This window comes from Pseudoalteromonas sp. NFXS53 (genome assembly GCF_056629255.1).
The window spans coordinates 57672-147863 of record NZ_JBWVBR010000013.1 but is presented as its reverse complement, the minus strand read 5'-3'; the positions used below and the strand labels follow the sequence as shown (position 1 = coordinate 147863).

The following is a 90192-nucleotide window of genomic DNA, read 5'->3' as shown; positions in this document are numbered from 1 at the left end:
TGCCCAGATAGCTCAGTCGGTAGAGCAGAGGATTGAAAATCCTCGTGTCGGTGGTTCGATTCCGCCTCTGGGCACCATCATTGAAAAGCCTCGCAATAGCGAGGTTTTTTCATTTCTAGCAAAATAAACCTCAGTCAACTCAAAACCATAGAAAGGTGTTTTCTTTTTAGGCACTTGCAATGTGGCGCTGATCTGAATCAAGTGACATTCTCATTAAAATAAAATTTCTATTTTTTTGCTTGTGAAATCCAATTTTGCCCTCAATACTGTAGTTGAGGTAAACAAAAAAAGGATACCCTATGAAAATAAATCTTTCTGGTCATCACGTAGATGTAACCGACGCCGTAAAACAGCATGTCCAAGAAAAGTTTGCCAAAGTTGCAACCCACTTTCCTTCATTGATCGCCTTAGATATTATTATTAGTAAAGAGCACAACCAGTTTTACACTGAGATTAGCACCAACTATGAAGGCGCACGCGTAGCAGTAAAAGGAGATGGTGATGTTATGTACAAAGCTATATCAGCAGCAGCTAAAAAATTAGATGCCGCCCTAAAGCATAGAAAGGGTCAGTTAAAAGCAGATAGGCACGAAAAACCAGTGAGCACTACACCACCTATCGCCCACGAAATTATTCAAGAGATGAACTTAAGCCAATAAGTTTATTGCAAATACAACGAAACAAGCCCGATTTATCGGGCTTGTTTCGTTTATGACTAATACCTTTTCTCAAAATAGACCACTTAGTTAAGCGGATTGGTATTATTTAAGAGAGTTGCTTGAGAGTTTAGATTTTTGTATTGAATTAATATTGTTAGTTACGAATATCGACTGGTGTTTTGGTGGTTTAACATCGGCTATATTGTGAAAAAAATAATGGTCTTTATTTAGTGCTTGATTATCAAACTTTATTAGAAAAAACATGCCAGCATGTTGAGCCATTCTCTCACCAGGGAGAAGTTGCGACCTATATTCCTGCGTTGGCCGAGCAGAAGAAAGGTCAGTTTGCTATTGCGCTGCAAACCTCTGATGGCAAAGTATACTCGGCTGGAGATGTCAGTAATAAATTTACAGTGCAATCAGTGTCAAAGGCACTCACCTTAACCATGGCATTACAGCGCTATGGGGATGAGTTGTGGCAGCGTGTTGGTAAAGAACCATCTGGAACTGCTTTTAACTCATTGACTCAGCTTGAGTTCGAGCAAGGTAAACCAAGAAACCCTTTTATTAATGCAGGTGCTATCGTTACAGCAGACGCACTTTACTCTCGTTTGAGCGCACCTATTCATGCTGTACTAGAGAAGTTTAGAGCTCAGTCGGGTAACAATAATGTTGTGATAAATCGCACTGTGGCGAACTCTGAATATCAGCATAGGTATCGCAATGCTGCTATGGCTTATTTAATGAAGTCTTTCGGGAACTTTGATAATGACGTCGAAAAAGTGCTTTGGAGTTACTTTAATTACTGTGCCATAGAGGTGAATGTGATTGAGCTTGCTAAGACGTTTTCTTATTTGAGTAATAAAGGGGTTTGTTTGCAAAGTGGTGAGCAAGTGTTATCGGCAAAGCAAACTAAACAACTCAATTCTTTATTATTTACCAGTGGTCTTTATGACGCAGCCGGCGACTTTGCTTATCGCGTTGGTATGCCGGGGAAGTCAGGCGTCTCAGGTACTATTATTGCCGTGTTACCGGGGCAGTTTACAGCTGCTGTGTGGTCTCCAGGTTTAGACAGTTATGGTAACTCGGTCGCGGGAATAGCCGCATTAGAATATCTAGCTGAGCATATTAACCATTAAAACTTACTTAATAATTAATACGTAAGCATAAATACAATAAAGCCGACTGATTTGTCGGCTTTATAAGTTTAATTTGTTTTAGTACAAATCTGCTTATTGTTCCCAATACGCTTGTTCTAATGAATCTTCACGTTCTGGTAAACCTCTCGATAAACGAGGAGAGTGCTGTACTAAAACTTCATAGCTTGCACGATTTGCATACTTACTGATCTGAGCTAATGATGAGTAAGTAACCGCTGTGTGTTCGTGCTTTGCTGAATTTGGCACATTCATTTTATGGTATTCGTTGGCTGATAAGTCATGTAATACCGCAGCTAACGCACAGTCGCCCGCACCATTGGTATTTTTAATTGAATCAGGACCACCCATATAAGGCGCTGTATGTGCGTAAACTTTAATCGGGTTAACACATGCATCTTTGCGCATAGATCGCGAAAATTCATATTGGTTGAATTCAGCGATTGCACCAGGCAGTAGCGGGTATTCTGTTTCACGTTTGAATTCATCATCAACGTAACCTGCCATAACGAGGCCTTTAGGACCAGCAGTACAAATAACAAGGTCAACCCAATCAAGCGCTTTGTCAGCAGCCAATAGCGGATCGCTGAAGCCTGTGATTGCCTCACCTTCTTCTTCGTTCATCGCTAAGATATCGACATGTTTTTCGACAAACTCAGCCCACCACTTAGGATCTTGCTCGATTAAAAACTTGGTACCGAGTGACAAAACAACCGGAACGTTGGCTTCATTCGCGTATTTAACTGCTTGAAGTGTTGCCTCTGTCATCGTCTCATCACCAGATGTGCGCATTAGGTAGGCGCTAATTACCAGTGCTGAAGCATTTGCAATAAGTTGCTCTGGAATTGACTCAGGCTTTAAGTGATTCATTAAGCCAGGGCTGATCGCAAATGTGCGCTCCCCTGTATCGTCAATTAATGTGAAGCAGCGACCAATAGGGCCGTCAACTGGTTGCAAATAATCCAGATCGACTCGGCTAGAGGTATTACATAAAAACTTGTATGCGTAGCTACCAATCTTTATGTTTTCACTCATTACACCAAGCAGTACTGAGCGATCGTCGGCTAACACCGAGTAATTGTGCATGGTATTACCTATAGTGCCACCTGCAAATTCATAATCGATCATATTTTCGCGTTTAAGACGGTCATATAACGCGTTTGTCACCTCACTTTCGATGACTTGTGACATACCTCGTTGCAGGCCAAATTCATCAAGAAATGCTTGATCAACTTTGGCTTCGATATCGACAACGATTTGGTCAATGCCGCAAATGTAACTGCGCTTAAGCCCATCTTCACTACTGATCTGGTCTAGTAGTGGGTCTTTATCTTCCACCGGAAAATAATGTTTATGCCTGCGGCGTCCCGGAAATTTCATGTGTTACCCGTGTGTGTTGTAGCTCAAGAAATAAAAAAAGCGGCGAATTATAGCCTAAATGCGGGAGCTTGAGCCATGCCAAATCGACAAATATTGCAATTAAATGTGGTATATTTGCGCTTAAACTTTCTAAATAGTAGCAGTAACAGACACTAATGACAGAAATCGAGCAAGATCAATACTGGATGCAAAAGGCCCTAGAATATGCTGATAAAGCTGAGCAACAGAATGAAATTCCTGTTGGGGCCGTGTTAGTGAAAGATGGTGAGCTCGTAGGCGCGGGTTGGAATCAGTCAATTTGTAACCATGATCCATCAGCCCATGCTGAGATGATGGCAGTGCGAGAAGCCGGTAAGAAAATCGAGAATTATCGCCTGATTGATTGCACTTTATATGTCACCCTTGAACCTTGTCCTATGTGCGCTGGTTTACTTGTTCATAGCCGTATTAAGCGCTTAGTATATGGCGCAGCTGATGCAAAAACGGGTTCTGCGGGTTCCATCATGAATATCGTTAGAGAGCCTAAGTTAAATCATCAGTTAGAGGTGACTTCGGGTGTGATGGCTGATCAGTGTGCAGAAAAATTATCGGCTTTTTTTCGTCGCCGCAGAAAAGAAATTAAAGAAGCGAAAAGGTTGGCAAAACAAGCAGCTCAAGAAGGCTGAGCTGCTGCTTCATTTTTTTCTGCCATTTCATCCATTTGCATGATGGCGAACGCTTTTCTTCGATTAAGCACCTTCTTGTGCGAATTTTTAGTCAAAACACGTCTACGATTTGGTGATGTATGAGAAGTGTTTCGTTTAAATTGGTGAGTACGACGTCTGTTAAGCATCGACACCTCCTAATTGTGAGAGATTAAACCATACCAATATCTTTGGTACATATATCAAACAATATAACTCGTTATTTAAGAAAATTGATTGATACTACGATTGGCAGAATTACAGGGAATGATTGCAAATTTGTGACAACGCGACCGAAAGCGTCACTTTTGTCCGTTTTCTGAATTGAGCGCACCGTTTTCATCTAACCAAACCAGTGCATCATAATATCGGCGGATGTTATCAACGTATTGAACTGCCACATCCCCACGTGCATATCCATATCGTGTTTTTCGATAGTAGCGCTTTTTAACCAACAGTGGTAGTCGTTTTTTCACATCTGCCCAGCGGCTTGGATCGCCACCTTGTTGCTTTGTAATTTTACGTGCGTCATTCACATGCCCCCAGCCCACATTGTAAGACGCCATCGCAAACCAAACATTGTCAGGGTGTTGTACGGACTTGGGAACACGTTTGATCAGTTTACTTAAGTAAAGAGCTCCCCCTCTAATATTTTGCTCGGGTTTAAGACGGTTTTTTACACCGACTTGTTTTGCCGTTGGTTGCGTGAGCATCATGATGCCACGCACTCCTGTGGGTGATTTTGCTCGCGGTTTCCACATGGATTCTTGGTAGCTCAATGCGGCAAGTAATCGCCAGTCTAGTTTGTTTTGTTCTGAGTATTTTTCAAACCATGCTTGGTACTTGGGGAGTACTTCTTTCGTGGCTTCTACAAAGGCGAGGGTATTTACATAGTTAAATGTTTCTACATGGCCAAAGTACTTCTCTTCAAGCTCTGCTAATTTTCCGTTTTGATTTACTTTGTCAAAAAAAGGCATCAGAAGTGCGTATAGCGAATCATCGGGATCTTTACGCATTATCCAACTGATCGAATCTTGTTTTGTGACCGAAAAGGCAATACTGACTTCTGGATGGTAGCGGCGAAAAAGGGCAAGAGAATGAGAATCAGCAATTGTGTAGCTAATTTTTTCGTCAATGATGTTTTGTAGTAGTTCTTCTTCATCCACATCTTCAACAACATGTATTTCAATATTGGGATAGGTTTTTTTCGCTTCTTGTAAGCTAATTAAGTGGTTTGAGCCTGCTAATACAGTAATAGGTGCATCGACTTGTTCAAAGTTTCTTGGTCGTCTTGGCCCCTGTTTATAAACTAGCTTTTGGCTAATGGCCCGGTAACTTGGACCAAAGCGATAATGCTCGCCACGTTGCGGGTGGTAACTGAGTCCGGCGGCAATAAAATCTAAATCACCATTGTCCAAACGTTGAAAAAGTTCAGGTAGGCTGTAAAACGGCACGATATTAAGTTTGACGTTAAGTGAGTTTGCAAATGCTTGTGTTAACTCATATTCAAAGCCTTGCTCGCCTTGCTGTGCCTGATAAAAATTGGCAGGTCCTGCTAGCGTGCCCACCTTTAATTCGCGCTTTTGTTGCACGCGCTCAAGCTGTGTCATAGGCGGTTTATCACATCCGACTAAAACCCACATAAAAATGATGAGTGTAAGCAATGGTTTTAACTGCATGAAGACAAAGCGCGAGGTTATTAATAAAACTAAACTATCAAAGTTCTGAGTAGATGCAAAATGAGAAATCTAACACTCTGAAGTAAAGGTGTTTTTTTACTATAATAAAGAACCTAATACGATTTTTGGCAGTTTTATAATTTTACAGTTAAAACTAGCCATGAATTCGACTATAATAGCGGCCCTAAATATCGTTCAATCCTTAACCCCCGGATGAAATAACCTATGTTGATTTTACGTGGTGCGCCAGCACTTTCTGATTTCAAAGTTCAAAAAATCCTTAAAACCTGCTCTGACGCGAATTTACCAGTAACTGGTATTTATGCTGAGTTTATGCATTTTGCAGACTTAACTGCAGAGCTGAGCGACTCGGAATTAGACAAGCTAAATAAACTACTTAAGTACGGCCCAACTATCGCCGAACACGAGCCTCAAGGTGCACTTATTTTAGTAACACCACGTATTGGTACCATTTCTCCGTGGGCATCAAAAGCAACTGACATCGCTAACAACTGTGGCCTAGATAAGGTTCACCGTGTTGAGCGTGGTATTGCTTACTATGTTGAGGGTGAGCTAAGCGCAGAGCAGCTAAATGACGTTGCTAAGCTAGTACACGATCGTATGACTGAGTCTGTTCACAACAGTCTTGAAGATGCAGGTCAGCTATTCCGCGTAGAAGAGCCGCGCCCAATGTCATCAGTAGACATTCTTGGTGGTGGCCGTGAGGCACTTGCAACAGCAAACGTTGAGCAAGGTTTCGCACTAGCAGATGATGAAATTGACTACCTAGTAGAAAACTTTACTAAACTAGGTCGTAACCCGAACGACATCGAGCTATTCATGTTCGCACAGGCGAACTCTGAGCACTGTCGTCACAAAATTTTCAACGCCGATTGGACAATCGACGGTGAAGAGCAGCCTAAGTCGCTGTTCAAAATGATCAAAAATACATTCGAAACGCACCCAGAAAATGTACTGTCTGCTTATAAAGATAATGCAGCGGTAATGAAGGGTTCTAAAGCGGGTCGTTTCTTCCCTAATAAAGAAGGTGAGTACAGCTACAATCAAGAGAACATTGAAATCTTGATGAAGGTTGAAACTCACAACCACCCAACGGCAATTGCACCATTCTCTGGCGCATCGACTGGTTCTGGTGGTGAAATTCGTGACGAAGGTGCAACAGGTCGTGGTTCTAAGCCAAAAGCAGGCCTAGTTGGTTTTACTGTATCTAACCTTCGTATCCCTGGTTTTGAACAGCCGTGGGAAACAAACTTCGGTAAACCTGGTCGTATTGTTGATGCATTAGACATCATGATCGATGGCCCGCTAGGTGGCGCGGCGTTCAACAACGAATTTGGTCGTCCTAACCTACTTGGTTACTTCCGTACTTACGAAGAAAAAGTTAACAGCCATAACGGTGAAGAGGTACGTGGTTACCACAAGCCAATTATGCTTGCAGGTGGTCTAGGTAACATTCGTACTGAGCACGTTCAAAAAGGTGAAATTCCAGTAGGTGCTAAGCTAGTAGCCCTAGGTGGTCCTGCAATGAACATTGGTCTTGGTGGTGGTGCGGCATCATCAATGGCATCTGGTCAGTCAAACGAAGACTTAGACTTTGCTTCTGTACAGCGTGAAAACCCAGAAATGGAACGTCGCTGTCAGGAAGTTATCGACAAATGTTGGCAGCTAGGCGACGAAAACCCAATCGCGTTTATTCACGATGTGGGTGCGGGTGGTCTTTCAAACGCATTCCCTGAGCTTGTAGACGACGGTGGCCGTGGTGGTAAATTCCAACTACGTAACATCCCGAACGATGAGCCGGGCATGGCACCACACGAGATCTGGTGTAACGAATCACAAGAACGTTATGTATTGGCAGTTGCGGCAGAAGACTTCGCACGTTTTGAAGAAATCTGTAAGCGTGAGCGCGCACAGTACGCTGTAATTGGCGAGGCAACAGAAGAACGCCACCTAACAGTTGCGGATAGCCACTTCGATAACAACCCTGTAGATCTTCCGCTTGAAGTACTACTTGGTAAAGCACCTAAGATGCACCGTGACGTTGAGTCAAAGCAGGTATCTGGTGAAGCACTTAAAACAGATAGCATCGATGTAGAAGAAGCGGCTAAGCGTTTACTTCGCCTACCGACTATCGCTGAGAAAACATTCCTTATCACCATTGGTGACCGTACTGTGACAGGTCTTGTGGCACGTGACCAAATGGTTGGCCCTTGGCAGGTACCTGTAGCAAACTGTGCTGTAACAGCAGCTGCGTTTGATACTTACCACGGTGAAGCCATGTCAATGGGTGAACGCACACCTGCAGCACTTCTAAACTACGGCGCATCAGCACGTTTAGCAGTAGCAGAAGCGCTAACTAACATTGCTGGTGCAAACATTGGTGGCCTTGAGAACATCAAGCTATCTGCAAACTGGATGGCAGCAGCAGGTCACCCTGGTGAAGACGCGGGTCTTTACGAAGCAGTTAAGGCTGTGGGTGAAGAGTTATGTCCAGCACTTGGTCTGACTATCCCAGTTGGTAAAGACTCAATGTCGATGAAGACAACATGGCAAGACGACGGTGAAGATAAGGCGGTTACAGCACCTCTTTCTCTAGTAATCACTGCATTTGGTCGTGTAGAAGACATTCGCAAAACAGTAACACCTCAGCTTCGCACTGATAAAGGAGACTCAAGCCTAATCCTAGTTGATTTAGGTGCAGGTCAAAACCGCATGGGTGCATCAAGCCTTGCACAGGTTTATAAGCAGCTTGGTGACAAGACGCCTGACGTTGATAGCCCAGAGCTATTAAAAGGCTTCTACAACGCGATGCAAGCACTTGTAGCTGACGAGAAGCTACTTGCTTACCATGACCGTTCAGATGGTGGTTTATTCACAACCGTTGCTGAAATGGCATTCGCAGGTCGCACTGGTGTGACTGTAAATCTTGATAGCCTGACAGGCTCTGACATCGAAGCGCTTTATAACGAAGAGCTAGGTGCAGTGATTCAGGTTCGCAATGACGACCTTGCAGCCGTTGAAGCTGTGTTAGCTGATAACGGTCTTGCAGCAATCAGCCATACTATTGGTGCACTAAACACGGAAGACAAAGTAATCTTCAACCGTGGCGGTGAAGCAGTCCTTGCAAATACACGTACTGAGCTACGTACTATTTGGGCTGAAACAACTTATAAGATGCAAGCACTTCGTGATAACCCTGAGTGTGCTAAGCAAGAATTTGATGCGAAATTTGACGAAAAAGATCCAGGTCTTAACGTAAAACTAAGCTTCGATCTAAACGAAGACGTAGCAGCACCTTACATTGCTACAGGTGCTAAGCCTAAGATGGCTATCCTTCGTGAGCAAGGTGTTAACTCACACGTTGAAATGGCAGCGGCGTTTAACCGTGCTGGCTTTGCAGCGGTAGACGTACACATGAGTGACATCCTTGAAGGTCGCCTAACGCTAGAAGAGTTCAAAGGCCTTGTAGCATGTGGTGGTTTCTCTTACGGTGACGTACTAGGTGCCGGTGAAGGTTGGGCTAAGTCAATTCTATTCAATGACATGGCACGCGATCAGTTCCAAACATTCTTTGAGCGTCAAGACACGTTCAGCTTAGGTGTATGTAACGGCTGTCAGATGTTATCAACTCTGAAAGAGCTTATCCCAGGTACTGAGCACTGGCCACGTTTTGTAACCAACAAGTCAGAGCGTTTTGAAGCACGTTTCAGCCTTGTTGAAGTACAAGAAAGCCCGTCAGTATTCTTCCAAGGTATGGCTGGCTCTCGTATGCCTATCGCAGTATCTCACGGTGAAGGTCATGCTGAGTTTGCAAACGACGCAGCAGTTAAAGCAGCACTTGAGTCTGGCACAGTAGCCGTTCAGTACGTTGATAACTTTGGTAAGCCTACAACGCAATACCCGAACAACCCGAATGGTTCACCAGAAGGTATTACAGGTATTACATCACTTGATGGTCGTGCAACAGTCATGATGCCACACCCAGAGCGTGTATTCCGTGCAGTAGCTAACTCTTGGCACCCTGATGAGTGGAAAGAAGACAGCCCGTGGATGCGCATGTTCCGCAACGCACGTAAAAACGTGGGTTAATTGAGTGAATATGTAGTTCATTAGAAAAGGTCGCGTAAGCGGCCTTTTTTGTATGTGAAAATTAAGACCGACAAAAATATCGGGAATATTTTTGAACAGCGAAGCTGGCCCGAAGGGCGAAAGGCAGGATGCCTGAAGTCATCGAAGTTTCGCAGGGTGTTTTACGTCAGTCTGCGATGACGATTACTGCGTAACGCACCGGGCCGCAGCTTCAGGACGAATTAGTCTGCACAGCCTCAACTTGATTAATTGAAAGGTCACTTCGGTGGCCTTTTTTGTGTTTAATTGAGTTCAACCCGACATAAAGTCGGTGCTACCGAAGGTTTGGAACGGTAGCAGCGGCTTTATGCCGCGTCATTTTTAATTATCGCTCTCTTTAGTGTCAGTGAGTACCAGCTCATTCAACGTTGAAAATCAAAAATAAGTAACACTTGGGGTAAGTTTATTTCAAGTTAGGATCAATACTTGGCTCTACAACTACGTCAGGTGATTTTACTTCTATCACATCGGGTTTAAGCAGGTTTTTTATCAGTGCTTCTTGTGCTTTTATCTGCTGCTCATTATTTTGGCTTATTTGTAAAAGTGCCGCTTCTAAAATCTCATTTTGCCTTTGTTGTTCAGTGATTAATTGCTGTAAGGCTTTTGCATTTATCGTTTGCGTTTTACTTTGTGCTTGTTGTTGTAGGCTTAACGCGTTGAGATTGGTTTTCTGAGCTTCGAGCAAAGCTTGGGTGCTGGTTTGTAATTGCTGTATAGCGGGGCTTTGTTGAATAGTTTTTTTTGTTTTATAAGTTTCAATTTGTTTTTTTAAACTTGTAATTTTCTTGTCTTTATCACTATCTATGTAAGTCTTTACAGATATAAATGCTGCTACCGCGCTTGCGAAAGCAGCACAGGCTGCAATCAAAAATGCTTTCTTTGCTGTAGCTAAATTAGCGTTCGCAATTTCAATCCCTTGATTGTGGTTATAATATTTGAGGCCTTCATCTGTAATTTCGATGTTATGGAGAAATAGCTTACCTTTTAGTTTGTTATTGTCATATGACCTTTGGTTTAATATTCTAATGAGCGACCGTTTTTCAAGTTGAATTACTAACCATGCTAGTGCTGCAACTTGTCTTACTTTTTCATCTTCATATGAAGTAACTTTAAACTGCTTATAACTATCAAATTTGGTTAAGAAGTTATGCAAATCAGTATCATAGTCGTGACTAGATTCTAAGTTTTCTTTTATGAATTCAGATATTTCATTCTCTTTGCCATCATGAAATATTTTTTCTGTTGGAACTATGGTTTTTGGGTGAGACAGAATATGCTCTAGCAAAAGAAACCGTTGCTTAAAAATAGCTTTCTCTGCGGTTGCTTGTCTTTCTTTATCCTGATCTGAAATAGCCATAACTCTCTCCTTAACTTGCTGATTTTACTTATTCTATTGAAGTTTTATAAGCGGGTCATGTGTTTTGAGGTAAAGTCGGGGGGAACTCACTTAGCCAAAGTGTAAATTGTAAATAGTGCTGCAGTTAATTTTAAAAAGCGTGAAAGACTTAAGGGGTCTTTCACAAGATGGAAGTTAAAACTGATAACCAATATTTACGCTAATGTTTCCTTTTGTATCGGTTTCTCCGTATGCGCCATATGCGCCTCCTAAATCTTCTCGGGTAATACCAATACCGCCACCAACACGCCAGCCAGTATTGTCGCGACCTTGGAAATAATGATTGTACTCAAGCATGACAAAGCCCTTTTCACTGATCATTACTTCAGAGCCAAGTGCCAAGCTTATTGCATTCTTTTCACTCAGTGCATATTCATAACCTATGGCGCCACCAATGAGTCCAACAGCAGCAAATAAACGGCTATTTTCGCCCGTATTCACAGCATATTTTACGCCGAGTGCCCCGCCATATTGAAAGCCAACCCCAGCCGATACTTTATTTTCATCAGCATTTACAAAGCTAGGCAACAATAGCGCTGAAGCTAAAAGCACTTTTTTGATCATGTTAGGTAATCCTTTTTATTATTAAGTTACGAAAATCGTAAATGAGTTTTACTATTATGTATATGACTTAGGCACATCAATTCAGTGAAATAATGTAAAATGAGCGTTTTTAATATCACCTACATATGATTACATTTTTGCTGATACAAACATCACAAAAATAGGTAAAATAACGGGGTTTAATTCTTATTAGTCAGGGTGCTATGTTTAAGAAGGGATTGCTTTGGGTCGGTGTGTTTTTATTCACAGCCCTAATTTGTCTTTATGGATTTAGAAATACATTGGTTGCCAAAGTGGCTTCGCCCTATTTGGTTGATGCCGATGTAGAGCTCAGTTGTATAGATTGGTCGCTTACCGGGTTGCGTTCTATCAGGGTTGAAAGGGTATGCATTGAACACTCTACTGCGTCTATTGAATTAATAAAAGCAGACATTAACCCGTCAAATATTGTTTTAGCAGAGTTGAATATTGCGCTAAAGCCAGCAAAAGAGACAAGCGCTGAAACACCTCAATTTAAACCTCTTAATCTTGTATTACCTGACGAGCGTCCACTGCTAAATGTCAAAAAAATTAGTCTGTCAGGCACTCCATTAATAAAGCCTGTATCAATGAGCCTTAATGAACCAAGCCTCAATCGCTTTGAAGTCAATGGTGATCTCATTGGTCAAGTAAGCATATTTAAAAATAAGCTAACGCTAAACCAAGTTTCATTAGCAAGTAACGCAATACAAGCTTTTAAGCCTGAGCAAGTCAAACTGTTAGAAGGTTCGATGAACGCAGCATTTGACGGTCAACAGCTGAAATTTAATGGTGAGATTGAAGTACTGGCAGAGCACTACTTACCAGAGTGCGCGGTGTCAGCAAATTCATTCGGTAATATTAGCGGTGAAGTCGATTTGTTAAATCGAGCGGCAGTTGCTGATTTGAGCCAGCTTACCAACACGGTAAAGGCCTTAGCATGCATTGAGGTATTGCAAACACACTTGCCACAGGGTGTTCAAGCTGCTGACTTAATGGCCGAGCAGGTTACTTTGCAATTACCTAGCGTGTTGTCTTTACGTAATAATGTCTTGTCGACAGATCAAGTCATACTTTCAAATGGTGCGCTAACCCAGATTCAATTAGATAATGTAGAGGCTGAATTGCTTACCCAGGATTTTAAGTCTCAGTTTAGTTTAAAGCATCAAACAGCATTAATTGGCACATTACAGCTAGATGGGCCTATTGGTATCAGTGGTGAAGCGTTTCAAAGCCAAATATCTGTTAGTTTAATTCAACCTAATATGCCTGCATTTTTTATCGATAACTCACCTATAGAACAAGCGAATATCAAGTTTGATTCAAAGCTTGATGTGAAAGGTAGGCTTGGCGGCGACATATCATTTAAAACAAGTAACCAGCTTGAGCTTCTAAAAGTAGAATTTATCGACGGGCAAGGGCAAGCACTTAAACTGCCCAAGTTAACACTTAATCTTGATGTAGAGGGTGAACTTTCAGAGCATATAAATGCGATAGCAGATGGAGAGCTATCGCTTGTGTCGTTCAATCATCCTTTGGTACAGGGGCGAGACCTCAAAGCAAAGTGGCAATCAAAGCTCATCGATGATGCGATTCAATTTGATGCTGATTGGCAATTAAAAGGCATCAAACAAGCAGAAAATCAAATTCAAGGTATACAACAAAGCTTGAACTTAAAAGGCAGTATGCAAGATTTTATGAATACCAGTGTGCTCGCGCTGACGACACACCTTGATGCGATTGCAACTCCAGAACTGCTCGTAGAAGATATGAATATCACTTCTCAAATTAATTTTAGTGAAGGTATGCGCTTTGAGCATGATATTGATGTGCTCGACATGAACCTATCATTTCGCCATGAATTAACGAATAAAGCGCAGCCTTTTCAACTGGTCATGATTGAACAAGATCTCACAGGTTTACAGCCAGTTTTGGAGGAAGTAGCGCCTAAATTAAAAATAGAAACGGGTAGCTCCAGTGTTGTAGCAAGTGGTGATTTAGTGTCACAGAATGTTAATTTTGATGTGCAATTTGGTGTATCAGCCTTGTTTGATACGCATTATATAAGTAATGCATCAGGCAAAATTACCGGGCAGGTTAATTCAGGTGTGATTAATATTCCAAAAACTACAGTGACAATTGACGAGTTTCGTTCAGGTGCTGTGCTAACAAACATTACCGCAGATCTTCAGGCTCAAGATAATCAGGCGTGGTTGAGTGCTATTACGGCAGAGGCGTTTGATGGTTTACTTACAGCGGATAAGGTCCAACTCACACAAGCGCCACAACGCATTGAAGCAAAAGCTGAAAACTTAGATTTGGCAATTTTAGCTAAAGCGGGTCGTGAAGCCGGCGTTGAGTTAACAGGGCGTGTATCGGGCGAGTTGCCAATTGAAGTGCGCGATGGCAAAGTGAGCATCATTGAAGGTAAGCTCTACAATTTAGGCGCAGGCATGTTGAGTGTGTCAGAAAATGCATCTGTGAATGCACTCAAAGCTCAACAGCCGCAACTGAAGACGGTGATTGGTTTACTGGATAATTTAGATATAGATACGCTGCGCAGTGATGTGGCATTAACAGAAGATGGCTGGTTAACATTGGGTGTGAATATTAAAGGTGAAAATAAAAGCCAAGCACAGCCAGTGAACTTTAATTACACGCATCATGAAAATATTTACACCTTATTTAAGGCGTTGCGATTGAATGATGAAATTAGTCAACAAGTAGAGAAAGCTTTAACTCAATAGGGGAACACCATGAAGTGGATAGCGGCTTTATTCAGTGCCTTAGTGCTTATGGGATGCACGCACAAGGTACAAGTAGAAACCAAAGAACCAATCACCATTAATTTGAATGTAAAAGTAGATCATGAGATCCGCGTGAAAGTAGATAAAGAGCTAGATGACTTATTTAGCGATGACAGTGAGTTATTCTAAGGAGAATGTTATGAAAAAGAGTGTATTTTTATTGCCAGTTTTAGCCTTAAGTTTTGCCTTTTCAGCTTTCGCATTAGATTTAACTGCGGCTAAATCTCAAGGGCTGGTAGGTGAAACTGCATCGGGTTATTTAGGTGTTGTGAAAAACAGTGCTGATGCAAAAAGTTTAGCTGATTCAATCAATGCCAAGCGTAAAGCAAAGTATGAGCAGTTAGCCAAAAAGCATGGCATTACCTTGGCGCAGGTCGAACAACAAGCGGGCAAAAAAGCATTGCAAAAAACGGCGAAAGGCCATTTTGTAAAAGTAAATGGCAAGTGGGTTAAGAAGTAATATTTTGAAAGCTAAAGCTAAAGCTAAAGCTAAAGCTAAAGCTAAAAGCTAAAAGCTAAAAGCTAAAAGCACAGTGAGCAAATAAAATACTCGCCCTGTGCTTTTTTATTGCTTAAATTTTATTTATTCAAACTTTTTTCAAAACCACTGCGACTAACCTTTCAAACACTGATTAACAATGACATCAATAAGAAAGGTGACTGCCATGAAAATTCAAGCCCTCATAACCTTATTAAGCAGCGCAGTTTTAACAGCATGTGTTGCTGCCAATGCTGCACCAGAAAAGCAAGCAGACTCAGATTACCGCATCCAAGTATTTAAAGACTGTGAAAAAGTAAAAGATATGCCTATGTCTAAATCACAGATTTCTGCCTATCAGGCACTGCAAAATATCGAAGACACAATGACACGGCTAGAAAAGCCCGTTCGTGATATGGATGAAGAGCTAGAAGTGTATCAAGAGCAGCTAGAAGAGCTGGCTGATGCGGTGACCTATGAAGATGACAATGTGCTAAAAATAGATAAGCAGAAGTTACGAGAGCAAAAGCAGCTAGCACGCAAAATAGAGCAAATAGTGAGACATCACGAATCCGATATTCGTGCAATTGAAAAAGAAGCGAGAAGAATTGAAGCGGCTTCAATGCGTTTTGAACGTGAAATAAAACCCAGTCTCGAAGGCTTAGAACACGATCAAGTACAAATTATTAATCGTAAGACAGCGAAGCCATATAGGTGCTATCAACATGGCTAAATAACAAGGTATTTGCACAATAAGAAAAGGCCTTACACATTAAATTAAGGCCTTTTACAGTTAGAGCAGGGAGTCTAGTTGCTAGTTTTAAAACTTATGTTTTCAAAGTTATGTTTTCAAGGTTATGTTTTCAAACCTTTTTTTGAACTTTAATTTCTCGGGTTGATTGTCAGCGGTGTTAAGGTGATTCTTGCGTTATTGCTGGCGCCCATATGATTACTGTAGGTTTGACCCTCAAATAGTGTGTAGAACACATCTAGGTAATCATCATCATTACTAAACCAGTGACTTGGCATGGCTTTAATTAACTGGTTAGTTAATTGCGGAATAATCGCATAGCCTTGTACATTCGGATCTGGTATTGCGCGCATCACCTGAGTCACAATATCTAAAAACGTCGTCGCCAAGTCTTGATAGTTAGTATTGTCATCTTGCTCCATCAACAAGACATCAGCAGCCTGCCAGCGGTAACGCTCCCAATGGATCAGAATTTGGTTTGGCGTATAGTCAGTGCCATCATGATCTAGGTAGGGCATATCGACGATGTCTAAGATTGGCTCATCACGAGATGGGCTCACACCTGTCACTACCGCATAGACTTCTGCTTTACCAGAGATCCAAGGCTCTTCATCATCATTTAGACGAATTCTATCAAGCTTTGATGTAGAGATAGATGACGCTTGCATTGTTTGCTGTGCCATAAATTCCGCTGCAGGCTGATTGCGTGCTTGCTCAAAAATAGACTGCATAACAGCAAGGCCTTCTTTTTTAACTTGCTGGCCGTCTAATTCTAAGATCAGAACAGGTTGAGAGGGCATAGTATGCGCATCTAGAAGATGCACATTACCTTGAGCGTCAAATGCTTCAATGTATATCCAATCTTTGTCATCGCCTTTAGGTGCAAACGCAATAAGGGGTTGTTGACCGTCTTGCCATTGCTCAAGCATCTTTTCAGAGGCAAGTCTAAGTTGGTAAAGGTTAGTGCTTTCTTGTTCTAAGCCTTTTAGAGAACGCGTACGAGCGTTGGCGCTTTGCATCAACTGCTGATTGTTTTGGGTTAAATGCAGTTTGCTTAACTTAGCAGTGTGGTTTTCATTAAGCATGTTTAACCAATGCTTATTTTGTGATTTTAAGTCTCTAGCGACATTGCTTGCCAGTACGCGTTTTATATCAGTAACTTGCATTGCACTACTGTTGAACTGGTCAATCATGTCGAGTTCAGGATGCGGAGAGAGCGCATTTGTGGTTTTAACGAGGTCTGCTGAAAAGCTGGAAAAGCTTGCCAATAACGAGCCCATTAAGGCTGATTTAATTAAGTGATTCATAAGATTTCCTTGAAATAATCCGTGTCTATGTTGTTCACAACACCCATCGAGGTGTAACGATAAAATAGAGTAACAACTTTACATCGTCAATTTATTTATAACATTTATTTTACATTGTGCTGTTTTAGGAATAAGGGGTTAGATGGAGTTCTTAATAAGAGTAGGGTTTTTATGGCGATTTCTGAGTTAGGAAAATAAATTTTAAATGTAACAAAATTGTTGTATTTTTATTTTGGGTTTTTTAAGGATAATCAATATGACAACACCAAAGACACTTCTGTTACACAGTATAAGCCTCATTGTGACTTATGCGTTAAGTTCGACCAACCTTATGGCGAATGACTTTGCCGCTTTAGATGAAGCATTGCCCGCTTCGTACGTTATCAATGGTACAGAACCTATCTTCGATTTTGATGGTGATGGTTGCTTGCCGAGCGCAGGTATAAGCCGTACCGGGCAGCAAAATGCCGGGTTGAAAACATCAGGCAGTTTAGGCGGAAACTGCCGAGATACTTGGTTTCTTAATACCTCTAATACCGTACACCGTTATGCGTGCAAAGATACCCCAAGTGGGCAGTATTGCGCGCATTTCTATGCACTTTATTTTAAAAAAGATCAGGTATTTTCATATTTTGGAGGAGGGCATCGTCATGATTGGGAATATGCAGCTGTATGGACCAAAGATGGATTAGTGACGCACGGTAGTTACAGTGCGCATGGAGATTTATTTACTAAGCCTGTATCTGAACTACCTATGGAAAATGGCCATTTAAAAATTGTTTATCACAAGGATGGCATTTTGACTCATGCGCTGCGCTTTGCCAAAAGCAATGAAATTGCTGAAACGGCCTATAACCGCTTTGTAACCCCTTCAATTATCAGTTGGTACGAAATGCAGGGTGATGGCATCGATAACCATGGCTTACGTGAAAAGCTTAACCAGTATGATTATGGCTCTGCCACTCTACCAGTCAAAGATAGCCGGTTTGTTTATAATATAAATCGCTTTAAACCACCAGGTTACCCAGAGTTTATTGAACAGGATGCTTTAAACGCTCAGTAAAGGATGCATTGCGAGAAGCTTGTGCTTCTCGTGAAAATCTACCTCTAATAATAAGATTCATATCACTTTTAGAAATACCATCTACACTTAAATACATCAGTTTTGTTTGTGTATGAACCTATGTATTTCAGAGTCTTACTTATACTTTTTTGCATATTTCTATTGGGCTGTACTGAGCAAGCCCAAACACCATTGAGGATAGGAACCAATACTTGGCCTGGCTATGAGCCTTTATATGTTACTCAAAAGAAATATCCAGAATTTCAAACACAGATAAAGTTTGTAGAGTACAGGAACGCTTCTCAGGTACTTAACGGGATAATAAATAACTCGATTGATGTCGCTGCCGTGACACTTGATGAAGCGGTAAAAATTAAAACCTTAGGTTACGATATCCAAGTAGTTTGGGTTATTGATGAGTCATTTGGTGCTGATGCGTTAATGTCACTGCACTATGACTCTATTTTAGAGCTTAAAGGAAAGAAAATCGGTGTAGAAACCTCAGCGCTAGGGGCCTACTTTTTAAAACGATTTTTAGAAATAAACCAATTAAAAAAATCAGACTTTGAAATTGTTAATTTAGAAGTAAACCGCCATTATTCTGCTGTGATTGAAGAGCAAGTAGATGCTGTTCTCACCTTTGATCCCGTAAAAAGTAAGTTGCTAGCTGCGGGCGCTGCAAACCTGTTTGATAGCACCCAGATCCCGGGTGAAATCATTGATGTTTTAATTGTTAATCGGCATGACTTTAATGCTAATCAGCAAGCTGTCTTGAGCGCTTTTTTAGCCGCTAACTCAAAAACAGTGGCAGCAATAAATCACAATATTACGCCTTACTTTCATTCTTTAAATAATAGACTTAACTTACCAGAAGCGCAGTTTTACTCGTCCTATCAACAGTTACATTTATTTGCACTAGATAAAGTTATTGATTGGTATGCTCAAGTTGAGGCTCAAAAGCAGCTGGTAAGGAGATTTTCTTCGGTATTGAAAGAAGAGCATATAACCACAGAAGATTGTGACTGTGATGATTTAATCAGTTCGGTAATTTTAGATATGGTAAGAAATGAAAAGTAAACTGCTGATATCTGTCGTACTCATTATTATAGCTGTAATGAGTTGTATATTTCTGGCCTATCAATTGGTTATTAAACAGCGCCTAGTTGATAGCATTGCTGAAGATAATTTGGCTCGTTTAAGTTTTAGTGCAGAGGTACTTGCTTACAACTTTAGTCATAATGACATTGAGCAAAGCAAGAACTGGCTTACTTTAAAAAGCGAACTAAGAGATGTCGAAAGAGTAATTCTAGTCACCGCGAATAAAGTTGTGGTGGCATCGAATCAAATTGCTGATGAGGGCAAGCCATTACTGGAAATAGATGCAAATATCTTTAATTTTGTCTCCTCAGATACGCGATTAGATGTGAACGAGAACTGGTTACAGCTGGTTCAACCTATTTATGAATTGGGTTCCAATAAAGCGAGTCATTATCTTTATCTTAAACGTGACATCAGCAACAAGCTTGAGCAGTTGCAACGACAAGTATTCTACTTGTCAGTGATATTAATCAGTCTATTTTTATTTTTCTTTTTTCTATATTTAAAAGTTAAAAGGCAAGAGCTCAAAAGGACCATCTTTGAGATCCAGCGAGTCATTACGCAATTTAATGATGGGGCGCATAGCGCTAGGGTTACCGAAAATAAGCAAAGTGACTTCTTCCCACTGCAATGTACTTTAAACGACTCTTTTGCATTAAATGAATACTTGCAAAGCTACTTAAATGCGCAGGCACAATTTTCCGAATTGGTGAATGGCCTGGTAACGGATGCCATTGTAGAAACAGATGCGCAAGGCATGATCACCCATGTTAATAAAACCGCAGTTACCATGTTTGGTTATAGTCATGAGGCTGAACTATTGGGTAGTAATGTCATTGTATTAATACCGACACAATATCAGCGCAAACACAGCCAAAGCATGATGAATCACTCCGGTAAGAAACACATGGAGCAAGTGCTTAACACGATCCGAAACGTGGCAGCAGTAAAAAAAAATGGCGAAGCTTTCCCAGTCGAAATTGTTATTTCTCAATATAGAGTCAATGAACAGCAGCGATATATTGCCTTTGTCAGAGACTTTAGTGATGTTGCAAGATATGAGCAATCGATAAAAAAGCTCGCGTATTTTGATTCATTAACTGAGCTCCAGAATTTAAATGGCGTTATTCATCAATTAAAAGCGCTTAAATTACCTATGCAACTATCAGTGATTGAGCTTGAAGGGCTGCAAGATTTAAATGATGTTTACGGTCCAAAAGTCGGCGACCAGTATATTTGTGCTTTTGCTAACGCGTTAACAGAGCTTCCTCTACAGGGCATGATAGCTGCGCGAGTGCGCTCTAGCCGGTTTATCGTGCTTCATCAAAGCTCACTTAAAGAAGAGAGTAAGCAGTTTCATAAGCTAAACAAAAAAGAAGTCGAATTAGATGACTTTTATGTGAAGCTAAAATTTGTTCGTTGTACTGCCAAGCTTTTAAGTAGTGAAAGTCTCAGTGATTTACTTGGTCAATGTGATTTGGCTTTACGGGATCTAGATAATAGAAGTTATGGCTCTGTCGTTAAGATTGATGTGGACTTTTTGGAAGAGCTGAAATATCAGGCTTGGCTCAAGCAAGCGCTTGAAAAAGCGATAGAAGAACAAGACCTATACTTCGATTACCAACCAAAATTCGATACAAAAACGTTAAAGCCTTGTGCAGCCGAGGCACTTATAAGATGGCAGTGTGAAGGAGAGGTGATTTCCCCTGGGGTGTTTATCACCTTGGCAGAGAAAAAAGGCATGATGCCTCAGTTAGACAGGTATGTGATCAGAACTGTATGTAAGCAGATCCGTCAATGGCTTGATATGGGGTTAGAAGCCTTGCCAATCTCAATCAATCTATCGGCAAGGCATTTGTTTGAGCAAGAAACCATCGCAGTTATCTTTGAGCATGTTGGGGAGTTTGATATTCCACCACATATGCTTGAAGTAGAAGTCACCGAGTATGGTTTGATAAAAGATTATAAAAAAACAGCCATTAATATGATGCGTTTAGAGAAGGCGGGTATTTCAGTGGCCATTGATGACTATGGTACTGGGCATGCAAATTTAGAAACCGTGTTATCGCTGCCCATTAAGCATTTAAAAATAGATCAAAGCTTTATTCGTTTAGGTATGAAGTCGGTAAAAGGGCAGGCAATTCTAGAAAATATTATTTCATTGGCGAAATCATTAAAGGTGGTTACAACAGCAGAAGGTGTTGAAACACAAGAGCAGCTAGATTATCTAAAAAATGCGAAGTGTGATGCAATTCAAGGCTATTTGTTATCAAAACCTATGAAGTTAAAAGATTTTGAAGTTTTGATGAAGAGGTCAAATAAATCAGTGTAAAGAAGCTATCGCTTCCTTACACTTCAATGAAATAATCGTTGGCTGGCTTGTTGTTCATTTAGCTTAAATATATGCTTCAGATTACTACTCTTATTTGAAGCCATGACTGTTAACTCTTTGCTTTTTTCTGTATCGCCAAATAAAGACGCATTCAATGTTGTGCTATTTGATAATGGTGATAAGAACTTACCAATTACGACTATTTGCTCTACATGCTTTTGTCCCTTTGTATGGCTTTTCTGCGGCGCTAATAGTGCGCCACTCAAATACGTTTTCTTATTTTTTTCTGTTAAATAAATCGATTTGGTGATGAGTGAAATGATCGCTTGTTGTCGCGTTTTTATTTCTTTCATTGTTAATTGATTATCGTTATTTTCATCAAACTTTAAGAATGCAGAGGAAGGTAAAGACAGTACTAAATAGCCCCCAGTCTCATCAAAATTAAGCGTACCTTTATGCGGTGCCATTAAATGTGCATGGCTAGCCGTACTGAAAATAAGACTTAAAAGCCAAGTAAAAAAGACCATGGTGCTTAAATGATTTGTTCTATTCATGGCTCGCGCTCCTTAACTAAAGTATGCCTTTAACACAGCGTTGGAAATACGGGTAAGAATCGGTGGCGTAGTAATGATAAATACCTTCAGGGAATTCAGGCGTTACACCAAAGCGGCCATTGCATTCGTCTAAATCTCCAGACCCTGCTACATATTGCCAGTCTTCGGCAAAAGTGCCCAGTGGATACACTTCAACAGATGGGCGACTGGCGCTGATATTTTCAATCAACTGATAGCTGCCTGCGATTACTTTTATTGGCGAATTAGCATTGCCAGCTTCGCTATAACCATATCGTGCGTAGATAGGAAAGCCGTCAGCCGCCCAGCCAATTAAAGTCATAGTTGTATTATTGCCACCTCTGAGCGTTATAAATCCTTCCGGCATACCATGATAATGATAGGTACCACCTGGTTGCACATGGGCGTTATTGTCGTCGGTGCCGAAGTTGAAACTGGTTTGTCCCAGCGCTTCGATATGCCAATTCCCCTCATTGCCAATTAGACTACAGTTATTACCCGAATCATCACAGGTGCCAGCAGTATTGGCGTCAATCTTTACGCCATTTAAAACATAGCCAGTCGCACCTCGAGGGCCACCTAAAGTACTTGCTGTTGTGCTTTCATTGGGAGTGAGCGTATAGGCTATAGAAACGTTTTGCTCGCTGATTTCATTGGGGTTATTGGCATTGGGGAATTGCCCCGTAGCGTGCTCTGGTAGACCATTGGCAATGAGTGTTCGATTACTGCCATCACATGACCACTGAGCGTTGCTGGTGGCTTGGACAGAAGCTGAATCATTGTATTCATTGTAATAGTAATCACATAGCACACCGTCAGTAGAACCATTTATAGATGCAGTACCATTATCTGCGTCTGTATCGTTATCTGAAGATGCATTGTTACCAGAGTTTGATGAACTATTTGAACTGCTCTCTGTCGAGTCGCTGCTAGCATTGCCATTATTTAAGGTAGTATTGGCAGATGAATTATCAGCTATGATCTCGTCATTATTGCTGTCAGAACTACCGCAACCAAATAGTGTAAAAGTGGTTGCGAATAGAAGGAGATACTTAGGTGTTATGAGATTGGTCAGTTTCATCACAATCACTCCTATAGGTAAAGTGTCGTTTCGATTATGAATTAACTGTAGGTTTTAATTGTGCAGTAAATGTGCACAAAGTGTCAGCCTTTTGCAAAGCCATAGACTGACACTCGGGTTAACATGCTCAACCAAGCTTATCTTTCAACTGTGCGTATTGATAGTACCCCCATTGGCCAACTCGTCTGAGGCTAGGAAATGGCAAATAAGGCAGTGGTGTTCGATATAAAGGTAAATTTGGTACTGTGACTCCCGCGATTTGTTGCGCTAGTCGGTAAGCAGCTTGTGCACTAAAAGAGACGCCCGCACCACAATACCCAAGCGTATAGCCAATATTGCCTTGCACAGTGACGTGAGGCATATCATCGAGCGCAGCCGCAATATAACCATGCCAATAATAGTCGTGACTGATATTACTGAGGGTTGGGAAGCAATCAGCCAGGCCTTTCTTTAGATTATTTAAATAGGTTGGCTTATTTTGGTCTTTGGCAAAAATTGCGCCACGGCCGCCAAACAACAAGCGATTATCGGGCAATAAACGGTAATAATATTTCAGCGTTCTAGTATCCATCGTCACTTGGTGGGTTTTTAGCCCTGAGCTTTCGAGCTGGGCTTGAGTGAGTGGCTTGGTTACCATTATGCTACTGAGGATAGGTAGATAACGATTATTAATAACTGGCGAAGTCACCTTACTGTTATAGGCATTCCCTGAGATCACCAATTTCTTAGCTTTGATATTAAAGCCATTGGCTTTAAGGGTAATATGGCTACCTGTGTCATTAATATCGCTTGCCAGTGTATGCTCATATATTTTAACGCCAGCCTCCATGGCCATTTTTTTATAACCCAGCACAAGCTTAAGTGGATGAATACCAAAGCCATCGGGTAAACGCATCGCACCATAGGCTTGTTGGTTGTGCATATAGTTGGCTTTTAATTCATCAGTAGACAAAAACTCAGCATCACTCGAAAGGTGTTTTTGTAAAAACTCAGCTTGCGCCTTAAGACCTGCAAAGGCCTGTTGATTATGCGCTATTTTTAGATAGCCCTTTGGTTGCGGGTCACACTTGAACTGTTGGCTTTGAATCAGATCTTCTACTCGTTGCACCGCTTCTGTAAATTCGCCATAAATCCCTTGGCAAACATCCATGCCCCATTTATTTGCCATTTGTGGGTAACTCAAACGGCCTGAGCCTTTAAGCACAAAACCTGCATTTCGTGCGCTGGCACCAAAACCGACTTGATTAGCTTCAAGCACGATACACTCTTGTTGATGCTCAGTTGCTAAATAATAGGCGGTGAGCAAACCACTAAAACCGCCGCCAATAATGACGACATCACAATTTGTATCAGATGTAATAGCAGGTAGTAGGTCAGGCAATGCTTGGGTACTTGCCCAATAACTTGGTGCAAAGGCTTGGTTTTGGCAGTGCTGTGCACTAATAGGGTCGTAATATTTGCTCATGATTTATTGTTATTTGAAGAATAAAAGCACTGAGCAGTGTATTACTTGAAAGAAGAGAAGTAAAAGGCCACGCATGTGGCCTTTATTAAATGATTAGTCTAGTGCTGCATCTAAATCTATAAAAACATAATTACTAAATTTATCTTTTGTGATGTGCTTACCTTGAGCCCTTTCTTCTAACAAAGCATCAACGCTTTTCTTATCAGTAGGATTGCCAGCATATCCTGATAAAAAGATATCAAGCTGCTCAAGAGTCGCGTTGCCTGCAGGTTCAGGGAATACAGAGCCAAATGATAAGTCTGGTACTTTACCACTGATATAACCCCTAATATTCATATCAAATCGTGTTTCGGCTGCATCATCAACTAAGAAGCTGAAATCAATTTCAACATTTGTTAGGCGATCATCAACTGAGCTAAAGTCGTAGCTCAAGTCGCTGGCATTTGCAAAAGCCACAATATCGGCGCTTAGATCTGGAGATATGACAGGTAACTCAGTAAGATCAAACGAGCCGTCATTTTTTATTCTACTTCGCGCTTGGCTTATCATGCGAACGTATACATCGCCCACATAACTTTCCTCGTCAAAGTATTGTCGGTAGAAGTTATGCTCGGTTAAGGTCGGGAAAATAAATACAGGTGTAAGTTGTTCGACTTGTCTAAATTGATAGAATTTAAATGTGTTTGTTGCTTCAAAATATCCAGCAGTCGTAATGTACTCAGTTCCTGCGCTGACTTGATGGTCTACCCAGACACCTTGGTCGTTAAAGTCAGCATCAGTGAGCTTGATTGTTTTTGTATCTGTTGGCAAGGCCATGACAGTAGCCTTGGCTTCATTTGAATCGTTTGCGACAACTGAGAAGTAAATGTCTTCATCAGTACATACTCTTAAAGTGTCAGTAACAGAGCTAAAATAACCCGCATAAAGTGAGTAGCCTGTTTCCATATACGAAAGTTCACTGGTGTCTAGCGTGTAAGTTTCACAGCCGCAATCAGATTTGAACTGATTAAAATAAAACTTACCCAAATTGGTTCTGTTATCTATATCTAAAACGGTGCGAATCTTTTTATACTCGCCGTCATCATACTCAACTTCATCACCTAATACTGAAACGTGTTTAGTGTCTTTTGGTACTTCACCTGAAAACACACCTTCAGCATTGGTTTTGGCTGTGCCTACAGGTTTACCTGCTTCGTTATGAAAAACGATGTCGGTTGCATATGGCGTTTCTGTTTGGCAAGAGTATGTGTAGGCCTCTAATGATATTTTTTGAAGTGGTTCAGTAACACCACCACTACCTGTGCCTTGAGATGGTTTATCATCACCAGATGAACCGCCGCCACACGCCGTTAAAGTAAGTGTTAATGCTGCCGCAAGAGGAGTGAGTAAATATTTTTTCATTATTTGTCTTTTATTTTGTTTTTATTGAATAAATTATCTCACTTTCGAATGTCGGGTGAAAGAATGTAGAGATTTTGGAATGTGATGAAATGTAAACAAAGAATGAAAAGGCAAGGTGTTGTGGAGGCTGGTGCGGATAAGAAAAAAATAAGGTGCAGAGTATAGACCTAGGCATACTGCACCTTATTGGATTAACACTCAAAAGTGTTACTTGGGTTAATAGGCGTTAACCAAGCTTTTGCAAAGTAATGCGTTAGCTTATTTGGTTGCGACTGTATCAAGCCAAGCATGAAAGTCAGCGTCCATGCTGGTACCCCAATTTTTTACGATTTTTTGATAGCGCGGGTAATCACCGCGACGCACATGAAATAGCATCTCTTCGACTTTATCGCGCTGTTTTTCCATCATGTAACGCACAGCTAAATAACCCCAGCGATAGATGCGGTCGGTATTCCAGTTTGCGCTGTTGTTATAAAACAATTCGCTCAGTTGATAGGTTTTTTCGCCTGCCAACGCTAGTGCTCGCGGGTTATTGTTCATGTGTGCAACATATTCACCTAGCCCTTCGCCCCACCAAATTAAATAAGGTGGTTCAGCAGCGGGCTCTGGGCAGTATTCCGGGCCATAATGGTTATCATGAGGCGGCGCACAGTAATCACCATACGTATTAAAACGACCATCTAAATAGTGCACAAACTCATGGTTTAAGTTCCATACAGTGCCTTTTTTCAAATAGGCCACATACTCGGCACTGTTGTCTTCTAAATGTGGTAAACCTTCGAGGTACATGCCGCCATTGTTAGACGGTACGTCAAAATGATCTGTGACATACTTTACGTAGTCTTCACGACTGGCGTAAATATTGGCGCGCAACACATCATTGTTGTCATGTAGCAGCGGTTTGCCACGCGTATTAAATAGAGTATGAAAACGCTTTTCTGTTTCTAGCAGTAACTTACAAGAATCTTCGATATTTTGCTGCGACATAGCTTGGAAGCGTAAGACCAAGTTATCAGCACAATAATGTTGATTTGCAAGCACTTGGTTGATTTTCGCTTCATTGCGTTTCCAAGCTGGAATATAGACTTCACCTTCTTTAACGACATTGCCATATGTCAGCTTTACTTTACTGTAATCTACGACAGCGGCTGGTTGCTCAGTGGTTTGACAGCCTGCAAGCACGGCAAGCGATAGAACCGCGGTTATTATTTTTGCTTTCATTGCTTCAAGTATCCAAATGCTTAATGTGAATTTTGTATACATTATACTTACTTTGATTTTGAATACAGCAAAGAAAGTCGATTATTTCGTTTTTTATACTAAATCACTAAATGAAGAGCGTTATTTCGAGGTCTATTTAAAGGCACAAAAAAGCCAACCTAAAAGGTTGGCTTGAGTTTCATAATGCAAGTATGACAACGTGTTATGAATTTTTGAAACTACCTAAATCTTAAATTTTTGCGGGAAAGCTCAGAAATAGACTTACACCCCATTAGGCGCATATCTCGAATGAGCTCTTCCTGCATAAGTCCGAGTGCGCGTTCAACACCTGGTTGACCAGCAGCGGCAAGGGGGTATAAATACATACGACCAATGCCCACGGCTTTTGCACCCAGTGAAAGCGCTTTTAAAACATGGGTACCGCGTTGAATGCCGCTGTCGAAAAGCACATCAATTTTATCGCCGACGGCATCGACGATTTCAGCCAATTGATCGAATGAGCTGCGAGCGCCATCGAGTTGACGACCGCCATGATTGGAGATCACAATACCCGTGCAGCCAATATCAACTGCACGTTTTGCATCTTCAACAGTCATAATGCCTTTTAGGCAGAACTGGCCATCCCAAAACTTAACCATTTCGGCTACGTCGTCCCAGTTCATGGTTGGGTCGAGCATATTTGTGAAGTAGTCACCAATAGAGCTGGTGCTGCTACCCATTTTTATGTGGGCATCAAGTTGCGGCAGGCTGAATTTTTCGTGGAATACATAGTTCAACCCCCACATTGGTTTAATGGCAAACTGGATCAAACCAGCGAGTGTTAAACGAAACGGAATTGAAAACCCTGTGCGCAAATCGCGTTCACGGTTGCCACCTGTGATTGAATCAACAGTTAGCATCATCACTTCGACACCTGCCGCTTTGGCACGCTCCATCATGGCGCGGTTTAGCCCTCGGTCTTTGTGAAAATAGAATTGATATACCTGCGGAGTCGAGGTTTGCTGGGCAATCTCTTCTAAACTGACGGTGCCAAGAGAAGAAACGCCAAACATGGTGCCGTATTTCTCAGCGGCACCCGCAGTTGCGCGTTCGCCCTGATGGTGAAACAGTCTTTGTAATGCGGTGGGTGAGCAATATACTGGCATGTCGAGCTTTTGGCCCATGACAGTAACAGATAAATCAATATCTTCGACTCCCGTCAGTACGCTTGGTAGTAAATCACACCCTTCAAACGCCTCAGTATTGCGACGATAAGTGGTCTCGTCGTCAGCGCCACCATCGATGTAATTAAAGATCGGGCCGGGCAAGCGTTGCTTTGCCAGTTTTCTAAAGTCTTGAAAGTTGTAGCATTGATTAAGGCGCATAACAGGTGTCCTAAGTGTTATCAGAAGTATGAGCACTGCTGTGTTTTGCGAAGTGTATGGCTGAAAACCACAAAGCGTTAATAGCAATAATAGAAAAGCATTTTTGCCAAATTGGCAACCTAACCATGTCAAATGGTTTAACACACAGCTGAATAGAATGCGCGACCTTTACTGAATCTTCGATAAAGACTCGGTTTAATGTTAATGATTTGCTAAACCAGCTCATCAGGAGATTTCTCTATTTTGTTCTTTTTGGAAAAAGTCTTTGGCTTTATGTCCATTTATCGAAAGGTTAGCTGCCCGTAAATTTTCTCCCGACAACAAACATATAACAATAAACCTAAACTGAGGAGTGCGTGGTGAAACAGCTATCAAATAAAGTCGTTTTAGGGTTCGGTGCATGTGCACTGAGCCTGGCATCACAAGTGCAAGCTGTAGAAATACTGAACGTTAAACAGGGTGAAAAGCAAACTAAGGTGGCAATTGGCGGTTACGGTAAGGTCGATATTCGCCATGTCTCTGGTGATGTGGCTTATCAAGATTATTGGTTAGCAAACTTTCCTGGAGGTGCTGCACAAGATACCTCGCATACGGCATTTAATGTTAAAGAGTCTCGAGTGAATTTAACTGTGCAGCATGGCGACATTAAAGGCTTTGTTGAGATGGACTTCTATGGCGGCGGCGGTAATGAAGTGGTTAGTAATTCATCAAATCCACGCCTAAGGCATTTATATATTCAGTATAAGAACTGGATGGCAGGTCAAAACTGGACCACCTTTATGCCACTACACGCACTGCCAGAATCACTTGATTTCGGTGGCCCACATGCTGGTGAGGTCTTTATTCGTCAAACTCAACTTAGATATACGCATGGAGCTTGGCAGTTTGCCATTGAAAACCCTGAGACCAATGGTGACGGTGATGTTGGCAGCAGTGTCAGTGGCGTGGGCGTGACGGGCGCTCAGGCAGATAAAGATGAATCGTTACCAGACTTTATTGCCCGTTATAACCATAAAGCGGATTGGGGCATGATATCTGTCGCTGGCCTGTTACGCCAAGTTGATCAAGGCGGTCTAGATAAAACGGCGACTGCATTTAACATCGCGGCAAAAATTAACACCCATGGTAAAGATGATCTACGTGTTCAGGTAACCAGCGGAGATTCTGGACGCTATGTTGCAGCTGGCATTACTCCTGACATAGTAACCGCAGAGGGTAAGCAGGCAGCCGAAGTTGAAAGTACGGTGGCCTATGCGATTGCATATAGACACTTTTGGACGCCAAAGTTACGTTCATCGGTGTTTTATGGCAGTGCCTCAACAGATGTGCTTGAGCGCAAGCGCAGTCATTCTGGCGTGAACTTGATCACCAGTTACAACGAATATTTAGATTTAGGTGTTGAGCTAGGTAACTTTAGTGTTGACGACGAACGCATGCAGAACATTGACTCAAACTACTTACAATTCAGTGCCAAGCTAAAGTTCTAACTAAAGGTTTTAAGCAAAAGCTCTGTAAGTTTGTTTTAGTAAAAAGAGTATCTTTATTTAATAAAGATACTCTTTTTTTGCTAAATACGCGTCACGCAAATGCTCGACGAGCAAGTTAAGCTTTTTGTCTGGCTGGCGCGATTTTGGATAAACTGCATACACGCCAAGCTCCTTTGCTGTGTAATCGGCCAGCAAAGAAACCAACCTGCCTGACATTAAATCATCATGAACCAGTGCACGGGGCAAATACGCAATACCAAAGCTGGTTGCGGCTGCATCGCGAATGGCCGCGAGGCTATTGGTATAAAAGCGACCTTGTACTTGCACGTTTGCCTCTACACCTTCTTGTTGGAAGAGCCAGTTGTCAGGGCCAACGCCTTCATATTTGTAAATCAAACATTCATGGTTCAGTAGGTCATTGGGTTTATGAGGAATACCATACTGATTTAAGTAGCTAGGGCTGGCACATACAATCCATTGAGAATCTATAAGTCTTCTTGCCACCAGCGAGGAGTCTTCAAGAAAAGCGGTTCTGATGGCTAAATCAAAGCCTTCATCAAGAATATTCACCAATCGATTACTGACATGCAATTCAACCTCAACATCAGGGTAGAGTTGGCAAAATTCAGCAATGGCTTTACTGAGTAATAGATTCGCTGAAACTGATGGCACGGTCACGCGAATTTTACCGCGCACAGCATCACCATAGCCTGTCACTGTGTCTTGTGCATCTTGCAGTGCTTGCTTGGCTAAGCGCGCTTTACCGTAAAGGGCTTGTCCTGCATCGGTTAAGCTGAGTTTGCGGGTAGTGCGATACAATAATTGTACATTTAAGGCTTTTTCCAAGCGGCTGATCCGCTTGCTCACCACAGAATTGGTCATTTCAAGTTTTTCAGCGAGTTTTGAAAACGAACCTTCATCAACGACTTGAACAAACAAGAAAATATCATCCGATTTAACCATAAATACACCTAACAGCCTCTTTCAACAATATTGATTATGTCAAAAAAGGAAAAAAACATTCTCTTTAATGAATATATATTAATAGTTAACAGAGTTGTACATTTCTATAAATTTTGTTTACTCGATGCTTATGTATCAATAATTAAATAAATCACCAATAAGCACGTTGTGGGTAAGTAAAACAATAAAAACTGGACAACAAGAGAAAGTAATATGAACGAATTAACACTAGGTGCATTGGCTTTATTGCCAATTGCATTAGCAGCTTTGTTGCTGGTGGGCCTGAGTTGGCCTGCGAAAAAAGCCATGCCTGTGGTGCTAGCAACGACTGCCGTACTGGCGCTCTTTGTATGGGATATGTCAACTAATCGCGTGTTAGCGTCAATTCTACAAGGCTTAGGGATCACCTTCTCTATCTTGTGGATAGTTTTTGGCGCAATTTTTTTATTGAATATGCTAAAGCATACGGGAGCAATTGGCGTCATCCGTGAAGGCTTTATGCACGTCTCGCCCGATAGACGTGTTCAAGCAATTGTGATTGCATGGTGCTTCGGCACGTTTATAGAAGGCGCCTCTGGCTTTGGTACGCCAGCGGCAATTGCCGCGCCATTATTGGTTGCAATCGGCTTTCCTGCTTTAGCGGCGGTGTTAATGGGTATGATGATCCAAAGTACGCCAGTCTCTTTTGGTGCTGTGGGCACACCTATTATCATCGGTGTAAATAAAGGGTTAGATACCACGGCAATTTCTGCTCAGCTTGCGACCCAAGGCTGGACGTGGGAGCAATATCTGCAGCTCATTACCACCAATGTTTCAATTATTCATGCCATTGTGGGCACTGTGATGCCGTTATTTATGGTGATGATGCTGACACGTTTTTTTGGGCAAAATAAAAGCTGGAAAGAAGGTTTTGAAGTGTTGCCATTTGCTATTTTTGCAGGTTTGGCCTTCACCGTTCCTTATGCATTAACTGGGGTTTTTCTCGGCCCTGAATTTCCATCACTCCTTGGCGGTTTAGTGAGTATTGCCACAGTTGTTACCGCCGCAAAAAAAGGGTTTTTAGTGCCTAAAACACAGTGGGATTTTGCGAATAAAGAGACTTGGCCTAAACAGTGGTTAGGCAATCTAGAGATTAAAGCTGAAAACATCAGCGGTAGTCGTTCAATGTCTATTGTCGTGGCTTGGGTACCTTACCTAATTGTTGCGGCTTTATTGGTATGTTCTCGTGTATTTACAGAGTTTAAAGGGCTTTTAACTGGCTTCAATATCAGCTTCAGTAATATTCTCGGTGAAACTGGGGTAAGCGCTTCTTTTGCCCCTTTATATTTGCCAGGTGGGTTAATGGTGATTGCTGCTTTGGTGGCGCTCATTTTACAAGGTCAGTCGGGTCAAAAAGGCCAAATCGTGCGAAATGCATTTGGTGAATCGACCAAAACCGTGATCAGTGCAGGCTTTGTTTTAATGTTTACCGTGCCTATGGTCCGCCTATTTATAAATTCAGGTGTGAACCTATCCGATTTACCTAGTATGCCAATGGCCAGTGCCCAGATGTTTGCCACTTGGTTTGGTGAGGCTTTTCCCCTTGTAAGCCCAACCATTGGTGCACTAGGTGCCTTTATTGCAGGGTCTAATACCGTATCAAATATGATGTTTAGTCAATTTCAGTTTGAAGCGGCAATGAGTTTAGGGCTATCACCAGCACTAATTATCGCAGCACAAGCTGTGGGTGCTGCGGCAGGTAACATGATTGCGATTCATAATGTGGTCGCGGCAAGTGCAACGGTAGGCTTATTAGGTCAAGAAGGGGCCACACTTAGACGCACAATTGTGCCAACCTTATATTATGTTTTGGCGTCAGGCGCCTTAGTGATGACAGCCTTATATGTTTTGAATATTGCAGGACCGTTAAGTCATTAAAATGGAGAAGAATATGAACAACCAGCAGCTACTGGCCGCTTTGAGCAAAGTGTTAGGCAGCGAGAATGTGCAAACTCAAGCCAATAAAACCGAGCACTATAGAACGGGCTGGCGCTCGGGTGGCGGCTGTGCACTGGCTGTTCTATTTCCGCAAAACTTACTGGCATTTTGGCATGCGTTAGAACTCTGTGTTGAAGCTGACTGCATTATGATCATGCAAGCGGCGAATACCGGTTTAACCGAAGGATCAACCCCTTCGAGTGATGGCTATGATAGAGACATAGTGATCTTCAATACCCTGGCGATGGACGATCTCGTGGTTCTAGAGCAGGGTAAACAAGTGTTGAGCTTTCCCGGCACCACGTTACATAAGTTAGAAAAAACCTTAAAGCCGTTATCAAGAGCACCGCATTCGGTTATAGGTTCTTCTTGTCTAGGGGCATCGATTGTTGGCGGAGTGGCGAACAACTCAGGTGGGGCATTGGTAAAGCGTGGGCCTGCTTACACTGAGTTGTCACTCTTTGCCCGCGTAGATGAAAAAGGCCAATTGCATTTAGTGAATCACTTAGGCATTGAATTGGGTGAAACGCCAGAAGAGATCTTAAAGAACCTGATGTCGGGTAACTTTGCTCACAACAACTTGGTTACCGACAAAAAAGCCAGTGCGACCGATTATGAAGGCTTATTACGCGATGTAGATGCGGATACGCCGAGTCGTTTTAATGCTGATACGTCAAAACTCTACGAGGCCAGTGGCTGTGCAGGTAAAATAGCTGTGTTTGCTGTGCGCCTAGATACCTTTGAAGTACCGAGCCAAGAGCAGACATTTTATGTGGGTACTAATGATCCTAAGACTTTAAGTGATTTACGACGTCACATATTATCTGAATTCAAAAATTTGCCTGAAGTGGGAGAGTATCTGCACCGCGAAATCTTCGATATCGCTGAAAAATATGGCAAAGATACTTTCTTAAGTATTCAGCACTTAGGCACGGATAGATTGCCTAAGTTGTTTGCCCTAAAAGGGCGGTTAGATGCGACTTTTAAAAAGTGGCGCTTTATGCCAAGCAATTTCACCGACAAGGTGATGCAGTTTGCAAGCTACTTATTCCCTCAGCATTTACCTAAGCGCATGATTGAATTTAGAGACAAATATGAGCATCACTTAATTTTAAAAATGAGTGATGCTGGTATTGCCGAAGCCAAACAGTTCCTAAAGTCGTATTTTGCGCAAAACCCAAAAGCGGGCGGGTATTTTGAGTGTACACCCGATGAAGCCAGTAAGGCGTATTTACAACGTTTTGCAGCAGCAGGTGCCGCTATTCGCTATCAAGCATTACATGAAGACAAAGTCGGAGATATTTTGGCGCTCGATATTGCCCTGCGTAGAAATGATTTTGATTGGGTTGAACAGTTGCCAGAAGACATTGCCAATCAGGTTGATAAGCGTCTTTATTATGGGCATTTCTTCTGCCATGTATTTCACCAAGACTATGTGCTGAAAAAAGGCGCTGATGCTAAGAAAGTGAAAGCACAAATGTTGGCACTACTTGATTCTCGTGGCGCTAAGTACCCGGCTGAACACAATGTCGGTCATCTTTATGAAGCCGAAGAAGATGTAAAAGCATTTTATCGCTCATTAGACCCGACCAACCGCTTTAACCCTGGGGTGGGTAAGATGGAAAAGCATAAACGAAATTGTTCATGTTGCTGAACCTTTGAAACACATTATAGGCATATAAATTTTACCCGTTGTTCTCACTAAAGGCAGTCTAGTGCACTAGGCTGCTTTTTTATTATTTAGCCTAAAACTTGGTTTTATCATTCAAGACGTTGATAGTTAGTGTAGCTATCTTTTGAGGTTTCGTTCAGTTCCATAAAGCCGGCGAAGGTGCCGCGCATCGTCATTTCTGCACTTGTCGGCAGAACTTGTTCTGACACTTCGGCGAAGGTCAAAATCATCTTAAATTGCTCTATGTTTGTCATGGCCATTGGGCTGAACACATCTAAATTCGTGATGGTGATTTGCTTAAGTAAGTGATTTTTTGGCGAGACGATTAATGTGCCTTTTAGCTTACCAATGGCGTCATCACCGAGTTTTGGAATGTTGACATCAAAACTTGCCGTAATCGCTTCGTTTACAGAATCGAGTAACAGTAATGAATCTATAGAAATGAGCTGCTCAAGTTTAATACTGAAGGTTTTCTTGTCTTTATTGCGTTGTTTTATAAAAGCGCGCTTTTGCTTGACGGTCGCAGGCTTTTTGTCTTTGGTGAGCAGTTGCCACTTTTGACCGTCGGGAAGCGCACCGTTAAATGCTGCCGTATAGTCTGTGATTTCTCCTTCTTCGTTCTCAAAGCTGTGTAGCTCAAACGCCCACTTTGTTTTGTCGACGTCTTTAATTCGCTGGAGCGCATTCTGAACGACAGATTTTAAGTGTGACGCTTCAGATTGTGCTGCATTGGTTTGATTGCTTAAAAATAACAACCAAATAAGTAGTAAAAGTTGAAAGATAGTTCGCATGGCTTTGCTCCTTAATTTTACTTGATGGTCGCAAGTCAGGTGTGAAAACAATGTGAAAGCAAAATAAGACTAAACTTAATGGCTGTGTAAGACGTAAAAATGAGTGATGAATGCAATAAGGTCGGCATATGAAGAATAATTTAGAGTCAAAGCATATTTTGCGTGTATATGAGCATATTCAACAACATGGTGAGCCATACGAACAAGGCAAGCATTTAGAGGGGATCACGGCATTCTCTGATATTGATGGTTACACCATATACTTGCAGGGTAATGGGGTGTTGCTCCGTTTTGGGTTTCATAACAAATATGACCTTGAATACGAGCACAGTAAATTAAAAGAAGAATTTTTGAAAAAGCTGGATGTAATTGCTAAGCAGTTTCAGTAAAACCACAAAAGGAACATTAAATTGATGAAACATTTTTTACTCATATTTGTATTAGTTCTATTAACTGGGTGTGCAGCCCAATACCCAAACCAAGATGTCACGGGAAAAGCTTTTCCTAGTGTCTCTGGTGGAAGTCTAGAAAAGGAGCGTATAAACCTACCTGATTTCGTTAAAGGTGAAGTTGCGATATTTTTGGTTGGCTACAAGCAGGACAGTCAGTTCGACATTGACCGTTGGTTGATTGGCCTTGATATGAAAGGCGCTGATATTAAAGCGTATGAGTTACCAACCATTGCTGGCATGTTCCCGAGAATGTTTAGCACACAAATCGATGAAGGCATGCGTCGTGGAATTCCTAAAGAGCTATGGGGTGGGGTGATCACCATTTATGAAGACGGTGAAAAAATCCAAGCGTTTACAGGTAATGAAAATCCGAATAACGCCAGAGTGATGCTACTCGATAAAAACGGCAAAATTATCTACTTCTACGACAGAGGGTTTTCGGTTTCGGCATTGAATGAGGTGTTAGCACTGGCCGAAGCTCAATAAAAAGCCCAATAAAAAAGTACAAAAAGAAGTGCAAGACAATAGCAGCCTGAACTTAAAGGTTTTCAGGCTGCTTGCTGTTGTATTAATGCAGTTTCATTTTAGGTCGCACAATTCGTAGTAACTTTTCTGATAACCACAAAGCCGTGGTTTTAATTGGGCCGTGAATGGCGTTTTGATGCATACGATAAAGCGATAAATACATCACCCGCGCTAGATTACCTTCGATAAACATGGTGTTGTTTGTCAGGTTACCCATCAAGCTTCCTACCGCGCTAAAGCGAGAAAGGTTCACCAGTGAACCGTGATCTTTATAAACAAAAGGTTTTGGCGCTTTGCCTGTGAATTTCACTAAAATATTGTGCGCGACATTACTTGCCATCTGGTGTGCAGCTTGCGCGCGAGGTGGCACGAAAGTGCCATCTTCTTGCTCACAGGCACAAGCATCACCCAATACATGGATATGTGAAGTGCCTTTCGCTTGTAAATATTCGTCTACTTTAATTTGATTGTTGCGAGTGAATTCAAAGCAATCGAGGTTTTTAATAAAGTCAGCCACTTTTACGCCCGCCGCCCAAAGCATTAAATCAGCTTGGATCAAGGTATTGTCATCGGTGATAAAGCCCTCAGAAGTTGCTTTGCTCACTTTAGTGCCTTCTAAGATATTGACACCTAAATGACGCAACTCGTCTCGCGCAGAGTTACTTATTCTGCTGGGTAGGGCGGGTAGTATAGTTGGCCCGGCTTCGATTAAATGAATGGTGAGCTTGGTGCTGGTAAACGCACTCATACCATAGTGCTTTAGAAGTTGAGCGACATGAACCAGTTCGGCGCTGAGCTCAACACCGGTTGCCCCACCACCGACAATGGCGATTGAAAGACGGTTTTGTTCTTCAGGTAATTGGCTTGCAGCTTGGTGTACACGTGTAAAGCAGTTAAGTAGCGCATGTTGAAAGCGCTCGGCTTGCTGGTGAGAGTCTAAGAAATAGCAATGCTTACTTACACCAGGCGTATTAAAGTCATTGCTGACACTCCCAATGGCGATGATTAACTCATCATAGTGAACGGTACGTTGCGGCAAAATTAATTCACCATCTGAGTCGTATTGCTCTTTAAGGTATATCGCTTGTTTTTCAGCATCCAAATTGATGAACTCACCAAGAATAAACTGAAATCCATGCCGAGCCGCATGGGCAGAATAAACGACACCGTCTAAGCTAGTGTCAAGCGAGCCTGTCGCCACTTCATGTAGGAGCGGTTTCCAAATGTGGGTACGGTTTTTATCGATTAAAGTAATATTTGCGCGACGAGACTTCCCAAGTTTGTTCCCTAATTTACTTGCCAATTCTAGGCCGCCTGCGCCGCCACCGATGATGACAATATTGGGATGCGTGTTAATCATAGTTGTGCCCTTTAAAAAGTTATAAAGAGCTGAGCACAATCCTTTGTAAATATCAGATTTACTTACATGATGTTCAGGTCGTTATAACCTTGCACAACTTGAGGTTATTGTACGCCTAACTGGCTGCTAGCAATATGGAAAAAGTATTTCTAAATGTTTCAAATTGGGTATGAAAAAGGCTGCAAAAGCAGCCTTTTAATTCTCTTTAATCATTAAGCCAAATTTGGCAAGTAACGTTCATCGGGTAGGTAGGTTTGCTCTAAAGCTGTAGATGAAGCACTGCGCTCGGTTAATGAGAAAAACTCGACCGTTTGGTTCATCATTTGTGCTTGTTCAGCCATCGCTTCACCGGCGGCGGCTGCTTCCTCAACCAGTGCTGCATTTTGCTGGGTCATCTGATCCATCTGAGTAATTGCAGTATTAATCTGCATAATGCTTTCAGACTGGTGTCTTGCTGATTGGGCAATTTCAGCCATCATGACGCGAACCTTGCTGGTGGCTTCAACGATTTCACTTAAGGTATCGCCAGAGCGGTTTACTAAGTCGGTGCCTTCTTCAACTTTAGATTGACTGTCTCTGATCAGATCTTTGATTTCTTTTGCTGCATTTGATGAGCGCTGGGCTAGGTTACGTACTTCACCGGCAACCACAGCAAATCCTCGACCTTGTTCACCCGCCCGGGCTGCCTCTACAGCTGCATTCAAGGCAAGTAAGTTAGTTTGGAATGCAATATCATCAATTACACTGATAATCTCAGTGATCTGTTTGCTCGACTGATTGATTTCGCGCATTGCGCTTACAGCCAATTTCACGACCTCACCGCCATGACTGGCTTTATCTTCAGCCGTCATTGAAAGGGCATTCGCATCTTCGGCTTTTTCAGAGCTTTGACGAACAATTTCGGTGACTTCATCCATACTCGCCGAGGTTTCCTCTAGGCTACTGGCTTGCTCTTCAGTACGCTGGCTTAAATCTGCATTACCTTGAGCGATTTCATTCGCCCCCTGAGAAATGCTGCCAGAGGCATGGGTGATGTTTTCAATGACTTCGGTTAGTTTATCAGCTGTACTGTTGGTATCTTGTTTCAGTTGACCAAAAGAGCCTTCGTAATCGTTGGTGATACGTTTGCTCAAATCGCCCTGAGCTAATGCACTCAGCACTTTTGTAACGTCATCAAGTGCCACTTCCACGGTAGACACTAGGTCATTTAAGCCTGTGCTGAGCTTTTCAAAGAAGCCTGTTTTATCTTGTAAAGATAGCTTCTGACTCAAGTCACCTTGCGCGGCAGATTGCACCAAGTTGTCTATTTCTTTTTCAATATTTACTTCTGCGGTTCTGTCGGTCCACTCGAGTACAGTACCAATACGTTCATTATTAACGAAGATAGGGTTAGAGGTTACCGAGAAGACACGCTCACCAATGTATTCAGTACTGTTGTGGGCATGAGACAAGTTATTAAACAAGACACGTTGTTGTTCTGGTTCTAAGTAGAATTGATCAACAGGGAAGCCAATTAGGTTGTTGGCATCGAACTGGCCTATATGGGCTTGAATATCATGCTCTGCACTTTCTATGGTGCTCTTTAGGGCTTGGTTGGCATAGATAATATTAAGATTTTTATCTGCAATCATGACGTTGCCCGAAACGCTATCAAGTGCATATCTCACTCTGGCATTTTCTGCTGCAATACGTGTCTTTTCACGCTCTTGTGCTAGCCAGTCTGTTCTGTCTTGCCATTCTAATACCGTACCTACACGCTCACCTTCTACACTGACTGGGCTCACGATTACTGTAAATGTTCTGCCAGAAATCACAAACTCAGTTTCAATACTTGCTGCTTGAGTTTTGAATTCTTCTACTTTATTGCTGAAATGCTCAAAAAACGCATCAACTCGATTACTAATAATGGCTTCTTGATTAAAGTGTGGAATGGCTTGTTTAATATCTTGGCTTGCAACTGCAAACATGTCATGAATGGCGTTATTCATGTAAATCACATTTAGGTCTTTGTCAGCAATCATCACCTGACCAGAAGAGCCATCTAGCGCATATTTTACGCGCGCGTTTTCAGAAGCTATACGCGCTTTTTCTTCTGCTGCGGCAAGCTCTTCGGTTCTATCTTGCCACTCGAATACCGTACCAACGCGTTGCGCTTCAACAATGACAGGGCTTGCAACTAATTTAAAAGTTCTGCCTGCAATAACAAATTGCTCTTCAAGGCTGGTGGTTAGGCTGTCAATCTGTGCTAGGTGTTGCTCAAAGTAAGGCATTAAACCATTGATTTTCGCGTTTAGAATATGATGAGCGCTAAAGTTAGGCAGCTCTGTCTGTAATTGCGTTTCAACTTCCTCAAACATGAGTTGGATTGAACTATTTAGATAAATGACTTGGTGCTCAGTATTGGTGATCATCACGTTAGAGTTTGCGTTATCTAATGCACTTTTAATACGGGCATTGACCCTTGCCACGCGACGTTCTTGCTCTTCTTTTTCACGAATGAGTTTTAAGCTCTCTCGCATTTCTAGCATAGATTTGAAGACGCCTTGCGGTGCTCGCTCATCATATTCTTGGTCTAAGTCACCTTCAGATATGGCGGTAGCAATATTGTCTAGTTCACTTGGATCTTTACCAAGTTGTTTCATCACCATTCTAAGTAAGAAAAATATAATAGCTGCACTAATTACAAGCGCTATCATGAACATAACAAAAATTTGTGATACGGCTTGTTCGTTAGCGGCTTTTAATTGTGGACCTAGAATGTCTTGATCAGATTTCACTGAGTTACTTAAATCTGTTACTAAAGCGGCAAATCGTGGACCTATCACATCTAATACATTGGTTACTTTGTCATTTCTATCAATAATAAGGTTTTGAACTTGATTAAAGGCGCTTGTGTAATCAAGGAACATGCTATTAATGTTGTTTAGCCTAGTTTGATTTTCTGTACTCAAACTAAAAGTGCTTAAATTTATGAGTTGGTCTTCGAAGCGAGAGAATTCTTGATTGACTCGCTCAGACGCTGATACTTGATTATTTTCAAGGTATTTCACAACATATAATCGGCCAAGTAATAAGTTACGCATAGCCTCACCTGCGACATAAGCCAGCTGCGTATTATTTGATTGTGCGGCACTTTGCATGACTAGCGTTAGCTCACGCTCCATTCTAGGGCCAATAACATCTAATTGGTTTAACACCAACTCATTGCGCTCAACCCGATACGCTTTAATAACTTCGAACGTCGCATTGTATTGCTCAATTTCTTTAATGAGTTTAGTCACCATCTGTGCCCGTTCGGGCTTATTAATTTCTTGTTTGGCGTCGAGAATGAGCTTATCAACTTGTTCAAAGTACTGGTTGTATTCACGAAGGTCTTTCTCACTACCTGTGAGAAGAAAGTCTTTTACATTCATGCGTACCATCAACATATTCGATTGTAAGGTGCTCGCAAGGTTAGAGTCTCTTGCTAGCTCTCGGTAGCTTTTGAATCCTTCATCTGCTGATGTCAATGCCAAATACGCGGTCAATCCGATTGCCGCAAGAATACACAATATTAAAGTAAAGGCTGAAATGAGTTTTGCTTTGAGTGTGCTGAAAATGCCAAAAGAGGGGGTTGCTGTGTCCATGCTTAGCTTCCTAAAATGTACCAATAAAAGATGCAATACTAAGTGATAGCCTAGTATTTATACAAAATCAAAGTGTAAAACTTTCTTTATATAACCAAAATACATAGATTGTTCCGGTTTTGGAAATGATCTATTTCAATAATGTGGCGATTATATTTAATATTTCTTAAATCTACCCTGTTTTGTTTTTTTAAATTCCTTCCTATTAACAGTATCTAAATCAAAAATATTTATTATTTTTTAAAATTGTAACTGTCCCCTTTATTGCAATATACATCTTGTTTCATAAGGTTTTTAAGCGTTTTATTTGGCGGGTTTTTTAATTGGTTATTTTTTAAAGTTTTTAAGTTGTTGATTTTAAATAGTTTGGTTGTTTTTTGCTTTGGTTTGTTTGCGTGCGTTTTCTGCAATAATAATATTTTAAATAAGTGTTTTCTTATTTTTTGTGGTCTTGACTGTGCATATTTATATGCATATTTTTATGCTTGTTAACAGGTTTGTATCGCTTCTGTTAATCCTTCTCTTCCTCAGGGGTGGGTGTATGCGTTTTATAAAAACTATAAGTTAAGATGGATGAAATAATGCAAAACAATAAAGTAGCTAAAGCAGTAAAATATGCGATTGCTTGTTCAGTGATCTCTACAGGACTGTCTACCGGTGTTGCTATCGCAAATGAAGATACTGAAGGCAAAAATGTTGAAAGAATCGAAGTAACAGGTTCACGTATTCAACGTGCTGAGTTTGAATCAGCAAGTCCAGTTGCAAGTTTTGATGCAAATGATATCGCTAAATCAGGTGTGACAAGTGTTGATGAATTCTTAAAGTTCATTCCTGCGACATCTGGTTTCCAACTTGGTGCGACAACTAACAATGGTAACGATGGTGCAAAGAAAATAGACCTTCGTGGTATGGGTTTTAACCGTACTCTGATCCTCATCAACGGTAAACGTTCTATTGGTGATGTTAACTCTGACGGCGCAGTAGATTTAAACCAAGTGCCTATGTCAATGGTTAAGCGTATTGACGTTTTAAAAGATGGTGCTTCAACTATCTATGGTACTGATGCAATTGCAGGTGTTGTAAATATTATTCTGCAAGATGATTTCGAGGGTGTACGCGTTTCGGGTAGTGCTGGTGCAGGTACATCTGAATGGGATGCAAAGCAAAAAACCTTCTCTGTCTTAATGGGTACAGCCAGTGACAAAGGCTCAATCACTGTTGCATTAGAATATAACTCTCAAGAAGAGTTAAAGCAGGGGGAGCGTGACTGGGCACATGATGCACTTTTCCCTTCAGCGATCCGTGATGAAAATACAGATGAAGTTTTAGGTTTCGAAGCTGTCGCCAGTGGTAGTTCAAACTCAAGAACCATTCGTTTAACCGGTGACCAAAGGGCTGCAATCGCAGCCGCAGGTGGTCCTGACAAAGCAAGCTGGGTTGTAGATGCAGACACTGGTGAAGTTAGACCATATGACAACACTAAAGATGTTTATAACTATGCGCCAGTCAATGCGTTAATCACGCCAAATGATCGTTTTCAAATTGCTTTAAATGGTAAATACGAAGTGGCTGATGGCACCAATGCGTATGTTGACGCATTTTATACGCAACGTGAATCTCTGCAACGTCTAGCGCCTGATGCTTCATTTGGTCGTGGACAATTACAGTATGTGTGGGATAACCCGAATAACCCATTTGGTGCTGCAGATCGTAACCCTTGGGGCGTAGATTTCTCAGCATCTGACTTAACTGAGGCGCAAACTGATGATATGAAGGGTATTCATATTAACCGTCGTTTCACAGAGTCTGGTGGTCGTATCTTTACTCAAAAGGCACATACTTACAGAATTTTAGCTGGCCTTGAAGGTGAGGTCGGTGATGGCATGTTTTACGATGTGTCTTTCACACATGGTTACAATGAACAATTAGATAATACCAAAAACTATCACCGTTTTGACCGTTGGCAAACTATTACAAATGCAGAAAATTGTGCGGCAAATGCCGACTGTAAAGCTGCGGGTGTATTAGACCCATTTGCTGACTTTGGCGCAATCACGCCTGAGCAAATGGCATACCTAAGTGCGAATTCACTGAAAGATTTCAGCTATGGTGAACTTCGTCACATCATCGCGACTATATCTGGCGAAATAGAAACAGATTTTGGTGGCGGTTTTATCGGTTGGGCTGCTGGTTTTGAAAACCGCAAAGAAAAAGGTGAGTCAATTCCAGATGAGTTCTCATCAGAAGGTTTAACAACCAGTGGGGCGAGCGATCCTCAACTTGGTAGTTTTACAGCTGACGAAATTTACCTTGAGACCTTTATCCCAGTTGCAGATTCATTATCGATTGAAGCGGCAATTCGTTATTCTGACTATGAGAATAATAAAGGCGTAACTTTCGATTCGACAAACTTTAAGGTATCAGTTGATTGGCGTCCACTAGATTCACTTAAAGTACGTGGTGGTATTTCAACAGGCTTTAGGGCGCCAAATATTTCAGAAATGAACCAAAACCAGTCAACAGGCTTCCCTACTGTTGATAATATTTGTGAGTTTGAAGACATTCGTAATGATATCACCGATCAGCAAAGAGCTAATTGTATTGCGGATGCTGATACGGCTGAGTTAGGTTTTGCATGGCAACCAGCTTATACAACAGAAGCACCAGAGAAAAGCCTGATCCCTGAAGAATCTGTTACCACAAACATCGGCTTTGTATACACAGTGCCAATGGACGATAACTTAGTATTCAGTGTTGATTATTGGAGGATCAGTATTGAAGACTTAATTGGTTCTACGCCATATCAGTTACTGTTCAATAGTTGTATGGATTCAAAAGATTACTCAGCCTCTTCATGTTCGGCTTTCCCGAAAGATGATAACGGTAGAGCGATGCCAATCGCATCTTTTGGTCTTCCTAATGATGCAACGTTTGCATTCGGTAACGTTGGTGAGCTAGACACGTCTGGTATCGACTTTGAATTAGACTACTCGACAGAAGCTGACTTAGGTTTCACTGACCGCATTGGTGTACGTGTAAGTGGTACGTATAACATCGAGCGTGTTGAAACATGGGTTGAGCTAGGCCTTGAGCGTGACATGGTAGGTAATGCTTACCCGTTCGAAATCTACCCAGAGCTTAAGTTCACAACCTCATTCATCTTTGGTGGTGATAACTGGGATGCGAACTATGACCTTCGCTATATCAGTGAAACGACTGATGCATTACGTCCAGCATCAATTACTGATGATCATATCGCTGATGCGGTACTTTATCACGACGTAAGCGCAAGCTATAGCATGGATAATGCTCGCTTTAGTGTGGGTATTAGTAACTTGTTAGATAAAGATGCACCGCGTTATCACAGTGGCTTTAACGCAAATACGGCACCAGGTACATACGACACAATCGGTCGTCGTCTATTTGCAAGCTTCAAGCTTGATTTCTAATCAGACCTAGTCTGACTAGAGCATCAAATGGGCTTCCCTGGCCCACTTTATTTTAGCGCCCAATTTGGGCGCTTTTTTGTGTTAACAAACTTACCTTTACTCACTCTTATTTTGTTATATATTACTGATGTAATTATTAAAATATAAACACCAAGATCACTAGCTTATGAAACCTAAACTCTTATTGTATCCAAATATTCAGGTTGAAAATGTATTTGCAAAAGAAACGGAAGTCTTAGGTCAATTGCAAAGAGGGGAGTTAAATGAAGCTTTGATTTTGTGGCAACCAGATAAGCCAACATTGGTTTTGCCGTCAGGTAATAAATGGCAAAGCTCAGAAGGACTAAATCAACAGCTTATGCAAATGGGCTGGCAGTTGTTTAGTCGCAAAACAGGTGGTGCGCCGGTACCGCAAGTACCTGGTGTGATTAATGTTTCTCATATGTATGTTTGGGATGAGCAAACACCTTATTCGATACCAAAAGCCTATCAAGATTTTTGTGACAAGCTATCTCGGTTTTTTGCGTTATATGATGTAAAAGTAGATGTTCATGCCACTGAGTTTTCTTACTGTGATGGTGACTACAATCTCAATATCTCAGGCAAAAAAGTCGTGGGAACAGCACAGCGAGTGGTGCTTAAAAATGGTGGTGGTAAGGTGGTACTTGCTCAGGCTTGTATATTAATCAATACGGATATTAGCACGATCATTAACCCAGTAAATACCTGTTATGAATACCATCAACAAGTTGAACGCGTGCGTTCAGAGGTACATACCTGTTTGGTTCAACATACTGCTCAACAAGACTCTGTTGAAGGTTACTTTCAAAGTTTATTAAAAGCCTTTTCATAATTTTATAATTTTAGGTAACTTACTCAAAGTGCTGACGAAATGGGATTTCATTGAAGTGCATATAAATACATATGCCTTTACCTTCAATACTTTGTAATTCAACATGGCCACCTAGCCGCTGGGTGACTAAGTTATACACTATGCTTAGGCCTAGGCCAGTTCCGCCTTCACCTCGTTTTGTCGTCACGAAGGGTTCAAACACCTTTTCAAGTAGCTCTTCTTTTATACCTGCACCGTCATCGCTAAACCTGAAGTGGATAGCTCCGCTGACAAATTTGCACGAAATTTCAATGTTGAGTTTATTATGTGCAACTTGACCATGGCGTAGGCTGTTTACGATAAAAATAGTGAATATTTGCCCAAAAGCCCCAAGATAGCTTTTTATAATCATTCCTTTTGGAATATCGAGAGAGATACATGCATCATGTTTATCAATTTCGTGTCTTAGGCTGATGACAAGATTGTCTAAAAATTCGTGTATATCAAACTCGACGAGCTCATCATATTCTTGGTGAGACGCAACCTGCTTAAAGCTGCTTATGAGTTCAGCAGAGCGAGTTAAGTTACTTTCTATTAAATTAAGCGAGTCATCAAATTCTTGTAGCAAAACTTGTAGATTTGCTTTAGATATCTTGCCATGTTTGAAGTCATCTTTAAGCTTGCCCACCTTCTCCCTAAGGAAAGATTCACTGGTTATTGCCACGCCTAATGGTGTGTTTAATTCGTGTGCAAAACCTTTTACAAGACCGCCTAAGCTGGCCATTTTTGCGTCTTCGATAAGCCTATTTTGGGCTAGTGAGAGTCTCTCGATAAGTGTTTCAATATGGCTTAATAATATGCCTAGATCATCGCTAAATTGAGATAGCTCGTCATTACCTCCAAGTTCTAATCGCTCACTAAAATCATCACTGTTAGACAGTTTTCTGATAAATGTGGTGACAGCAATCAGTGAAAAAGTCACTCTGCGGTTAATCACAAATGAAATGGAAAGACTGATTATGGTGGTTGCTAAAATAAGTAAAAAAATCTTTCTAAGGTAATTTTGCGACGTTGCAGCTTGTTGCTCATTGAGGTGCTGGTATAGCGTATCAAAACGTTCTTCCAGCTCTACTGATAGAGCGTTATTTTTACCTTTTAATCCTTGCGAAGCGTGCTGCCCCTGGGTTTCTAAATGATAAATATATTGATTAAAACCTTGAATATATTCATTGAGTCTTAAATTTAAATCAGCATTCTTTAAGGGATAACGGGTATTAATTAACTGCTGTGTCTGTGCAATCAGTTGAGTGTGTAGTTTGAGATATTTAGGGTCCCAACGAAGTAGATAGTCTTTTTCTCTGCGTCTCAGTTCTAAAATTAGAATTTCAAACTCGGCATCTTCTAACTTTCCAGTAATGGCCTGTAGCTCATGGGCGGCATGACGAAAAAAACCTCTTAATCCTCTGTCTTCATTGAACCCTAAACGCCTTTGAAGTTTTATTTGTTCGAGTAAATTTTTTTCAAACTCACCAACCCCCACCTGAATTTGGTTAAGTAGTAGTAGGGCAATGCTGTCATCTTCAATGTGCTGTTTGAGAGACATTATGGCTAATGCATAATCGTTTTTATGTTTTTTTAAGTCGCTTTCAATGTCTTTCGAGCGATACAGGCTAAATGCGGGTTGTAGGTAAAGAAAGTGGGAGAATGCATTTTTATATTGGAGAAGGTGTTGATCTATTTGTTTATTAAGCTGTGATTGTTGATATAAAAAAAGCCCACCAACAAGGGTCACAATTAGGCTAATAATAATACTGGCTTGGGAAATGATAAACCCAGTCTTTAATTTCATAGCACCCTTAAGGAGATTTCCACAGCATGTAATGACAGTAAGATATGCTTTAAGTGTAGAACATGGCAGTAAATGTGTGAAAAACTCAACAGTGTACGACGCACTTTTATTATTCGACTAAGATTTCGAAGCGAGTTTATGAAAAGCCTATATTAGTTTCATAACATCGTAGAAGCTATAAAAAATCTAAAGTGATTGTATTTAAAGGTTAAATAGCGGGAGAAAAATTTTTTAGAAAAATAATAAGATTAAAAATTGTGTACTCACTATTGTTTGCTCAACAACAAAACAGGTGTAAACGGAGCACACAATGGTAAAAAAGATCCTTTCAATAGTCATTGCTTTGAGTTGTACTCAAGCATTCGCAAAATCCCAGTCAGTGACATATTTCGAACCGCCTACAGCCAGTATTCCTGCGGGTAGCTTTATGGCAAAAGACCATGCAGGGGAAGGACGATATAAAGTTTCTATGCAGCCATTTCAAATGGCAAAGTATGAGCTCACGGTGGCAGAGTTTAGAAAATTCATTGAAGATACAGGTTATGAAGCACCAAAAAATTGTATGCACGAAATTGGCCCAGGATGGTTTGGTGCGGGTGAACGAGATGGTTCGTGGGATAACAATTTTTTTAATCTTTCTGAATATCATCCAGTGGTATGTATTGGGACAAAGGGCGCGGAAGAGTATGCCAAATGGCTTTCTGATAAAACGGGTAAGCAGTATCGACTTATGTCAGAAGCTCAGTGGTTATATGTGATGCGAACCGGGGGGTATGACGAGTATATTTCTGAAAATGGTAAAAAGCGTCATCAAGTATGTGAAATAGCCAACTTAGCTGATCAACACGCAAATGCGATGACAGGCAAAGTGTATCAAGCCCCATATTCATCTGCTTATACCATTGAGGATTGTAACGACAAAGAAATACTTTCTTCTACCGTAGGCTTATATAAAGCCGATAAATATGGGGTGCATGACCTGCTTGGTAACATTCAAGAGGTAGTTGCTGATTGTTATGTTGATGGTAAACAACGATTCCCTCAAGGGGGAGGACCTGTTACCCAAGCTAACTGTACTTCACGTATTGCTAAAGGCAGTAGTTGGCATTGGGAGGTACCTGATCTAGACCGAAGAGGTGAAATGGCTGATGATTTTATCGCGGCTATAGAAGGTTTTCGTTTGGTACTTGATACAAAAGGTAAAGCCTTACCTGCTCAGACCGGTAGTGATCAATTTGTGACGGGGTTAGCGAAAGCACAAAAGCAAGCCAAAATAGTGCATGCGCAAATAGCGGATTATCCAAGTAAAGTATCTAAGCTTTCTTTGAAAGACAAAGGCCGAGAAGTGGCTTTATCCTGGCAACATCAACAAGATATTACTGGTATAACTTATAAAGTGACTCGCTTAGATTTAGTCTCAAATGAAGAACAAGTGATTGCAGAAGGCGTGTCAGGACTAAAATATGTCGATACTAAGGCAAGCAAGAATAAAGCTCGTTATAAAGTGACGCCTCAGATTGGAGAACGAGAGGGACTCGCTTCAAATACAGCGGATTCAAATGCCGTTTATACCCATACCTTACCAGCTCGTATTCAAGCTGAGGCATTTAGTCAAGGTACTGAAGTGAGTGTTCGAAACTCATCTCAAGAGCCAAAACACGATTTGGTGTTTGCGAATATGCGTAATACTAGCGCTGATTACCAAGTAAAGGTAAACAAAGCAGGTAAGTACACACTTGAACCAAGGGTGTTTCATAGCGGCGACAAACAAACATTTTCAGTGCTATTAAATGGCAAGTTGTTGAAAGACATCACCACAACGGGTGAAAACGGTTGGCAAACGGCCAGTGCAGTGCCAGTGACTTTACCTAAAGGCACACACACACTCACAATTCAACCTGTCGGCGAGCGAACACGCCTTTCAATTAATTGGTTAGATGTGAAAAAACTTTAGTCTTTCTCAGTTTTATAAGCGATTGAAAACACCTTAGATTGAATTCGGCCCTGATTGTCGTACACTGAGCAGGGCCGTGTTTTCGACACTGACAAAATAATAATACCAAAGGTTGTGCGCTGTATGATCCAGTTTCTAGATTTTGAGTTTGATGAGAGTCAGTCTGTCTTATATAAAGCTGGAGAAGTTATTCCACTAAACAGTACTCAATCTAATCTACTGGCGTTGTTTATTTCCAACCCTCAAAAAATATTCAGTAAAGAAGATATCCTCACGGCAATCTGGCATTCAAAGGTGGTATCTGAGCAAGTCGTTTTTCAGAATATCAGCCAATTGCGCTCAATTTTAGGCGAAGATGCAATCAAAACTTTTCCAAAAAAAGGCTATCAATGGCAGCTAGAGTTAATTGTAATTGATGCCTCATCAGAGAAACGGCAAACGCCTAATCATTCTCAAAGAGCAAATACCAGTCAGCAAGTAGAGCAAAAATTAGAAGAGAAAAAGTCACCCCTTGAAAGTATTGTCGAGCCAACTAACTTAAAGAAAACATTCGACAAGCGTATTGTTATGGCCTGTTTGATGGTTGTTTTTTTTATTTCAGGCGCAGCTTACTATCATTCAGAGCATGGTATCTATAGCAACAGCATAGGCTTGAAAGTACAAGAAGTAAGAGTTGAAAGTGACACCCAAGCCGAGCACAGTAACTTGCAGTTTATTCCTTTCACAGCCGATAGCCCGAGACACTTTGAAGATGAATTAGCAAGCCTACATGCTCAACTTGATTTTGCGCTTGAGAACAAAGCGCTAGATACCAGAGATTTCATAAACTCACCATTTATGCAGTATCAAAAATTAAGCGTTAATAACGCACTGGTATTTACGGGGATCTTAAAAAATAATGGCGACTCAGCCACGCGTAAGCAGGCACCTTATTTACTTGAATTACTAGTACAAGGTCCTGAGCGTAGTTGGAGCAGTTATTTGTATGGTCGGTCTATGTCTGATCTTGCGACGCAGACCAATACACTTTTAAGTAAGATAGCTAAAAGTGATTATTTTATTTTGAAAAGTGAGTCATTACTTTCGGCTGAGCTTTCTTTAATGAATGACTCCATGGAGGAGTCATTGCATGCTTTACCATTATTAGCACATCAACTTATTCAAGCGGATAAATTTGATTCGGCCAGTGGCTACATCGAACTTTTATTGGCTGAAAGTGAGCTTAAACATCCGCTTTATTATGCCTATGGTAAGTGGTTAAAAGGGCAGCTTTACCAAGGCAAACGGGACCCAATTGGCGCACAAACACTCTATGAACAAGCTGATCTATTACTCTCTGATGCACATATTTATGACTTGCAGGCAGAAGTGAATAAATCGATGGCTGAACTTGCGCACTCAATTGCGCATACTAAAGAAGATTATGATGCGATTCACCGCTATTTATACAAAGCGGCAAGCTTAGCTAGATTAGGAAAAAAGCCGGTCGCCGAAATACGTGCTTACACCTTGCTCTCCATTAAGGCCAGTAAATTTGGTATGAAAAAAGAACGCATGGATTATCTTATTCAAGCGAAAACTTTACTGGCTGAATACCAGTTAGATGGCTCTCATTATATGCTGCCTATGTATCACTTTGCCTTGTTTGCCCAAACCGAGGAAGAGCGCATTAAGTTTTACCATGAGGTGTTAGATAAGCCAGTGACACCTGAAAACTATTGGGTGTTTTTCTCTTCAGCAGATCAGTTATCAAAGCTATATTTAAAATTAGACAAACCAGAAGCAGCGCTTGAAGTGGTAGAAAAAATAACAGAGCCTGCGCGTTCTGCGTTATTACATGCGCAATACTATCGGGCACTGGATGATATCGATAATGCCATCACTTATGCTAAACGCTCATTCAACATTGGCCGTGGTCAGCATTTGAATTGGCTTAGCTTAAACAGTGCCTTATTACTGCTAGAGCTAAAGCAAAGCCAAGGCGAGAGTCACGAGTTAGCCGAATACCGAGAGTTTATCGCCAATCACGCTTCATATTGGTGGTTAAATTGGCGAAAAGAGCGATTAGCTAAAGTGGGTATTGATGCCGAAGCACAAATGGCAGGCCTTTAACTTTTACCCCAGTTAACCATAAATAAGTGACTGTAGATCTGAGGGGGTAAGGTTGTGTGGGGTATATAGTGTTTGCATATTTTCAAAGCTAAGTGCTGCATGAAGAGGCAAAGTAGCCAGCCCTTTCATGGCAATTTGGCTCACATCAGGTGTTTTGATTAAGCGGATCACATTACGTTCACCGTATTGAGCAATACTCGGAATATAAGGGCGTAACTGTGTAAGCAGTTTATCTAACAACCAGTCATTGATATCACCGCCTAAAATAATGGTTTGTGTGTTTAACAAAGACTCAAGTGTATGTATCGCAATACGAAGTGGCTCTTCGGCTTTATCTACCCAATTAAGTACAATCTTGTTCTCTTCATTTAATTCAGATAACAGCATATCTTGGGTTAACTTCGTGTCTTTGAGCTGTGCTTTTAAAGATTGCAAAGAGACAAAGTCATTGAGTCGGCCTAATTCGCCAGTCTTGTCATCGGTTTCAGGTGTGACAAAAATGTCGCCAATGGCGCCAGTTAGGCCGTTTTGGCCGAGTAGAATTTTTCGGTCGTATACAACCGCAGCCTCTACACGGTTCCCCAAATGGACATATATAAAGTTGTGTAGATCTTTGGCTTCACCAAATAACATTTGATAAGCCGCTGCAGCCGCTGCAGATGTTTCAATCGCAATAGGTAATGTTAACTGTTGTGCTAAATCTTGCTGAATTTTTTGCGCTGTGAGATGGCTTTCTAACGCCAAGTGAGCGCTATCTTGCATAGAAAAACCAACACCAAGCACTTGAGATTTAGCGATATTATCAATGTTCAGTAAGGTATTAACGAGATAGGCCGTTTTTTCAAGTAAGTCGCTGTGACTGCATTGAGTATGAAGGCTATTGATACACTCACCGTTGAGTTTAAATAAAGCAACATGTAGCTCAGAATTCGTAACTCTGACGGCAACAGAATAAGCAGCTGTTTCATTTAAGCAGAGCATTTTAGAGGGCTTGCCTGCACCTTCTGATTTTTTGATACCTACCTCAGTCACTAAATTGTGCGCTAAAAGCGCTTCTACCATATTGGTAATGGTTTGTTTGGTGAGGTGGGTATTTCTGGCGATTTCAACTCGTGAAATAGGACCGAGCGCAACGATTTGAGCGAGTACTAGTCGTAAGTTTAACGCTTTGTTTTGTTTGGCATTCGATCCTATCAATGTGCTTACACCCAGTTTGTTTTATGAGCCTGAAAGTGGCTGGTTATTATTATTACTAATTCGTCATTGTATGCCAAGCATGGGCAGAATCGTACAAAAAGAATTAGTCAAAATGTTTGACATAAAGGTTTTGTTGCATAAATATAAACCTATCGACGGATCATTTAGACTAAAAAAAATGCAAATAACATGGAAATTAATACGGTTTTTTGCCTTGTTTACCGCGCTGCTGTTTGCTTTGTGTTTTGAAGTACATGCTGCTCAAGTACAAAACATCGATTGGGCCAAAGCGGCAAAAGCTTCAGATATTTCACTGAGTGAAGCACAAAAAAAACAGCTAAAAGATAAAAAGCTCACTGCTGCTTTAGTATGGCATGGTGCAAGTCCTTGGATAACAGCTGTTACTCGAGGCGCACAAGATGCTTTTGCACAATTGGGCGTTGAAGTGGTTGCAGTAACCGATGCGCAATTTGACCCGGCAAAACAAGTTGCTGATCTTGAGAATATATCTGCACTTAACCCCGACATTATTTTATCACTGAGTGTAGATGGGATAAGCACTAAGCAAAGCTACCAAAAAGCCATAAGCCAAGGGGCAAAACTGGTTTTATTGAGCAATCCCATACCAGGTTTTCAACATGGTAAAGATTTTTTTGGCATAGTGACAGATGACATGTTTGGCATGGGTGAGGCTGCGGCTGAGCTAGTAAATAGCTCGGTTAAAGGGCAAGGGAAGGTGGGGATTATTTATCACGACGCAAATTACTTTATTACCAATAACCGCGACAATGCTTTCAAAATCAAACTACAAGAGTTTGAAAATTTAAAAGTAGTGAGTCAGCGAGGTTTCATTAAAGAGAATGAGACCAGTAATATCGCAGCTGCGATGATATTGCAAAACTCAGAACTCGATGCGATTTATGTCTCTTGGGATGCAGCAGCAGAAGGGGTAGTAGAAGCACTCAGGTCTTTTGGCAATAAAAAGGTCAAAGTGATCACCCATGACTTGGGTGTAAATAATTTACTTGATATGGCCATGAGTCGAAACGTATTTGGTACGATTTCGGATAGACCCTATACCATAGGCTCGAGTATGGCTTATATTTCAGGGCTTGCGGTGTTAGGTGAGCCAACGCCACTCTTTACCTTGGTACCGTACGATACAGTTACCAAAGAAAATATCTCCACCATCTGGCAACACGCTTTTAAAGTGCCAGTTCCCAAATTATTAGACCTTGCACTACAACAATAAGGAATAACCATGAGTGTTAGTCAAGTAAATAACCCCGATTTCAAGGCCCGAGCCTCAGAATTTATTAGCAAAAAAGCGCTCAAACGTGAGTACTTTATTTATTACATCTTCATCGCTGTGTTATTGCTATTTGCAGTGGCATTGCATGACACTGCGTTTTTTAGCTTTGCCAACTTTATGAATATTATTCGCCAAACGGCGCCTTTAACGGTGATGGCGGTGGGATTAACGTTTGCGCTTGCAGTTGGACATATTGATTTATCAATTGGCTCGGTTGTGGCCTTATCCGCCTTAGTTGGTGCTGTATTATTACAGCATGTGGGTATTCCTTTAGCCGTGCTGGGTGCACTAAGTGTTGGCTTGTTTGTTGGGGTTGTAAATGGCTTGCTGATTGAACGGTTACAAGTTTCTTCTTTATTAATCACCCTTGGCACTATGGGGGTGATCACAGGCTTTGCTCGTCAATTCACTAACCTTGAGTCAGTCCCTATCATAAATTCGAACTTTACTGGCTTTTTTGGCGCTGGTGAGGTTTTTGGTGTGCCATCATTGTTGATTTGGACTTTGGTGATAGCAGGCATCGGATATATTGTGCTGACGAAATTGGCATTTGGGCGACACTTATTGGCTGTGGGGGGAAGCTCGAAGGCTGCATTAGCAATGGGTATTCAGGTGACCAGAGTGCGTATTTATGCCTTGGTTATTTCTTCTATGGCAGCGGCGTTAGCTGGACTGCTGTATGCAGGGCGATTACATGGCGCCAGATACACTTTAGGTGAAGCAGATCTACTTACTGTCATTGCTGCTGTGGCGATCGGTGGTACCAGCTTATTCGGTGGCCGCGCCTGTATTATAGGTGCGGTACTTGGTTCTTGGTTGATGGGGCTCATTAATAACGGGTTAATTTTATCGGGCTTTTCAACTAATGAGCAAATGATTGCCAGGGGAGTAATTTTAATTGCAGCGGTCGCAATTGGTGTAAAGGAGATGAAAAATGGTTAGAACAGCACTCGATCAAGTTGCATTAGAGTTGAGTAATCTAGGCAAAAGCTTTGGGCCCGTAGAAGCTTTAAAAAACGTCAGTTTTAAGATTAATAAAGGAGAAGTCGTCGGGCTGTTAGGTGATAACGGTGCCGGTAAGTCAACCTTGGTTCGCTGTATTTCTGGAATACACGCCCCTGACAAAGGTGAAGTAAAAGTAAATGGTAAAGCGGTGCAGATAAACACGCCGTTAGACGCTCGCAAGGTAGGTATTGAAACCGTATTTCAAGATCTGGCCATGATCCCTGAATTTGATATTGTTGATAACTTATTTTTAAATCGAGAAATCAAACATAAAAACCCTTTGCTAGCCAAATTGGGATGGCTTGATAAAAAAGCCATGCAAAAGCGAGCAAAAAAAGCCATTAATCGCCTTAATAGCCGAATTCCTAGCTTCGATACACAAATACAATCTTTATCTGGAGGCCAGCGTCAAGCTGTTGCCATTGCCAGAGCCGTTAACTGGGGGGCTGATATTGTGATTATGGATGAGCCAACCGCAGCGCTTGGTGTTGAGCAAAGCGCCCAAGTTAATGAGTTAATTAATGTAATTAGTTCGCAGGGCGTCGCGGTTTTGTTAATAAGTCACAATATGCAGCATGTTGTCGAAACCTGTGATCGAGCTGTGGTGTTATATCAAGGCGAGTCGGTTGCAGATGTCGCTGTCGATGAGGTCTCAAAAGAAGATTTAGTTGCCTTGATCACAGGCGCTAAATCTCAAACACAAATAGCGGAAATTCACGGCGCATAATTTTATTCATTTTATAAGCACGGTTGATGAGCAATTGTCAGCCGCAGGCTTTTTGCGAGCAAAATTTAAGGACTAGCATGAATATTGAGCAAAAAGTAAGGCAATTATTAGACACTATGTGTTTAGAGGAAAAAGTGGGGCAATTGTTTATTTTGGCATTTGCAGGCAAAGATCTCGACTATGCGAAAGACTTGGTGAAGACAAAGCACGTTGGTGGTTTTTATATCACAGATGATAATGCTTCAAGTCTAACCGAAGCCACACAGCTATCTGAAACATTACAGTATCAAGCAGCACTGAGAGGATGTGATGCGCCCTTAATATTAGCCGTTGATCAAGAAGGGGCTTGGGGGATTTTAACTCAGCATACCGATGTCGGGCCGGGTAATTTGGCATTGGGTAAAGCCGACGATGTAGTGTTAACTGAGAAAATGTATCAAACCTTTGCGCAGCAAATGGGAAGTATTGGTTATAACACGCTTCTATCACCTTGTGCCGATGTCAATGCAGATCCAAATAACCCAATAATTGGGCTGCGCTCTTTTGGCGAGCAGACAGATAAAGTCGCAAAGCATGTTGCTGCAGCTGTGCGCGGTGCTAAGAAAGCAGGAAATTTAAGTTGTGCTAAGCATTTTCCAGGGCATGGTGATACCCATACCGATTCGCATCAAAGCTTACCTGTGGTTAATAAATCTTTGGCAGAGTTACGTGCCCAAGACCTTATGCCATTTCAACATGCCATAGAGGCTGGTGTTGATCTGATAATGACTAGCCATATTCAATACCCCCAAGTTGATGCGCAATATCCAGCCACGTTGTCAAAAACTATTCTAACGGAATTGCTGGTCGACGAAATGGGTTTTAAAGGGCTTATTATTACTGACAGTATGAATATGTGGGCGATGCGTAAAAATTATCAGCCCGAGCAAGCAGCCGTGTTAGCTTTGCAAGCAGGTGCACATTTGGTGATGCTCAGTGAGGAACATTATGAAAACAGCACCACGGATTATAAAGCATTACAAGCGCAAACGATTCAAGGCGTGGTGAATGCCGTTAAGCAAGGAGAGTTAAGTGAAGCAATTATTGATACGCGCTTAGCCCATGTCTTAACTTATAAATATCAACAACTGCAAAACCAGCCTCTTCAGCCTCAACTCTCAAGCAATGAAATTAAGGCCATAGTGTCTACTGCATGTGAAAAAAGCTTAACCGTACTGCGTAATAGCCAAGGACTATGGCCGTTAGAAAACCAGGAGTATTCGTTATTCTTTGCCACCCAACCACGGTGCTATGACGACATTGTGAACGCTAGAGGTATCGGACCCAATGATCCTAACTCCGCAAAAGAGGTCTTAATCACACAGCTTAAGCAGCGAAAATCAACGTTGAATATTTTGGATTGGCATGATTTTTCTAAACTGCTTAACAGTGAATCTGTGCCAGATATTGTTTTACCTCTGGTGGTTGTGACCGAAGACTACCCATTGCCGGGCACGCGTTTTGATGTGCAAAGTCAGCAAGACTTGGTGCAAAAAGCGCTAGCAAAATGGCAAGAACAGGTTGTGGTTCTAGCCATGCGTTCTGATTATGAATTAACGCAATATACTGATTTATCTACTTATATTTGTACTTATTCAAGTAGGTCCTGTGCTGCGTCTGCACTGGCTAATAAGTTATAAGAGAGTCTGTTATTAATAAAAAATAGCAATAATGAATGCTTGACATTTAGTCAAAATGATTTATTAAATAATTAGTCTAATAGATTTACTAAATAAACTGGGTATCGGCGCAGTATCAGATAAACAGCATGACACATTCAATATCGAGAAAAGCTTAGTGAACTGAACTTAATTGAGTTTGGGTGTGCAAACATAATAAGGATAACAAAATGAAATTAACCAATCGAAAACAGCCTAAAACAACATTGGCAAGCTATCTTGCCGTATGTATAGGCGCTGCTTTATCTGGTATCTCTGTGTCAGCGGCTGCAGAAGAAACAGCAGCTAAATCTGATGTTGAAGTGATTGAAGTGAGAGGCATACGCCGTAGTTTAACGGAAGCTTTAAACACCAAGCGTTTTGCAAATTCAGTTGTCGACTCTATTTCAGCCGAAGACATAGGTAAATTCCCCGACAAAAACATCGGAGATGCCATGCAGCGAATTCCTGGGGTGACTGTTGTAAGAACCTTTGGTGAGGTGAATGGTGTAACAGTTCGCGGTACTGCGCCAGAGCACAGTATGGTGTTGCTTAATGGTCAAAACGTTGCCTCTGTCGGTTGGTTTGACTTAGGCGGAATGAATCGTAGCTTTAACTTTGAGATGCTTGCTGCAGAGCAAATTTCAGGCATGGATGTGTATAAATCGGTTGAAGCGAACATCAATGAAGGTGCAATGGGGGGCACAGTTAACCTTAAAACTCGTAAGCCGCTAGACATGGATGCAAATACTTTTTACGCCTCAGCGGAAGCTGCCTATCACATCAGTGCAAAAGAAACATCACCAGCTTATTCTGCACTATATAGTTGGAAAGATGACGCAGAAAGAATAGGTGTATTATTTGCCTATTCAAACGAGGAATCTAAAGTATATCGAGAAACGCTATCTAACTTTGGCCCTGGGCCAACGGGGGATTTTGTCGATACTGGTGATACAGCAAGAAAGTCTTATGGTGCGATGTCATCAATTTTGTTTGATGAAAACCGAGAGCGTGCCTCAACACAAATGTCACTTCAATATGTTGCCTCTGATAATCTGAGTGTTGGCCTTGATTACAATTTATTCGAGCTAAAAAATAATCATGTTAATTCAGCAATGTTTGCGGTGGTTGGATTTGGTCAAATGCAGGCTGATTCTGTTATTGAAAACTCCCAAGGTTATGTGACTGCAGCAACTTCTTTGGCCTCAGGCCCTGACAATGCACCACTATTTAACAACTCAGTGCTACGTACGCCTGATATGCAGACTGATGCGCTTAATATCAATGCCGAGTATGTAGCCGAGTATTGGACTGCAAACTTTGTAGTTGGTCGCTCTAATGCTGAAGGTCGAACAGGTCAAACGAGTACTTGGTGGGGTGATATTACCGACACGGCCAACTCTAGCTTTAGATTTGATATTGCAGGGCCATTAGAGCTTCAGCCAACTAATCCGAGTTATCTTAGTGATCATACTAATTTAGCCTTGTTCCATGAGTTCACCTATATTAACTACTTACGCGATAACTCAATTGATTATGCGCAGGCCGATTTTAACTTCCAGTTAGAGTCAGACATTGTGACCTCAATTGAAGCGGGTGTTAAATTCCAATCACAAGCATTTTCTTCTCAAGGTAATTATCAAGATTTAGATGTGGCTGCTGCACAGGCTGAAGGGTTAACACTTGATGACTTTAATGGTGGTTTTGCTTCTGGCTTACATAGTTCGCAAGGGCGTGCGGGCAGCTTATCAAGTTTCCCCGTTGCTAATACCAGTATCTGGGCCTATGCCGAGCAAAATAAACCGAGTGCTGTGACAGTAAAAGATTACTTCTTAATTGAAGAAGATATTTCAGCGGCGTATGTAAAAGCGAATTTTTCTGGTGAGGGTTTTAGAGGTAATTTAGGTTTACGTATCGTTGAAACGGATATCTTATCGAAAGGATCTATCAATGACATTGCTGGCGAAGTGAAGAAAAGTTACACCAACTACTTACCAAGTTTAAATCTTGCTATGGATATTTCTGATGATGTGATCTTTCGATTTGCAGCAGGCTCAACAGTCTCTCGCCCTGACTATGATGACATGAAACTTGCAGATATCATTTCTGAAAGCTTTAAAACAGCTAATGTGGGTAGTCCAGATTTAGACCCGTATAAATCAGACCAATATGATATGGGAGTTGAGTGGTACTTTAACCCAGCGTCGCTGCTTGGTGCGACTTTCTTTGTTAAGAATATCAGTGATTACATCGAGCAAACTACGGTAGCAGAAAATTATGTTGGCTGTGGTGAAGCTTGTTTAGTAACGCGTTCGCGAAATGTTGGAACGGCAGATGTAAAAGGGATTGAACTTCAATACCAATATGATTTTGAAAACGGGTTTGGTGTGCAGTTTAATTATACTTATACAGATACTTCTCGCACGAATTCTCTAGGAGAAGAAGTACCAATTGAAGAAGTATCGCGTAACTCACTTAACTTATCAGGTTTCTATGAAAGTGACTTGTTCAGTGTGCGTTTGGCTTATAACTATCGCGATGACTGGATAAGACAAAATAATGATAGTGGTTTAGGGAGTATAAATGACGCGTATGATCAGTTAGATGCGTCTGTTGTTTATCATGTTACTGATAACGTTGACGTGTCTTTTGAAGCGGTAAACTTACTCAATGAAGCCTTGGTACTTCGCCACCCAGGTTTTGGCAATGTAGTTCACAGCGTTGATGAGTTTGGTACGCGGTATTACTTAGGGGCGAGCGTTCGTTTCTAAATAAAAGCGTTTTTTGATTAGCAATAACCTAAGGTATCGCTTTAATTCAACAAAGTTATACCCTTATTAGTGAACCCTTATGAACATAAAGAAAGATAAGCATGCCCACTTGTCTTTCTTACTTTAAGTATTAGGTAATAGAACCACAAACTTTGCACCTCCAAGTTCGATACAGGTTTCAATCTGTACAGTGCCGCCAAGCCAACTGACAATTCGCTCTACTAATGCCAAGCCCATACCGTAGCCGCTAGTATCGTCGTTTGCTTGTTTGGCTAATCTTACAAAGGGTTTAAATACCTTTTCTCTGTCGGCTTTAGGAATGCCTTCGCCGTCATCGCTCACTGTGATGATTGTGAAGTCCTTGTCTTGGGTGCTTTTAATTTCAATGTGTTGTCGGGCATGCTTTAAAGCATTATTGAGCAAGTTACTCATTAACAAATTGAGATAGTGTTTATCTCCTTGAATAAAGCAAGGCTCTTGCTGAACGATTAATTGACAACGATGATCGTGGGCTTTTTCAACTTGTTGCTTTAATACCAAATTTAAATCGAGTTCAGTTTTAGCTGTGTTATCAAGTGTGTTTTGCAATCTGGCAAAGTGCAGTAGGGCATGAATAAGCGCTTCCATATCATCTAAATTTTGATTTATACGGGTTTCGAACTTGGCTTTTTGCTCAGGGTCGTTGGTTTCACACAGTGTGTCTAAGCCCATTCTCACACGCGCGAGGGGGGTTCTAAGTTCATGAGATAATCCGCCAGATAGCAATTTAATGTCTTGCATCAAACGGGCAAGTTTTTCGGCCATTTGATTAAATGCCATTTCAATCTCTTTTAAATACCATAAAGAGCCGATCTTGAGTCGTCTATCTAACTGACCGTTACCAATGGCGATGGCTGCAGTGCGTAACTTATATAAACGAAGTAAAAATGGTGCCAAAAATAGCAAGATTAAAACCAGCAGAGTGGAGTAAAAAATCAATGTAAATAGCCAAGCTGTTTGCAGATCTTCGGTTTCAATATTGGTTTGAGTTACCAGCAATACTTGCTCTTGTGTGAGAATCGAATAGGCCGTTAAGCCTTCGTTTGATTCTAAAAATACTGCGCCATCTAGTTTTATTTTTTCGAGTAAACTGCTGGGTAGCGGGTAGTCTTTTAATGATTGTAACTTGTAGCTAAACCCTTCATTTTTAGAGTTTAGTTCAAGCCACTGATTGAGCGTGTGTGCTTTCACCCCGGAATCGAATGCAGAGCGAATAAGCTTTACTTGCGCAAGTAAGCTTTGTTGCTCTTGGCTAAACTGACGCGCTTTACGTTGAGTTTGATTTTGTTCAAGTAAGGTATTAAATACCTGACCTAATATGATGTTGCCAGCAAGCACCACCATGATCAGTGCCGTTGCAAAGCGCCACATTATTGCCACACCTCAGCGGCAAGTAAGTAGCCTTTGCCCCAAATCGTTTTTACTTTGTACGGTTCGCTGGCATCGTCAAAGAGCTTTTTTCTAAGCCTGGAAATACGTAAATCTATGGTGCGGTCGAAACCATCGTATTCAAATCCTCTTAATTGTTGGCTAAGCGATTCACGGCTGACGACTTGGCCTGCTTGCTGGGCTAGGATCCACAATACATCAAATTCATTACTTGAGAGTTTAAGTGCCGTACCATTGAGTGTGACTGCGCGAGTGGGTTTACAGATCACTAAATTGCCTAAGGTAATGGTGTCTTGTTCAACTATGCTTGTCGATGTGGGAGCGGCTCTGCGCAATAAAGATTTGATGCGAGTTTCGAGAAGACGCCCTCGAACTGGTTTTGTGAGGTAGTCGTCAGCCCCCATTTCAAGCCCTAAGATTTCATCAATTTCTTCATCGCGTGCGGTGAGAATAATAATCGGCACATCTGATTTTAATCGCAGTAACTTACACACTTCTAAGCCATCCATTGAGGGCAGCATGCCATCTAAAATAATCAAATCAGGTGTTTTGACTGAGAGTGCCTGGTATGCGGTTAGGCCATCGTGATAGACCTCAACCGCATAATGTTTAGTGCTTAAATAGTCGCAGATCCACTGCGCCAGCTCTTTATCATCTTCAACAAGTGCGATTGAAATCATAGGGTTAAAACATGCGCCAACGCATGGCCTTACTGTTATTCTTTTTATGAACCCAAGCATAGCGGATTGTTTGTGTGTGCAATACTTGTTTATGCTCAGTTTGTAATGTGATCACTAAATCGTTTTGCATGGTGATTTGTTGTTTTAACTCACCTTGCTTTTTGTTGTGCCAACATTGCAGCTTGTTTGCATTAGCAAACAAGCAGGTACTGTTCTCAGTACTGGTTCGCCATGTGACTTCTAGGTCTAGGTAGCAGGTTTCACCTTGTTTTAGCGTGGTACATTGTTTTGGTGAAACGGTTAATCTATTTTGTTTCTTGTTATCATTTTGTTCCGAAGAGGCTACTTTTGAAAAAATAAATAATGATAACAATAGAGAAGTACGAAATATTAACGTCATCGCCTTCTCCTTAAAAAACGTAATTGATAGACAAACTTAACACTCGACCTTTATCACTACGGTCACCGTCGTAATATCTAAGGACATTTTGAGTATAAGGACTGTCAATAATGCTATCGGCATAGTCGGTGTAGCTAAAGAACCCTTCAAGCACCCAATCTTCATTGATAGGTTTCTTTACCCCTAATTTATAAATTATATTAACGCCAGCATCAGCCTGGTAATTTGTGTGGTAGATGTCCGACTGCTCGACGCCATAATAATAATCTAGCATTTTACTGTTACGGTACTGCAGGCCAAGCGAGCCGTAGATATACCAGTTTTTAACATTCCAACTCTTGGCAAACCAAGCTGCGGCATAATGACCATTGCTATAGTATTTATTATTGGTATTCAATCCGTATGAAAACATAGTATCGATGCCTGCAATGGTACCTGTCGCGCGAATACCTAGATAGGGCGTTCTTTCTTTGAAATCGACATTGCCTCGTTGAAGCGAGCCGTGCGCATAAGAATAAATGCTGTCAAACTCCCACTCTCCCACATTCGCAAGGTTATAGCCAAGTGTTAAGGAAGTTTCAAATTTATCATTATGACTGGGTAGCTCGGCAAATAACCCGTTTTCAAAGTAATAAGCGCCACTAAAAATAAAATCCGCCTCAGTGTTACTAGGTTGATATAAACCGTGTTGATTATGTACCGCTAAGCCAACAGAAAAATATCCGCCCGCATCGCGTTTATTACTCAATGCATCGGCCCAGTTGGTTGGGTTTGTTTGGCTATCGGCAAAGCTTAAAGCACTACACAATAGCAAAGGTGTGACTATTAGGATTTTCATTGCAATTTCTTATGTTTGTTAATTTGCATTCATGTTAAATCTTGGGAGCGGGATAATCCGTATCAGCTTATCCCAAAATGTATCAATGTGTATCAAAAAAAGCGAATAGCTAGCAGGTGCTTAGCTTTTAAAGTGCGTTTGATACACTTTGCTACACACTGCCTCATGTCGTTACAGCTCGAAGGCTTTTGTTTGCTTAGTCTAACTGCAATCTTAATTTAGACAGGATAAAACAATGAAAACCAAATCGTATTTTTTTAACTTTACTTGTGTCGCTGCGGCGCTGTTATTAACCGCATGTGACTCAAGTAATAAAGCCGCTGACAGTAATGTCCAATCAACACAACCTGAAGAGCAACAGTTTGATTATCAAGCTTTACTTGAAAAAACAGTAGAAGGTGAGATCCCAGGGGTCACACTTTATATTGACTCGCCAACGCTTAAATTTCATGGTGCTGCTGGCGTTGCAAATATAGATAGTCAAACGCCAATGCAAATTGATGCACGTATTCCAAATGGCAGTGCAGGTAAGAAATTGACCGCATTATTGGCGTCTATGTTAGTGAACGACCAACTGCTCGATTTAGACAAGCCCATTACCACATACTTAGCGACGGATATTACCTCACGCGTTGCGAATGCAGAAGCAATCACCACTAGGCAAATGTTGCAACATACCGCGGGGCTTTTTGATTATTTAAATGAATCTGATGGTGCATTTTATGACTCGGTGCTGCAAGAACCTGACTCAATCAAAACGGATGCTTTTGCTATGAGTTTTGCTTATGGTCAAGGCGCAAATTTTACACCAGCTACAGATTGGTCGTATTCAAATACGGGTTATATATTAACGGGGCTTATTTTAGATGAATTACTGGCAGAGCATCATTCTAAAGCAATGCGAGATAAAATCTTTGAACCATTTGGTCTTGATAGTATGAGTTATGGTGGGGTGGAAAAAGATTTTGCTTCTATTAACTCAGGTTATTTTTTATATGAAGGGGATCGAATTGATACCAAACCTTACTATCAAAATATTGGTGTGGCAGACGCGCCAGTTGTGGGTTCGGCAAAAGATATGGCAGATGTGCTTAAAATCATAGTGAAAGGAGAGTTGTTAAGCGCTACATCACATCAATTAATGTTGGCAGATAACAGTTTCATTAATACCAATATTAATGGCTTACAGTACAGTTATGGGCTATTTAAAGAAATGATTAATGGTAAAGAGGTCATTCACCATCATGGCTCAGAGTTGGGCTATGCGACGTATAACTTTTATATTAAAGAGTCAGAGACGACGGCCGCTTTCATCGTTAACTGTAATGGCTACACTGCCTGTGATAGTGCACATAAAAGTTTGTATAACCAAGTGATTAAAGAGTTAACTAAATAAAAGGTTATAAAAAATGGGTGAATTACAATACGTAATTCACCCATTTGACTCGCTAATAAAAGCTTCCTTGTCTGCACTCTCAAGGGAAAGTCAACAAGAAGGGAGATGAGAAACCCATCTGTCTATACGTCTACGCTAATAAATAGTTCAATCTAAGTTGTCTAAATCATCAAACAAGTAATCCAAGCCATGTTGGGATTCAATGTGTGCCAATTCATTGGCGTTATCTAGGTCTCTTTGTTTCTTTCTTAACCGGCTTAGAATTTCGTCTTTTTTATGGTTGCCTAACTGTTTTAAAGTTGAGATATCAAATTCATCATCATGCATCGCAATCACCTCTCTTAATAGCATCAATCCCCAATGAAGCATGCTTAGTCAAAGGACTAATATAAAACGACTAGGTTGAATATTTAGGTTTTTCAGTAATTATTGAACGTTGTTTGTTCGAGTTTGGTTCAGTTTTTAGCAAGCACTATATACAGAGAATTAAAGTTGATCTGATCATGCTCAGAAACGTATTTATGCCTTTATATAGGAGGGTGACAATGTTTGGTTTATTTAAAAGAAATCCGAAGAAGAAAATGCGCAAAGAGTATGACGCGCTTTTGGAGAAGGCAATGCATGCCCAGCGTAATGGTGATATCAGAACTTATTCTATGTTGACCGCCGAGGCTGAAAGTTTGTGGGCTGAAATTGAAAAGCTACCAGATTAAAAGGGCCTGCAGTGTAGGTTCTAGGGGAAATAACGTTATAAAGTATCTATAAAAGAACACGTAGTCTAAACGCACCGATACGTTAAGGCTGGTGCTTTAGTATTTTTCTGTTCGCACATCGCCAAAAAATAACCTCAACATTACCATCTACTCGCCAAAGAAGTGCGAGAGAAGGAAGTTGCTTGGCTTTCGCTTTGCTTACCAGTTGCAACAGTGTGTGTTTTCGCTCTGGGTGCTATCGATAATACGAAGTGAAAAGGTTTGTTCAACTGTTGGAATATTATTGCCCAATGTTGTGCTTGTATCATATACATCAACATTCTTTTCCGCTCTCCTATTATGGCTCCAAGCAGTTTGAACTCACCGAGTGCTGGCTTTTTAGTAATAACGCGTTCGGTTTATCCTATGGTATTTGAGCCATGGAGAATAAGTTGACCCCGAGGCGCTGCTGTACCGACTGATACACTCATAGGGATCTCAACGATCGTTTCTACTTTTTTATGTGATGTAACAGTGATTACTTCAAGTTCATCCTTTGCTTGTTCTTCTGAAGAAGTTGTCATAGGCAGAATACAAAGAGCTTGCAACAGTAATGCTTAACAAGCTTTGCGTTAGAGTTTTATTTTTCATGTTTTATCCCTAAATGCGTGGTTACTTTTTAGTACGCAACACCAATCTAATGTGCCAGGGATAAAACATTAAATATCCTTTTAGTATAAAAAAACGGCTTTTTAATATTAAAATAACTAAAGAAAAAACACTCTAATTTAGTTTGTTTCTTTTTTTGTAATTTTCTTTAGTGTTTATGGTTTTGATTTATTCATTTCTTTTGTTTATGTATTCATGCACATCACTCACTGTTGCTAGCCAAAACTCATTCTTGGGGTCTTTTAAAAACTCAATTAATTGCTTTAGCGCAAGTTCATCAACCGTATAAGGCCCCTTTTTACCCACTTCATGTCCGGCGAGTACGATCCATGCATTGTCAAATTTAGCTTGCTCAATAAGAGCTTTTAGTTGATCAAACGTTTTTCCGTCCATACTAAATGCACGTATCTGCGCCGGGTCGTAATAGAAAGGGTCATTGGCTGTTTCATCATTCCAGGTTCGACCATAACTGAATGTTTCGGCAATTAAAGGTACATAGCTCTTTACTTCAGCACCTCGACCAACAAATGTTTGCCCACATGGGTAGGCAAACCCTTTTGGGGCTGCACCGGTATGCGTCTCAATATATTGCTGGGCTTGCTTAATATCTTGTTTTAAAAAATTTAAACTACTTTGTTCAAGGCCTTTGTTTTGTTTTCTTAGCCAGCGAAAATTCCCTGTGCATAGATGGCTTGCGGTGTGGTTTGCGATTTCATGACCCGCTTCTGCTGCTCGCTTCCACTGCAGTTCTTTGCCTTGCATATGGTATGGCATAAGATAGAAAGTCGCTTTCACATCATGTTTGTTTAGGATCGGAACTCCTATATCTACTTGAGATTTCCTCGCATCATCAAAGCTGAGGCTGACAGCATATTTTGCTTTATTGGGGTAAAAGGCGTGACTAGCAAAAGAGGTGAACGCACACAGTGCAACAGAGATTGGTAAAATATATTTCATTTTAACTTTAGTCCTTTTTAATAAATGAATGTTCACGATATAGCCTTGGCAATAAAGCATCAACTCGCTTCTATTTTTAATATGAATAAAAGTCAACTTTAGGGGGTTGCTGATAAATTGGTGCTTTTGTTGTTATAAGTGGAATAATCTTTCCTATACTTGAAAAGAACAAAATCTCAACAAAGAAGCGATAGTGAGTATACAAAGTCAGGATTTCTTTTCAATTGAGCAAAAAAAGGTCGCCATATTAAGCAAGGTAGCTTGGTATTGTCTCTATTTGCATGCCGCATTAATCTTCTTTTTTGCTTATATCGAAGCTTATTGGTTATCGGGATTAAATGTTCTCAGCGTTGTTTGTTGGGCTGCTGGTTTGAATTTGTTATCAAATGGCAAAGTGGCAGGGGGATTACAACTTATTTGCCTTGAAGTGTTAGTTCATTCTGTTGCTGTAAGCCTCACCTTTGGTATTGCGTTAGGGTTTCATTACTATTTGTGGGCCATTGCATGTATTCTACTAGTTGAGCAAACAATCCCTATTTTTCGATCAATCGCTTTTGCAGTCACAATGATGTTGACTTTTGCCATGCTGGTCACATTCGATTTTCCTAATATTAGCCATTTTCCATACCCAAACTTGTTACCTTACATTCATTTCTCAAATGTATTGATCAGCGGGCTACCGATGATTTTTGCACTGGCCTCGTTACGAGAGATGAGTATCCAGTCACGTGAAGAGTTGACTTTAATGGCAAGCAAGGATGCCTTAACTGGATTGCATAATCGACGCTTTGCACAAAAGCATTTAAGTTGTCCAAACTGGTTTGAAAGTTATGACAAAGACGCTGTGTTTGTTGTTATGGCTGATATTGATCATTTCAAGCGTATTAATGACAGGTTTGGCCATGAAAGAGGGGACGATGTTTTACGTATCGTCTCAGGCATATTTATTGATTGTTTTGAACAGCCGAATTTGGCGATCCGTTGGGGGGGAGAAGAATTTTTATTAATTGTGCATGAAAATGATCAGCATACAGTTCAACGTTTTATAGATTTGATCACCGCACTTTTGCAGCAACACAAAGTCAGCCGTGAACAGTTAAAGGTGACACTCAGCTTTGGTGTAGCAAAATGGCAACAGGATATGAACTTTGAAACTGCAGTGTCTCGGGCAGATCAAGCCCTTTATGAAAGCAAACGCTTAGGTAGAGATAGGGTCACTTATTTTGATTGAATAAGCAGTCAAACACTTTCTAACATTTCACAACATCTCTCTCACAGAATCTGGATGTAATCGATGTCATATTTAAACTCAGTCGGATAAGAAACGGGATAAACTTGACATGAACACACGCACACAATTAATTTTAATTTCCTCACTCACTATGGCTGTTTTATCTGGCTGTACAGCTACAGAGTCATCACGAGTCATTCAACCAGTAACAGTGAATCAGGCTTTAGAGCAATATCAGGGTGAAAAAGTAAAGGTGTCACTTGGTGATATTCAAAATCGTTCAACCTACCACAATGGTATTTTTTCATCAGGTGAAGACCGTTTAGGGTCGCAAGCAAAAACGATTTTAAAAACCCACTTACAGCAATCACGAAGATTCAGTGTGTTAGATAGAAGCAACTTATCGGCTTTAAGCCAAGAAGCGCAATTTGCTGATGCAAAGCAAAATATTAAAGGAGCACGCTATGTGCTTACAGGTGGCGTTACTGAGTTTGGTAGAAAACAAGAAGGGGACCGCCAGTTATTTGGTATTTTGGGTAAAGGAAAGTCTCAAATAGCTTATGCAAAAGTGAGTTTAAATGTTGTTGATGTAAATACTTCTGAAGTTGTCTACTCGGTGCAAGGAGCCGGTGAATATAGCTTGTCTAACCGTGAGGTAATTGGATTTGGTAGTACCGCCAGTTATGATGCGACACTCAATGGTAAGGTGTTAGATTTAGCAATGAGAGAAGCTGTTAATAATTTAACTGACGGGGTAGCACAAGGTAAACTTAAGTAAGATAACAGTTTATCAATAAAAAATACCATCAATTGAAGCGCTCGAATTTTGTGGAGGGCTTCAAAATTGATGGTGTTTTTTAGGGTTACTTAGCTTTTTCACTCGTCGCTGGTTGGCCATATTTTGGCGAGCGATGTCCGTGTAAAAGGCCGTTGTGCATGTCTGAAGAAAGTAATCGCTGTGTTGCAATGCTAGAAATATCAAATCCAGCGTCCGTAGCACTTTCAATTACTTGATGTACGATAGCTTCTACTAACATACCAGCTAAGCCACCACCACTATTGCCCCTGTTTTCAGCAGAAGAAGCAGATGCAGTATCTTGCCAAAGTGTAACGCCCGTCTTTAAATCAACAAGCTTAGCGTTAAGTGATACAAGCGTTTCACTGCTTATAACAGAATAAGATGTACCGTACTGCTCAATTGAAATATATAAGGCTGCATCAGCTCCAAAAATCTCATGAAGCTTGCTTGCAGGTAGTGCTTGAGCATCGTTGGCAACGGTTATCCCGTTATTCTTGAATGTCTGTTCGACTACAGCAACTGGATAAACGTAGTAACCTGATTCAGCAATTGGCATAGAGATTTGAGATAAAATGCTATACGGAGCAATAACTTCCGGAGAGTTATTTATTGGAGGTAAGACTAAAATTGATTTTGGATCTGAATTACGGAATTCAGAATAATCATGAGGGGCTGGAGGACTTACACAACCACTTAATAAAAGCATTAGGAATGCAATGGCGATAAAATTTTTCATGACTTACCTTTTGCTGAATTAACTAAAAAATCGATATATTGTTTTGATTCAGGGAATAATTCTGTCTCGATATTAAAATGTTCAAGACCTAAATTTGCATTACCTAATTCAAAGTAAAGCATACCCAAATGAGCATGAACACCTGGCGCAATATTCTTATTTTTAGCTTTTGCAGTGTTAATAAGCTCTTCAAGTACCTCAACTTGTTCTGAGACCGTCATGTCATCTGACTTAAAGTAGTTATATACGACAGCATTATATTGACCGTGATAATAAAGAGGCTCTTTAGTTTTACAACCTGCAAGCACTGCTGTTACAGCAAGAACAAATAGTATTTTTTTCACTTTCTCTGACCTTTTATAATTTCCAAGCACCTGATTCGATGCCATTTACAAGCTTATTGACAACTTCTCTAATAGCTAAATCCAATACCTTGCCATTGAGTGTTGCGTCATAGCTTGCTGTGCTGCCAAAGCCTATGACTTCACGTTGTGATAGGCTATATTCGCCAGCACCTTGAACAGAGTAAACAATTTCAGAAGTTGAAGTGTCTACGATATTTAATGTCACTTTCGCATAGGCAATTTGAGATTTTCCTTTACCTAGAATTCCAAACAATTGTTTGTCACCAATTGCTTTTCTACCAAACTCAGTAATATCACCTGTGACAACAAATCTAGCGCCAGCGATTGTTTGTTGAGTACCAGACCTTTGAGCCTCGCTTTGTAGCATGTCCATATTGTCTCTATCTAAAACAGAGAAACGATTTGTTTGCTGTAAGTGGCTCATTAAAGTTGTTTTAGCTTGGCTTCCTAGTCGGTCTTGTCCAGAAGAGAAAATGCCATTTTGAAAACTAGAACGGTTTACGAATTTACCAACGGCTATCTTACTTTTGACGCCAGTATATTGTGTGTTATAGGACGCAACTTTAGGCGTTTCTATAACTTGTGAGGTGGTTGTTGCGCATCCTGATAAAGCACTAGCGATTAAAACTGCTAGAAATGGTTTAGATAGATTAGTTTTTGTTATCAATTTGATATCCCTTTATTTATTTTAGGACATAGGGAATCGTAAAATTTATAATTTTAAATGCAACTTCCCTATATTCGGAATGAATTTTAACTTTATTAAATAGAATTTTGCAATTTTATTTACAATTTGAATCTTTAATTTGCAGTTATTCTGTTTGATGATGCATATCATTCAGGGTGTTGTACTTTTATGTCTTGTTTTGAATTGAACCATTTATTGTTTTCCCACTCTTTATAAACAAAATACCCAAGCGATGCAGCACTTAACAATGCTCCTAAAGCGCCGGTGATAATACTCAGCTCTCGCAAAAAGTCATTCCAATTCACTTGGGCAATCACTAGGCTTTGGTACACCATCACGCCGACTGTGCCTAAATAGCCAAACGAGTCCGCAAGATAAGTTAAAAAGCCAACGTTAGCAGGGCGGTTAAATGTTGCTATTAAACGTTCGAACAGCGTGGTTGAGAAGGGGACGTAGGCGAGGTAGAGGCCAATGCCATTTAACACCATCCAATAAATAGGGCCCAACATTCCTTGTTGATAGGCGAGCGAGCTTAATAGGGTGATAGTGAACCCGGCAAAAATGAGTAAATGATTAACTACCATTGCAAGGTGGTTGTCTTTAATCAATTTGAGCAGTGCCACAATAACTAGCACCACCAGTGCAATCGGTAATTCGGTAAGTGTAAAAAGTGCTGGAGCGCCATCAAGGCCTGTTGCCAGCCAGACATCGGCGGCGAAACTATCGCGTAAATCTCTCAGTACGGTGAGCAGCACATATCCTATGATTAATAGCGTGAGGCCAAAACCAAGTAACTGAAGTAATTCTTTGCGGCTTTCTTTGGTCATGGGAACACGGGCGCAGCGTTGGGCGATATCAGCTTGATTAGGAGGAGGGAGTTGATCAAGCATCCATACAGATAATGTTAATAGGGGCAAAAAAAGACTGGCTGTGGCAAATGGCATCCATAACTCAGTCACGCCGTAGTCCATCATTAAGTAGCTACCTACGGTTTTTACCAACCCTGAGGCAACAATAAAGCTGGTGCATAGCCCTGCCGCTAATATTTCTGTGACTCTTCGCCCTTCTAAATAACTAAATACAATGCCCCATACCATGCCGAGCGGTAGGCCATTTAAGAGCATAAAAGCAGCATTGTAAGGCTGTGGGGTAAGCGCAAAACCGAGCAGTGCAAGCCAAGCGATAATCACTAAAGAGAGAATGGCTTTGGCTCTACCGTGACTTTGTAATTCAGAAATGACTTTAATGCCAATGAATTTAGAGAGCGCATAACCAAAAATTTGTGCCGTTAAATAAAGCGTTTTAAGTGATAGTCCTAACAGTGAGGTGTCGGCATACAAGCCCACAGCGACAGGTTTGCGAAAACCATACATAAAGGCGTAGGTGCTACAGGCTGCAATAATGGCGTAGGTGCAAAACAATAGGATATTACTGCTGAGTTTATGTTTTATCTTGCCGCTAAGCTCACTGAGCATATGACACACCTTCTAAAAATGCGCCAGTTTGGTACGAACCAAACTAGTTAGAGTAAGTGCTCAGTGTAGAGGCTTTATATTGCAGTAGTTTTACAGTCTTTTTGTTGAGGAAAGCTAATTTTGCTCAACAAATTAAGAGCGATTAAAATTGAAGTTTGGCTTTGTTTTCAATCATTAAGGCATCATGTCGCCAAAACTCTCGGTCGAACTCAAAGGCCGTGCCTTGTTGATCTCTGACGATTCGAGTGACTTTTAAACCTAGAGCACCGTCGTAGGTGTCTAAGTGTTGTGCGATAGGGTTGAACAAGCAGCAAGATTCCACCGAGATATCGTAAAGCACTTTGTGATGTTGGTACGTGTTTTTAAGTAACATGCTGATAGACAGTGATAAATCATGCTTGTCTATGTCAGGTAAATGCTTGTTACTGAAGTTTAGGTCTTCGACAACCACAGCGCGACCATCCACAGAGCGGACACGTAGAATGCTAGTTAGGCTGGCTCTACCATCGAGCTCAAGTGCGGTGGCGATTTCTTTACAGGGCTTTTGTTTTTTCTGCTCAAGTAGCACGGTACTTGGCTGAAACCCTTGCGCTGTGGTGTATTGTAAGAATGAGGCATGCTGCATGGGGTCGTATTTTAATTTTCTTGGGCAGACATACCAGCCACTGCGATTTTTACGGTAAATAAGTCCCATATTTTCTAATTGCCCGAGCGCCTGTCTAAGTGTTGAGCGGGCAATATCAAACGTTGCACAGAGCTCTCTTTCTGAGGGCAAGCTGCCTGTTAATTGCTGCTCTATTATTTGCTTGGTTAGTGCTTCACGCACTTGGGCGTAGGCAAAACTTTGGGTACTCATTTAGGGCTTTAATTCGCAAATTCACTTGGTTTATTTATAGGTATCACATCAGTCAAAGCTGAACAAGCGCTTACCTAAAAATAGATTTTTTGGTCCATACCAATTTTTTAAATAATACATATTTCTGTCAAGTCCCTGTAATAATTCACCGATAGTATTTTCGCCGTTCGTTACTTTGGTATGTACCAATTAATTTCGGGAATCATAATGAAAACTTTATACTCTACTGGCTTCACAAAACCATCTTTACTGGCGCTTGCCGTTGCAAGCGCGTTATCAGCACCTGTTTATGCAGAAGATGACAAAGCAAAAAAAGATCAAGAAATTGAAGAAATTACGGTTGTTGGCAAAAGCGTGTCATACGCTAACAACGCGACATCAGACGAAATGTTCAAACAGCAATCGGCTATGACCAGTGCGATGGCAATGATTGATAACCTACCGGGTGTATTAATCAACGAAGGGGATACATTTGGATCTGATGATTGGTCAACAACGGTCTCAATTCGTGGCTTCCAATTAAGTTTAGATGAGCAGCAAGTAGGTATTACCATTGACGGTATTGCTAACGGTAACTCAAACTACGGCGGTGGTGCTAAGGCAAACCGTTATATTGATACTGAAAACTTAATGGCTGTAGAAGTATCTCAAGGTACTGCTGACGTAGCTTCTCGTTCAAATGAAGCATTGGGCGGTACGTTGAACTTCACCACCATTGACCCAGGCACAGAAAAAGCGGTCATTGCGAGCTTGTCATTAGGCAACTTCGATGCGCAAAAATATTACATGCGCCTTGAAACCGGCGAAGTATTAGATGACACATACGGTTGGTTCAGCTACTCAAATTCAAGTAATAGTGACTGGATCACAGGTACAGCAGAAAACAAGCGTGACCACTTTGCCGCTAAGTTTGTAAAAGGCATGGACAGCAATCTAGAGATTACCGCTTACCTTTCTTACGACGATGTTCACGAAGATAACTATCAGCGCGTTTCACTAGAGAGTTTCAAACAAAACCCTGAATCAGATGGCTTATTAGGTGAATGGACGGGTGTCCCTTACATTGACCAAGTTTATCGTCAAGGTTGGTCAACACTGCGTGAAAACCTATTTGGTTATATCGAAGTGGATACTATGATCGGCGAAGTTGAAGTTAAAGCAAACGCTTACTTCCATAAAAACGAAGGCCGTGGTGACTGGGTACCTCCTTATCTTGTTGATGTTACAAATGATGGCTCAAAAGGCCACAGCGAACTGGTTTCGGGCAATACAGCCCAAGGTGGTAGCTCGCTAGGTAAAATCTACTTTGTTGATGCAGATGGCAAGTCACTGACGCCTATTGCAGGCTGTGAAAGTTCAATTGGTTTCCCTTATGGTGGTGCGGGTGCAGAATACGATCCTAACTGTTATGAAAACGGCGCACGTCCTGTGGGGTCTTACCGTAATACACACTATCAAAAAGATAGATTTGGTATTAACGCAGATCTAACGTGGGAAAAGCAAATCGGCGATAACACCAATGTGGTTCGCGCGGGTATTTGGTATGAAGACTATGAGCGTTCAGAATACCGTGATTGGCACAAAATCATTGACTCTAAGAGCAGCTATGAGTTTGACCATACACCTTATTGGATCCAATACGACCGTACTTACCCTGTAGAAACCACCATGCTTTATCTTGAAGATTCATTCGAGATGGAAAGTGTCACAGTACGTGCAGGTCTTAAAAAGTACCTTGTTGATTTAGATAGTAAAGACACTTACACAGGCACCACGAAAGCGGTGAACTCAGATTCAGATGTCTTATTGTCAGCAGGTGCGGTGTGGTACACCCCAGTAGATGGCCTAGAAGTATTCGCAGGCTATGCTGAAAACTTTGCGGCGATTAAAGACCAAGTGTTAGAAGCAGATGCATCAGCACTAGATAACGTTGAAGCTGAAACGGCTGAAAACATGGACTTTGGTGTGCGTTACGACAATCAAGATTTTAACGCCAGCATTACCCTATACAGTATCGACTTCCAAAACCGCCTCACCTTTATTGCGCCGGGCTCTGACTCAGGCAACGACTACTTGGTTGGCACAAACGGTAGCTACATCAATACCGGTGGTATCGAGTCATCGGGTGTGGAAGCCTCATTAACTTACTACCCAAGCCAAGAGCTATCTGTGTATATGTCTTACACCAGCAACAGCTCAGAATATACGGATGGTACTGTTGGCATCGCTGCAGGTAATACGGTATTTGGCTCAGTAGAAGACATGGCAGTGTTATCGCTTGATTGGCAATCAGAAGCTTACTCTGCGGGTGTTTCGACAAAATGGCTAGGTGAGCGCTGGATGGATTCAGCCAATACTCAGCGCATCGATGCATACGCGGTGAGTGACTTATACGTAGGCGTTGATTTAGAAAACTTCGATAGCGCCCTAAAAGGTGCATCAATCCGCTTTACGGTCAATAACCTATTCGATAAGAGCTACATGGGCGGCGTAGCAGGTGGTTGGGGAGGCTGGATCGGCGCACCTCGTACTGCAGCGTTGAACTTCCAAACACGCTTTTAATCTCCAAATTGAGTAGTACAGGACGTGCTGATCTTTTTTTAAATAACAAAAATTAGTTAACAACACAGAGCCTTATTTCATTTACGAATGTGATAAAGGCTCTTTTTGCTTAAATCATGCGAGTAGACAATGAAAAAACTGATTTTAGCCGCGGCAACGCTGTGTTCATCTGTAACCTTTGCGGCAAGTAATGTGGTGGTCGTCACGATAGATGGGCTACGTTGGCAAGAAGTGTTTTCGGGCGCGGATAGCAAGTTGATTGAGCATAAAGACTTTGTAAAAAATCCGGCGCAATTAAAGCAGGCCTTTTGGGATGATAATGCGCAAACTCGCCGCGAAAAACTAATGCCGTTTTTATGGCAAACCATCGCCAAACAAGGCGTGGTTGTGGGTAACCGAGAATTGGGTTCTAAAATGTCGGTTGCTAATGACTGGTACTTTTCATATCCGGGGTATAACGAAATACTAACAGGTCAGGCTGATCCAGACATTGATAGCAATGCCCTTGAGAATAATAAAAATGTGACCTTTTTGGAGTGGCTTAATAACAAGCCTGAATACGATCAAAAACTTGCGGCGTTTGGCAGTTGGGATGCGTTTCCGTATATTTTCAATGAGCAGCGCAGTGGCTTATATGTCAACGCCACATTCGATAGTTACCATATTCAACCGCAATCAGCCGAGATGGCGTTGTTAAACGAACTTCAGGCGCAAACCCCAAGCCCTTGGCAAAATGTCAGAACAGATAGTTTCACTTATCGCTTTGCCAAGGACTATTTAACCCATATTCAGCCAAAAGCCATGGTGATTTCGTTGGGAGAAACCGATGATTTTGCCCATGAAGGCCATTACGACAGGTATTTACACGCCACCAAACGCACCGATGCCTATCTTGAAGATTTATGGCACACCATTCAGTCGACACCGGGCTATAGAAACAACACCACTTTACTGATAGTGACAGATCATGGCCGTGGCTATAACGCCGATGATTGGCAACATCATGCTTCTAAAAAAGCGGTATCGGGCTATATGAAAAAGCTCAGTCATTTTCAGCAAGGCATTATAGGGGCCGATGAAATTTGGATGGCAGCCATCGGGCCTGATATAAAACCACTTGGCGAATTAAAAAGGCACAAAGAATTTAAACAAGATCAAATTGCGGCAACGGCATTGACCATCTTGGGAGAAAATCCACAACAGTTTAATCCGCAAGCAGGCAAGGCAATTAAAGAGATCATCAAGCTATGAATTTAAAACAAACACTAGCAACTGCCTTAGTGGCATTGAGCGGCTTTTCGGCCAATGTGATGGCTAATTCACAGGTCGATAAAATTTTATTTGGCTCTTGCAGTCACCAAGATAAAGATATTCCGATCTTCAATGCCATCAACAAAGAACAAGCTGACTTATTCGTGTTTTTAGGCGACAACGTTTACGGTGATACTGAAAACATGACGGTGCTTAAATCAAAGTACCATAAGTTAGGTATTAAACCGGGTTTTGCTCAGCTACGCGCAAATACGCCTGTGATAGCCATGTGGGATGATCATGATTACGGCGAAAACGATGCGGGCAAAGAGTACCCGTTTAAAGAAGCATCTCGAAAAATTATGCTAGATTTTTGGCAAGAGCCGAAAGGCAGCCCGCGCCGCACCAGAGACTCAGGTATTTATACGTCGTATATGTATGGTGAAGAATCACAGCGTGTGCAGGTGATCATGCCAGACCTGCGCTGGAATCGTCCCGCGCTCAGTTCGATTGGTGAATTTCGTTATTGGTTAAATAGCTTCTTTAACAATGTCGGGCCTTATCGCCCTGTTGATGAGGCTACTTCTATGCTGGGTGAAGCGCAGTGGCAATGGCTAGAACAAGAGCTATTAAAGCCAGCGAAAGTGAAAGTCATTGCTTCAAGCCTACAGCTTATTCCTGATTTTACGGGCTGGGAGAGCTGGGCGAACTTTCCGGCAGACAGACAGCGACTATTCGACTTTATTGAAAAGCATAAAATTGGTGGGGTGATTATGATAAGTGGCGACACTCACTGGGGTGAGTTGTCAAAGTATCAAGCTAAACAAAACTATCCATTGTGGGAAGTAACCAGCTCAGGACTTACACAAAAATGGAAAGATGTGAGCCCCAATAAGCACAGAGTGGGAGAATCCACATCGGATGTGAATTATGGTTTTATTGAAATAGATTGGCAGCAAGCAGATCCAAATATTGAGTTTGGGTTAAAAGATATCAATGGCGATGTGACTCACAAACAAAGCATGCCGCTGTCAGCGTTACAGTTTAAATAACACCAAGGAAAACGGTGATATGTTAGTTAGAAAACCAGTTAGGGCACTAAGTTGTGCCCTTATATTTATCTCAAGCTTATCGGCATGTTCGTTACTAAAAACCTCAGAAAATACAGTGCAGCCAGATACAAATACGCCATCAAAAATCAAAAACATCATTTTAATGATTGGCGATGGTATGGGTCCGCAACAAGTGGGGTTGTTAGAAGAGTATGCGACTCGCGCACCGAACTCGATTTACCGAGGTGACAATAGCGCCATTGCTAAGTTGGCAAACCAAGGCGTCACTGGGCTGTCACTGCATGGGCCTGCAGATAAGCTGGTGGTAGATTCTGCTTGCTCCGCAACCCAGTTGGCAACAGGTGTTGCCGCGGGCAGTGAAATGATAGGTTTAAATCGTTCGGGGCATAAAGTGCCGACGATTCTAGAAAGAGCCAAAGGGCTGGGTAAATCCACAGGGCTGGTGTCAGACACCCGTTTAACCCATGCAACACCTGCGTCATTTGCTGCACACCTTATTCATCGTTCAATGGAAAATGAGATTGCTGAGCAGATGATCCAATCTGGGGTGGTTGATGTCATGTTATCGGGCGGTTTGCGCCATTTTGTGCCCAAAAAATACGCATTGTCTGACAATCCCGAGGGTTTTGAAGCCAAGCTAAAGGCAAGTACGGTTTCGCTGAAATCAAAGCGTCGAGACGATAAAAACTTATTGGCTGAAGCAAGCAGTAAAGGCTATGAACTTGCGTTTAATAAATCGCAATTACAGCAAGCGCAAGGCACAAAGTTACTGGGGTTATTTGCCAATAGTGCAATGGCCAACGGCGTTGATACCTCCCATGGTCGCGTAAGCAACGAACCTAGCCTGAGTGATATGACACAAACCGCTATCAATACCTTATCGAAAAACGACAAAGGTTTTTTCTTAATGGTCGAAGGAGGTCAGATTGATTGGGCTGGACATAACAATGATGCAGGCACGTTATTGCACGAAATGATCAAATTCGATAATGCAGTGAATACCGTATTGGAGTGGGCAAAAGACCGAGACGACACTTTAGTCATCGTCACCGCAGATCACGAAACCGGCGGTTTTGGCTTTAGCTACAGCGGTGCAGATTTACCAAAAGCTGAACAGCTAAATAATCATCAACAGGATGTTTATAAGCCAAACTTTAATTTCGGTGAGTTGAGTATTTTAGATAAGTTATATGCTCAGCAAAAAAGCTATGGTGATATTTGGTATGAAGCCAAAGGTAACGCGTTTAAACCCGCACCAGAAAAGCTCGTAAAAACAGTCAATAAGTATAGCGAGTTTGAAATTAACAAAGATGACGCTAAGCAAATTTTAGCTGAGCAAAAGAACGCATTTTACCAACGGGGTCATAAGTCTCTAGGCTTAAAAACAGCCAGTAAAATAAATGACTTTGCGCCGTTTTATGTGTATTTAACTGAGCGCCCACTCAATTTAATTGGTAGAGCACTGTCGAGTAAACAAAATATCGTCTGGTCAACGGGCACACACACGCATACGCCAGTAGGTGTGTTTGTTCTAGGGCCTGAAGCTTTGTCTAAGCAGTTTAATGGTCTGCATACGCATGTTGAGTTGGGTAAAAAAATGCAGCGCCTTTTTATGCAGTAAAAATAAGAAATATTCTTAAATAAGAGCTGCAAGGCTCTTTCAAGCAAAGTGAGATGGTTTAACCCGTGAAGCCATCTCACTTTTTATAATTTGATCTGCTAACGAGTATGAGCGCTTTTACTGAATAAGGCGCAGTCGGTATCGGGTATCTTGTTTTTATTGTTTATTTTGATTTGGTAAAGAATAGATTATTTTTGACTAAAACAAAAAAATCACTCTATGTTACAATTTCTTGTAGTTAAAGTAGGTAAAAAGAACGTAAGCATTGTTGAGTGAATTAAAAGCAAACCTGCGCCGTAGGGCTAAATTTGATGTTGTTGTTGTACTCATAGTGGTATTGCTTGGTTTTATCATTTCCCACCAGTTTGATTTTTTGGAGTGGATTTACCAGTATTCAAGGAAATATGAGCATTATGAGTTAGATGAGATAGTGCCTTCATTACTTTTTGGGGTATTGGCCTTTGCCTATTTCAGTTATCGTCGTTGGCATGATATAAAACTTTTAAGTAAGTATCTTGAAGAGCAGTCTTTGACTGAGCCAGTTACACATATCGCTAATCGTCGAGCCCTTTTTGCGGTGCTTGAGCAGATTGCGCAGGAAGATAAACCACAACATGGTTTTATTCTAATATCGGTATTTGGGCTTGATGAAATTCGCAACAAGTTGGGCTTTATCACCGTAGAGCATATTGTGATCGAACTTTTGTACCTTTTAAATCAAGAGCTTGAAGACGACCAATTAATTATAGCTTGGCATACCGGGCAGTTTATTGTGCATGCACCAAATTATAACCAAGCCAAAGCCCATTTATTGGCTGAGCGTTTAGAACAAGCAAATAAGACTGCGACTCAAGCGATTTTACGCAAGTTACATATTCAATCGGCAAGCACCATTGTGACTCGCAAAACCAGTGAAGCTGAGCTGTTAGAGCGTTTAGAAGATAACTTACTTGATTAAAAGATAAGACGAACTTAGCGTTAGCATAAAAGAATGTAAGAAAATAGAAAGCCCAAGCTAATTTACTTGGGCTTTTCTTGTTTTATAACTTAACTGACTCACCTTCATTCAACACATGCAGCGGAATGTTTGAATTCATCTTCTTATACATGTGCATTAAACGAAATAGTGCCGAGTGCGATGTTTTATCACCCATTTGCCATGATGAATTACCATAACCCCATGGGATCATCACTTTACAATTTAAGTCGGCAGCTGCGATAAGTGCATCTTCTGGTGTGGTGTGCACTTTTCGATACCATTTAGGGTGCTCTTCACTATGATAAGAGGCAATAGGAATTAAACACACATCCATATCCCCATATTTATTAGCAATGTCTTTGAAGTGAGGTGAATAGCCTGTGTCACCGGCAAAAAATAACTTCTTACCTTGGTGCTCTAACACCCAACCGCCCCAGAGCGTGGCGTCGTTATCTTCATGAATAAAAGGCACCATAATACGGCTGCTGAAGTGATTCGCAGGAACAAAGTGAATATTTACTTCACCCACTTGCTTACTCGAATACCAAGCCATCTCTGTGATTTTATAACCGTCATTAGGGAAGTGATCAGCGAATCCAAGCGGCGTTAAAAATTCATTATTTTTACCTATGAGTGAAAGATCGTCTTTTTTGAAATGATCATAATGAATATGCGAGTACATGATGGCGTCAGTTTCAGCCAGCTGACTTTGTGTGAGTGTAGTATTGGGTGTACGACTAATATCAGAAACTAGGCTAAACGCCCAATTGACGGGCCAGTCAAAGTCATCAGAAACCGGGTCTAACAAAAACTGTTGACCATTTGATGTGTTAATTTTGAAGCTAGCATGACCGAGCCACTGTACTGAGAATCCGGTGCTAATGGCTATTTCTGGGTTGCTGCCTGTGTAAGCGCAATTTTGCATTTCAGCACTACATTCAATGACAGGACTCGGAGGGTAGCAATTTTCATCACAGGTGACAGGATACTCTTTAAAGTCATCGTAAATATTTTTGAAACGGTCGGTATAGCCTTCTGTGGTCTTGTTTTTGACTACTGCGTTTTCTGGAATGAGGGTTTCAACCTGGTTGCTGACCGAACAGCCTGCTAATGTCGCTAAAGAGAAGAGTAATGCTAACTTCTTCATTAGATTTCCTTATTATCATTTTTGCGAGATTTTAGCAGGTTTATCAAAACACTCTATGGTTTTAATGTAAGCAAACTTAACGGGTTAGGGAGCCTGTGTTTAATATGTAAATGCAATCTGAATGCTTACTTGGGTCGTACTGAAAGTTATATTCAATAAAGTGCGAATTGTTATGTGTTTTAAACCTGTGTTGTTTGGAGTAATTTTAATGGCGTCGTCTTCAGTATTGGCAGAAACTAAACTGACTTTACTTGATTGGTTTATGGTTAATGACACCGTAATGGGTGGTCTTTCTGAAAGTCGTTTAGTTGTTGGTGCGCACTCTGTTGAATTTAAAGGCGATGTGTCTTTGCGCAATAATGGCGGTTTTGCTTCTGTTCGTGCGCCATTTAATTTAGAAAATAAAAACGCTGAACAGTTAAGTGTTGTTGTAAAAGGTGATGGAAAGCAGTACCAGCTTAGGCTAAGAGTTGACCAATATCTTGACGGCCCAGCCTTTGTTTATAAATTTCAAGCCACAGCAAATAAAACACAAACACACGTTGTCACAGAAGACGACTTTACGCTTATGTATCGTGGTCGTGCTTTTTACGCTGACTATCAACTCAATTTTGATGATGTTAGATCTCTTGGCTTTATGATCAGTGAAAAGCAAGCGGGTAAATTTTCTCTTGAGGTACAGGCAATCACACCGCTAGGAAAAATCTAGATAAAATTATAGATTTTGTTTAATCGAACAGGCCTTGTTTAATCAAACAGTCCACCTAACCATGATGCAAATTTAGAGTAACGATCTGGAAGCACATTACTTTCGATTGTGTTGACAAGTGTGCGGCTCCAAACGCCATCCAAATTACCATTGGTTAAGTAGATAACAATGATGCTGTCAGTCATGTTTTCTTTGAAGAGCAATTTTACTCTCAGAACACCTCCGCCATCATGACCAACCGCATGCCAATTACCAACGTCTTCATATTCCCAGCTTGAGGCGAAATAGTTTTTTGAACCATCTTCTAACTGTGTTGGTTGCCAGAGACTTTTAAGCAGTGATTGATCAACCAGCTTGCCATTGATTAATGCTGAAAGAAAAACACTTAGGTCGTGAATATTTGAATACGCATCAGAATGTATATTTGCATAGCTTGGAAATGTATATGGATTTACCTGTAACGCATCACCGCTATTTGGTAAATAAGCCGTCACAGATTGAAGCGACGTATTCATTCCCTTGATAAATGTGTTATGCATTTTTAATGGCGTTAAAATTCGCGTTTGAACTAGTTTTGAATAAGGCTGTTTAGTGATTTTTTCTAGCAGTAATTTAATCACTATATAATTTGTTTGAGTATAACGAATGGCGCTATTTGGCTTAAATAGCAATGGTGTATTGTTTAGAGATTGAATAGCAGCATTAATACTTTTTGGTGCAAAGACTTGCTTGTCATCATATTCAAAATACTCAGGTAACCCAGTACTGTGATTTAAAAAATGGGCAACGGGTATAGGTTGCCAAGCTTGAGGTAGGCCATCAAGGTACTGGTTGATAGGGGCGTTTAAATTGATTTTGTTTTGTTCTACAAGCTGAAATAGCAAGGTGCTAGCGAACAGTTTACTGACTGAGAAAATAGGAAAAACGCTGTCTTTAGTCACTGGATCAGCGCGAGATATATCCGAATCACCCATAGCGTGAGCAAACAGCAGATTATTATTGTGCTTAACTAATACCGCTTGCGCCAATAAGCCATGCGCCTCGGCATTACTTTGCATTTTTAAAGTAAGCGATTCTTGCAGATTATCGGTTTGTCTTGCACAGCCTAGCAGGCATAATAAACATAAAGTGATTAAGGTGATTGTTTTCATTGAAAATTATGCTCCTTGCAAATTAGCCCTGCGATTTTACTTTGTTTGATTAGAACAAAAAAGAGCCACATGACGAGTGGCTCTCTGTAAATGTTTAAGTTGCTAGCTAAAATCTAAATTGTTCAAAGCTAATACCGTTCAAAGCTAATACCGTTCAAAGCTTAAAAGCGAACAACGGCCTTACCGGTTTGTGTAATGCTTACATCTGAATTTTGGCTACTGCTTAGGATAAGGTTACAGCGACCATAACTTGGTTTAGCTGTAATACTTGTCGGCAGTGTTATACGAGGCTCTAGATAAGCATCACATCTAAGTTGGGCCTGACCTTCACCTTTTAATGTCACTTCACTACGAGAAACACCTATGCTCTTTGGGGTATTTTTATCTAGCTTAATACTTTGGGTAATCGACGGAGTTTGTTGGTAAAGCCCAGCAATGTCTGCCATCGCTTTTTGTTGTGCTTGCTCTGAAATATTTACGCCCGGTACATGCTTGAGTGCTAGTAAAGCGCGTTTGGCATTTAAGAAGTCTTGTTGATAAAGATACAGCTGCATCAGGTTTTGAATACAAGGTACGGCAAACTCTTTTGGCAAATGCTTACGTAAAAAATAAGCATGCTGTAACTGTTTTTCATAGTTATGCCAATCTTGTAGTGCATAAAAATATTGAGACTTCAGCCAGGCAAAAAGCGCTTGTTCATTGAGATTTTTAGTGTGACTTAGTAGCTCTTCAAAGTGTTCGTGTGCCTTTTCCAGTTGCTGAGTTTTAATCAGTTTATCAATAAAATCATAATCGCTAACAAACCCTTTAGAAGCACGGTTATTGTTTGAGTTTGTAGTAGGCGCTGTTGAGTAGGTATAAGAGAAAAAGCGTGCTGCATCATGAGCTTTGCCATTGTAGGTAGCTGCTTCGAACTCTAGATTGCTTAAGTATTTCTTGGCTTTTTCAGTCGTCGGCTTTACTTCAGAGTTGAATAAAACGGTCACTTCACCTAATGAACCATCGGCTTTAACAATATAATTAACGAGCGTGTAGCCTTCGTGGCGACTCAGCATAGAATCTGATTTAAATTGTGCGTTATTGTTTTCGATGACTTTGATTGGTGTGCTTGGTTGAGCTGATACGCTTAATGCAGAGCATAAAAAAGCAGCAACAGCACAAAATTTGAGTGTTTTCACAAATTAATCCCTATGTGTTTTGAACGCGAGAAAAGCGCTATACCGAAAATAATAACAATATGAATCGTATTAATACATTAACCTGAGCTCTGGATAATAAATCTATCTCCAGCGGCTACTTTCAACGTTAACTGCGTTGAACTTACTTGCAATAGGCCTGCTATTGTCGCGTAAATTCGCCTAGTTATCGCTAAAAGTCTCCGGCTGCAGACTTTAAAAATCACTTATCATTTCAATATCAATACGTTAGTAAATCTCTTAACCAAAGCTCAGGTTAAATTATGGTTTTGCCATCTCTTGTAAAACACCTTTCACAAACGGTGACTTAGCTTTGCCGTAGTCATCTTGTACAGTTAGCCCATCGGCAATAGCCTGCTGTTTTGTCACTTCGTACTGGGCGCGCGCATCTGGGTTATTAAGCATGTGCGTCTTAAAGTTAACTTGCTTTAAATGCTCTTCGCTGCCTAATTCGATGACATGTGCGTGAACTTGAAAGGTTTCTCCTTTAAATCTCACAGCAATGTCTTTGCGAGGGCGACTTTCAGGAAATGGTTTATTACTGTGTTGGTCGCTAAATCCAAAACTCTTTAAATGTTCGACCGCTTCAGTTAGCTGACCTGCTTTATATAATATTGAAATATCAATAATGCCTTTACCTGCCACTTTAAAAGAGCTTGAACCAAAGTGTAAAAACTCAAAATCAGGGTGAGCTAACTCTGTAATCACAGCTTGTGCAACGTCTAAAAAGATGTCTCGCCAAGGGTTAAAGCTTGCAGGAACTAGTTGATAGGGAATAAATTTAATTTTTGACATGCTGCTGATTTAATCTGTTTTTGTGTGAATACGGAAGCTACAAGCTTGCCTACCAAAGTGACGTGCTTTAGGTTTTGTTATTAACATTATTAATAACAACCGAGAAACTTGATGATAAAGACTTTTTAGTTTCAGCTCAATCAAACACTAAAGAGAAAATCGTTCTAATAATGCGATAAGGTCCTCTTTGATCAGTGGCTTACTAATATATTCGTCCATGCCCGCGTCAAAACACTTTTCTTTGTCGCCGTTCATGGCGTTAGCTGTCATGGCGATAATTGGAATATATTGATTGTTCTCACCCGCTTCGCGTTTTCTAATTCTTCGTGTTGCCTCGTAGCCATCCATCACGGGCATTAAACAGTCCATCAAGACTAACTCATAGTAGTTATCTTCATGCTCTTTTAATTTAGTGAGCGCTTCTAGACCATTATTTGCAAAATCAAGTTGTTCGACGGCACCGTTTAGCATCTGTGTAACGACGATTTGGTTAATTGGCATATCTTCCACTACGAGGACATGTTTAAACAGGGTTGCTTGATCTTTCGTTTGAGTAGTCGAGTTTTGAGTGGTATGACTATCCTCGGTTTGCACTAGCTTATGCACGATATCGAGTAGAGTACAGGGGGCTTTACAGTATTTAACTTGTTGCACATCAGCTTGTTTAAAGTGACCATCAATCGAGATATTAAAAGGCAATAGGGTGACGGTATTAGCGATGTGTGAAGAGACAAACCGGTCGATATCATGGCCATATTCTGTTGACCAGTTTAGTACATAAAAGTGTGAAGATAATTGCTCCTCATTGAGCTTTTTAATGTCTTCTTCAAGCAAAGTAATGTTTTTATGTTTATGCATGGCAATATCAAACTTACTTAAAGTTCGCTCACATACATTTAAGAAGCTCGAATTAATGTCCACAAAGTGGAAATGTTTTGCTGTTAAATCATGGAATATAGAATGCTGTAATTGCTGATTCTCTGAGTGTTTACTTGAGAGGGGCAAGGTAACGATAAAAGTACTGCCCAACCCTAGTTTACTTTTTACGGCTATTTCACCGCCTAATAACTCGCAAAGCTTACTGACTATACTGAGCCCTAATCCTGTTCCGCCAAATTGTCTTGTCGTGGATGTATCTGCCTGTGAAAAATGTTCGAAAATTAAGTCACATTTATCCTCGGGTATGCCTATCCCTGTATCTGATACTTGGAGTTTTATTTCGGGTGCGTGATGATCTTTCGAGTATACATACTTAGCTTTGACAATAATTTCACCAGACTCTGTAAATTTGACAGCATTCCCGATTAAATTAGTGAGTATTTGCTTTATTCTGACAGAATCAGAAGAGATGATCGGTAGAGTTATTTCATCAATATCTAAAATGAGTGCGATATTCTTTTCATGGGTCTGCTTGGCAAACGAAGTCGCAGTCTCTTTGATTAACTTCACGACATCAAACTCATTGATGTCTATTTCTAATTTACCAGATTCAATTTTAGAAAAGTCTAAGATATCGTTAATAATACGCATTAAAGAAAGCGCACTACGGCTGGCGATATCCACTTGTTCAGTTTGTTCTTTGTTTAATGGAGTGCTTTTTAAAGAGTCTAACATACCAAGTACGCCGTTCATGGGCGTTCTTATTTCATGACTCATAGTCGCTAAAAAGTCAGCTTTGGCTTTTGAAGCATTCTCGGCTTGTTCTTTGGCTTCTTCTAGTGCCCAGTTATTAAATTCCATATCTGAGGCGTACTTGGCCAATTGCTCTTCTGAATTTTTGAGCTCAGTGACATCCTCAATACAGGCAAATACCCCTTCAACATCGCCATTAAGAGCAAAATCAGGGGTGTAGGTGGTGATCAGATACTTTCTAACGCCGCCAATTGTGACATCAATTTCAAATGCAGTTTCATTGCCTTGTAAAGCATTAAGTAGGTGATCTTGAATTCTGTCATAAATATCAACGTGTAGAACCGATTTGACGGTGTTTCCTACGATTTCGTGTTCATTCAACTTAAATAACTGGCAGTAGAGTTTATTCGCAAAACGGTATTTTTGTTCGCGATCGACATAGGTCAGGAGTACGGGAACATGCTGTGTGATCCCATCAATGTAGTGACGCGTTTTTTCTAATTGCTCAGCTCTTTCTTGCGCTTGCTTAATGGCTTTATTATAAGAAGTTGCAACCCTCGCAATGACATCGCCACCTTGTTGTTTGATGATTTCTTTAGGGATGGGTAGGCCTTTTCGAATGGTCGCGCCAATTTTAGTGAGGGGGTTGGTAACAAAATAATTGAGTAGCCAAAACGACAGGCCAACCATAATAGAAATAATGATTAAAAAGTTAAACGTGAAGCTGCCTAGTTGCAGGTTTAACTTTTCTTCATGTTGAGTTGAGTCTATATGTATCCAAAAGTAATAGGCGCGTAATCTCCTTATTTCAGGGTCAACCAGGTATAACCAAGACAACGCATACCAGTTTTCATCATGGTGATAAATCACCCTAACTTTGTCATTTAACTGGTGTTTATATTGTAGTAACTCATCTAGCTCTTTCTTTCCTAGTGTTTCTGAGTCAAGTAAGCTTCTTTTTTGAATATATAGTCTTTTAGATGCCACAATATCAAGAGATTCAGGCGCAATGATCATAATATCTTGAATGGCGCTATTGCTCGATAATGCGGCAAGCACGCGCTGTAAATTTTCTCTAGAGGCATCGACTTCTGCAGAGATACTCATGCTGGTGATCACGTTATCCACCAAAGAATCAATAAAGCGCTCGTGTTGTAATCGATATTCGTCAGCAATAAAGCGTGTGAAAAGCAAAAAGGAGCTTATACCAAGCAAAAGCAAAGGTATGGTCGATTTAAGATAAAGCGAGTTTTTTATCATTTACTTTGTTCTAGTGGCATATGAAACATACTTGGCACAAAACCACATGGCTTATCGATTGATTTAATGCTCCAAAGGGTTTGGCATACTTTTTCAGTTACTTCATGTAGAAAGTCCTGATTAATTAACTCTGCTTGTGTATCTCCTGTTTGCATCTCAAGGTTATCAAAAGCCTCTGAAAATTCTGCGAGTGTCAGACCCTCATGTTTCGCCATGATTGCCAAGGCTTCATCTCGGTGTGTGTTTAAAAAGTCATAAGATAACTGCCAAGCTTGCCAAAGCTTCTCTAATGTTTTTGGGTGCAGTTTTAGGTAACTTTGTGAGATGCTGACAATATCAACCACTTCTTTTGGGATCTCGCTACTGTCAAAAATGACATGGTAATTGGGATTCTTTAATAACTCCGTTGAGATGGGAGGGTAGGTAACGAACGCCGAAATATCGCCTTTGTTCATCTCCTTTATGCCAGACATTTGCTCAACATTTTTTATTGTGACGTTATCTAAATTTAGATTATGTTTTTGCAGGCCCCTTTGAAGTACATAAATACCGAGTGAAGATACTTCAGTACCTATGGTTTTGCCTTTTAAGTCTTTAATTTTAGTAATTGATTCGTGAGCAACAATTGCGTCTCCGCCTAACGAGTAATCAGTAATTAACGCAATGGTAAGCGGCCTTACTGCAAAGGATTGAATCTGAATGGCTTCTATTAAGGTGCTGGTGAGGCCATCTACCTTGTTATTCAAATAAACTCTTTGCGTATCAGCTAATGAGGCAACTCTGACAAGCTCAACATTAAGTCCAACTTGTTCAAAAAAACCTTTCTCTTGAGCTAAATGGAGTACTTCATAACCCGGCCAAGGGTTGATGGCGATACGTAACGTTTGTGGTGGGTCGTTTTTGCAAGATATGAGAAACAATAGAGAAGCAAAGAGGATTATCTTTTTTGAGAGTAGCCACATAACTTTGGGTCGAATAGCGCAATAGTATTCCTAAGTATTGACCAATTTCTGGCTCTGGCAAGGCGAACGGATTGACTTTTAGTTTGGAGCGAAGAATTTTAATCGCTCAAGCCGTTAATAATAACGGCTTGTTTCGCCTGAAAATCTTCGTTTAAATTGTGAAAAGTGTTCAATTAAAAAGGATTTAATAGCCATGATTTTGGCGGCTTCTTTCAAATCATAGTGATAAAGCAGCCATAAACTCCAAATAGATGGAGGCGA

72 protein-coding genes and 1 tRNA gene (1 of these 73 cut by a window edge) are annotated in these 90192 nt (G+C 41.0%); 36 read left to right on the top strand and 37 right to left on the bottom strand.

The features are described from left to right. The first annotated feature begins 1 nt into the window (after position 1). The 3 genes from AC1HJP_RS14565 (at position 2) to glsB (ending at position 1798) form a co-directional block, all read left to right on the top strand. Positions 2-77, top strand: a tRNA-Phe gene (locus AC1HJP_RS14565). Between the two features lie 222 nt (positions 78-299). Then, positions 300-659: a ribosome hibernation-promoting factor, HPF/YfiA family gene (gene hpf / locus AC1HJP_RS14560; RefSeq protein WP_138483567.1), complete on the top strand. Its 360-nt coding sequence runs from the start codon at positions 300-302 to the stop codon at positions 657-659. A 230-nt stretch (positions 660-889) separates the two neighbouring features. Further along, a complete protein-coding gene (glsB, locus tag AC1HJP_RS14555) occupies positions 890-1798 on the top strand; it encodes a glutaminase B (RefSeq protein WP_480362459.1) in 909 nt (302 codons plus the stop codon). A 93-nt stretch (positions 1799-1891) separates the two neighbouring features. Here glsB and AC1HJP_RS14550 read toward each other — a convergent pair whose 3' ends face one another. Beyond that, complete coding sequence (locus AC1HJP_RS14550; RefSeq protein ID WP_480362458.1) at positions 1892-3196, bottom strand: inosine/guanosine kinase; 1305 nt, start codon at positions 3194-3196, stop codon at positions 1892-1894. Positions 3197-3351: 155 nt separating this feature from the next. Here AC1HJP_RS14550 and tadA point away from each other — a divergent pair, with 155 nt between their 5' ends. Beyond that, positions 3352-3861, top strand: coding sequence for a tRNA adenosine(34) deaminase TadA (tadA, locus tag AC1HJP_RS14545; protein WP_138483573.1), 510 nt, complete (start codon positions 3352-3354; stop codon positions 3859-3861). Here tadA and AC1HJP_RS14540 read toward each other — a convergent pair. Together AC1HJP_RS14540 and mltF are read right to left on the bottom strand one after the other, a co-directional pair. Then, entirely contained in the window at positions 3849-4028 is a 180-nt protein-coding gene (locus AC1HJP_RS14540; protein WP_390447269.1) for a hypothetical protein, read from the bottom strand. The two genes, tadA and AC1HJP_RS14540, sit on opposite strands and share 13 nt — an antisense overlap. Before the next feature lie 153 nt (positions 4029-4181). Next, complete coding sequence (gene mltF / locus AC1HJP_RS14535) at positions 4182-5558, bottom strand: membrane-bound lytic murein transglycosylase MltF (RefSeq protein ID WP_480362457.1); 1377 nt, start codon at positions 5556-5558, stop codon at positions 4182-4184. Between the two features lie 225 nt (positions 5559-5783). On the opposite strand from mltF, the gene purL reads away from it, so the two are divergent. Continuing rightward, positions 5784-9668: a phosphoribosylformylglycinamidine synthase gene (gene purL / locus AC1HJP_RS14530; RefSeq protein ID WP_480362456.1), complete on the top strand. Its 3885-nt coding sequence runs from the start codon at positions 5784-5786 to the stop codon at positions 9666-9668. Positions 9669-10110: 442 nt separating this feature from the next. Here the strand turns inward: purL and AC1HJP_RS14525 are convergent, their stop codons facing one another. Together AC1HJP_RS14525 and AC1HJP_RS14520 are read right to left on the bottom strand one after the other, a co-directional pair. Next, a complete protein-coding gene (locus tag AC1HJP_RS14525) occupies positions 10111-11064 on the bottom strand; it encodes a hypothetical protein (protein WP_480362455.1) in 954 nt (317 codons plus the stop codon). A gap of 174 nt (positions 11065-11238) precedes the next feature. Next, positions 11239-11667 carry a hypothetical protein gene (locus tag AC1HJP_RS14520; protein WP_480362454.1) on the bottom strand — a complete coding sequence of 143 codons (429 nt, stop codon included), beginning with the start codon at positions 11665-11667 and terminating at the stop codon, positions 11239-11241. 203 nt (positions 11668-11870) lie between these two features. On the opposite strand from AC1HJP_RS14520, the gene AC1HJP_RS14515 reads away from it, so the two are divergent. The 4 genes from AC1HJP_RS14515 (at position 11871) to AC1HJP_RS14500 (ending at position 15703) form a co-directional block, all read left to right on the top strand. Continuing rightward, positions 11871-14432, top strand: a complete 2562-nt coding sequence (locus AC1HJP_RS14515) for an intermembrane phospholipid transport YdbH family protein (RefSeq protein WP_480362453.1) — start codon at positions 11871-11873, stop codon at positions 14430-14432. 9 nt (positions 14433-14441) lie between these two features. Next, positions 14442-14621, top strand: coding sequence for a YnbE family lipoprotein (locus AC1HJP_RS14510; protein ID WP_058029035.1), 180 nt, complete (start codon positions 14442-14444; stop codon positions 14619-14621). Between the two features lie 10 nt (positions 14622-14631). Beyond that, the gene (locus AC1HJP_RS14505; RefSeq protein WP_480362452.1) at positions 14632-14952 is read left to right on the top strand and encodes a YdbL family probable chaperone protein; all 321 of its coding nucleotides are present in this window, start codon (positions 14632-14634) and stop codon (positions 14950-14952) included. 205 nt (positions 14953-15157) lie between these two features. Beyond that, the gene (locus AC1HJP_RS14500) at positions 15158-15703 is read left to right on the top strand and encodes a hypothetical protein (protein ID WP_480362451.1); all 546 of its coding nucleotides are present in this window, start codon (positions 15158-15160) and stop codon (positions 15701-15703) included. A 149-nt stretch (positions 15704-15852) separates the two neighbouring features. On the opposite strand, the gene AC1HJP_RS14495 is transcribed toward AC1HJP_RS14500, so the two are convergent. Next, positions 15853-17028 (bottom strand): DUF3103 family protein, encoded by a 1176-nt coding sequence (locus AC1HJP_RS14495; RefSeq protein WP_480362450.1) that lies wholly within the window; start codon positions 17026-17028, stop codon positions 15853-15855. A gap of 256 nt (positions 17029-17284) precedes the next feature. Between AC1HJP_RS14495 and AC1HJP_RS14490 the strand changes: the two genes are divergently transcribed. From AC1HJP_RS14490 to AC1HJP_RS14480, 3 genes are all read left to right on the top strand, one after another. Next, positions 17285-18091 carry an NPP1 family protein gene (locus AC1HJP_RS14490; RefSeq protein ID WP_480362449.1) on the top strand — a complete coding sequence of 269 codons (807 nt, stop codon included), beginning with the start codon at positions 17285-17287 and terminating at the stop codon, positions 18089-18091. A gap of 192 nt (positions 18092-18283) precedes the next feature. Beyond that, entirely contained in the window at positions 18284-19168 is an 885-nt protein-coding gene (locus tag AC1HJP_RS14485) for an ABC transporter substrate-binding protein (protein WP_480362448.1), read from the top strand. After that, positions 19158-21521, top strand: coding sequence for an EAL domain-containing protein (locus AC1HJP_RS14480; RefSeq protein ID WP_480362447.1), 2364 nt, complete (start codon positions 19158-19160; stop codon positions 21519-21521). The genes AC1HJP_RS14485 and AC1HJP_RS14480 overlap by 11 nt, the downstream gene beginning before the upstream one ends. A gap of 23 nt (positions 21522-21544) precedes the next feature. Here AC1HJP_RS14480 and AC1HJP_RS14475 read toward each other — a convergent pair whose 3' ends face one another. The 6 genes from AC1HJP_RS14475 to AC1HJP_RS14450 all read right to left on the bottom strand — a co-directional run bounded on the left by AC1HJP_RS14475 (position 21545) and on the right by AC1HJP_RS14450 (position 28625). Continuing rightward, positions 21545-22075 carry a hypothetical protein gene (locus tag AC1HJP_RS14475; protein WP_480362446.1) on the bottom strand — a complete coding sequence of 177 codons (531 nt, stop codon included), beginning with the start codon at positions 22073-22075 and terminating at the stop codon, positions 21545-21547. Between the two features lie 16 nt (positions 22076-22091). After that, positions 22092-23174, bottom strand: a complete 1083-nt coding sequence (locus AC1HJP_RS14470; RefSeq protein ID WP_480362460.1) for a YHYH protein — start codon at positions 23172-23174, stop codon at positions 22092-22094. Positions 23175-23301: 127 nt separating this feature from the next. Continuing rightward, positions 23302-24639: an NAD(P)/FAD-dependent oxidoreductase gene (locus AC1HJP_RS14465; protein ID WP_480362445.1), complete on the bottom strand. Its 1338-nt coding sequence runs from the start codon at positions 24637-24639 to the stop codon at positions 23302-23304. Positions 24640-24732: 93 nt separating this feature from the next. Next, positions 24733-26040 carry a hypothetical protein gene (locus tag AC1HJP_RS14460; protein WP_480362444.1) on the bottom strand — a complete coding sequence of 436 codons (1308 nt, stop codon included), beginning with the start codon at positions 26038-26040 and terminating at the stop codon, positions 24733-24735. A gap of 258 nt (positions 26041-26298) precedes the next feature. After that, entirely contained in the window at positions 26299-27261 is a 963-nt protein-coding gene (locus AC1HJP_RS14455; protein ID WP_480362443.1) for a collagenase, read from the bottom strand. Between the two features lie 218 nt (positions 27262-27479). Further along, positions 27480-28625, bottom strand: coding sequence for an alpha-hydroxy acid oxidase (locus AC1HJP_RS14450; RefSeq protein ID WP_480362442.1), 1146 nt, complete (start codon positions 28623-28625; stop codon positions 27480-27482). Positions 28626-28984: 359 nt separating this feature from the next. On the opposite strand from AC1HJP_RS14450, the gene AC1HJP_RS14445 reads away from it, so the two are divergent. Then, a complete protein-coding gene (locus tag AC1HJP_RS14445; protein WP_480362441.1) occupies positions 28985-30112 on the top strand; it encodes a DcaP family trimeric outer membrane transporter in 1128 nt (375 codons plus the stop codon). A 57-nt stretch (positions 30113-30169) separates the two neighbouring features. On the opposite strand, the gene AC1HJP_RS14440 is transcribed toward AC1HJP_RS14445, so the two are convergent. Beyond that, the gene (locus AC1HJP_RS14440) at positions 30170-31075 is read right to left on the bottom strand and encodes a LysR family transcriptional regulator (RefSeq protein ID WP_480362440.1); all 906 of its coding nucleotides are present in this window, start codon (positions 31073-31075) and stop codon (positions 30170-30172) included. A 213-nt stretch (positions 31076-31288) separates the two neighbouring features. On the opposite strand from AC1HJP_RS14440, the gene AC1HJP_RS14435 reads away from it, so the two are divergent. Together AC1HJP_RS14435 and dld are read left to right on the top strand one after the other, a co-directional pair. Then, positions 31289-32992: an L-lactate permease gene (locus AC1HJP_RS14435; protein WP_480362439.1), complete on the top strand. Its 1704-nt coding sequence runs from the start codon at positions 31289-31291 to the stop codon at positions 32990-32992. A 13-nt stretch (positions 32993-33005) separates the two neighbouring features. After that, positions 33006-34706, top strand: coding sequence for a D-lactate dehydrogenase (gene dld, locus AC1HJP_RS14430; protein ID WP_480362438.1), 1701 nt, complete (start codon positions 33006-33008; stop codon positions 34704-34706). A 107-nt stretch (positions 34707-34813) separates the two neighbouring features. Here the strand turns inward: dld and AC1HJP_RS14425 are convergent, their stop codons facing one another. Then, a complete protein-coding gene (locus tag AC1HJP_RS14425) occupies positions 34814-35515 on the bottom strand; it encodes a hypothetical protein (protein WP_480362437.1) in 702 nt (233 codons plus the stop codon). 128 nt (positions 35516-35643) lie between these two features. Between AC1HJP_RS14425 and AC1HJP_RS14420 the strand changes: the two genes are divergently transcribed. Next, complete coding sequence (locus AC1HJP_RS14420; RefSeq protein WP_058029052.1) at positions 35644-35904, top strand: DUF3081 domain-containing protein; 261 nt, start codon at positions 35644-35646, stop codon at positions 35902-35904. A gap of 21 nt (positions 35905-35925) precedes the next feature. Beyond that, positions 35926-36453 carry a hypothetical protein gene (locus AC1HJP_RS14415; RefSeq protein ID WP_390447187.1) on the top strand — a complete coding sequence of 176 codons (528 nt, stop codon included), beginning with the start codon at positions 35926-35928 and terminating at the stop codon, positions 36451-36453. Positions 36454-36535: 82 nt separating this feature from the next. Here the strand turns inward: AC1HJP_RS14415 and AC1HJP_RS14410 are convergent, their stop codons facing one another. Further along, positions 36536-37852, bottom strand: coding sequence for an NAD(P)/FAD-dependent oxidoreductase (locus AC1HJP_RS14410; protein WP_480362436.1), 1317 nt, complete (start codon positions 37850-37852; stop codon positions 36536-36538). A gap of 212 nt (positions 37853-38064) precedes the next feature. Continuing rightward, entirely contained in the window at positions 38065-41478 is a 3414-nt protein-coding gene (locus tag AC1HJP_RS14405; protein WP_480362435.1) for a methyl-accepting chemotaxis protein, read from the bottom strand. A gap of 581 nt (positions 41479-42059) precedes the next feature. Between AC1HJP_RS14405 and AC1HJP_RS14400 the strand changes: the two genes are divergently transcribed. Beyond that, the gene (locus tag AC1HJP_RS14400; RefSeq protein ID WP_480362434.1) at positions 42060-44927 is read left to right on the top strand and encodes a TonB-dependent receptor plug domain-containing protein; all 2868 of its coding nucleotides are present in this window, start codon (positions 42060-42062) and stop codon (positions 44925-44927) included. A gap of 166 nt (positions 44928-45093) precedes the next feature. Further along, positions 45094-45780 (top strand): lipoate--protein ligase family protein, encoded by a 687-nt coding sequence (locus AC1HJP_RS14395; RefSeq protein WP_480362433.1) that lies wholly within the window; start codon positions 45094-45096, stop codon positions 45778-45780. Positions 45781-45799: 19 nt separating this feature from the next. On the opposite strand, the gene AC1HJP_RS14390 is transcribed toward AC1HJP_RS14395, so the two are convergent. Next, positions 45800-47608 (bottom strand): sensor histidine kinase, encoded by a 1809-nt coding sequence (locus AC1HJP_RS14390; RefSeq protein WP_480362432.1) that lies wholly within the window; start codon positions 47606-47608, stop codon positions 45800-45802. Positions 47609-47918: 310 nt separating this feature from the next. Here AC1HJP_RS14390 and AC1HJP_RS14385 point away from each other — a divergent pair, with 310 nt between their 5' ends. Continuing rightward, positions 47919-49562, top strand: coding sequence for an SUMF1/EgtB/PvdO family nonheme iron enzyme (locus tag AC1HJP_RS14385; RefSeq protein ID WP_480362431.1), 1644 nt, complete (start codon positions 47919-47921; stop codon positions 49560-49562). A 123-nt stretch (positions 49563-49685) separates the two neighbouring features. After that, on the top strand, positions 49686-51674 hold the full coding sequence (locus tag AC1HJP_RS14380) for a winged helix-turn-helix domain-containing protein (RefSeq protein WP_480362430.1): 1989 nt from the start codon (positions 49686-49688) through the stop codon (positions 51672-51674). A gap of 12 nt (positions 51675-51686) precedes the next feature. Here the strand turns inward: AC1HJP_RS14380 and AC1HJP_RS14375 are convergent, their stop codons facing one another. Then, positions 51687-52871, bottom strand: a complete 1185-nt coding sequence (locus tag AC1HJP_RS14375; RefSeq protein ID WP_480362429.1) for an ROK family protein — start codon at positions 52869-52871, stop codon at positions 51687-51689. Positions 52872-53049: 178 nt separating this feature from the next. Between AC1HJP_RS14375 and AC1HJP_RS14370 the strand changes: the two genes are divergently transcribed. The 5 genes from AC1HJP_RS14370 to AC1HJP_RS14350 all read left to right on the top strand — a co-directional run bounded on the left by AC1HJP_RS14370 (position 53050) and on the right by AC1HJP_RS14350 (position 60383). Then, positions 53050-54123, top strand: coding sequence for a substrate-binding domain-containing protein (locus AC1HJP_RS14370; RefSeq protein ID WP_480362428.1), 1074 nt, complete (start codon positions 53050-53052; stop codon positions 54121-54123). A 9-nt stretch (positions 54124-54132) separates the two neighbouring features. Further along, the gene (locus AC1HJP_RS14365) at positions 54133-55125 is read left to right on the top strand and encodes an ABC transporter permease (protein ID WP_480362427.1); all 993 of its coding nucleotides are present in this window, start codon (positions 54133-54135) and stop codon (positions 55123-55125) included. Continuing rightward, on the top strand, positions 55118-55915 hold the full coding sequence (locus AC1HJP_RS14360) for an ATP-binding cassette domain-containing protein (protein ID WP_480362426.1): 798 nt from the start codon (positions 55118-55120) through the stop codon (positions 55913-55915). The genes AC1HJP_RS14365 and AC1HJP_RS14360 overlap by 8 nt, the downstream gene beginning before the upstream one ends. Positions 55916-55992: 77 nt before the next feature. Next, the gene (locus AC1HJP_RS14355) at positions 55993-57594 is read left to right on the top strand and encodes a glycoside hydrolase family 3 protein (RefSeq protein ID WP_480362425.1); all 1602 of its coding nucleotides are present in this window, start codon (positions 55993-55995) and stop codon (positions 57592-57594) included. A gap of 209 nt (positions 57595-57803) precedes the next feature. After that, positions 57804-60383, top strand: a complete 2580-nt coding sequence (locus AC1HJP_RS14350; RefSeq protein WP_480362424.1) for a TonB-dependent receptor — start codon at positions 57804-57806, stop codon at positions 60381-60383. A gap of 123 nt (positions 60384-60506) precedes the next feature. On the opposite strand, the gene AC1HJP_RS14345 is transcribed toward AC1HJP_RS14350, so the two are convergent. The 4 genes from AC1HJP_RS14345 to AC1HJP_RS14330 are packed head-to-tail and all read right to left on the bottom strand — an operon-like array spanning position 60507 to position 63729. Further along, the gene (locus AC1HJP_RS14345; protein WP_480362423.1) at positions 60507-61793 is read right to left on the bottom strand and encodes an ATP-binding protein; all 1287 of its coding nucleotides are present in this window, start codon (positions 61791-61793) and stop codon (positions 60507-60509) included. Continuing rightward, positions 61793-62491, bottom strand: a complete 699-nt coding sequence (locus tag AC1HJP_RS14340; RefSeq protein WP_480362422.1) for a response regulator — start codon at positions 62489-62491, stop codon at positions 61793-61795. The genes AC1HJP_RS14345 and AC1HJP_RS14340 overlap by 1 nt, the downstream gene beginning before the upstream one ends. A gap of 4 nt (positions 62492-62495) precedes the next feature. Next, positions 62496-62891 (bottom strand): DUF3019 domain-containing protein, encoded by a 396-nt coding sequence (locus tag AC1HJP_RS14335; protein WP_480362421.1) that lies wholly within the window; start codon positions 62889-62891, stop codon positions 62496-62498. A gap of 10 nt (positions 62892-62901) precedes the next feature. Then, positions 62902-63729, bottom strand: a complete 828-nt coding sequence (locus AC1HJP_RS14330) for a MipA/OmpV family protein (RefSeq protein ID WP_480362420.1) — start codon at positions 63727-63729, stop codon at positions 62902-62904. A 235-nt stretch (positions 63730-63964) separates the two neighbouring features. Between AC1HJP_RS14330 and AC1HJP_RS14325 the strand changes: the two genes are divergently transcribed. Next, complete coding sequence (locus AC1HJP_RS14325; protein ID WP_480362419.1) at positions 63965-65125, top strand: serine hydrolase domain-containing protein; 1161 nt, start codon at positions 63965-63967, stop codon at positions 65123-65125. 147 nt (positions 65126-65272) lie between these two features. Here AC1HJP_RS14325 and AC1HJP_RS14320 read toward each other — a convergent pair whose 3' ends face one another. Continuing rightward, positions 65273-65476 (bottom strand): hypothetical protein, encoded by a 204-nt coding sequence (locus tag AC1HJP_RS14320; protein WP_480362418.1) that lies wholly within the window; start codon positions 65474-65476, stop codon positions 65273-65275. A gap of 194 nt (positions 65477-65670) precedes the next feature. Between AC1HJP_RS14320 and AC1HJP_RS14315 the strand changes: the two genes are divergently transcribed. Then, the gene (locus AC1HJP_RS14315) at positions 65671-65838 is read left to right on the top strand and encodes a DUF6435 family protein (protein ID WP_138483643.1); all 168 of its coding nucleotides are present in this window, start codon (positions 65671-65673) and stop codon (positions 65836-65838) included. A gap of 398 nt (positions 65839-66236) precedes the next feature. Here AC1HJP_RS14315 and AC1HJP_RS14310 read toward each other — a convergent pair whose 3' ends face one another. Both AC1HJP_RS14310 and AC1HJP_RS14305 read right to left on the bottom strand, forming a co-directional pair. Further along, complete coding sequence (locus AC1HJP_RS14310; protein ID WP_480362417.1) at positions 66237-66401, bottom strand: hypothetical protein; 165 nt, start codon at positions 66399-66401, stop codon at positions 66237-66239. A 253-nt stretch (positions 66402-66654) separates the two neighbouring features. Next, positions 66655-67443: a polysaccharide deacetylase family protein gene (locus AC1HJP_RS14305; protein ID WP_480362416.1), complete on the bottom strand. Its 789-nt coding sequence runs from the start codon at positions 67441-67443 to the stop codon at positions 66655-66657. A 193-nt stretch (positions 67444-67636) separates the two neighbouring features. Between AC1HJP_RS14305 and AC1HJP_RS14300 the strand changes: the two genes are divergently transcribed. Continuing rightward, positions 67637-68674, top strand: coding sequence for a GGDEF domain-containing protein (locus tag AC1HJP_RS14300; protein ID WP_480362415.1), 1038 nt, complete (start codon positions 67637-67639; stop codon positions 68672-68674). A 109-nt stretch (positions 68675-68783) separates the two neighbouring features. Next, positions 68784-69452: a CsgG/HfaB family protein gene (locus AC1HJP_RS14295; RefSeq protein ID WP_480362414.1), complete on the top strand. Its 669-nt coding sequence runs from the start codon at positions 68784-68786 to the stop codon at positions 69450-69452. A gap of 85 nt (positions 69453-69537) precedes the next feature. Here AC1HJP_RS14295 and AC1HJP_RS14290 read toward each other — a convergent pair whose 3' ends face one another. From AC1HJP_RS14290 to AC1HJP_RS14270, 5 genes are all read right to left on the bottom strand, one after another. After that, entirely contained in the window at positions 69538-70209 is a 672-nt protein-coding gene (locus AC1HJP_RS14290; RefSeq protein ID WP_138483653.1) for a DUF799 domain-containing protein, read from the bottom strand. Continuing rightward, a complete protein-coding gene (locus AC1HJP_RS14285; RefSeq protein ID WP_171040924.1) occupies positions 70206-70553 on the bottom strand; it encodes a DUF4810 domain-containing protein in 348 nt (115 codons plus the stop codon). Before AC1HJP_RS14285 ends, AC1HJP_RS14290 begins: the two co-directional genes overlap by 4 nt. A gap of 13 nt (positions 70554-70566) precedes the next feature. After that, positions 70567-71241, bottom strand: a complete 675-nt coding sequence (locus AC1HJP_RS14280) for a CsgG/HfaB family protein (protein ID WP_240701015.1) — start codon at positions 71239-71241, stop codon at positions 70567-70569. Positions 71242-71408: 167 nt separating this feature from the next. Then, positions 71409-72737 (bottom strand): DUF5690 family protein, encoded by a 1329-nt coding sequence (locus AC1HJP_RS14275; protein ID WP_480362413.1) that lies wholly within the window; start codon positions 72735-72737, stop codon positions 71409-71411. A gap of 142 nt (positions 72738-72879) precedes the next feature. Beyond that, positions 72880-73593, bottom strand: coding sequence for a UTRA domain-containing protein (locus AC1HJP_RS14270; RefSeq protein ID WP_480362412.1), 714 nt, complete (start codon positions 73591-73593; stop codon positions 72880-72882). 207 nt (positions 73594-73800) lie between these two features. Here AC1HJP_RS14270 and AC1HJP_RS14265 point away from each other — a divergent pair, with 207 nt between their 5' ends. From AC1HJP_RS14265 to AC1HJP_RS14245, 5 genes are all read left to right on the top strand, one after another. Next, positions 73801-76155, top strand: a complete 2355-nt coding sequence (locus AC1HJP_RS14265; protein WP_480362411.1) for a TonB-dependent receptor — start codon at positions 73801-73803, stop codon at positions 76153-76155. Positions 76156-76284: 129 nt separating this feature from the next. Continuing rightward, the gene (locus AC1HJP_RS14260; RefSeq protein ID WP_480362410.1) at positions 76285-77406 is read left to right on the top strand and encodes a phosphoglyceromutase; all 1122 of its coding nucleotides are present in this window, start codon (positions 76285-76287) and stop codon (positions 77404-77406) included. Next, the gene (locus AC1HJP_RS14255) at positions 77403-78458 is read left to right on the top strand and encodes an alkaline phosphatase D family protein (RefSeq protein WP_480362409.1); all 1056 of its coding nucleotides are present in this window, start codon (positions 77403-77405) and stop codon (positions 78456-78458) included. The genes AC1HJP_RS14260 and AC1HJP_RS14255 overlap by 4 nt, the downstream gene beginning before the upstream one ends. Positions 78459-78477: 19 nt before the next feature. After that, positions 78478-80100: an alkaline phosphatase gene (locus AC1HJP_RS14250; RefSeq protein ID WP_480362408.1), complete on the top strand. Its 1623-nt coding sequence runs from the start codon at positions 78478-78480 to the stop codon at positions 80098-80100. A 265-nt stretch (positions 80101-80365) separates the two neighbouring features. Continuing rightward, positions 80366-81058, top strand: a complete 693-nt coding sequence (locus tag AC1HJP_RS14245) for a diguanylate cyclase domain-containing protein (RefSeq protein ID WP_480362407.1) — start codon at positions 80366-80368, stop codon at positions 81056-81058. A gap of 82 nt (positions 81059-81140) precedes the next feature. Here the strand turns inward: AC1HJP_RS14245 and AC1HJP_RS14240 are convergent, their stop codons facing one another. Next, on the bottom strand, positions 81141-82226 hold the full coding sequence (locus AC1HJP_RS14240; protein ID WP_480362406.1) for an MBL fold metallo-hydrolase: 1086 nt from the start codon (positions 82224-82226) through the stop codon (positions 81141-81143). A gap of 208 nt (positions 82227-82434) precedes the next feature. On the opposite strand from AC1HJP_RS14240, the gene AC1HJP_RS14235 reads away from it, so the two are divergent. After that, entirely contained in the window at positions 82435-82935 is a 501-nt protein-coding gene (locus AC1HJP_RS14235) for a CIA30 family protein (RefSeq protein ID WP_480362405.1), read from the top strand. Between the two features lie 38 nt (positions 82936-82973). Here AC1HJP_RS14235 and AC1HJP_RS14230 read toward each other — a convergent pair whose 3' ends face one another. The 6 genes from AC1HJP_RS14230 to AC1HJP_RS14205 all read right to left on the bottom strand — a co-directional run. After that, positions 82974-84086, bottom strand: a complete 1113-nt coding sequence (locus AC1HJP_RS14230) for a serine hydrolase domain-containing protein (RefSeq protein WP_480362404.1) — start codon at positions 84084-84086, stop codon at positions 82974-82976. A 161-nt stretch (positions 84087-84247) separates the two neighbouring features. Beyond that, positions 84248-85264, bottom strand: a complete 1017-nt coding sequence (locus tag AC1HJP_RS14225) for a hypothetical protein (protein WP_480362403.1) — start codon at positions 85262-85264, stop codon at positions 84248-84250. Between the two features lie 279 nt (positions 85265-85543). Further along, complete coding sequence (locus AC1HJP_RS14220; RefSeq protein WP_480362402.1) at positions 85544-86077, bottom strand: GrpB family protein; 534 nt, start codon at positions 86075-86077, stop codon at positions 85544-85546. Between the two features lie 147 nt (positions 86078-86224). Next, positions 86225-88903, bottom strand: coding sequence for a hybrid sensor histidine kinase/response regulator (locus AC1HJP_RS14215; RefSeq protein ID WP_480362401.1), 2679 nt, complete (start codon positions 88901-88903; stop codon positions 86225-86227). A 62-nt stretch (positions 88904-88965) separates the two neighbouring features. Further along, positions 88966-89889 carry an ABC transporter substrate-binding protein gene (locus AC1HJP_RS14210; RefSeq protein ID WP_480362400.1) on the bottom strand — a complete coding sequence of 308 codons (924 nt, stop codon included), beginning with the start codon at positions 89887-89889 and terminating at the stop codon, positions 88966-88968. A 156-nt stretch (positions 89890-90045) separates the two neighbouring features. Beyond that, on the bottom strand, positions 90046-90192 hold the 3' end of the coding sequence (locus AC1HJP_RS14205) for a LysR family transcriptional regulator (protein ID WP_480362399.1). The gene runs 735 nt beyond the window's last position; only the last 147 of its 882 coding nucleotides appear in the window; its start codon lies beyond the right edge, outside the window; its stop codon occupies positions 90046-90048.

Coding starts and splice junctions, on each gene's coding strand:
- hpf (WP_138483567.1), top strand. CDS start 300: ATGAAAATAAATCTTTCTGGTCATCACGTAGATGTAACCGACGCCGTA.
- AC1HJP_RS14550 (WP_480362458.1), bottom strand. CDS start 3,196: ATGAAATTTCCGGGACGCCGCAGGCATAAACATTATTTTCCGGTGGAA.
- tadA (WP_138483573.1), top strand. CDS start 3,352: ATGACAGAAATCGAGCAAGATCAATACTGGATGCAAAAGGCCCTAGAA.
- AC1HJP_RS14540 (WP_390447269.1), bottom strand. CDS start 4,028: ATGCTTAACAGACGTCGTACTCACCAATTTAAACGAAACACTTCTCAT.
- mltF (WP_480362457.1), bottom strand. CDS start 5,558: ATGCAGTTAAAACCATTGCTTACACTCATCATTTTTATGTGGGTTTTA.
- purL (WP_480362456.1), top strand. CDS start 5,784: ATGTTGATTTTACGTGGTGCGCCAGCACTTTCTGATTTCAAAGTTCAA.
- AC1HJP_RS14525 (WP_480362455.1), bottom strand. CDS start 11,064: ATGGCTATTTCAGATCAGGATAAAGAAAGACAAGCAACCGCAGAGAAA.
- AC1HJP_RS14520 (WP_480362454.1), bottom strand. CDS start 11,667: ATGATCAAAAAAGTGCTTTTAGCTTCAGCGCTATTGTTGCCTAGCTTT.
- AC1HJP_RS14515 (WP_480362453.1), top strand. CDS start 11,871: ATGTTTAAGAAGGGATTGCTTTGGGTCGGTGTGTTTTTATTCACAGCC.
- AC1HJP_RS14510 (WP_058029035.1), top strand. CDS start 14,442: ATGAAGTGGATAGCGGCTTTATTCAGTGCCTTAGTGCTTATGGGATGC.
- AC1HJP_RS14505 (WP_480362452.1), top strand. CDS start 14,632: ATGAAAAAGAGTGTATTTTTATTGCCAGTTTTAGCCTTAAGTTTTGCC.
- AC1HJP_RS14500 (WP_480362451.1), top strand. CDS start 15,158: ATGAAAATTCAAGCCCTCATAACCTTATTAAGCAGCGCAGTTTTAACA.
- AC1HJP_RS14495 (WP_480362450.1), bottom strand. CDS start 17,028: ATGAATCACTTAATTAAATCAGCCTTAATGGGCTCGTTATTGGCAAGC.
- AC1HJP_RS14490 (WP_480362449.1), top strand. CDS start 17,285: ATGACAACACCAAAGACACTTCTGTTACACAGTATAAGCCTCATTGTG.
- AC1HJP_RS14480 (WP_480362447.1), top strand. CDS start 19,158: ATGAAAAGTAAACTGCTGATATCTGTCGTACTCATTATTATAGCTGTA.
- AC1HJP_RS14475 (WP_480362446.1), bottom strand. CDS start 22,075: ATGAATAGAACAAATCATTTAAGCACCATGGTCTTTTTTACTTGGCTT.
- AC1HJP_RS14470 (WP_480362460.1), bottom strand. CDS start 23,174: ATGAAACTGACCAATCTCATAACACCTAAGTATCTCCTTCTATTCGCA.
- AC1HJP_RS14465 (WP_480362445.1), bottom strand. CDS start 24,639: ATGAGCAAATATTACGACCCTATTAGTGCACAGCACTGCCAAAACCAA.
- AC1HJP_RS14460 (WP_480362444.1), bottom strand. CDS start 26,040: ATGAAAAAATATTTACTCACTCCTCTTGCGGCAGCATTAACACTTACT.
- AC1HJP_RS14455 (WP_480362443.1), bottom strand. CDS start 27,261: ATGAAAGCAAAAATAATAACCGCGGTTCTATCGCTTGCCGTGCTTGCA.
- AC1HJP_RS14450 (WP_480362442.1), bottom strand. CDS start 28,625: ATGCGCCTTAATCAATGCTACAACTTTCAAGACTTTAGAAAACTGGCA.
- AC1HJP_RS14440 (WP_480362440.1), bottom strand. CDS start 31,075: ATGGTTAAATCGGATGATATTTTCTTGTTTGTTCAAGTCGTTGATGAA.
- AC1HJP_RS14435 (WP_480362439.1), top strand. CDS start 31,289: ATGAACGAATTAACACTAGGTGCATTGGCTTTATTGCCAATTGCATTA.
- dld (WP_480362438.1), top strand. CDS start 33,006: ATGAACAACCAGCAGCTACTGGCCGCTTTGAGCAAAGTGTTAGGCAGC.
- AC1HJP_RS14425 (WP_480362437.1), bottom strand. CDS start 35,515: ATGCGAACTATCTTTCAACTTTTACTACTTATTTGGTTGTTATTTTTA.
- AC1HJP_RS14420 (WP_058029052.1), top strand. CDS start 35,644: ATGAAGAATAATTTAGAGTCAAAGCATATTTTGCGTGTATATGAGCAT.
- AC1HJP_RS14410 (WP_480362436.1), bottom strand. CDS start 37,852: ATGATTAACACGCATCCCAATATTGTCATCATCGGTGGCGGCGCAGGC.
- AC1HJP_RS14405 (WP_480362435.1), bottom strand. CDS start 41,478: ATGGACACAGCAACCCCCTCTTTTGGCATTTTCAGCACACTCAAAGCA.
- AC1HJP_RS14400 (WP_480362434.1), top strand. CDS start 42,060: ATGCAAAACAATAAAGTAGCTAAAGCAGTAAAATATGCGATTGCTTGT.
- AC1HJP_RS14395 (WP_480362433.1), top strand. CDS start 45,094: ATGAAACCTAAACTCTTATTGTATCCAAATATTCAGGTTGAAAATGTA.
- AC1HJP_RS14390 (WP_480362432.1), bottom strand. CDS start 47,608: ATGAAATTAAAGACTGGGTTTATCATTTCCCAAGCCAGTATTATTATT.
- AC1HJP_RS14385 (WP_480362431.1), top strand. CDS start 47,919: ATGGTAAAAAAGATCCTTTCAATAGTCATTGCTTTGAGTTGTACTCAA.
- AC1HJP_RS14380 (WP_480362430.1), top strand. CDS start 49,686: ATGATCCAGTTTCTAGATTTTGAGTTTGATGAGAGTCAGTCTGTCTTA.
- AC1HJP_RS14370 (WP_480362428.1), top strand. CDS start 53,050: ATGCAAATAACATGGAAATTAATACGGTTTTTTGCCTTGTTTACCGCG.
- AC1HJP_RS14365 (WP_480362427.1), top strand. CDS start 54,133: ATGAGTGTTAGTCAAGTAAATAACCCCGATTTCAAGGCCCGAGCCTCA.
- AC1HJP_RS14360 (WP_480362426.1), top strand. CDS start 55,118: ATGGTTAGAACAGCACTCGATCAAGTTGCATTAGAGTTGAGTAATCTA.
- AC1HJP_RS14355 (WP_480362425.1), top strand. CDS start 55,993: ATGAATATTGAGCAAAAAGTAAGGCAATTATTAGACACTATGTGTTTA.
- AC1HJP_RS14350 (WP_480362424.1), top strand. CDS start 57,804: ATGAAATTAACCAATCGAAAACAGCCTAAAACAACATTGGCAAGCTAT.
- AC1HJP_RS14345 (WP_480362423.1), bottom strand. CDS start 61,793: ATGTGGCGCTTTGCAACGGCACTGATCATGGTGGTGCTTGCTGGCAAC.
- AC1HJP_RS14340 (WP_480362422.1), bottom strand. CDS start 62,491: ATGATTTCAATCGCACTTGTTGAAGATGATAAAGAGCTGGCGCAGTGG.
- AC1HJP_RS14335 (WP_480362421.1), bottom strand. CDS start 62,891: ATGACGTTAATATTTCGTACTTCTCTATTGTTATCATTATTTATTTTT.
- AC1HJP_RS14330 (WP_480362420.1), bottom strand. CDS start 63,729: ATGAAAATCCTAATAGTCACACCTTTGCTATTGTGTAGTGCTTTAAGC.
- AC1HJP_RS14325 (WP_480362419.1), top strand. CDS start 63,965: ATGAAAACCAAATCGTATTTTTTTAACTTTACTTGTGTCGCTGCGGCG.
- AC1HJP_RS14320 (WP_480362418.1), bottom strand. CDS start 65,476: ATGCTATTAAGAGAGGTGATTGCGATGCATGATGATGAATTTGATATC.
- AC1HJP_RS14315 (WP_138483643.1), top strand. CDS start 65,671: ATGTTTGGTTTATTTAAAAGAAATCCGAAGAAGAAAATGCGCAAAGAG.
- AC1HJP_RS14310 (WP_480362417.1), bottom strand. CDS start 66,401: ATGACAACTTCTTCAGAAGAACAAGCAAAGGATGAACTTGAAGTAATC.
- AC1HJP_RS14305 (WP_480362416.1), bottom strand. CDS start 67,443: ATGAAATATATTTTACCAATCTCTGTTGCACTGTGTGCGTTCACCTCT.
- AC1HJP_RS14295 (WP_480362414.1), top strand. CDS start 68,784: ATGAACACACGCACACAATTAATTTTAATTTCCTCACTCACTATGGCT.
- AC1HJP_RS14290 (WP_138483653.1), bottom strand. CDS start 70,209: ATGAAAAATTTTATCGCCATTGCATTCCTAATGCTTTTATTAAGTGGT.
- AC1HJP_RS14275 (WP_480362413.1), bottom strand. CDS start 72,737: ATGCTCAGTGAGCTTAGCGGCAAGATAAAACATAAACTCAGCAGTAAT.
- AC1HJP_RS14270 (WP_480362412.1), bottom strand. CDS start 73,593: ATGAGTACCCAAAGTTTTGCCTACGCCCAAGTGCGTGAAGCACTAACC.
- AC1HJP_RS14265 (WP_480362411.1), top strand. CDS start 73,801: ATGAAAACTTTATACTCTACTGGCTTCACAAAACCATCTTTACTGGCG.
- AC1HJP_RS14260 (WP_480362410.1), top strand. CDS start 76,285: ATGAAAAAACTGATTTTAGCCGCGGCAACGCTGTGTTCATCTGTAACC.
- AC1HJP_RS14255 (WP_480362409.1), top strand. CDS start 77,403: ATGAATTTAAAACAAACACTAGCAACTGCCTTAGTGGCATTGAGCGGC.
- AC1HJP_RS14250 (WP_480362408.1), top strand. CDS start 78,478: ATGTTAGTTAGAAAACCAGTTAGGGCACTAAGTTGTGCCCTTATATTT.
- AC1HJP_RS14240 (WP_480362406.1), bottom strand. CDS start 82,226: ATGAAGAAGTTAGCATTACTCTTCTCTTTAGCGACATTAGCAGGCTGT.
- AC1HJP_RS14235 (WP_480362405.1), top strand. CDS start 82,435: ATGGCGTCGTCTTCAGTATTGGCAGAAACTAAACTGACTTTACTTGAT.
- AC1HJP_RS14230 (WP_480362404.1), bottom strand. CDS start 84,086: ATGAAAACAATCACCTTAATCACTTTATGTTTATTATGCCTGCTAGGC.
- AC1HJP_RS14220 (WP_480362402.1), bottom strand. CDS start 86,077: ATGTCAAAAATTAAATTTATTCCCTATCAACTAGTTCCTGCAAGCTTT.